This window comes from Actinomadura sp. NBRC 104425 (assembly GCF_030269545.1).
GTDB classification, from domain to species: Bacteria; Actinomycetota; Actinomycetes; order Streptosporangiales; family Streptosporangiaceae; genus Spirillospora; species Spirillospora keratinilytica.
In genome coordinates this window covers 225679-336546 of sequence record NZ_BSTN01000005.1, presented here as the reverse complement: position 1 = coordinate 336546, position 110868 = coordinate 225679, and the positions used below count along the sequence as shown (strand labels likewise).

General features: G+C 72.8%; 108 protein-coding genes, 4 tRNA genes and 3 pseudogenes (2 of these 115 cut by a window edge). 64 read left to right on the top strand and 51 right to left on the bottom strand.

Annotated features, from left to right (window positions below; genetic code table 11):
* Nucleotides 1-187, top strand: the 3' end of a protein-coding gene (locus tag QSK22_RS11335; RefSeq protein WP_285494032.1) for an HXXEE domain-containing protein. The gene continues 365 nt to the left of window position 1, outside the view; 187 of the gene's 552 nt are visible here — the last part of the coding sequence; its start codon lies off the left edge, out of view; it ends in the stop codon at nt 185-187.
* Between the two features lie 131 nt (nt 188-318).
* Here the strand turns inward: QSK22_RS11335 and QSK22_RS11330 are convergent, their stop codons facing one another.
* The 4 genes from QSK22_RS11330 to QSK22_RS11315 form a co-directional block, all read right to left on the bottom strand.
* A complete protein-coding gene (locus QSK22_RS11330) occupies nt 319-1806 on the bottom strand; it encodes a tripartite tricarboxylate transporter permease (RefSeq protein WP_285494031.1) in 1488 nt (495 codons plus the stop codon).
* Nucleotide 1807: 1 nt separating this feature from the next.
* Nucleotides 1808-2335: a tripartite tricarboxylate transporter TctB family protein gene (locus QSK22_RS11325; RefSeq protein WP_285494030.1), complete on the bottom strand. Its 528-nt coding sequence runs from the start codon at nt 2333-2335 to the stop codon at nt 1808-1810.
* Nucleotides 2332-3342, bottom strand: coding sequence for a Bug family tripartite tricarboxylate transporter substrate binding protein (locus QSK22_RS11320; protein ID WP_285494029.1), 1011 nt, complete (start codon nt 3340-3342; stop codon nt 2332-2334). Before QSK22_RS11320 ends, QSK22_RS11325 begins: the two co-directional genes overlap by 4 nt.
* 141 nt (nt 3343-3483) lie before the next feature.
* Nucleotides 3484-4485, bottom strand: a complete 1002-nt coding sequence (locus tag QSK22_RS11315; RefSeq protein WP_285494028.1) for a tripartite tricarboxylate transporter substrate binding protein — start codon at nt 4483-4485, stop codon at nt 3484-3486.
* 151 nt (nt 4486-4636) lie between these two features.
* Between QSK22_RS11315 and QSK22_RS11310 the strand changes: the two genes are divergently transcribed.
* From QSK22_RS11310 to QSK22_RS11280, 7 genes are all read left to right on the top strand, one after another.
* A complete protein-coding gene (locus tag QSK22_RS11310) occupies nt 4637-6301 on the top strand; it encodes a sensor histidine kinase (protein WP_285494027.1) in 1665 nt (554 codons plus the stop codon).
* The gene (locus QSK22_RS11305) at nt 6298-6990 is read left to right on the top strand and encodes a response regulator (protein ID WP_285494026.1); all 693 of its coding nucleotides are present in this window, start codon (nt 6298-6300) and stop codon (nt 6988-6990) included. The genes QSK22_RS11310 and QSK22_RS11305 overlap by 4 nt, the downstream gene beginning before the upstream one ends.
* 184 nt (nt 6991-7174) lie before the next feature.
* Nucleotides 7175-9082, top strand: coding sequence for a ferredoxin reductase family protein (locus tag QSK22_RS11300; RefSeq protein WP_285494025.1), 1908 nt, complete (start codon nt 7175-7177; stop codon nt 9080-9082).
* Between the two features lie 67 nt (nt 9083-9149).
* Complete coding sequence (locus tag QSK22_RS11295; protein ID WP_285494024.1) at nt 9150-9689, top strand: FMN-binding protein; 540 nt, start codon at nt 9150-9152, stop codon at nt 9687-9689.
* A 52-nt stretch (nt 9690-9741) separates the two neighbouring features.
* On the top strand, nt 9742-10527 hold the full coding sequence (locus QSK22_RS11290) for an FAD:protein FMN transferase (protein WP_285494023.1): 786 nt from the start codon (nt 9742-9744) through the stop codon (nt 10525-10527).
* Nucleotides 10528-10567: 40 nt separating this feature from the next.
* A complete protein-coding gene (locus QSK22_RS11285) occupies nt 10568-10693 on the top strand; it encodes a hypothetical protein (protein ID WP_285494022.1) in 126 nt (41 codons plus the stop codon).
* A gap of 89 nt (nt 10694-10782) precedes the next feature.
* Nucleotides 10783-10950 carry a hypothetical protein gene (locus QSK22_RS11280; protein ID WP_285494020.1) on the top strand — a complete coding sequence of 56 codons (168 nt, stop codon included), beginning with the start codon at nt 10783-10785 and terminating at the stop codon, nt 10948-10950.
* 22 nt (nt 10951-10972) lie between these two features.
* Here QSK22_RS11280 and QSK22_RS11275 read toward each other — a convergent pair whose 3' ends face one another.
* Nucleotides 10973-11362 carry an MmcQ/YjbR family DNA-binding protein gene (locus QSK22_RS11275; RefSeq protein WP_285494018.1) on the bottom strand — a complete coding sequence of 130 codons (390 nt, stop codon included), beginning with the start codon at nt 11360-11362 and terminating at the stop codon, nt 10973-10975.
* 226 nt (nt 11363-11588) lie between these two features.
* Here QSK22_RS11275 and QSK22_RS11270 point away from each other — a divergent pair, with 226 nt between their 5' ends.
* Nucleotides 11589-13169, top strand: coding sequence for a M28 family metallopeptidase (locus QSK22_RS11270; protein ID WP_285494016.1), 1581 nt, complete (start codon nt 11589-11591; stop codon nt 13167-13169).
* Between the two features lie 62 nt (nt 13170-13231).
* Here QSK22_RS11270 and QSK22_RS11265 read toward each other — a convergent pair whose 3' ends face one another.
* Nucleotides 13232-15283, bottom strand: a complete 2052-nt coding sequence (locus tag QSK22_RS11265; RefSeq protein WP_285494015.1) for a cellulose binding domain-containing protein — start codon at nt 15281-15283, stop codon at nt 13232-13234.
* Nucleotides 15284-15707: 424 nt separating this feature from the next.
* Here QSK22_RS11265 and QSK22_RS11260 point away from each other — a divergent pair, with 424 nt between their 5' ends.
* Entirely contained in the window at nt 15708-16511 is an 804-nt protein-coding gene (locus QSK22_RS11260) for an SAM-dependent methyltransferase (RefSeq protein WP_285494014.1), read from the top strand.
* A 65-nt stretch (nt 16512-16576) separates the two neighbouring features.
* Nucleotides 16577-18139, top strand: coding sequence for a class I adenylate-forming enzyme family protein (locus QSK22_RS11255; protein ID WP_285494013.1), 1563 nt, complete (start codon nt 16577-16579; stop codon nt 18137-18139).
* Nucleotides 18140-18192: 53 nt separating this feature from the next.
* Here QSK22_RS11255 and QSK22_RS11250 read toward each other — a convergent pair whose 3' ends face one another.
* From QSK22_RS11250 to QSK22_RS11240, 3 genes are all read right to left on the bottom strand, one after another.
* Nucleotides 18193-19728: a HEAT repeat domain-containing protein gene (locus tag QSK22_RS11250; protein WP_285494012.1), complete on the bottom strand. Its 1536-nt coding sequence runs from the start codon at nt 19726-19728 to the stop codon at nt 18193-18195.
* Between the two features lie 97 nt (nt 19729-19825).
* Nucleotides 19826-20659 carry an SAM-dependent methyltransferase gene (locus tag QSK22_RS11245; RefSeq protein ID WP_285494011.1) on the bottom strand — a complete coding sequence of 278 codons (834 nt, stop codon included), beginning with the start codon at nt 20657-20659 and terminating at the stop codon, nt 19826-19828.
* A gap of 89 nt (nt 20660-20748) precedes the next feature.
* On the bottom strand, nt 20749-21933 hold the full coding sequence (locus QSK22_RS11240; protein WP_285494010.1) for an MFS transporter: 1185 nt from the start codon (nt 21931-21933) through the stop codon (nt 20749-20751).
* Between the two features lie 344 nt (nt 21934-22277).
* Between QSK22_RS11240 and QSK22_RS11235 the strand changes: the two genes are divergently transcribed.
* Together QSK22_RS11235 and QSK22_RS11230 are read left to right on the top strand one after the other, a co-directional pair.
* Nucleotides 22278-23483 carry a cytochrome P450 gene (locus QSK22_RS11235; protein ID WP_285494009.1) on the top strand — a complete coding sequence of 402 codons (1206 nt, stop codon included), beginning with the start codon at nt 22278-22280 and terminating at the stop codon, nt 23481-23483.
* Between the two features lie 354 nt (nt 23484-23837).
* A complete protein-coding gene (locus QSK22_RS11230) occupies nt 23838-24770 on the top strand; it encodes a universal stress protein (RefSeq protein WP_285494008.1) in 933 nt (310 codons plus the stop codon).
* A 13-nt stretch (nt 24771-24783) separates the two neighbouring features.
* Here QSK22_RS11230 and QSK22_RS11225 read toward each other — a convergent pair whose 3' ends face one another.
* Entirely contained in the window at nt 24784-25479 is a 696-nt protein-coding gene (locus QSK22_RS11225; protein WP_285494007.1) for a response regulator, read from the bottom strand.
* Nucleotides 25476-26477, bottom strand: coding sequence for a HAMP domain-containing sensor histidine kinase (locus QSK22_RS11220; RefSeq protein ID WP_285494006.1), 1002 nt, complete (start codon nt 26475-26477; stop codon nt 25476-25478). Before QSK22_RS11220 ends, QSK22_RS11225 begins: the two co-directional genes overlap by 4 nt.
* Nucleotides 26478-26885: 408 nt before the next feature.
* Between QSK22_RS11220 and QSK22_RS11215 the strand changes: the two genes are divergently transcribed.
* Complete coding sequence (locus tag QSK22_RS11215) at nt 26886-27332, top strand: hypothetical protein (RefSeq protein WP_285494005.1); 447 nt, start codon at nt 26886-26888, stop codon at nt 27330-27332.
* A 134-nt stretch (nt 27333-27466) separates the two neighbouring features.
* Here the strand turns inward: QSK22_RS11215 and QSK22_RS11210 are convergent, their stop codons facing one another.
* Entirely contained in the window at nt 27467-28312 is an 846-nt protein-coding gene (locus tag QSK22_RS11210; RefSeq protein WP_285494004.1) for a uroporphyrinogen-III synthase, read from the bottom strand.
* 16 nt (nt 28313-28328) lie between these two features.
* A complete protein-coding gene (locus tag QSK22_RS11205) occupies nt 28329-28688 on the bottom strand; it encodes a TraR/DksA family transcriptional regulator (RefSeq protein ID WP_285494003.1) in 360 nt (119 codons plus the stop codon).
* A 266-nt stretch (nt 28689-28954) separates the two neighbouring features.
* Between QSK22_RS11205 and QSK22_RS11200 the strand changes: the two genes are divergently transcribed.
* Nucleotides 28955-29134: a DUF5999 family protein gene (locus tag QSK22_RS11200; RefSeq protein ID WP_285494002.1), complete on the top strand. Its 180-nt coding sequence runs from the start codon at nt 28955-28957 to the stop codon at nt 29132-29134.
* Between the two features lie 102 nt (nt 29135-29236).
* Nucleotides 29237-30151: an FAD:protein FMN transferase gene (locus tag QSK22_RS11195; protein WP_352231434.1), complete on the top strand. Its 915-nt coding sequence runs from the start codon at nt 29237-29239 to the stop codon at nt 30149-30151.
* 30 nt (nt 30152-30181) lie between these two features.
* Here the strand turns inward: QSK22_RS11195 and QSK22_RS11190 are convergent, their stop codons facing one another.
* The gene (locus QSK22_RS11190; RefSeq protein ID WP_285494001.1) at nt 30182-32530 is read right to left on the bottom strand and encodes an ATP-binding protein; all 2349 of its coding nucleotides are present in this window, start codon (nt 32528-32530) and stop codon (nt 30182-30184) included.
* Between the two features lie 218 nt (nt 32531-32748).
* On the opposite strand from QSK22_RS11190, the gene QSK22_RS11185 reads away from it, so the two are divergent.
* Entirely contained in the window at nt 32749-33768 is a 1020-nt protein-coding gene (locus QSK22_RS11185) for a GDSL-type esterase/lipase family protein (protein ID WP_285494000.1), read from the top strand.
* Nucleotides 33769-34064: 296 nt separating this feature from the next.
* Nucleotides 34065-34334 (top strand): hypothetical protein, encoded by a 270-nt coding sequence (locus tag QSK22_RS11180; protein WP_285493999.1) that lies wholly within the window; start codon nt 34065-34067, stop codon nt 34332-34334.
* Nucleotides 34335-34391: 57 nt separating this feature from the next.
* Here the strand turns inward: QSK22_RS11180 and QSK22_RS11175 are convergent, their stop codons facing one another.
* Nucleotides 34392-34955 (bottom strand): DUF488 domain-containing protein, encoded by a 564-nt coding sequence (locus QSK22_RS11175; protein ID WP_285493998.1) that lies wholly within the window; start codon nt 34953-34955, stop codon nt 34392-34394.
* Between the two features lie 327 nt (nt 34956-35282).
* Between QSK22_RS11175 and QSK22_RS11170 the strand changes: the two genes are divergently transcribed.
* Nucleotides 35283-35714: a DUF6098 family protein gene (locus QSK22_RS11170; protein WP_285494050.1), complete on the top strand. Its 432-nt coding sequence runs from the start codon at nt 35283-35285 to the stop codon at nt 35712-35714.
* A gap of 149 nt (nt 35715-35863) precedes the next feature.
* Here the strand turns inward: QSK22_RS11170 and QSK22_RS11165 are convergent.
* The 3 genes from QSK22_RS11165 to QSK22_RS11155 all read right to left on the bottom strand — a co-directional run bounded on the left by QSK22_RS11165 (nt 35864) and on the right by QSK22_RS11155 (nt 36140).
* Nucleotides 35864-35938 (bottom strand) — tRNA-Val (locus QSK22_RS11165).
* Nucleotides 35939-35971: 33 nt separating this feature from the next.
* A tRNA-Cys gene (locus QSK22_RS11160) sits at nt 35972-36042 on the bottom strand.
* 25 nt (nt 36043-36067) lie between these two features.
* A tRNA-Gly gene (locus tag QSK22_RS11155) sits at nt 36068-36140 on the bottom strand.
* Between the two features lie 142 nt (nt 36141-36282).
* Between QSK22_RS11155 and QSK22_RS11150 the strand changes: the two genes are divergently transcribed.
* Genes QSK22_RS11150 through QSK22_RS11140 form a run of 3 tightly spaced genes read left to right on the top strand, consistent with a single transcriptional unit; the run spans nt 36283 to nt 38805 of the window.
* Nucleotides 36283-36969: an ArsR/SmtB family transcription factor gene (locus tag QSK22_RS11150; protein ID WP_285493997.1), complete on the top strand. Its 687-nt coding sequence runs from the start codon at nt 36283-36285 to the stop codon at nt 36967-36969.
* Nucleotides 36966-38018, top strand: a complete 1053-nt coding sequence (locus QSK22_RS11145) for a chorismate-binding protein (protein WP_285493996.1) — start codon at nt 36966-36968, stop codon at nt 38016-38018. The genes QSK22_RS11150 and QSK22_RS11145 overlap by 4 nt, the downstream gene beginning before the upstream one ends.
* Nucleotides 37993-38805: an aminotransferase class IV gene (locus QSK22_RS11140; RefSeq protein ID WP_285493995.1), complete on the top strand. Its 813-nt coding sequence runs from the start codon at nt 37993-37995 to the stop codon at nt 38803-38805. Before QSK22_RS11145 ends, QSK22_RS11140 begins: the two co-directional genes overlap by 26 nt.
* 274 nt (nt 38806-39079) lie before the next feature.
* Here the strand turns inward: QSK22_RS11140 and ppgK are convergent, their stop codons facing one another.
* A complete protein-coding gene (gene ppgK, locus QSK22_RS11135) occupies nt 39080-39916 on the bottom strand; it encodes a polyphosphate--glucose phosphotransferase (protein WP_285493994.1) in 837 nt (278 codons plus the stop codon).
* 94 nt (nt 39917-40010) lie between these two features.
* On the bottom strand, nt 40011-40328 hold the full coding sequence (locus QSK22_RS11130; RefSeq protein WP_285493993.1) for a DMT family transporter: 318 nt from the start codon (nt 40326-40328) through the stop codon (nt 40011-40013).
* Between the two features lie 358 nt (nt 40329-40686).
* On the opposite strand from QSK22_RS11130, the gene sthA reads away from it, so the two are divergent.
* Entirely contained in the window at nt 40687-42090 is a 1404-nt protein-coding gene (gene sthA / locus QSK22_RS11125; protein WP_285493992.1) for a Si-specific NAD(P)(+) transhydrogenase, read from the top strand.
* A 3-nt stretch (nt 42091-42093) separates the two neighbouring features.
* Here the strand turns inward: sthA and QSK22_RS11120 are convergent, their stop codons facing one another.
* Entirely contained in the window at nt 42094-42516 is a 423-nt protein-coding gene (locus QSK22_RS11120) for an SsgA family sporulation/cell division regulator (RefSeq protein ID WP_285493991.1), read from the bottom strand.
* A 315-nt stretch (nt 42517-42831) separates the two neighbouring features.
* Between QSK22_RS11120 and QSK22_RS11115 the strand changes: the two genes are divergently transcribed.
* Both QSK22_RS11115 and QSK22_RS11110 read left to right on the top strand, forming a co-directional pair.
* The gene (locus tag QSK22_RS11115; RefSeq protein WP_285493990.1) at nt 42832-43278 is read left to right on the top strand and encodes a PGPGW domain-containing protein; all 447 of its coding nucleotides are present in this window, start codon (nt 42832-42834) and stop codon (nt 43276-43278) included.
* A gap of 677 nt (nt 43279-43955) precedes the next feature.
* Entirely contained in the window at nt 43956-44252 is a 297-nt protein-coding gene (locus QSK22_RS11110) for a tyrosine-type recombinase/integrase (protein ID WP_285494049.1), read from the top strand.
* A gap of 57 nt (nt 44253-44309) precedes the next feature.
* Here QSK22_RS11110 and QSK22_RS11105 read toward each other — a convergent pair.
* Nucleotides 44310-44381 (bottom strand) — tRNA-Val (locus QSK22_RS11105).
* Between the two features lie 922 nt (nt 44382-45303).
* On the opposite strand from QSK22_RS11105, the gene QSK22_RS11100 reads away from it, so the two are divergent.
* Complete coding sequence (locus QSK22_RS11100; RefSeq protein ID WP_285493989.1) at nt 45304-45708, top strand: hypothetical protein; 405 nt, start codon at nt 45304-45306, stop codon at nt 45706-45708.
* A gap of 42 nt (nt 45709-45750) precedes the next feature.
* On the opposite strand, the gene QSK22_RS11095 is transcribed toward QSK22_RS11100, so the two are convergent.
* Both QSK22_RS11095 and QSK22_RS11090 read right to left on the bottom strand, forming a co-directional pair.
* Nucleotides 45751-46059: an antibiotic biosynthesis monooxygenase family protein gene (locus QSK22_RS11095; protein ID WP_285493988.1), complete on the bottom strand. Its 309-nt coding sequence runs from the start codon at nt 46057-46059 to the stop codon at nt 45751-45753.
* 16 nt (nt 46060-46075) lie between these two features.
* Nucleotides 46076-46594, bottom strand: a complete 519-nt coding sequence (locus QSK22_RS11090; RefSeq protein ID WP_285493987.1) for an enoyl-CoA hydratase/isomerase family protein — start codon at nt 46592-46594, stop codon at nt 46076-46078.
* Between the two features lie 63 nt (nt 46595-46657).
* Between QSK22_RS11090 and QSK22_RS11085 the strand changes: the two genes are divergently transcribed.
* The 3 genes and pseudogenes from QSK22_RS11085 to QSK22_RS11080 all read left to right on the top strand — a co-directional run.
* The gene (locus QSK22_RS11085; RefSeq protein WP_285493986.1) at nt 46658-46786 is read left to right on the top strand and encodes a hypothetical protein; all 129 of its coding nucleotides are present in this window, start codon (nt 46658-46660) and stop codon (nt 46784-46786) included.
* Nucleotides 46783-47019 (top strand): annotated as a pseudogene (locus QSK22_RS33735) (ABC transporter substrate-binding protein); the annotation flags it as partial. The gene QSK22_RS11085 and the pseudogene QSK22_RS33735, both read left to right, overlap by 4 nt.
* A gap of 82 nt (nt 47020-47101) precedes the next feature.
* Nucleotides 47102-47839 (top strand): annotated as a pseudogene (locus QSK22_RS11080) (ABC transporter substrate-binding protein); the annotation flags it as partial.
* Nucleotides 47840-47887: 48 nt separating this feature from the next.
* Here the strand turns inward: QSK22_RS11080 and QSK22_RS11075 are convergent.
* Genes QSK22_RS11075 through QSK22_RS11045 form a run of 7 tightly spaced genes read right to left on the bottom strand, consistent with a single transcriptional unit; the run spans nt 47888 to nt 54889 of the window.
* A complete protein-coding gene (locus tag QSK22_RS11075; RefSeq protein ID WP_285493985.1) occupies nt 47888-48835 on the bottom strand; it encodes a LysR family transcriptional regulator in 948 nt (315 codons plus the stop codon).
* 54 nt (nt 48836-48889) lie between these two features.
* Nucleotides 48890-50080: an FAD-dependent monooxygenase gene (locus QSK22_RS11070; protein ID WP_285493984.1), complete on the bottom strand. Its 1191-nt coding sequence runs from the start codon at nt 50078-50080 to the stop codon at nt 48890-48892.
* A complete protein-coding gene (locus tag QSK22_RS11065) occupies nt 50077-51018 on the bottom strand; it encodes a fumarylacetoacetate hydrolase family protein (RefSeq protein ID WP_285493983.1) in 942 nt (313 codons plus the stop codon). The genes QSK22_RS11070 and QSK22_RS11065 overlap by 4 nt, the downstream gene beginning before the upstream one ends.
* A 10-nt stretch (nt 51019-51028) precedes the next feature.
* Nucleotides 51029-52015: a cyclase family protein gene (locus tag QSK22_RS11060; protein ID WP_285493982.1), complete on the bottom strand. Its 987-nt coding sequence runs from the start codon at nt 52013-52015 to the stop codon at nt 51029-51031.
* Entirely contained in the window at nt 52015-52953 is a 939-nt protein-coding gene (locus tag QSK22_RS11055; protein ID WP_285493981.1) for a VOC family protein, read from the bottom strand. Before QSK22_RS11055 ends, QSK22_RS11060 begins: the two co-directional genes overlap by 1 nt.
* Complete coding sequence (locus tag QSK22_RS11050) at nt 52950-53978, bottom strand: amidohydrolase family protein (protein ID WP_285493980.1); 1029 nt, start codon at nt 53976-53978, stop codon at nt 52950-52952. The genes QSK22_RS11055 and QSK22_RS11050 overlap by 4 nt, the downstream gene beginning before the upstream one ends.
* Nucleotides 53975-54889, bottom strand: coding sequence for a fumarylacetoacetate hydrolase family protein (locus QSK22_RS11045; protein WP_285493979.1), 915 nt, complete (start codon nt 54887-54889; stop codon nt 53975-53977). The genes QSK22_RS11050 and QSK22_RS11045 overlap by 4 nt, the downstream gene beginning before the upstream one ends.
* A gap of 384 nt (nt 54890-55273) precedes the next feature.
* Between QSK22_RS11045 and QSK22_RS11040 the strand changes: the two are divergent.
* Nucleotides 55274-55408 (top strand): annotated as a pseudogene (locus QSK22_RS11040) (transposase); the annotation flags it as partial.
* Nucleotides 55409-55527: 119 nt separating this feature from the next.
* On the opposite strand, the gene QSK22_RS11035 reads toward QSK22_RS11040, so the two are convergent.
* The 3 genes from QSK22_RS11035 to QSK22_RS11025 are packed head-to-tail and all read right to left on the bottom strand — an operon-like array spanning nt 55528 to nt 58273.
* A complete protein-coding gene (locus tag QSK22_RS11035) occupies nt 55528-56334 on the bottom strand; it encodes a 2-keto-4-pentenoate hydratase (protein ID WP_285493978.1) in 807 nt (268 codons plus the stop codon).
* Nucleotides 56334-57284 (bottom strand): 3-carboxyethylcatechol 2,3-dioxygenase, encoded by a 951-nt coding sequence (locus QSK22_RS11030; RefSeq protein ID WP_285493977.1) that lies wholly within the window; start codon nt 57282-57284, stop codon nt 56334-56336. The genes QSK22_RS11035 and QSK22_RS11030 overlap by 1 nt, the downstream gene beginning before the upstream one ends.
* The gene (locus QSK22_RS11025) at nt 57281-58273 is read right to left on the bottom strand and encodes a zinc-binding dehydrogenase (protein ID WP_285493976.1); all 993 of its coding nucleotides are present in this window, start codon (nt 58271-58273) and stop codon (nt 57281-57283) included. Before QSK22_RS11025 ends, QSK22_RS11030 begins: the two co-directional genes overlap by 4 nt.
* A 101-nt stretch (nt 58274-58374) precedes the next feature.
* On the opposite strand from QSK22_RS11025, the gene QSK22_RS11020 reads away from it, so the two are divergent.
* The 8 genes from QSK22_RS11020 (at nt 58375) to QSK22_RS10985 (ending at nt 65680) form a co-directional block, all read left to right on the top strand.
* Nucleotides 58375-59718: an aromatic ring-hydroxylating dioxygenase subunit alpha gene (locus QSK22_RS11020; protein ID WP_285493975.1), complete on the top strand. Its 1344-nt coding sequence runs from the start codon at nt 58375-58377 to the stop codon at nt 59716-59718.
* Nucleotides 59715-60050: a non-heme iron oxygenase ferredoxin subunit gene (locus QSK22_RS11015; RefSeq protein ID WP_285493974.1), complete on the top strand. Its 336-nt coding sequence runs from the start codon at nt 59715-59717 to the stop codon at nt 60048-60050. Before QSK22_RS11020 ends, QSK22_RS11015 begins: the two co-directional genes overlap by 4 nt.
* A 2-nt stretch (nt 60051-60052) precedes the next feature.
* A complete protein-coding gene (locus QSK22_RS11010) occupies nt 60053-61273 on the top strand; it encodes an NAD(P)/FAD-dependent oxidoreductase (RefSeq protein WP_285494048.1) in 1221 nt (406 codons plus the stop codon).
* A 63-nt stretch (nt 61274-61336) separates the two neighbouring features.
* Nucleotides 61337-61924, top strand: a complete 588-nt coding sequence (locus QSK22_RS11005) for a 3-phenylpropionate/cinnamic acid dioxygenase subunit beta (RefSeq protein ID WP_285493973.1) — start codon at nt 61337-61339, stop codon at nt 61922-61924.
* Complete coding sequence (locus QSK22_RS11000) at nt 61924-62793, top strand: alpha/beta fold hydrolase (RefSeq protein ID WP_285493972.1); 870 nt, start codon at nt 61924-61926, stop codon at nt 62791-62793. Before QSK22_RS11005 ends, QSK22_RS11000 begins: the two co-directional genes overlap by 1 nt.
* The gene (gene hcaB / locus QSK22_RS10995; protein ID WP_285493971.1) at nt 62790-63623 is read left to right on the top strand and encodes a 3-(cis-5,6-dihydroxycyclohexa-1,3-dien-1-yl)propanoate dehydrogenase; all 834 of its coding nucleotides are present in this window, start codon (nt 62790-62792) and stop codon (nt 63621-63623) included. The genes QSK22_RS11000 and hcaB overlap by 4 nt, the downstream gene beginning before the upstream one ends.
* 10 nt (nt 63624-63633) lie before the next feature.
* Nucleotides 63634-65220, top strand: coding sequence for an acyl-CoA synthetase (locus QSK22_RS10990; protein ID WP_285493970.1), 1587 nt, complete (start codon nt 63634-63636; stop codon nt 65218-65220).
* A gap of 1 nt (nt 65221) precedes the next feature.
* On the top strand, nt 65222-65680 hold the full coding sequence (locus tag QSK22_RS10985; protein WP_285493969.1) for a hypothetical protein: 459 nt from the start codon (nt 65222-65224) through the stop codon (nt 65678-65680).
* Nucleotides 65681-65839: 159 nt separating this feature from the next.
* Here the strand turns inward: QSK22_RS10985 and QSK22_RS10980 are convergent, their stop codons facing one another.
* The 7 genes from QSK22_RS10980 to QSK22_RS10955 all read right to left on the bottom strand — a co-directional run bounded on the left by QSK22_RS10980 (nt 65840) and on the right by QSK22_RS10955 (nt 74975).
* Complete coding sequence (locus tag QSK22_RS10980) at nt 65840-66721, bottom strand: IclR family transcriptional regulator (protein ID WP_285493968.1); 882 nt, start codon at nt 66719-66721, stop codon at nt 65840-65842.
* Nucleotides 66722-66951: 230 nt separating this feature from the next.
* Nucleotides 66952-67521 (bottom strand): helix-turn-helix domain-containing protein, encoded by a 570-nt coding sequence (locus QSK22_RS10975; protein WP_285493967.1) that lies wholly within the window; start codon nt 67519-67521, stop codon nt 66952-66954.
* Between the two features lie 922 nt (nt 67522-68443).
* Complete coding sequence (locus QSK22_RS10970) at nt 68444-70735, bottom strand: CaiB/BaiF CoA transferase family protein (protein ID WP_285493966.1); 2292 nt, start codon at nt 70733-70735, stop codon at nt 68444-68446.
* A 130-nt stretch (nt 70736-70865) separates the two neighbouring features.
* Complete coding sequence (locus QSK22_RS33725; RefSeq protein ID WP_352231433.1) at nt 70866-71543, bottom strand: dienelactone hydrolase family protein; 678 nt, start codon at nt 71541-71543, stop codon at nt 70866-70868.
* A gap of 15 nt (nt 71544-71558) precedes the next feature.
* Nucleotides 71559-72758 (bottom strand): LLM class flavin-dependent oxidoreductase, encoded by a 1200-nt coding sequence (locus QSK22_RS10965; RefSeq protein ID WP_285493965.1) that lies wholly within the window; start codon nt 72756-72758, stop codon nt 71559-71561.
* 380 nt (nt 72759-73138) lie between these two features.
* Nucleotides 73139-74272: a serine hydrolase domain-containing protein gene (locus tag QSK22_RS10960; RefSeq protein ID WP_285493964.1), complete on the bottom strand. Its 1134-nt coding sequence runs from the start codon at nt 74270-74272 to the stop codon at nt 73139-73141.
* 565 nt (nt 74273-74837) lie between these two features.
* Nucleotides 74838-74975 (bottom strand): hypothetical protein, encoded by a 138-nt coding sequence (locus tag QSK22_RS10955; RefSeq protein WP_285493963.1) that lies wholly within the window; start codon nt 74973-74975, stop codon nt 74838-74840.
* Between the two features lie 216 nt (nt 74976-75191).
* Between QSK22_RS10955 and QSK22_RS10950 the strand changes: the two genes are divergently transcribed.
* The 6 genes from QSK22_RS10950 to QSK22_RS10925 all read left to right on the top strand — a co-directional run bounded on the left by QSK22_RS10950 (nt 75192) and on the right by QSK22_RS10925 (nt 80161).
* Complete coding sequence (locus QSK22_RS10950) at nt 75192-75695, top strand: flavin reductase family protein (RefSeq protein WP_285493962.1); 504 nt, start codon at nt 75192-75194, stop codon at nt 75693-75695.
* 11 nt (nt 75696-75706) lie between these two features.
* A complete protein-coding gene (locus QSK22_RS10945) occupies nt 75707-76492 on the top strand; it encodes an alpha/beta fold hydrolase (protein ID WP_285493961.1) in 786 nt (261 codons plus the stop codon).
* Nucleotides 76493-76506: 14 nt separating this feature from the next.
* Nucleotides 76507-77583, top strand: a complete 1077-nt coding sequence (locus tag QSK22_RS10940) for an LLM class flavin-dependent oxidoreductase (RefSeq protein WP_285493960.1) — start codon at nt 76507-76509, stop codon at nt 77581-77583.
* A 53-nt stretch (nt 77584-77636) separates the two neighbouring features.
* Complete coding sequence (locus QSK22_RS10935; protein ID WP_285493959.1) at nt 77637-77909, top strand: hypothetical protein; 273 nt, start codon at nt 77637-77639, stop codon at nt 77907-77909.
* A gap of 813 nt (nt 77910-78722) precedes the next feature.
* The gene (locus QSK22_RS10930; protein WP_285493958.1) at nt 78723-79133 is read left to right on the top strand and encodes a hypothetical protein; all 411 of its coding nucleotides are present in this window, start codon (nt 78723-78725) and stop codon (nt 79131-79133) included.
* A 326-nt stretch (nt 79134-79459) separates the two neighbouring features.
* Entirely contained in the window at nt 79460-80161 is a 702-nt protein-coding gene (locus QSK22_RS10925; RefSeq protein WP_285493957.1) for a GntR family transcriptional regulator, read from the top strand.
* A 175-nt stretch (nt 80162-80336) separates the two neighbouring features.
* Here QSK22_RS10925 and QSK22_RS10920 read toward each other — a convergent pair whose 3' ends face one another.
* Entirely contained in the window at nt 80337-80522 is a 186-nt protein-coding gene (locus tag QSK22_RS10920; RefSeq protein WP_285493956.1) for a hypothetical protein, read from the bottom strand.
* Nucleotides 80523-80801: 279 nt separating this feature from the next.
* On the opposite strand from QSK22_RS10920, the gene QSK22_RS10915 reads away from it, so the two are divergent.
* Entirely contained in the window at nt 80802-81593 is a 792-nt protein-coding gene (locus QSK22_RS10915) for an SAM-dependent methyltransferase (protein ID WP_285493955.1), read from the top strand.
* Nucleotides 81594-82364: 771 nt separating this feature from the next.
* Here QSK22_RS10915 and QSK22_RS10910 read toward each other — a convergent pair.
* Nucleotides 82365-82952 (bottom strand): TetR/AcrR family transcriptional regulator, encoded by a 588-nt coding sequence (locus QSK22_RS10910; protein WP_285493954.1) that lies wholly within the window; start codon nt 82950-82952, stop codon nt 82365-82367.
* A 73-nt stretch (nt 82953-83025) separates the two neighbouring features.
* Between QSK22_RS10910 and QSK22_RS10905 the strand changes: the two genes are divergently transcribed.
* Nucleotides 83026-83847 (top strand): class I SAM-dependent methyltransferase, encoded by an 822-nt coding sequence (locus tag QSK22_RS10905; RefSeq protein WP_285493953.1) that lies wholly within the window; start codon nt 83026-83028, stop codon nt 83845-83847.
* A 222-nt stretch (nt 83848-84069) separates the two neighbouring features.
* On the opposite strand, the gene QSK22_RS10900 is transcribed toward QSK22_RS10905, so the two are convergent.
* Nucleotides 84070-84495: a PPOX class F420-dependent oxidoreductase gene (locus tag QSK22_RS10900; protein WP_285493952.1), complete on the bottom strand. Its 426-nt coding sequence runs from the start codon at nt 84493-84495 to the stop codon at nt 84070-84072.
* Nucleotides 84496-84538: 43 nt separating this feature from the next.
* On the opposite strand from QSK22_RS10900, the gene QSK22_RS10895 reads away from it, so the two are divergent.
* Nucleotides 84539-85162, top strand: coding sequence for an alpha/beta hydrolase family protein (locus QSK22_RS10895; RefSeq protein ID WP_285493951.1), 624 nt, complete (start codon nt 84539-84541; stop codon nt 85160-85162).
* A gap of 134 nt (nt 85163-85296) precedes the next feature.
* Here the strand turns inward: QSK22_RS10895 and QSK22_RS10890 are convergent, their stop codons facing one another.
* Nucleotides 85297-85515 carry a DUF5999 family protein gene (locus QSK22_RS10890; protein WP_285493950.1) on the bottom strand — a complete coding sequence of 73 codons (219 nt, stop codon included), beginning with the start codon at nt 85513-85515 and terminating at the stop codon, nt 85297-85299.
* Between the two features lie 280 nt (nt 85516-85795).
* On the opposite strand from QSK22_RS10890, the gene QSK22_RS10885 reads away from it, so the two are divergent.
* From QSK22_RS10885 to QSK22_RS10875, 3 genes are read left to right on the top strand one after another with little or no spacing between them, the layout of a single operon-like run.
* On the top strand, nt 85796-86542 hold the full coding sequence (locus QSK22_RS10885; protein ID WP_285493949.1) for a (Fe-S)-binding protein: 747 nt from the start codon (nt 85796-85798) through the stop codon (nt 86540-86542).
* 56 nt (nt 86543-86598) lie between these two features.
* Nucleotides 86599-88026, top strand: coding sequence for an LUD domain-containing protein (locus QSK22_RS10880; RefSeq protein WP_285493948.1), 1428 nt, complete (start codon nt 86599-86601; stop codon nt 88024-88026).
* Complete coding sequence (locus QSK22_RS10875) at nt 88023-88664, top strand: LutC/YkgG family protein (protein ID WP_285493947.1); 642 nt, start codon at nt 88023-88025, stop codon at nt 88662-88664. Before QSK22_RS10880 ends, QSK22_RS10875 begins: the two co-directional genes overlap by 4 nt.
* Before the next feature lie 62 nt (nt 88665-88726).
* Here QSK22_RS10875 and QSK22_RS10870 read toward each other — a convergent pair whose 3' ends face one another.
* The gene (locus QSK22_RS10870) at nt 88727-89320 is read right to left on the bottom strand and encodes a TetR/AcrR family transcriptional regulator (RefSeq protein WP_285493946.1); all 594 of its coding nucleotides are present in this window, start codon (nt 89318-89320) and stop codon (nt 88727-88729) included.
* Nucleotides 89321-89500: 180 nt separating this feature from the next.
* Between QSK22_RS10870 and QSK22_RS10865 the strand changes: the two genes are divergently transcribed.
* The 3 genes from QSK22_RS10865 to QSK22_RS10855 all read left to right on the top strand — a co-directional run bounded on the left by QSK22_RS10865 (nt 89501) and on the right by QSK22_RS10855 (nt 92472).
* Nucleotides 89501-89917, top strand: coding sequence for a plectin (locus tag QSK22_RS10865; RefSeq protein ID WP_285493945.1), 417 nt, complete (start codon nt 89501-89503; stop codon nt 89915-89917).
* Between the two features lie 287 nt (nt 89918-90204).
* Complete coding sequence (locus QSK22_RS10860) at nt 90205-90894, top strand: maleylpyruvate isomerase N-terminal domain-containing protein (RefSeq protein WP_285493944.1); 690 nt, start codon at nt 90205-90207, stop codon at nt 90892-90894.
* Nucleotides 90895-91080: 186 nt separating this feature from the next.
* The gene (locus tag QSK22_RS10855; protein WP_285493943.1) at nt 91081-92472 is read left to right on the top strand and encodes an MFS transporter; all 1392 of its coding nucleotides are present in this window, start codon (nt 91081-91083) and stop codon (nt 92470-92472) included.
* Between the two features lie 203 nt (nt 92473-92675).
* Here the strand turns inward: QSK22_RS10855 and QSK22_RS10850 are convergent, their stop codons facing one another.
* Nucleotides 92676-92918 (bottom strand): metallothionein, encoded by a 243-nt coding sequence (locus tag QSK22_RS10850; RefSeq protein WP_285493941.1) that lies wholly within the window; start codon nt 92916-92918, stop codon nt 92676-92678.
* A 56-nt stretch (nt 92919-92974) separates the two neighbouring features.
* Complete coding sequence (locus QSK22_RS10845; protein ID WP_285493940.1) at nt 92975-93496, bottom strand: NUDIX domain-containing protein; 522 nt, start codon at nt 93494-93496, stop codon at nt 92975-92977.
* Between the two features lie 320 nt (nt 93497-93816).
* Here QSK22_RS10845 and QSK22_RS10840 point away from each other — a divergent pair, with 320 nt between their 5' ends.
* The 6 genes from QSK22_RS10840 (at nt 93817) to QSK22_RS10815 (ending at nt 102822) form a co-directional block, all read left to right on the top strand.
* Nucleotides 93817-96087: a molybdopterin oxidoreductase family protein gene (locus QSK22_RS10840; RefSeq protein WP_285493939.1), complete on the top strand. Its 2271-nt coding sequence runs from the start codon at nt 93817-93819 to the stop codon at nt 96085-96087.
* Entirely contained in the window at nt 96084-97586 is a 1503-nt protein-coding gene (locus QSK22_RS10835) for an FAD-dependent oxidoreductase (RefSeq protein WP_285493938.1), read from the top strand. Before QSK22_RS10840 ends, QSK22_RS10835 begins: the two co-directional genes overlap by 4 nt.
* Nucleotides 97587-97918: 332 nt before the next feature.
* Nucleotides 97919-100447 carry a nitrite reductase large subunit NirB gene (gene nirB / locus QSK22_RS10830; RefSeq protein ID WP_285493937.1) on the top strand — a complete coding sequence of 843 codons (2529 nt, stop codon included), beginning with the start codon at nt 97919-97921 and terminating at the stop codon, nt 100445-100447.
* Nucleotides 100444-100842, top strand: a complete 399-nt coding sequence (gene nirD, locus QSK22_RS10825) for a nitrite reductase small subunit NirD (protein ID WP_285493936.1) — start codon at nt 100444-100446, stop codon at nt 100840-100842. The genes nirB and nirD overlap by 4 nt, the downstream gene beginning before the upstream one ends.
* Nucleotides 100826-102001, top strand: coding sequence for a uroporphyrinogen-III synthase (locus QSK22_RS10820; RefSeq protein WP_285493935.1), 1176 nt, complete (start codon nt 100826-100828; stop codon nt 101999-102001). The genes nirD and QSK22_RS10820 overlap by 17 nt, the downstream gene beginning before the upstream one ends.
* Nucleotides 102001-102822: a sirohydrochlorin chelatase gene (locus QSK22_RS10815; protein WP_285494047.1), complete on the top strand. Its 822-nt coding sequence runs from the start codon at nt 102001-102003 to the stop codon at nt 102820-102822. The genes QSK22_RS10820 and QSK22_RS10815 overlap by 1 nt, the downstream gene beginning before the upstream one ends.
* A 39-nt stretch (nt 102823-102861) precedes the next feature.
* Here QSK22_RS10815 and QSK22_RS10810 read toward each other — a convergent pair whose 3' ends face one another.
* On the bottom strand, nt 102862-103398 hold the full coding sequence (locus QSK22_RS10810; RefSeq protein WP_285493934.1) for a MarR family winged helix-turn-helix transcriptional regulator: 537 nt from the start codon (nt 103396-103398) through the stop codon (nt 102862-102864).
* 100 nt (nt 103399-103498) lie between these two features.
* Between QSK22_RS10810 and QSK22_RS10805 the strand changes: the two genes are divergently transcribed.
* Complete coding sequence (locus QSK22_RS10805) at nt 103499-104479, top strand: ABC transporter ATP-binding protein (protein ID WP_285493933.1); 981 nt, start codon at nt 103499-103501, stop codon at nt 104477-104479.
* A gap of 2 nt (nt 104480-104481) precedes the next feature.
* A complete protein-coding gene (locus tag QSK22_RS10800; RefSeq protein ID WP_285493932.1) occupies nt 104482-105372 on the top strand; it encodes an ABC transporter permease in 891 nt (296 codons plus the stop codon).
* 144 nt (nt 105373-105516) lie between these two features.
* Here the strand turns inward: QSK22_RS10800 and QSK22_RS10795 are convergent, their stop codons facing one another.
* Together QSK22_RS10795 and QSK22_RS10790 are read right to left on the bottom strand one after the other, a co-directional pair.
* Nucleotides 105517-107076, bottom strand: coding sequence for an RNA polymerase sigma factor (locus tag QSK22_RS10795; RefSeq protein ID WP_285493931.1), 1560 nt, complete (start codon nt 107074-107076; stop codon nt 105517-105519).
* A gap of 321 nt (nt 107077-107397) precedes the next feature.
* Nucleotides 107398-108615 (bottom strand): AMP-binding protein, encoded by a 1218-nt coding sequence (locus tag QSK22_RS10790; RefSeq protein WP_285493930.1) that lies wholly within the window; start codon nt 108613-108615, stop codon nt 107398-107400.
* A gap of 111 nt (nt 108616-108726) precedes the next feature.
* On the opposite strand from QSK22_RS10790, the gene QSK22_RS10785 reads away from it, so the two are divergent.
* The 3 genes in view from QSK22_RS10785 to menD are tightly spaced (at most 40 nt apart) and all read left to right on the top strand, a layout consistent with a single transcriptional unit that may run on beyond the window.
* Nucleotides 108727-109641: a 1,4-dihydroxy-2-naphthoyl-CoA synthase gene (locus QSK22_RS10785; protein WP_285493929.1), complete on the top strand. Its 915-nt coding sequence runs from the start codon at nt 108727-108729 to the stop codon at nt 109639-109641.
* 40 nt (nt 109642-109681) lie between these two features.
* Nucleotides 109682-110641 carry an o-succinylbenzoate synthase gene (locus QSK22_RS10780; protein ID WP_502872293.1) on the top strand — a complete coding sequence of 320 codons (960 nt, stop codon included), beginning with the start codon at nt 109682-109684 and terminating at the stop codon, nt 110639-110641.
* On the top strand, nt 110641-110868 hold the beginning of the coding sequence (gene menD, locus QSK22_RS10775) for a 2-succinyl-5-enolpyruvyl-6-hydroxy-3-cyclohexene-1-carboxylic-acid synthase (RefSeq protein ID WP_285493928.1). Its footprint extends 1440 nt past the window's final position; 228 of the gene's 1668 nt are visible here — the first part of the coding sequence; it begins with the start codon at nt 110641-110643; its stop codon lies off the right edge, out of view. Before QSK22_RS10780 ends, menD begins: the two co-directional genes overlap by 1 nt.

Sequence of the window (110868 nt, the reverse complement as noted above, 5' to 3'; positions counted from 1 at the left end):
CACGCCCGGGTCGGTCACGTCGGCGGCGGTGGTGATCCCCTTCACGCTGTGGGCGCGCGGGCGGCTGCGGCGCGCGGGAGTCCTGCGCCCCACCCGGCCCGGCGACGCCGTCCAGGCCCTCGCGTTCGCGGCGGCGGCCGTCGCGGGCTCGCACATGGTGGCGCGCAGGGTGCTCCGCCGCAGGTGAAGCCGGACGCGGCGGCATCCGTCCCCATGGCGGCCCCGCCGGACGCAAAAAGGCGATCTGGGGACGGTGGGCGAGGGAGCACGTCCACCGGCCCCAGATCGCCGTGCGGGGGCGGTCGAAAAAGCCGGTCGTCAGCCGGCGCGGCGGCGCAGGACGGGCACCCTGCGCAGCAGCGGCCACAGCACGATCAACGCGACGATCACGTACACGGCCACCGCAAACGGGGTGTTGACCAGGCCCGACACGCTGCCGTCGCTGATCTGCAGGGCGCGCCGCAGCTGCTGCTCGGCGTTCGGGCCGAGGATCACGCCGATGACGGCGGGCAGCACCGGCAGCCCGTAGCGGCGCATGCCGAACCCGACCAGCCCGATGATCAGCAGGATGACCAGGTCGACGACCTCGCCGCCGACCGCGTACGCGCCCACCGCCGCGAAGAACAGGATCCCCGCGTACAGGTACTGGCGCGGGATGCGCAGCAGCTTGGCCCACAGCGGCGCCAGCGGCAGGTTCAGCGCCAGCAGCAGCACCATGCCGACGAACAGCGAGGCGATCAGGCCCCACACCAGCTCCGGCTCGCGTTCGAACAGCAGCGGGCCCGGCTGCAGCCCGTACTGCTGGAACGCCGCCAGCATCACCGCGGCCACCGCCGTCGTCGGCAGTCCCAGCGTCAGCATGGAGCCCAGCGTCCCGGCGGCCGACGCCGCCGACTCCGGACCCGCCACGCCCTCGATCGCGCCCCTGCCCCAGTCGTCGCGGTGCTTGGACAGCCGCTTCTCGGTGACATAGGACAGGAACGTCGGGATCTCCGCGCCGCCCGCCGGGATCGCGCCGAACGGGAAGCCGATCAGCGGGCCGCGCAGCCACGCCTTCCAGGTGCGCCTGACGTCGTCGCGGCCGAGCCAGGGACGGCCCACCGGGATCGCCTCGGCGGCGGTGCGGCGCAGGTGCGCCGCCACCCACAGCGCCTCGCCGATCGCGAACAGCCCGACCGCGACGATCACCACGTCGATGCCGTCGGCCAGCTGCAGCGACCCGAACGTCAGCCGCTGCTGGCCGGTCATCTGGTCCAGCCCGACCAGGCCGATGACCAGGCCGATCAGCAGGGACGCCAGCCCGCGGACGCGGGAGGCGCCCAGCACCGACGTCACCGCGATGAACGCCAGCACCATGATGGCGAAGTAGTCCGGCGCGCCGAAGCCGACGGCCAGGTCGGCGACGGCCGGGGCCAGCGCGACCAGCAGCAGCGTGCCGATCATGCCGCCGGTGAAGTGGCCGATGGCGGCGGCCGCCAGCGCCTGCGCGCCGCGCCCGGACTTGGCCATCGGATGGCCCTCCATCGCCGCGACCACGGCGGCGCTCTCCCCGGGCGTGTTCAGCAGGATCGACGTGGTGGACCCGCCGAACATGGCGCCGTAGTAGATGCCCGCGAACATGATGAACGCGCCGGTCGGGTCCAACCCGTAGGTGACCGGGAGCAGCAGCGCGACGGCCATCGCCGGGCCGATGCCGGGCAGCACCCCGATCGCGGTGCCCAGCAGCACCCCGATCGCCGCCCACAGCAGGCTCAGCGGGGTGAGCGCCGTGCCGAACCCGTCCAGCAGGTCGCCGAAGGCGTCCATGTCACAGCACTCCCATCAGCGGGCCGCCGGGCAGCGGCACCCCGAGCAGGTCGTTGAAGACGACATAGGTGACCAGTGACAGCACCGCGGCGATCAGCGGGTCGCGGTCGAACCGCCGGCTGCCGAGGGCGTACGCGGCGCCCCAGAACAGCAGCGCCCCGGCGGCGGGGAAGCCGAGCGGCTCGATCAGCGCCGCCGCGGCCAGGAACACCCCGGCCAGCAGCAGCACCGTGCGCCAGTCGGCCGGCTCGGACAGGTCGACGTCCTCGCCGCCCTCGGCCTCGCCGCGGCCGCCGCGCAGCACGTCCACGGCCAGCAGCGCCGCCACGGCCAGCAGTCCCGCGCCGACCGCGATCGGCATGGTGCGCGGACCGACCGGGCCGCGCTGGGTGATCTCCACGTGCATGGTCAGCGCGTCGAACAGGGTCAGCGCGCCGACCGCCAGCAGCAGGACGCACACGCCGAGTTCGGAGTGCTCGCGCAGCCACGAGCGGCGTCCGGCCGCCGCGGGGGTGCCGGTGCCGCTCACAGTCCCAGCTCCTTCAGCACCGACACCACGCGCCGGTCCTGTTCGGCCAGGAAGCGGCCGAACTCCTCGCCGGTCAGGAAGGCGTCGCTCCAGCCGTTCTTGCGCATCGACTCCCGCCACTGCGGCGAGTCGTGCAGCTCCTCGAACAGCCGGACGAGCTTGCCGCGTTCGGTGTCCGACAGCCCCGGCGGGGCGACGATGCCGCGCCAGTTGGTGAAGTCCACGTTGTAACCGGCCTCCTGCAGGGTGGGCGCGTCCAGCCCGGGCACCCGTTCGGTGCCGGTGACGGCCAGCAGCCGCAGCTCGCCGGACCGGATCTGGTCGAGGTACTCGCCGACGCCGGACACGCCGAAGGCGACCTTGCTGCCGAGGATCGAGGCGAGCAGCTCGCCGCCGCCGTCGAAGGGGATGTAGTTGACCTGCTTGGGCGCGATCCCGGCGGCCTGCGCCATCAGCATGGGCGCCAGGTGGTCGGGCCCGCCGGGGGACGAGCCGCCGCCGACCGGCAGCTTGCCGGGGTCCTCGCGCCACGCCTTGATCAGCTCGCCGATCGTCCGGTACGGGGAGTCCTTGGCGACCACGACGACGTCCTGCTCCTCGGTGAGCCGGGCGATCGGCGTGGTGTCGGCGAGGGTCTTGGGGCTGTGGTTGGACCGGGCCGCGCCGACCACGCCCAGCCCCATGGACATCGCGAGCTTGCCGTTGCCGTGCTCGCTCACCAACCGGGACAGCCCGACGGTGCCGCCGGCGCCGGGCAGGTTGAACACCTCGATGCCGTGGGTCAGCCCGGCGTCCTCGGCGTCCCGGGCGGCGGTGCGGGCGGTGATGTCGTAACCGCCGCCGGGGGTGTTGGGGACCATGAAGCGCAGGCCGGGGATCCGCGTGCCGGTGTCGGCGCCGCTGCCGGTGGTCAGCAGCGGCGGTCCCGCGAGCACGAGCACGACGGCCCCCAGCAGCGCGAGCAGGGTGCGCAGGCGCACGTATGCCACCACCTGTCGGTACGTCATGGGTCATCACGGGGTGTGAAGTGGCCCACATGTTGCCCGTGTGTTAACAGCCTGTCTCGCTTCCGGAACCAACGGAGGTTGTGGTCGTTGTGTTCACGGGGTGCGTCGGCGGAAGCGCCGTCCGGCGAGCGGAACGGAAGGTCAGGCCGCGCCGAGGCCGGCCAGGAACCGCGCGACGGCCCGGCTCTGCGCGTCCAGGAACGCGGCGTACTCCTCGCCGGTGGCGAACGCGTCGATCCAGCCGTGCTTGGCGAGCTCGGCCTTCCACGCGCGGGTGCGGCGCAGCGCGGACAGCGCCTCCACCCAGGTGCGCCGGTCGTCGGCGCTGATGCCGGGCGGGGCGACGATGCCGCGCCAGTTGGTGAACACCAGGTCGATGCCCTGGGATCTGAGGGTGGGCACGTCGGCGAGCGCGGGCGCGGGACGGTCGGACGTCACGGCGAGCACGCGCAGCTGACCGGCGCGGATCTGCCCCAGCAGCTCGCCGAACCCGCTGGCCCCGAAGGTGAGCCTGCCGTCCAGCAGCACCGGCAGCAGCTCCCCGCCGCCCCCGTCGTAGGACTTGTAGCGGACCCGCCGGGGATCGATGCCGACGGCCTGGGCGAGCTGCATGGACATCAGGTGGTCGGGGCCGCCGGGGGACGAGCCGCCGCCGACCGTCACCCGCGCCGGGTCCTTCTGCCACGCGGCGACCAGCTCGCCGATCGTCCGGTACGGCGAGTTCCGCGGCACCACCACGGCGCCCGGCTCCTCGACCAGCCGCGCGATCGGGGTGGTGTGCGCGACGGTCGCCCGCGCGCCCGACACCGACGAGGCGCCCAGCACCCCCAGGCCCATCTGCATGGCCAGCCGGCCGTTGCCGCGCTCATCGACGATGCGCTGCAGGCCGACCACCCCGCCCGCGCCCGGCAGGTTGAACACCTGCACGTCCGGGGCGATCCCGGTGTCCTTCATAACCTTGGCGGCGGTGCGGGCGGTGGTGTCGTAGCCGCCGCCGGGGATGTTCGGCACCATGATCCGCAGATCGGCGCCGGGCCGCGCCGCCGTCCCCGGCCACGGCCCGCAGGCGGCCGCCGCCGTCAGGACCAGCGCCGCCCAGACGGCGAGCAGGGCGCGCGGAAGCCGCGCCGCAGTGCCCCCCATCACACCCCTCTCTTCCGCTCGCGGCCCGCGGGCGCCATGATTGTGCGACTCGTCACCCGCCGTCCGGATCAGGCAGGTCCGGACCCGTTGCGTACTGAAGATTGAGTCCATCGTGGTCGCCCCGTTCCGCCGTCATAGTCTCGCGGGCGAGATGCTGGTGCTCCAGCTCGCCATCGTCGTGATGGTGCTGCTGGCGGTCGCCGCGATCTCGCTGGCCCAGTCCGAGGCCACCTTCAACCGGGTCGAGGGACGCCGCGTCGTCGCGCTGGCCGAGCAGCTGGCCGCCAACCCGCTGGTGCGCAGTCGGCTCGCGCGGCCCGCACCGCACGAGACCCTCGCCCCGCTCGTCCAGTCCACCCTCACCGAGTCGGGGGTCAGCTCCGTCACGGTCGCCGACGCGGGCGGCCGGATCGTCAGCGCCACCGACCCCACGGTGATCGGCGCGCGCATGCCGCTCGGCGCGGGCGCCGCCGCGGGCCGCGGCTGGTCCGGCGAGCTGACCCTGGGCGGCAGCCGCGAACTGGTGGCGCAGGTCCCGGTGCTCGGCGAGGCGGAGGGCACCCTGGGCCGGCAGCTGGGCATCGTCATGATCGGCGAGGAGTCCCCGACCGTATGGCAGCGGCTCGCCGGCGCGTCCTCCGACCTGCTGGTCTACCTCGGCCTGGCCAGCGGGCTCGGGGTGGCCGGGTCCTGGCTGCTGGCGCGGCGCGTCAAACGGCAGACCCTCGGCCTGGAGCCGCGCGAGATCGCCGGGCTTGCCGAGTACCGCGAGGCCATGCTGTACGGCATCGCCGAGGGCGTGGTCGCCCTGGACCCGCAGCATCGGATCACCCTGGTCAACGAGATGGGGCGGCGGCTGCTCGACCTGCCCGCCGGCTGCGTCGGGCAGAGCCTGGCCGAACTCGGCATCGGCGGCCGGCTCCGCGACGTCCTCACCGGCGCCCACGACGGCGCCGACGACGGCGCCGACGACGGGGTGCAGCGGCGCGACGAGGTGGTCATCCGCCGCGGCCGGGTGCTGGTGATGAACCGGATGACCGTGGAGAAGGACGGCCGCGTGCTCGGCTCGGTCACCACCCTGCGCGACCGCACCGAGCTGGCCCGCCTGGAGCGCGAACTGGGCTCGTTCCGCAGCACCTCCGAGCTGCTGCGCGCCCAGGCCCACGAGTTCGCCAACCAGCTGCACACCATCTCCGGGCTGATCCAGATCGGGGAGCAGGACGAGGTGGTCCGCTACATCCGGGCGCTCAAGCAGCACCGCCAGGCCCTGGACGTCACGCTCAGCCGCCGGGTCCGCGACGGCGCCGTCGCCGCGCTGCTGATGGCCAAGTCGTCGCTGGCCGCCGAACGCCGGGTCGCGCTGCGCATCTCCGAGCGCACCGCCCTGGACCGCCTGGCCCCTGAGGACGCCGCCGATGTGGCGACCGTGGTCGGCAACCTGGTCGACAACGCCGTGGACGCCGCCGCCTCGGCCGGCGCCGCGTCCGGGAACATGTCCGGCGGCACGACCGGGACCGGGGGCGATGCCTGGGTGGAGGTGGAATTGCGGCAGGATGCCTCCAGCGTGGAGATCGTGGTGCGCGACTCCGGTCCCGGCGTGGCGCCCGAACTGGCCCAGGAGGTGTTCTCCCACGGCTTCACCACCAAGGCCGCCCAGGAGGGCGGGCGCGGCATCGGCCTGGCCCTCACCCGCCTGGTCTGCGAGCGGCACGGCGGTGAGATCTCGGTGACCAACACGCCCGAGGGGGCCATGTTCGTCGCCCGCATGACCGTCCGCGCCCTGGCCGACGAGACGACGGAAGGAGCCCGCCCATGAGCGAGCCGGCCGGCCCGATCGACGTGCTGGTGGTCGAGGACGACTTCATGGTGGCCCGGGTGCACCGCGCGTTCGTCGAACGGGTCCGCCCGTTCCGGGTGGCGGGCGCGGCCGCCACCGGCGGGGAGGCGATCGAGGCCGTCGACCGGCTGCGGCCCGACCTGGTGCTGCTCGACCTGTACCTGCCGGACATGTTCGGCCTGGACGTCATCCCGCGGCTGCGCACGGCCGGGCACGACTGCGACGTGATGGTGATCAGCGCGGCGCGGGAGGCCGAGACGCTGCGCGGCGCCGTCCGCCAGGGCGTCGTGGACTACCTGCTCAAGCCGTTCGAATTCGAGGACCTGCGGCCCCGCCTGGAGCGCTACGCGGCCCGCCGCCGGCGCCTGCTGACCACGGTGGTGCGCGGGCAGGCGGACGTCGACCGCGTCCTGGCCGGCGCCGCCGTGCCCGCGCCGGCCGCCACCCTGCCCAAGGGCATGAGCGTGGAGACGGCCGAGCTGATCGAGCGGGCCCTGCGCAACGCCGACGGCAGCATGTCGGCCTCCGAGTGCGCGGCCCTGACCGGCGTCTCCCGGGTCAGCGCCCGCCGCTACCTGGAGCATTTCGCCGCCGTCGGCAGCGCCGAGGTGTCCCTGCGCTACGGCGTCGCGGGCCGCCCCGAACGCCGCTACAGCTGGTGCGGCTGACCCCGCCTGCGCCCCGTCCGGCGCACCGGCGGTGAACCGCACCCCGCGGCCGGGCCGTACGGCTTGTCGTCAGGCCCCGGGCCGGACGCGTCCGCAGCGAGGCGCGTGCCTGGGCGGTTCCGGTCGAGGAGGACGAGGTGCACGCAGACAAGAGGGTTCCCGCGGCCGATCCCCGCGCCCGGTGATGGAGGAGCGTTTGGGCCGCAACGGGGCGCCCTACCTGGCCGACGGCGACTCCGACGGGTTCGCGGGATGGGGGGACGGCCGCCGGCGCGCCGACGGCGAACCGTACGGCAGCTCCTGGGACCGGCGCCGCACGGCCGTGCGCCCGCCCGCGCCCGGCGTCGGCCCGGAGGGCGCGTGGTCGCCGCCGGCCGCCGAGCCGCAGGAGGCCCTGTCCCCGCGCAACCTGGGTGCGTCCGCGCGCAACGAGACCCTCGCCCCGCGCAACGCCCCGCTCTCCCTGCGCAACGAGCCGCTGTCCGTGCGCAACGAGCCCCTCTCGGTGCGCAACGACCCGGCGCTCGCGCAGAACCTGACGATGCCGCTGACGGCCGACCCCATGGCGCCCCTGGCCGACCCCCTGACCCGTCCGGGCGAGTCCGGGGGCCGTCCGGCCGACCCGAGGCCGCGCCGGGCCCGTCCCGCCACGGCGCCCCGCTACTCGCGGGACGCGCGGGAGCGGGAGCGGGCGGCCCGCGCGGCGGCCCCTCCGCGCTCGGCCCGGCCCGGGGCGCGCTCGGGACGCGCCGCACGCGAAGACGCGCCGGGGAAGAAGATCGCGGGCAACCGCCTGCTGGTGATCCTGCTGTTCTGGGCGCTGCTGGCCACCAGCGCGGGCCTGTGGGTGTTCGCCACCCCCGCCGTCACGCTCACCACCCCGGCCGAGATCATCACCGGGGTCGGGCGGGTCACCGGACTGGTCGGCGGATACCTGCTGATGGTGCAGGTGCTGATGATGAGCCGGGTGTCATGGCTGGAGACATGGGTCGGCGGCCACGACCTGACGCGCTGGCACCGCCGCCTGGGCGCCTGGACGCTGGTGCTGGTGCTCGCGCACGTCGGCTACACCGTCGTGGGCTACGCGCTGACCGACCAGGTGACGATCGCCGAGCAGACGGTCATCCTGATCACCACCTACGAGGACATGCTCGGCGCGACCGCCGCCGTCGGGATCATGGTCGCGATCAGTGTGCTGGCCGTCCGCGCGCTGCGCCGCCGCCTGCCCTACGAGCTGTGGCACTGGCTGCACCTGTCCGCCTACGCCGCGCTGATCCTCGGCTACGGGCACCAGTTCGCCACCGGGTCCGAGCTGTCCCAGGACGGCTTCGCCCGCTGGTTCTGGACGGGCCTGTACGCCCTGGTGATCGCCTGCCTGTTCTGGGGGCGCCTGGTGGAGCCGCTGTGGCTGAACCTGCGGCACCGCCTGCACGTCGTCGACGTGGTCCCCGAGTCGGACACGATGGTGTCCATCTACGTCGGCGGACACGCCCTGGACAGGCTGGGGGCGCGGGCCGGGCAGTACTTCCGCTGGCGGTTCCTGACCGCCGGCGGCTGGTGGCAGTCGCACCCGTTCTCGCTGTCGGCCGCGCCCAACCAGCAGTGGCTGCGGCTGACCGTGAACGCGGTCGGCGGCTACACCGCCGGGCTGCGCCGGATGCGCCCCGGCACCAGGGTGATCGTCCACGGCCCGTCGGGGACGTTCACCGCCGGCCACCGCACCCGCCGCCGCGCCCTGCTCATCGCCGGCGGCAGCGGCATCGCCCCGGTGAGGGCCCTGCTGGAGGAGCTGCCCGGTGACACCGTCGTGATCTACCGGGCGAGCGGACCCGACGACATCGTCTTCGCCGACGAGCTGCGCGGCCTGGCGCAGCGGCGCGGCTTCCAGCTGCGCTACGTGCTCGGCTCGCGCCACGAGCCGGGCCCGCGGCGCCTGTTCACCCCCGAGGGCCTGCGGGAGCTGGTCCCCGACGTGCGGCACCGCGACGTGTACCTGTGCGGCCCGCCCGGGATGGTCCGGTCCGCCACCGCCGTGCTGCGCCGCCTGCGGGTGCGCCGCAGGCAGATCCACCTCGACCCGTTCGAGTTCTGACCCGCCCTCCGTCCCCGCCCCCTGTCCCGTCTGCAACCGGCTCGATCTGTTCACCTGGAGAAGTGCGATGCGCCGAACCACCGCCGCCGTCTTCGGCACGCTGAGCGGAACCGCCCTGCTGCTCGCCGCGAAATTCGGGGCCGACGCGGCCGCCGCCGGGAAGGGTGCGGCCGGCGCGGACCCGGCCGCCGCCGCGGGCGGGCAGCTCGCCCCCGGCGCCGCGGCCTCCGCCGCGCCCGGGACCGGCCGGTCGTCGCCCGCGCCCGGCCGGACGGGCGCCGGCCGCTCGCGTACCGGCACGGGCGCCGGCGGTGCCGCCGCGAACGGGCTGAAGAACGGCGTGTTCCGGGGCAGCGCCTCGGTCAACCCCTACGGCCCCATCCAGGTCACCATCAAGGTCGCCAACGGGCGGATCACCGCGGTCACCGCCACCCACGCCACGTCCCCCGCCCGGACGCTGCAGGTCAACCGGCGCGCCATCCCGCTGCTGCGGCAGGAGGCCCTGCAGGCGCAGAGCGCCCGGATCGACGCGGTCTCCGGCGCCACCTACACCAGCCGCTCGTTCGCCGCCTCGCTGCAGTCCGCGCTGGCGGCGGCGCGCGCCTGACCGCGCCCCGGACAGGCACCCCGGCAGGACGCACGGAGGACGGCACCCGACCATGCACCACATCGAGCACGTGATGGGCACGGCGGTCGTCATCGACATCGCCGACCCGCTCCCGCGCGGCACGCTGACCGACCTGGTCGAGCAGACCTGCGCCTGGCTGCACGAGGTGGACCAGCGGTTCAGCACCTACCGCGACGACAGCGAGATCACCCGGCTCGACACCGGCGAGCTGACGGAGGAGGAGTGCTCCCCGGACACGCGCGCCGTGCTGGAGGCCTGCGCGGCCCTGCGCCGCCGCACCGACGGCTACTTCGACGAGCGGGCCACCGGCCGACTTGACCCCTCCGGGTACGTCAAGGGCTGGTCGGTCGAGGTCGCCTCCCGCCGCCTCGCCCGCGCCGGCGCCCTCAACCACTGCATCAACGCGGGCGGGGACGTGCGCAGCCGCGGACGCCCCGCCCCCGGCCGCGTCTGGCGCATCGGCATCCGCCACCCGTGGGAGGCGGACCGGCTGGCCTGGGTGCTGGCCGGCACCGATCTGGCCGTGGCCACGTCCGGCACCTACGAACGCGGCCACCACGTCATCGACCCGTACTCCGGCGAACCGGCCCGCGACCTGTGCTCGGTCACCGTCACCGGCCCGGACCTGGCCATCGCCGACGCCTACGCCACCGCCGCGCTGGCCATGGGCCGCGACGGGCTGCTGTGGCTGGCGCGGCTCGCCTCCTCCGGCTACGAGTCGGCCGCCGTCACCCGCGACGGGCACGCCTACCGCTCCGAAGGGCTCCCCGTGGCCACCGGCGAGGAGCCCGCCGAGCCTGCGGCCGCGCGTCCCTGACAGACCGGCACAGCGACAGATCCGCACAGATGGGCGACCCATGCACAAGTTCTTCATCTTCCTCGTCACCACGGCGCTGCTCGCGGGGCTCGGTGTCGGCGTCTCGATCAGCGTCACCGGCCGGCCCGTCCCGGCGTCCGGCGGCGCGTCCGCCGGACAGCCCTGAGCGATCAGCGGCGCGTCCCCGCGGCCCCGTCGGCGCCGCGCCGGGAAGCGGTCGTGTGGAATGATCGCGACATATTCTTCGATGACCTGGTGACGGCCCTGGCAGCCGCGGCCCGCGCGGCCTTCACCCAGGCGCGCGGACGCCACCCCGACGAATCCATGCTCTTCTCCCGCGACCACCGCGCCGAGGAGGAAGAGGAGCTGTACGCCCTGCTCGTCCGGTTGAGCCGCTGCGCCCTCGGCCACCCCGCCTGCTGAACCGGCTCGGGCCGCGCCGCGCTCAGGTGGCGGCCGGGTGGTCGGCGGCCTCGCCCTGCCGCCGGGCAAGGAGGGCGGCCAGGCGCTTGGGAGCGATCATGCGGTAGCTGTCCTCGACGAGCTCGGCGATCTCGTCCCAGTCCTGCTCGACGTCGAGGCGGGCGCCCACCCACCCCTTGCGGCCGACGTACGCCGGGACGAAGAAGCGCTCCGGGGCCTGCGCGACCAGGGCCTCCTGCACTCCCGGGGCGCCCTTGAACACCATCGACAGCCCGTCCTCGGTGGTCATCACGAACATCTTGTCCCGCACCCGGTACGCGGGCGCGGTGTGACCGCCGAACGGCTTCTCCACCGCCTCCGGCAGCGACAGGCAGATCTCCCGCAGCCGCGCCGCCGCATCCAGCTCGTCCATGCCGTGCATCCCTTCCACCCGATGCGGGTCCGCCCAGCCTAGGAGCACCCACCGACAATCTCCGGCCGCTGGAGCGCGGTGCCGCCCCGCCGGCGTCCGGAGAAAAGGGATGGCCGAAACGGGTCGGCGGCCACCTTCGGCCACGCACGCCGCCCGTAAATGGCGCTACGTTCCGAGATCGAGTTTCGGGATGCATCATCCCCTTCGTCCCATGTGGAGCAGCCGAATGCGCCTACACCCTCGGAACGCCCACCTGAGCCGGAGCGGGCTCCGCGCCGCCACCGTGGTCGCCGCGCTCGCCCTGCCCCTGTCGCTGGCCGCCCCCGCCGGAGCCGATCCCGGCGCGGCCGACCAGCGGCGCGTCAAGGCATCGATCACCGCGCCCGGCGCCAAACGGCACCTGCGGAAGCTGCAGGAGATCGCCCGGGCCAACGGCGGCACCCGAGCCTCCGGCACGCCCGGCTACGCCGCCTCCCGCGACTACGTGGCGGGGCAGCTGCGCAAGGCCGGGTACAAGGTGACCGTCCAGCCGTTCGAGTTCCCCTTCTTCCAGGAGAACTCCACGGCGCTGCTGAACCAGGTCTCCCCGGACCCCACCACCTACCAGCCCACCCCGCCGGACGGCGGCACCGTCGGCGACTTCGCCACCATGACCTACTCCGGCTCCGGCGACGTCACCGCGACCGTGCAGGCCGTCGACCTGACGCTGCCCCCGTCGTCTGAGCCCGGCTCCACCAGCGGGTGCGAGGCGTCCGACTTCGCCTCGTTCACCGCCGGGAACATCGCGCTGCTGCAGCGCGGTACCTGCACGTTCGAGGAGAAGGCCCGCAACGCCCAGGCCGCCGGCGCGGCCGCCGTGATCATCTTCAACGAGGGGCAGCCGGGCCGCACCGAGACCCTGCAGGGCACCCTCGGCCAGCCCGGCTTCACCATCCCGGTGGTCGGCACCAGCTTCGCCGTCGGCGAGGACCTGGCCTCCCCCGAGGGCACCGTCGTGCGGGTCAAGACCGACACCGAGAGCGAGAACCGCACCACCTGGAACGTGCTGGCCGAGTCCAAGAAGGGGCGCGCGGACCGGGTCGTCATGAGCGGCGCCCACCTCGACAGCGTGCCGGCCGGACCGGGCATCAACGACAACGGCTCCGGCAGCGCCGCGCTGCTGGAGGTCGCCCTGCGCACCGCCAAGCTGCGGCCCAAGAACAAGGTGCGGTTCGCCTGGTGGGGCGCCGAGGAGCTCGGCCTGCTCGGCGCCGAGCACTACGTGGCCGACCTGTCGGACGCCGAACGCGCCAAGATCCGGCTCTACCTGAACTACGACATGGTCGCCTCGCCCAACTACGCCTTCAAGATCTACGACGGGGACGACTCCGACGCCACCGGCGCCCCGGCCGGCCCGCCCGGATCGGACGAGATCGAGAAGACCTTCGAGAAGTACTTCGACGCCCTGCGCATCGGCCACGTCGGCACCGACTTCGACGGCCGCTCCGACTACGGCCCGTTCATCGAGGCCGGCATCCCGTCCGGCGGCCTGTTCACCGGCGCCGAGGGCATCAAGACCGCCGAGGAGGCCGAGCTGTTCGGCGGCACCGCCGGCGAGGCGTACGACAAGTGCTACCACCAGGCGTGCGACGACCTGTCGAACATCAGCGACAGGGCGCTCGCGGTGAACCTGGGCGCGATCGCCCACTCCACCCTCACCTACGCCTACAGCAACGACCTGCCCGGCCCCGAGAACCGCACCGCGGCCGCGGGCGGCGCCCGCACGGCCGCCGCCGACCACGGCCACGACCACGGCCTGACCAGGTAACACCCTTCCTTCGGCGCCTGTGTGCGCCGCGCCCCGGGGCGCGGCGCACACAGGCGCCTTCGTCATTCGGTGCGGCAGACGGTGCCGTTGAGGGTGAACACCGACGGCAGGACGTTCGGACCGCTGTACCCGGCGACGAAGCCCACGTTCACCGTGCCCCCGCCCGCGGCGAGCTCGGCGTTGTGCTCCAGGTTGGCGACCGTGACGTCCCGCCCGTTCTGCTGCCAGACGCCGTTCCAGCCGCCGTTCATCTGCTGCCATCCGGTCGGCCAGGTGAAGGCGAGCGTCCAGCCGTGCAGCGGCTCGGCACCGTTGTTGGTGATGTCGACGCTGGCGATGTAGCCGCTGGACCAGTCGCCGTTGGCGCTGTAGCGGACGGAGCAGGTGCTGTCCTTCGGCGTTCCGGTGGTGAAGGTGAGCGGCGCCGACGCCCAGGACACCTTTCCCGCGGTGTCGCGCGCCAGCACGTTGACGGTGTACCGGGTGCCGGGCCGCAGGTTGCGGGCGGTGAACGAGGTGCCCGCGGTCTCGCCGAGCTGCTCGCTGGTCGCGCCGTCCTGCCGGTACACCTCGTACTTGGCGATCGGGTGGTCCCCGGCGGCGGCCGCGGTCCAGGAGATGGCGGCGGTGCTGTCGGTGACCTGCTCGGCGGTGGGCGCTCCGGGCTCGGTAGGCGCGCCGGACGGCTTGTCCGCCGGGTGCAGGACGAGCGTCGTCAACGAGTACGGCGGCAGCGTCCGGGTCGTGGCGTCGCCGTCCTGCCCGGTGGCGATCGAGGTGTCGCCGTTGCGGTGGGAGTACACGGTGGGCGGGGTGTCGGCGGGGGTGTAGCCGACGTAGTCGAGCTTCACCGTGCGCTCGTTGCCCGGGTCCTTGTTGAGCAGCAGCACCGCCAGGTCGCCGTCGGGACGGCGCGCGGCGTGCGCGGTGACCAGCGGATCGTCCGTCCCGGCCTGCACGAACCGGTCGCCGGGGCGGACGAACAGGTTCATCATCGACAGGCCGTGGTAGGGGGCGAACGGCGTGTTGAGCGGCGGCTCGCACACCGACCCGTCGGCCGTGCACGTCCCGCTGGACAGCATCCCGAAGTCGCCGTAGTCGGTGTGCCCGGCGACCGTGGACACCTTGTCGATGCCGTTGTGCACGTTCCACCAGTTGACGGTGAAGACGCCGTTCTCCAGCAGCCCGCTGTAGACGTCGGCCAGGAACAGCGCGCCCGGCTGGGTGTTGGGGCCGACCCCCACGTTGGTCTCGGTGAGGCTGATGCCGAGGTTCCGGCCGCCGGCGTAGCGGCGGATCTGTTCGCGCAGCAGGTACACGGCGTCGTCGATGTGCGCGGACTTGTCCAGCGCCTCGGCCGCGGTGCCGCCGCCCGGGTACCAGTGCACGTCCACGAAGTCGATCTTCGATCCGGCGATCGACAGCACCGTCTGGTTCCAGGTGCCCTCGTCGCCCTCGCCGACCAGGGCGTCCGGCCAGTTCGCGGGCATGGTGAGCACCGCGCCGACCTTGACCGACGGGTCCACCGCCTTCATCGCGTCGGCGAACGCGACGACGCCGCGGGCGTACGCCGCCGGGCTCTTGTCGGGGTGGTCGTCGGCCTCCCACTGCGCGCCGTAGTGGCCGTTGCCGTAGTTCTCGTTGCCGACCACCCAGTACCGGGCGCCGTACTTCTTGGTCGCGTTGGCGTACCGCACCCAGTCGGCGGCCTCCTCGGGCGTCCCGGTGCCGTAGTTGGCGATGATCATCGGCTCGGCGCCGATCCGCTTCACCGACGCCATGAACGTGTCGAAGTCGGTGTCCGGAGCCACGTAACCGCCTGGGGCGGTGTGGTCCTTCCAGTGGTAGATGTCGCCGTAGGAGCCGCCCGGGTACCGCTTGACCCGCACCCCGGCCGCCATCATCAGGTCGGACACCGCCGTGGTGCCGAGCTGGGAGTCCCAGATCGCGTCGTTGACCCCGAGCCCGGTCTCCGGCATGGCCGCCAGCCCGCCCCGGACGTTGACGGTGACCGCGACCTCCGCGGCCGCCGCGCTGGACGGCCCGGGGACCGCGAGCAGGGCGGCGGCGAGGAGCGACGTCGCGAGCGCGGCGAGAGAACGGCGAATTCGCATGGGAGATCCCGTCGGCACATCGTTGATCAAGTGGCCTCATGCTGAGATCGCCCCATCACCGTGTCAACGCCGCCCCGGGCCGCCGCCCCGGCACGCGGCGGCCGGGCCCTCGCCGCCGGAGCCGCGTCACGCCTGATCAGCGCCCCGCCCCGGGAGCCTCCGGGGCGCCCGCCCCCGGGCCGTCCTCCGCCTCGCGCGGTGTGAAACCTTTCACGCCGGGCAGGGCGCGCGGACGCCGCGCCGGAGGGTGCGCTGCCGCAGTTCGAGGAGTTATGTGCTGATTGTCGGTTAGCGCTGTTGTCTTGGCGACATGTGCGACAAGAGCGGCCGAAAAAGCGAAAACTGACACTAGGATGATCTTCAACATCGCACGGCATGGCCCGTGCGTCCTTGCGTCATCACGCATGGCCGGTGAGGAGCGACGGTGGCTGACGAGCGGCCTCGGCCCAAGGGCTTCGACCCGACGGTACCGAACATTGCTCGCATGTACGACTACTACCTCGGTGGCAAGGACCACTACGAGGCCGACCGGGTGCGGGCCGAGGAGGCGATGGCCGCCGACCCCACCCTGCTGTCCACGATCAAGGCCAACCGGGCCTTCCTGGGACGCGCGGTGCGCTACCTCGCCCAGCAGGGCATCGACCAGTTCCTCGACATCGGAACCGGCCTGCCCACCCAGCAGAACGTGCACCAGATCGCGCACTCGGTGAACCCCGACGCCCGCGTGGTGTACGTCGACTACGACGAGCAGGTCGTCGCGCACGCGCGGGCGCTGCTCGCCAATTCGGAGAACGTGCGGATCGTCCAGGCCGACCTGCGCCGCCCGCAGGAGATCCTCGACCACCCCGGCACCCGCGCCCTGCTGGACTTCAGTAGGCCGGTGGCGCTGCTGCTGGTCGCGACGCTGCACTTCATCCCGGACGAGGACGACCCGAACGGCATCATGGCCCAGCTGCGCGACGCCCTGGCGCCGGGCAGCCACCTGGCGCTCACGCACGCATCCGCCGACGGCATCCCCGACGTGGTCGCCAAGGTCGTCGAGGTCTACAAGAAGACCTCCGCCCCCGGGACGCCGCGCACCGCCGAGCAGGTGCGTGCGCTGTTCGGCGACTTCGAACTGCTCGAACCCGGTCTGGTGTGGGCGCCGCTGTGGCGCCCCGAGCAGCCGGTGACCCCAGAGGAGGCTGTGCGCATCTGGTTCTACGCGGGCGTCGGCCGCAAGCCCTGACGTCCGCCGGACAAGGCTCCCAATCGTTGGTCCTTGAAAAGGACGTGGCCGAGAGAGAGGGCGACATGCGAGCCAAGACGGTCGGGGCCGCGCTGGCGGACGCGGCGAAACGGGACGGGGCGTTCCTGCACGACGGCGACGACACCCTCACCTTCGGCCGGTTCGACGAGCTGGCCGACCGGGTCGCGGCCGGGCTGCTGGCGCGCGGCGTCCGGCGCGGCGACCGGATCGGGCTGCTCGGCCCCAACACGGCGCAGTGGCTGGCCGTCTTCTTCGGCGCCGCGCGGATCGGCGCGGTCGTCGTCCCGCTGAACGTGCGGTACCGGGAGCGGGAGCTGTCCCACATGCTCGGCCAGAGCGGCGCCCGCATGGTGGTCAGCGTGGACGCCGTGGCCGGCTTCGACTTCGCGGAGTTCTTCGGCGGCTTCCGCGCGCAGCTGCCCGGGGTGCGCGACTACGTGTTCTTCGGCAGGGGATTCCAAGGCAGCATCTCGTTCGACGAGCTGACCGCGACCCCCGTCGACGCGGCGGCGCTGGCGGCGGCCCGCGAGGAGGTGGCCCCGGATGACCCGCTGCTGATCCTCTACACCTCCGGGACCACCGGCCGCCCCAAGGGCGCGGTCATCACCCATGGCAGCATCCTGGCCTCGGCGGCCGCGCAGGCCGAGCACTTCGCGCTTGGCCCCGGCGACGTCCAGCTCGGGCACCTGCCGCTCAACCACGTCGGCGGCATCACCTGCACCTTGATGACCGCGCTGGTCAGCGGGGGAGCGGTGGCGCTGGTGCCCGCGTTCAGCCCGGACGCCTCGCTGCGCGCGATCGAACGGCACCGCGTGACCGTCCTGGCCGCGGTGCCGACCATGTACGTGCTCATGCTCGGCCACGACGGCTTCGCCGACCGCGACGTGTCGTCGGTGCGGATCTGCATCGCGGGCGGCTCCAATGTGGAGCCCGCGCTGGCCGACTCGATCCGGCGGGGCTTTCCGACGGCGCCGCTGTACGGCCTGTACGGGCTGTCGGAGTCCTCGGGCGCGTGCGTCCTGTCGCGCCGGGACGACGACCCGGAGACGGTGTCCCGCACCCTCGGCGCGGTGATCGGCGACTTCGAGGCCCGGGTGGTCGGCCGGGACGGGGCCGTCCTGCCGCCGGGGGAGGCCGGCGAGCTGCAGATCCGCGGCGCCTGCGTGGCCGCCGGGTACTGGGACATGCCCGAGGAGACCGCCGAGGTCTTCCTGCCGGACGGCTGGCTGGCCACCGGCGACATGGTGGAGATGGAGCCCTCCGGGCACCTGGTGCTGCGCGGCCGCAAGAAGGAGATGTACATCCAGGGCGGCTTCAACGTCTACCCGGTGGAGATCGAGAACGTGCTGACCGCGCACCCGAAGGTCGCGATGGCCGCGGGGATCGGCGTGCCCGACGACGTCCTCGGCGAGGTCGGCCGGTTCTACGTGGTGCCCCGCCCGGGGGGTGAACCGCCCACCGCCGAGGAGCTCACCGCCTACTGCCGGGACCGGCTGGCCGACTACAAGGTCCCGCGCCAGTTCGTCATCACCAGCGACGTGCCGCTGACCCCCGTCGGCAAGATCCACAAGGCCCTGCTCAAAGAGCAGTACCTGGCGGATTCCTGAGCGCCTCCCCGGGCCGCCGCATGGCGGTGGACGCGCGCAGGAACGCGTGACGTTCAGTCCGGATCGAGAAAGCGCAGGGCGTCGGCCGCGGCCTGGCGGACCTGACGGGCATTGTCACGGGACAGTTCGGTGAGGCGGTCGGTGACCTCGGGGCCGACCCAAGGCGGCAGGGTCTTGTGCAACCGCCCGTAATGGGCCAGCATGCGCGCCGCCTCGTAGCGGGCGTCTTCGTCGGGGGCCCGCAGCAGGGCGGCGAACAGGTCGGCGTCCTGCCCCGTACCGGTGTCGGCCAGCAGCGCCAGCGCCGCCGCCCGGCCGTCGCCGTGCGACTCCTCGGCGAGCCGCCGCAGCCGCGCCCGCACCTCCGGGTGCCGTATGTCGGCGTGACGCCTCAGCGCCTGGTGGTAGTACCAGCTCAGCACGGGATGCGCTACCCAGCTGCTCAGCAGCGCCTCCACGATGCGGTCCCGCTGCCGGCGCGCCCGCGGCCCGTCCAGGTCCATCGCGGCCAGGCCGTGGACGGCGCCATGCCGGACGTCATAGTTCGGGTCGTCGAGCAGGGCGATCAGGCGGTCGGCGTCGTTCGGGTCGCTCATCGTCCCCAGTTCGCAGGCGGCTTCGCCGCGCACCACCGGGGGCACTGCCGTCCGGCCTGTCACCACCGCACGCAGCCGCCGGACGGCTTCCGGTGTGCCGATCCTGCCCAGCGCCAAGGCGGCGACCGGACCCGCCTGGTGATCGTGCAGCCAGCGGACGGCCGCCGCCAGGCCGCGCTCTCCGCATCGTCCGGCGAAGACGAGCAGGGGAATCGCCGCCTCGGGATCGCGTTCGACGTCGAGCGCGGCGAGCAGGCGGTCGGCCGTCTCCGGCCGCGGATCCCGCAACAGGATCGACGCCGCGACCCGCCGCACCTTCGGTTCGGCGGCGGTGAGCCCGGCCTCGGCGAGGTCCGCGCGGCCGTGGTGGGCGACCATGCTCAGGGCTGCTGCGCGTGCCCTGCCCGGTCCCGAGGCCGCCACCTGCGACAGCCGGGGCAGCAGGACGTCGTTGTGTGCGCCGAGATGCAGGACTTTCCGCAGCACCACGCGCGCGAAGTTCCGGACCGCCAGCACGGGATCGTCGAGCAGGTCGACCAGCGCCGCGACGTCTCCGGGCTCGGCCAGCCGCTCCAAAGCGACCAGCGCGTTCAGCCTGACGTGGTACTCCTCGTCGCGCAGCAGCCGCCCGAACGCGGCGGTGACGGCCGGCCCGGTCAGCTCCAGGCGGTCCGCCGCCAGCGCGGCCCGGCGGCGGACCTGCGCGTCCGGGTCGGCCAGCAGCTCGATCAGAAGGTCGTGGACCGGCCTTGCGACAGCGCGCCGCCCGTCGCGCGGCGCCCGCTCCCCGGGCGCCGGCACCAGGAGCCTGCCGAGTCCGATCGCCGCGGCCGCGCGCACCCCGGGATCGCCGTCCCGCGCCGCCGCGATGAGGACCGCGGTGTGCTCCGGGCGGCCGATCCGCCCCAGCCCCTTGGCGGCGGCCGCACGCCGCGGCGGGTCGGCCTCTGAGATCTCACGCACGAAGAACTCGATCTGGTGCTCGGTCCCCATGACATCGCCCCCTTGCCACGGGGACGTCCCTGCCTCCCATGCGGTTGGCTGCGTTCGGGTCCTCCGCGACGGGCAGGACGGTCCGAAATGCGGCGGGTCAGGGTTTGCGGGCGACGCCGCCGAGGACGCCCTCGTCGGAGGGCGTCTCGAAGGGGCTCGGGTCGGGACGCCATTCGTTGATGGGCACGACGCCGGGTTCGACGAGCTCCAGTCCCTCGAACAGGCGCGCGATCTGCTCGGGGCGCCGCAGGTGGTACGGGGCGGAGCCGCCCTCGTTGTAGCGGCGGGTGGCCTCGACGTTGGCCGGGTTGGTGTCGGTGCTGTCGTTGATCGCCAGATAGCTGCCGGGCGGCAGGGCGTCCATCAGCCGCCGGACGATCGACCGCGCCTCCTCGTCGCCGCCGGCGTTGTCGATGTGGCCGAGGATCTGCATGAGCAGCAGCGCGACCGGCCGGCCGAGGTCCAGCGTCTGCGCGGCCTCGCGGATGATGGTGCCGGGGTCGCGCAGGTCGGCCTCGATGTAGCTGGTGACGCCCTCGGGGCTGCTGGTCAGCAGCGCGTTGGCGTGCATCAGCACCAGCGGGTCGTTGTCGACGTAGACGATCCGCGACTCGGGCGCCGCCCGCTGGGCGATCTCGTGGGTGTTGTCGACGGTCGGCAGGCCGGTGCCGACGTCCAGGAACTGCCGTATGCCGGCCTCGCCCGCCAGGAAGCGCACCACCCGTCCGAGGAAGTAGCGCGAGCCCCGGGCCAGGTCGGTGATCCCCGGGTAGACCTGCCGGAACGCCTCGCCCGCCGCCCGGTCCACGGGGTAGTTGTCCTTGCCGCCGAGCCAGTAGTTCCAGATGCGCGCCGAGTGCGGCACGGTCGTGTCGATCTTGGGGTGCTCCGGGCCCGGGTCGTCGGGCGGAGTAATGTCGCTGCCGGTCACGGAACACCCTCCTCGGCGGAGATGTCGGACTACCAGCGATTATCGCGCACCGGCCTCGTCGGCTCACGGCCGCTCCGTGCCCGCGGGGCTCACTGCTCCGGTGGCTGCGGGGCGTCCATGGGCAGGCGGCGCGCGGCCAGACCGGCCCAGCCCAGGCCCAGCGCGGTCGCGTACAGGACGCCGCCCGCCCCCAGGCCCGCCGCGAGCAGGCCGGCGGCGCTGGGCAGCACGATCTGCCCGGTGCGGTTGCCGAGCAGACGCAGCGACATGGCGCGGCCGCGCGCACCGGGGGGAGCGGATTCGGCCAGCCACGACATGGTGAGCGGCTGCCCGACGCCCAGCCCGAACCCGGCGACCACCAGCAGCACGGCCAGCAGCCACGTCGGCGAGGACAGCGGGGCCAGGCCCAGCGCGAGGGCCGCCGCCACGGTGCTGACCACCAGCAGGCGGCGGCGGCCGAGCACGCCGCTGAGCCGCCCCAGGAAGAACCGCGACCCCATGGACGCCAGTCCGCGCAGGGTGAGCAGCATGCCCACGGTGCCGGACGACAGTCCGCGCTCGGCCCCCAGCGCGGGCAGGTAGGCCAGCGTGATGTCCACGGCCGACAGCACCACGCAGCTGGTCAGCAGCGCGTGCGGCAGTCCGGGCAGGCGCAGCAGCGTCCGGGTCCGCGGCCCCTCCTCCCGGGCCCGCGCCGGGGCCCGCTCGGTGCTGGTCAACGCCAGGGACAGCGCGACCAGCACGGCCGACACGGCGCACGTCCAGGCGAAGATGCGCCCGGTGTCGGGGATGTCGCGGTGGCCGCCGAACATGGCGATCAGCACCGGGCCGGCCGACTGCCCCAGCGACGCGGCGAAGGTGTAGTGGCCGAAGGCGGTGTCGTGGGCGCCCCGGGAGGCGGTGTTGGCGACCAGCGCCTGCTGGCCGACCACGCAGCCCAGGTGCCCGGTGCCCAGCAGCATGGCCGCCGCGACCAGCCCGCCGACGGTGTCCCCGGCCACCAGGAAGGCCAGGCAGGAGCAGGTCAGCAGGGCCGCACCGCCGGTCATCACCCGGCGTTCCCCGACGCGGTCGGTCAGCTGACCGGCGGGCAGCGCCAGGAACAGCGGGGCCAGGGCGAAGGCGGCGGCCAGGGCGCCGAGCCCGGCCGCGGGCACGTGCAGTTCGATCGCGCGGTACGACATGGTGGGCCGCAGCACGAACGTGACCGCCTGGGTGATCACCGCGTGCGCCGGCAGCGCCGCGGTCCGGCCGCGTCCGAGCGCCCCGCTCATGGCCGGGCCGCCCCCTGTCGACCGCCTCATCCGCCTCCCGTCTTATAACCTAGGCGCGCATTTCCGCCGGGCAGGCAGAGATCATACCGGGTGGTTGGTTTCGGGAGTTATAACGGGTGGGCGGTGAGTGGCGGAGTGCGGAGGCAATGACTGGGCCTTTGACGCCTTGTCAGACCCTGTCGCGAAACGTATGGTGAATACATGTGTTTCCGTCGTGAGGTGGGGGAGACCGGCCGGGGGCGATCGGAGCCCCGTCCGAGCCGGCGGAAGGGGGCGGCGGAACCCGGTCCGCAACCGTGCGCCGGACGCGGCGCCGGCTCATTCCGGCGAGTGAGGAGGTCGTCATGACCACGACGGAGACCAGGGCCTTCCCGTTCAGTGAATCCGAGCGGCTCGACATGGACCCGCTGTTCGCCGAACTGCGCCGCGACCGGCCGGTGTCCAGGGTGCGGCTGCCCTACGGCGAGCCCGCCTGGCTGGCCACCCGCTACGAGGACGTCAAGTTCGTGCTCAGCGACCCCCGGTTCAGCCGCGCCGCCGCCGTGTCCCGCGACGAGCCGCGCTCCCGCGGCTACCGCGGCCCGTCCGGCAGCATCATGAGCCTCGACCCGCCCGAGCACAGCAGGCTCCGCAGGCTGGTCACCAAGGCGTTCACCGTCCGGCGCGTGGAGCGGCTGCGGCCGCGCGCCGAGCAGATCGCCGGCGAACTGGTCGACCGGATGATCGCCAAGGGCGCCCCGGCCGAGCTGGTCGAAGACTTCGCCCTGCCGCTGCCGATCACCGTGATCTGCGAGCTGCTCGGCGTCCCCGTCGAGGACCGGGTGCGCTTCCGCGTCTGGTCGGACGCCTTCCTGTCCACCACCCGGTTCACGCCCGAGCAGGTGGCCGAGCACGTGGCGCGGCTGCGCGAGTACATGGCCGGGTTGATCGCCGAGCGCCGCCGGGAACCGAGGGACGACCTGCTCGGCGCGCTTGTCGTGGCCCGCGACCAGGAGGACCGGCTGTCGGAGGACGAGATGCTGGCGCTGGCCGAGGGCATCCTCGTCGCCGGTCACGAGACGACCGCCTCGCAGATCCCCAACTTCGTCTACGTGCTGCTCACCCACCCCGAGCAGCTGGCGCTGCTGCGCGCGGACCTCGGCCTGGTGCCGCGCGCGGTCGAGGAGCTGATGCGCTACGTGCCCCTCGGGCTGGCCGGGGGCGGCGCCCGGTACGCGCTCGAAGACGTCGAGCTGGGCGGCGTGACCGTCCGGGCGGGCGAACCCGTGGTGGTCGCCCTGCCCTCGGCCAACCGGGACGAGGCCGTCTACAGCGACCCGGACCGGCTCGACCTGCGGCGCCAGGAGGCGCCCCACGTCGGCTTCGGGCACGGCCCGCACCACTGCCTGGGCGCGCCGCTGGCCCGCATGGAGCTGCAGGTCGCCCTGCGCACGCTGCTGGAGCGCCTGCCGGGCCTGCGCTTCGCCGGGTCCGAGCAGGACATCGTCTGGAAGGCCGGCATGGCGACCCGGGCTCCCGAACGGTTCCCCATCACCTGGGACGCTCCGTAACCCCCAACCCGCCACAACGGTCTCCCGCCGATGTGACGGGTCGGTGTCACGGGCACCGAGAGCCTGCGGTCTTCCCGGTCGCGACGTCAACCCCGTGCGCCGGGCACCGCGGGTCACGGCCGCGCCGGTGCCCGCCCTCGACCGGGCCTTCCACCGCAGGCCCGATCGCCAGACCGCCCTGCACTGGCCGGAGAGCGACGCCGGCGTGTCCTGAACCCGGCCGTTACGGCGGGGCGGGTGGGCCCCGTCCCCGGGGCGGGGCCGAAGGTCCCCGGTCTCGAGGTCTCCGGCCCCTACCTGGGCGGATCCAGCCCGGCCAGGCTGGACACGAGCCCGCCGCGGGGGAGGTGGCCCATGAGCGAGGACGGCGGCGGACGCCCCGTGCTGGTCGGATACGACGGATCGCCGGCCGCCGAGGTCGCGTTGCGTTGGGCGGTGGAGGAGGCCCGCCTTCGTGGCCTCCCCGTCACTGTCTGCCACGCCTGGCACTGGCCCTACCCGATGCGCCGACCGGACGAGGAGACCCTGGAGATCCTGCGCGGCGCGGGCGCGATCGTGGCCGACGAGGGCGTCCGCAAGGCCCATGCCCTGCTGACCGGTGAGGGTGTGCGCAGGGCGCGTGCCCTCGCCGGCCGGCAGGGCGGGGACGTCGAGGTCCGCTGGTGCCTGGAGCGGGGCTGGGCCGCGGCGGTGCTGCTGCAGGCGTCCCGCGACGCCGAGCTGGTCGTGCTCGGCCTGCGCGGCCACGGCGGGTTCGAGGGGCTCACGGTCGGGTCCACCGCGGTGCAGGTCGCCTCCCGCGCCGGCCGTCCGGTCGTCGTCGTGGGCGCGGACACGGCGCACGACCGCCGGGACGGCGCCCCCGTCGTCGTCGGGGTGGACGGCTCACCGGCCAGCGAGGCGGCGCTCGGGTTCGCCTTCGCGGAGGCCGCGCTGCGCGACGCGTCCCTGCTGGCGGTGTGCAGCTGGTGGGATCCCTCCGCGCTGCCCGGCCCGGACCGGGTCCCCTTCGTCCGGCCCGACAGGCTGCGGCACGAGGCGATCGTGCGGTTCGACCAGGCCGTCGCCCCATGGCGCGCCGAGTACCCCAAGGTGCCGGTCGAGACCAGGTTCGTCGTCGAGAAACCGCGGCACGCCCTGCTCGAGGCCGCCGACGGCGCGGTACTGCTGGCCGTCGGCGACCGCGGGATCGGATCGACGCCGCAGACCCTGCTGGGCCCGGTCACCCAGGCCGTGCTGCAGCAGGCGCCGTGCCCCGTGGCGGTCGTGCCCGCCCCGGCCAGGTGACCCGCCCGGCGGGTCAGGGTTCGATGAGGCCGGTGCGGATGGCGTAGCGCACCAGTTCAAGGCGGTCCTTCATACCGAGCTTGGCCAGGATGTTCGCGCGGTGCCGCTCGACGGTCTTGACGCTGATGACCAGGGTGTCGGCGATCTCCTTGGACGAGTGCCCCTCGGCGACCAGCTTGAGAATCTCCTCCTCGCGCGGGGACAGCACGGTGTCCGGCGCCTGCCCGCTGCGCGCCTGCTCGAGGTAGGTGCGGATCAGGGTGCTGACCGCCCCCGGGTACAGGAACGGCTCGCCGCGCATCGCCGCCCGGCATGCGGCGATCAGGTCCCGGTCGGCCAGCGACTTGAGCACGTACCCGGCGGCGCCCGCCTTCAGCGCCTCGAACAGATACTGCTCGTTGTCGTGCATGGTGAGGATGAGGATGCGCAGGCCGGGCCGGCGGCGCGACAGCTCCCGGGCGGCCTGCAGGCCGGTCATCCGCGGCATCGCCACGTCCAGGATGGCCAGGTCCGCCTCGACCCGCTGCCCGCCGGTGCCCTTCAGCAGCGCGACCGCCTCGGCGCCGTCCCCGGCCTCGGCGACCACCTCCAGGTCCGGTTCGCCGTCGAGGATGAGCCGGACGCCGCGGCGCACCAGGGCGTGGTCGTCGGCCAGCAGGATGCGGGTCTTCGGGGCGTCGGGCACGGGCGGGTTCGGGCTGGCGGTCATGGCATGTCCTCGCCGGATTCTCGAATGCCGGGGCGGCCCTGGCCGGTGACGCCGGTGGGCACGTACAGGGCGACGCGGGTGCCGCCCTCGGGTCGGTTCTGCAGGTTGAGGGTGCCGCCGACCAGCAGGGCGCGTTCGCGCATGCCTCGGATCCCGGCGCCTTCGACGGCGCCGTCGATCCCCTTGCCGTCGTCGTCGACGCACAGCAGCACGCCCCCGTCGGCGGGGGCCAGGCTGAGTTCGACCTGCGCGGCGCCCGAGTGGCGGGCGGCGTTCGTCAGGGCCTCCTGGGCGATCCGGTACAGCACCAGCTCGACCTGCGGGCCGAGGGGCGGCAGGTCCGGGTGCAGGGTCCGCCGCACGCGCAGGGTGGTGTGGGTGTCGAACTGGGCGGCCAGCGCGGTCAGCGCGCTGGCCAGCCCCAAATCCTCCAGCACGTCGGGCCGCAGCCTGCGGGCGATGCGGCGCACCTCGTCCAGGCTCTGCCGAGTGGTCTCCTGGGCCTGGCGCAGTTCCTCGCGCAGCGGCTCGGGGGCCCGGTCGGTGAGCCGCTTGAGGTCCAGCAGCAGGGCGGTCAGGCTCTGGCCGATCTCGTCGTGCAGCTCCCGGGCGATGCGGCGGCGCTCGTCCTCCTGCGCCGACAGGGCGCGGGCGCTGCTGGTGCCGCGTTCGGTCTCCAGGCGCTGCAGCATCTGGTTGAAGGTGTCGATCAGCGTGGCGATCTCGCGGCTGCCGGTGACCGGCAGCCGCTGGCCGGGACGCAGCAGGTCGACGGTGGTCATCAGGCGGGCCAGCCGGTCCAGGGGCGCCAGCCCCCAGCGCAGCAGCAGCGCGTTGGCCAGCAGCATCGACGCCAGCCCGGCCAGCAGCACCAGCGCCTCGGTCAGCCGGATGGGCACCGACACCGTCCACGGCCCGATCATCAACAGGACGGTGGCGAACGCCCCCACCAGCGCGTTGAGCCAGAACACCCGCCAGAACAGCCGCACTGACCGCACGTCCCCCCTGTCGTCTGCCCGGTCGGCCCCACTGACGAACCGTTCGTGTCCCATCCTCTCGCGTTCCCTGCCTCGTCCCGCGGCGGACGCGTCTGCGAGAAGCCTCGCGTACACGACGTGAACGCTGGTACCACGGTAGGGCGCCCCGGCCGGGGGCCGGATCCGTCCGTCCAGCGCTCCCGCCGCTCCATCCTGCCGCCCGCGGCCCCGGCGGGGCGATACGGGCCGCCACCCATGCCCCAGGTCGTCACCCATGCCCGGTGACCTGCGAATACAGGACCCGCACGCAGCGAATGGGTGGTGGCCCCGATGGCGGCCGGCGCACTGGTCGCCCATGGTGGAGCAGAACCCCGGGACAGCGAGCCGGCGCCGCGCGAGCCGCCGAGTCGATCACAACGAGGTGAACCGATGACCCGCGGCCTGACGAACTGCGATCTGATGAACCGTGATCTCCTCGGCCGGGTGACGTTGCCGCTCACCGGCTGGACCGCGCGCGTCCACCAGCACGACGGGCGGCCGTCCCGCCTGGTGGTGGACCCGGGCGGCGGCTCGCCCCTGACCTACCCGCTGCTCCCGTCGGCCGGGAGCGGGCAGCTGCTGCTCGGCGCCCACCTGGTCCGGCTCGCCCGCCCGTTCGGCCCGTCGGCGATCGGCACGGTCACCCTGGCCTACGGGGTGCTGCACGGCGAACCGGTGGAGCCGGCCTTCCTGCGGCACCGGCCGTGGCGTCCCGCCCGGGTGCACAAGGTCCGCCCGACGACCCTGGCCGACTGCGTCTGGCTGGCCGAGCAGGCCGGACGCTTCGACGAGATCCGGGTCACCGCCGCCGGAAGCACCGCCATCCGGATCCTGTAAGGCACACGCGCCGTGAGGCCGCCGGGCCCGGGTGGCTCCAGCGAACCCGGATTCGCGCGGTGTTCTCACGGGTTCGCCCGGGCCCGGCGGCGTTCGGGGATCCCCTTGCGGGAGGCGATTCGGGGGATCCGGCTCTACACGGCGAAGGGGGCATCGCGCACAGGCGGGACGTGCCCGGTCGAGGCCGCGTATCCGGCCAGCGCGGCGGCCAGATCGCCGGCCGAGGGCCGCCGGGCGATCACGTGGACGTGCAGCCCGTGCTCGCGCGCCGTCGCGGCGGTCTGCCGCCCGATCGCCGCGACCACCGTCGACGGCGGCGGCGCCGCGGCGAGCGCGAGCAGGTTGCGCACCGTCGACGACGACGTGAACGCGACCGCGTCGAACCGGCCGTCCGCGACCGCGGTCACCACGTCGGCGGGCGGCGGGGCCGCCGCCACCGTGCGGTAGGCGACGACCGCGTCGCACCGCCATCCCCGCTCGGACAGGCCCGCCGCCAGGGTGTCGCGGGCGATGTCGGAACGCGGCAGCAGCACCCGCCCCGGCGCGCCCGGCGCCGGCCGCAGCGCCGCGCAGGCCAGCAGCCCTTCGGCGGACTGCTCGCCGCCGGGGACGAGATCGACACGCGCGCCCAGCCGCACCAGTTCCGCCGCCGTGCGGTCGCCCACCGCGGCCACCTGCGCGGTGTTCAGCGCCCGTCCGTCCAGGCCGCGGACGGCCAGCCGTTCCCCGACCGCCCGCACGGCGTTGGCGGACGTGAACACCACCCAGGCGTAGCCGCCCTCCCGCAACCGCGCGAGCGCGCGGTCCAGCGGCGCCAGGCACCGCGGCGGCTTCACGGCGATCATCGCGACCTCCCAGGGGACCGCCCCGTACCGGCGCAGCCACCGCGACAGCTCACCGGCCTGATGGGCGGCGCGGGGCACCAGCACGTGCCAGCCGTCCAACCGGCCGTACGGCGGCGCCCCCGGCACCGGCTGCATTCCGCTCGCCTCCGTCTCAGCGGTCGCCGCGGGCGCCGCGCCCCTGGCACCGCACGCAGAACCGCGCGTACGGCAGGATCTCCAGCCGCCCGGCCGGGATCGCCTGCCCGCAGCCCTCGCACCTGCCGTAGGTGCCCTCCCGCAGCCGCCGCAGCGCGTCGTCGATCTCCACCAGGCTCTGCCGCAGGTTCTCCAGGCGGGTGTAGTCGGACGCCTCCACCTGCTCCAGCGGAGACCGCTCGACCGCCTGCTCCACCGCGGCCAGCTGCGCGGCGCGCGTGCGCCGCTCCTCCTCCAGGCGCTGCCGGACCTCCCGCGCCGCCGCGTCGTTCAGCGCGTGCGTCCCGGAAGCAGTGTCCCCCACGTTCGTGGTCATCCGACATCGTCCCTTTCCTGCAGAAAAAGCAAGGGGCCATCCCGTGATGGCCTGGCATCCACCATGCGTCCTCGGCGTCCGCCGGGCCATCGGGCCTGACCCCCATTTCCACCGGGAACACCCTGTAGAGGCAGGGGACGGCCGACATCCCGGGGGATGGGTAGTGACATGGGGGTTTTCCCCCATCCCCCGCGTCGGTGCCCGGGGGCATGCTCGTGTTCAGCCGAGACGCACCGCATCCTCTCCGTGCACCGAGGGGCTCTGAAATGTGCCAGCACAAGCCGCCCTGCCCTGCCGCGACCGCCCCGGACCGCCACACGGCCCGCCTCGTCGCCTACCACCCGGAACAGGGGTGGGGTCTGCTCTGCAACGGAGTTCTGATCTTCGACGACGGCGGTGAGCTGACGCCCACCGGCCAGGCGGCCGACGCCGTACCCGTGGGCTGAGACCGGGCCCCGCGGCAACCGGCCGCGCGTCCGAACGCGCTGCGCCGCGCGGGCGCTCCGGCGCTCCGCGGGACGCGCGTCCCGAGACCCGAGGAGACCATCGTGAACCCGCTGAACCAGCAGGAACGCCCGAGGCTCCGCGATGCCGGCGCGCCCGCGCCGGTATCGCGGAGCTTTCCGCTCTGGGGGGCGACGGCGACGGTGACGGTGACCGAGCCGGACCGCCTCGGCCTCGCCCGCGAGGCCGTCGACCATGTGATCGCCGACATCGACGCCGCCTGCGACGCCTACCGCGGCGGCTGCGACCTGGCCCGGGTGCACGCGGCGGCCGGCCGGCCGGTCCAGGTCGGCGCCACGTTCCACGCGCTGCTGTGGACCGCCCTGCACGCGGCCGAGGTGACCGGGGGCCGGGCCGATCCGCTCGTCCGCGCCCCCAGGGGCGCCTGGCGCTCGATCGTGATCGACGAGCCGCCCGGGTCGGTGCGGCTGCCCGCGGGCGCGACCCTCGACCTGTGGCCCACGGCCAAGCCCTTCGCCGTCGACCGGGCCGCCGAGCTCGCCGCCGGCGAGGCGCGATGCGGAGTGCTCTTCTCGCTCGGCCGCAAGGCCGCGGCCGCGGGGCCGCCTCCCGCCGCCGGCTGGCGGATCCGGGTCACCGAAGACCCCCGCGAAGTGCGGTGCGGCGGCGACCCGCTCGGCCGGGACGTCCTGCTGCGGGCGCCGTGCGGGCTGGCCACCTGCGGCCTGCCGGCCCCGGACCGTCCCGCGTCCGGCGGCCTGAAAGTCGCGCGCCTCGTCGACCGCCTGGCGGGCAGGCGGCCGCGCGGGCCGTGGCGCACGGCCTCGGTCGTGGCCGACAGCTGCGTCGACGCCGGCACGGCGTGCACCGCCGCCCTCGCCCACGGGGATGAGGCCGTCGAATGGCTGCAGTCCATGGGGCTGGGGGCGCGGCTGGTGCACGAGGACGGCTGGGTCCTGACGGTCGGGAACTGGCCCGCCGCCCCCTTCCCGGCGTAGGCCCGCGCGGAGCACTGCGGCCCCGGGCCCTCACCCGGGCGGCGTCTCCTCGCCGGACGTGTGGGCACGGTCCTTGACCCACGCGGCGATCCGGGCGCGGGAACGGAATCCGAGCTTGTCCATGATGTGCTCGATGTGCCCCTCGACGGTGCGCTGGGCGATCACCAGGGCCGCCGCGATGTCCTTGTTGCTCATCCCCTGGGCGACGAGCCCGGCGATCTCCGTCTCGCGGGGCGTCAGCGGTGAGGGCTCCGCCGCGGTGTGCGCCGCGCCGTCCGGGGCCCGCTCCTCCAGCGCGTAGGCGAGCGCCGCCTCGGACGGAAGGTCGGCGCCCCGCCGGACGGCCGTCCGGAAGGCCTGCGCGCCGAGGGCCCGGCGGACGGCGGCCTCGCACTCGTCGTGGAAGTGCACCAGATGCCCGTAACCGGACAGCGGGGCGCCGACCGCCTTCCACACCTTCGCCACGATGCCCAGCAGCCGGGCCGCCCGCCGGTACCGCCCCTCGTCGGCCGCGATCCAGGCCAGCACCTCCAGGTTCACCCCGATGCCGAGCGGATCGTCCAGCGAACGGTTGAACCGCAGGCTCTCCTGCTCCATCGCGGCGGCCCGGCGGGTGTCGCCCTGGCGCCAGACGTCGATACCCAGCGCCATCAACGTGTACGCCCGGTGCCACCCCTCGCCGTGCGCCTCGCACACCGCCAGGCCCTGCTCGCCGATGGCGACGGCGCGCGCCGAGTCGCCCAGGAACGAGTAGGCGAGGGAGAGCCGGACGAGGGCCAGGGCCAGGCCCACCGGGTCGCCGGTGGCGCCGTGCCGGGCCAGCGCCTCCTCGTACCGGGCGATCGCCGTTTTGGGGTCCCAGCGGCACATGGCGATCATCCCGGAGAAGATCGCGACATAGCCGAGCACCGACTGCGACCCCAGCCGCTCGCCGATCGCCCTGCTCTCCCGCAGCATCGCCTCGGCCGGCTCCGGGTCGGCCTGGATGACGGCCAGCCAGCCGTCGGCCCACAGCGCCCGCGCCCGCACCTCGGTCGGCGCGGTGTCGGCGGCCAGCGCCCGGTCCAGCCAGCGGCGCCCTTCGGCCAGGGAGTAGCCGGTGACCCAGTGGTAGAGCAGGTCGGCGGCCATGCCCAGGCCGGTGCCGGCCTCGCCCGGGTGGGTGAGGCAGTACTCCAGGGCGGTGCGCAGGTTGGCGTGCTCGAGCTGCAGCCGGGTGAGCAGCCGGACCTGGCCGGGCCCGAACAGGCGGACGCGCGCCTCGGCCGCCAGATTCCGGTAGTGGTCGCGGTGCCGCCGCGCGACCTGCTCGGCCTCCCCGGACCGGGTCAGGCGCTCGCGGCCGTACTGCCGGAGCGTCTCCAGCATCCGGTACCGGACCGCGCCCGGGTGCTCCTCGGGGATCAGGATCGACTTCTCCACCAGGCCGACGACCAGGTCGACGATGTCCTCGGCGGCGATCCCGCCGCCGGCGCACACCGCCTCGGCCGCCTCCAGGTCCAGGCCGCCGCTGAAGACCGAGATCCGCGCCCACAGCGTGCGCTCCTGCTCGCCGCACAGCGCGTAGCTCCAGTCGATCAGCGCGCGCAGCGTCTGATGGCGGGGCACCGCCGCCGGCGACCCCGTGGTGAGCAGCCGGAACCGGTCGTCCAGCCGTTCCAGCACCTGGTGGACCGACAGTGCCCGCAGCCGCACCGCCGCCAGCTCGATGCCCAGCGGCAGGCCGTCCAGGCGCCGGCAGATGTGCTCCACCGCCTCCCGGTTGCCGTCGGTGACGGCGAATCCCGGCAGCACGGCCTGGGCCCGTTCGGCGAACAGCTGCACCGCGTCCGACGGCCCGCTCCCGTCCGGCCCCGCGTCCGGCAGTGACAGCGGCCGCACGGGGAAGATGTGCTCGCTGACCATCCCCAGCACGTGGCGGCTGGTGGCCAGGATGCGCAGCTCAGGCGCCGCCCGCAGCAGCGCCTTGGCCACGACCGCGCAGTCCCGCAGCAGGTGCTCGCAGTTGTCGAGGACCAGCAGCATCCGCCGGTCCGCCAGGTGCCCGCCGAGCACCTCCAGCGGCGGGCGCGTCGACTGGTCGCGGATGCCCAGGGCCTGGATGACGGTCGGCACCAGCAGTTCGGGCTTCTCCACGCCGGCCAGCTCCACCAGCCACACCCCGTCGGCGAAGGCGCGCTCCAGCGTCGCCGCGACCCGGACGGCCAGCCGCGTCTTGCCCACGCCCCCGGGCCCCGTCAGGGTGACCAGCCGCGACGCCGCCAGCAGGCGCCTGATCTCGGCGACCTCCTGCCGGCGCCCGACAAAGCTCGTCACCTCGGCCGGAAGCCCGGACCTGCGCCGCCGCCGCGTCGAGGTGCCCGACGTCGCTGCAACCATCCCCCGTCCCGGCTGATCAGAATGCGTCGGACCGCTTCGGTACCGACACCCTATGTCCGTGCATTGCCACTTGCATGTGCACGACCAGGGCGAACGCATTGATGGTTCAATCTTGAACGTTGATCGAGCCATGAAAGACGGGCGGCCGCGGGGGCGGTTCGTTGACAGCACCGCGACCGCTCCCCACGATGGGAGCGCTCCCAGCCCTGGAGGTCGCCATGACCAGGTTCCTTGCGCTGCTCGCGACCGGCGTGACGCTGCTGGCGCTGCTGGCGGCACTGCCCGCCGCCCCGTCCCGGGCGGCCGCCGCCGTACGGATCATGCCGCTCGGCGACTCGATCACCGGGTCCCCGGGCTGCTGGCGCGCGCTGCTGTGGAACCGCCTCCAGGAATCCGGCCACACCGACATCGACTTCGTCGGCACCCTCCCCGCCCAGGGCTGCTCGGTGCCCTACGACGGCGACAACGAAGGGCACGGCGGCGCGCTGGTCACCGACGTGGCCGCCCAGAACCTGCTGCCGGGCTGGCTGGCGGCCACCCGCCCGGACATCGTGCTCATGCACTTCGGCACCAACGACGTCTGGAGCAACCGCCCCACCGCGACGATCCTCGACGCTTACACCACGCTGGTCGGGCAGATGCGGGCGAGCAATCCCGCGATGAAGATCCTCGTCGCCCAGATCATCCCGATGAACCCGGCCACCTGCGCCGAGTGCGCCGACCGCGTCGTCGCCCTCAACCAGGCCATCCCGGACTGGGCCGCCGCCAACTCCACCGACGAGTCGCCGATCACGGTCGTCGACCAGTGGACCGGGTTCAGCACCGCCACCGACACCTACGACGGGGTGCACCCCAACGACTCCGGCAACCAGAAGATCTCCGACCGCTGGTACCCCGCCCTGGTGTCCGCCCTCGGAACCGTCACCCCGCCGACCACCCCTCCGCCCGGCGACGTCACCTGCGCCCTGACGATCGCGAACCAGTGGCCGGGCGGCTTCCAGGGCACCGTCACGATCAGCAACGACGGCCCCGCCCTGACCTCCTGGCGCGCCGGCTTCGAACTCGCCTCCACCTGGACGCTCGAGTCCACCTGGAACGGCACGTTCACACGCTCCGGCACCACCGTCACCGTCTCGAACGCCTCGTGGAACGCCGCCGTCCCCACGGGCGGCACCGCGTCCGCCGGCTTCACCGCGACCGGCTCCGGCGCCCTCCCCACCACCTGCGATCCCGCCTGAGGACCTGTCGCGGGGGAGGGCCACTCCGCTCCCAGGCCGCAAGCCGCGCCGCAGGGCACCTTGGCCGGGCGTTTGCCGACGACCGGTTCACACCCGACCCGGTGATCTGTCTCTTGGCCCGTTCCTGACGATCAGCCGGGTCTCCTTTCGGCCGCCGTCGGGGGCCGCGTTTCCGGGCCGCAGGGACGCGCCGAGTGGGCGATTAGTGATGATTTGTCGTGGTATCTAGGGTGATGCCAGATTCATCCGGGTCGATTTCGTCGGCCGTTCCGGCCGGGGAACGGGGGGACGCTGTGATGGTCTCGGTTCTGATCGCCCTGTCGGTGCTCGCGCTGCTGGCCCTGGGCTCGTGGCTGTCCCAGATGGGCAGCGGCGTCGACGTCGAGCTGTGGGAGCGCGGCCGCGAGGCGCTGCGCACGGCCCCACCGGGCGGCGATGCCGGCAGCCGGGACGACCCGCGGACGACGTCCACCGGAAACGTGCGCGTTCTGCCGTCGAAGTTCGAAGACGACCGATTCAGCGAAGACGACGCGGCGATCGCGGACGCACCCGTCCATGCCACCTGAAATCCGCGGACGCCATGGCCCGCGTTCCGCCCCTCTCCACGGTGTCTGTGAAGCGGGTCACAGAAGGGAGGCCTGACCGGCGTCGTACACCAGCAGCCCGTCCTGCCGCACACGGGCAGCGGGGAAGGGAGTGTGGCCGGTCAGGCGCCCGTCGTGCATGAGGTGGGCGACGGGGACGCCGCGGACGAGCACCAGGAAGTCGGCGAGCAGCCGCCGATGGCACCGCCACCAGACGCTCTCGCTGCACATCACCGCCACCGCGCCGGCGTCCTCGTCCGCCCTCCGCATGTCGGCCAGCAGGTCGTCCACGGCGGCCGAGAACTCCCCGGTGCGCATGTGCGCGGCGTATCCGCGGAACATCCCCTCCCGCCACGCCAGGTCGGGGGAGTCCTGCGGCGGCCGCCGGAACCCGCCGAGACGCTTGTCCCAGCGGTAACCGATGCGGTGTTCCGGCATCCGGCGTTCCAGTTCACGGCGCGCCACGTGGGGGTTGCGGCGGCTGCCGGGTGCGGTGCGGATGTCCACGAGCAGCCGTACGCCCGCACCGCCGAGCAGGCTCGTGATCTCGTCCGGCCCCGCGGTGCCGTGCCCGAAGGTGATCAGTGCGTGCCGCGCGTCCACCCTCTCGTCCTACCCGTTCGGTGTCCCCGCGCGCGTCCAAACGCCGCGCCCCCGACGCTGCTGCACCGGCCGAGGGGACGAGCAGGGGTCGGGAGGGCCTGACCGAGGACGGGGTCGTCCTGGAGCACCTGCACGTCCGCGCCGTCGAGCAGTTTCGTGGTCTCGTCCAACCTCGCGGTGGCCGAAGGTGATCAGTGCGTGTCGGCTCGGCGGCGGGGCGGTCGGTTGAGACTTCACAGCGGATGCGGATGAGCCGCCCGCTGGGCGATTCCGCGGTGAGGCGGCAGATGCCGGCGGGGACTGGGTAGGCCAGGGGCGGTGGAGGAGATGCCCGCCGTGACCAGCCTGGACGAGCTGGCGGAGCTGGTCGCGAAGGACGATCGGTTGTTCGTCCGGTGGTCGCGCGGCCCCGAGACGGACGCCGGGGGAAGCAGCCGCGACGAGCTGACCGGCGTGAAGATGCCGGGCCTGTCGGCCAACCCCCTCGCGGTCGAACAGTGGTGGGCGCCGCGCCCGCTCGTGGTGTGGGTGGCCCGGAGGCTGTACGACTACTCGCACCTCAGGCACGAGAAGGGGCACGGGGTGAGGCCGTGGGTCCTGGTGGGGGAGGAGCTGGGACGCGGCCCCGACAACGAACCGCTGGTGCGCTGCGTCCGCCCCGTGGCCTGGATCGACGAGTCCGTGCTGCGCGACGCCGAACGCGTCGTCGCCGAACAGAAGGGCAGGTGGGGCCCGATGCGGCGCCCCAGCGCAACCTAGGCGGCGGCAGCGGACGGGCCGAGGTGGTGCGGCCGCGAGGGGAGCGCCGCCGCCCGCATGCGGATTGCGCGGGATGCCGGGCGCTGGGGGAGCAGCGCGGCCGGAAAACAGAAAGCCCGGGCCGGATCGGAGATCTGGCCCGGGTGGGATGGTGGGCGATACTGGGATTGAACCAGTGACCTCTACCGTGTCAAGGTAGCGCTCTCCCACTGAGCTAATCGCCCGGGACCGTGCTTCCTGGGGAAGTACGGCGCCTGAGGTGGAGACGGGATTTGAACCCGTGTACACGGCTTTGCAGGCCGTTGCCTCGCCTCTCGGCCACTCCACCAGAACGAGACCTGGTGGCCTCCCAGAGCGGAAGACGGGATTCGAACCCGCGACCCTCACCTTGGCAAGGTGATGCTCTACCAACTGAGCCACTTCCGCCTGTCTCGCTTCGGGGCTTCGGCCCCTCGCGGCGACGAGGAAAACATTAGCGTGTCCGGGCCGCTTCCCCAAACTGGAATACGCCGGAGCGCACGGCGACGCTTCGACCTGCATGGACGCGTGGTGGGCATAGCGTGGGGACATGTCCGTTCACGACAGCGACATCGCCCCCGTCGCGGCACTGCCGGCCGACCGGGGCCGCGCGGCGATGCCGACCGCCCTGCTGGACGGGCGGCCGCCGGCGGCGGGGGAGCCGGCGCGGGTGGCGAGAATCAGCGCGCAGACCGCCGGCGCGCATCTGGCCAGGCCGCTGAGCGGCGGGCCGGTGACGGTGGTCAAGCAGGGCAGGCACCGGTACTACCGCCTCCGCGGAAGCGGCGTCGCGCAGGCGGTGGAGGCCCTGACCAGGATCAACCCGCCCCTCGAGGCCGGAAGCCTCGGGCAGGCCGGGGACGCGCGGCGCCTGCACAGGGCGCGGTCATGCTACGACCATCTCGCCGGGGTGGCCGGGGTGACGCTCTTCACCACCCTCATGGACGGCGGCCTGATCGAGGGCGACGGCGTCTACGAGGTCACCGCCAACGGGGAGGAGCGCCTGGAAATCATGGGGCTGGACGCCGCCGGGTTCAGAAGGCGGCGCAGGAGGTTCGCCGGGCACTGCCGTGACCGGACCGAGCGGCGCCCGCACCTGAACGGGGCCCTGCGTGCGGCGCTGCTCGCACCGATGGTCGGGCTTGGCCGGCTCGAACGGGGCCGGACGCGGCACGCGCTGGAGATCACCCGGCAGGGGCGCAGCGGGCCGGCGGACGTGTTCGGGTGCGTGCTGTGAACGAGCCGTTCGCATACGCCGGCGGGATGCTGGCCACCGGGCTCCGGGACGTGACCGGTGACCCCTGCGCGCTGGAGTCGCGCGGGTGGTGGGCGGTCGTCGTCACCTACGAGGGGAAGGTGACCTGCGCGCGGTTCGACACCGTGCGGCCCGCGCCCCACCCGCGCGGGGCCTGGGAGGGTGTGCGGGGGTGGGTGTCGTCGATGGACGAGGACGCCTACGTGCGCGGGGTGCAGACGATCCGCGAGGCCATCGCCGACGGCGTCGTCTACCAGGCGAACCTGTGCCGGGTCCTGTCGGCGCCGATGCGGGCGGACGCCGACATCGCGGGCCTGGGCGCGCGGCTGGCCAGGGGCAATCCGGCCCCGTACGCGATGACGCTCAGGGTGCCGGGGCTTCAGGTGGCGAGCGCGTCGCCGGAGCTCTACCTGTCCAGGGACGGGCGGGTCGCCGAGTCGCGGCCGATCAAGGGCACCGGGCGCACGGAGGCCGATCTGCTGCCCAAGGACCGGGCCGAGAACGTCATGATCGTCGATCTGGTCCGCAACGACCTGGGGCGGGTGGCGGAGACCGGCGGCGTGACCGTCCCGGAGCTGTGCGCCGTCGAGGAGCATCCGGGGCTGGTGCATCTGGTGTCGACGGTGCGGGCCAGGCTGGCGCCGGGACAGGGGTGGCCGGAGTTGCTGGAGGCTACCTTTCCTCCCGGTTCGGTGACGGGCGCGCCCAAGTCGAGTGCGCTGAGCTTGCTGGATGCGCTCGAACCCGTGCCCCGCGGCCCGTACTGTGGGGCCGTCGGCTGGGTGGACGCGGACTCCCGGCGCGGGGCTCTGGCAGTGGGCATCCGGACCTTCTGGGCGGAGGACGGGCGGCTGTGCTTCGGCACCGGGGCGGGAATCACCTGGGAGTCCGATCCACGACGTGAATGGCAGGAGACCGAGCTGAAGGCGGCTCGGCTGTTGGAGGTGGCTTCCGGTGTCCGCGGAGCGAGCGACAGGCCAGGCGAACGAGCAGGCGAAGGTATGGGTGAACGGGGAACTGCTCGAACCTGACCAGGCGCGCCTGTCGGTCTTCGACCACGGCGTGCTGGTCGGGGACGGGGTGTTCGAGACGGTCAAGGCGACTCGGGGCGAGCCGTTCGCGCTGACCCGGCACCTGCGGCGGCTGGCCCGCTCGGCGGCCGGGCTGGGCCTGCCCGAGCCCGACCAGGACATGCTCGCGCAGGCGACGCTGGAGGTGCTCAACGCCGCGCCGAAGTGGCCGCTGGCGCGGATCCGCATCACCTACACCAGCGGGCCGGGACCGCTGGGGTCCGACCGCGGCTCCCAGGGGGCCACCGCGGTGGTCGCCGTGGCCCCGCAGAAGCCGTTCCCGGCGACGGCGGACGTCACGGTGGTGCCGTGGCCGCGCAACGAGCGGGGCGCCCTGTCCGGCCTCAAGACCACCTCGTACGCGGAGAACGCGATGGCCCTGGCGTACGCCAAGGAACGCGGCGGCGGCGAGGCGATCTTCGGCAACACCGCCGGGAACCTGTGCGAGGGCACCGGCACCAACATCTTCCTGGTGCGCGGTGGGCGGCTGCTCACCCCGCCGCTGTCGGCGGGCTGCCTGGCGGGGGTGACGCGGGCGCTGGTGCTGGAGTGGTACGGCGCCGAGGAGGAGGACGTCCCGCTGGAGGACCTGTACCGGGCCGAGGAGGCGTTCCTGGTCTCCACCACCCGCGACGTGCAGCCGATCCGCGCCGTGGACGGCACCGAGCTGCCCGCCGCACCGGGCCCGATCACCGCGAAGGTCATGGAGGTGTTCGCGGCGCGCAGCGCCGAGCTCATGGATCCGTGACGCGGTCCTGGAGGCGGGCCGGATCCGGCAGGTCGGCCCGCCGCCCCAAGCGTTTCCGGCGCTCGGCGGACCTGTTCGTCGCCTCGTTACCCGGCTCGCCTATGCCGGACGCCCGGGCGCGCGGGGCGGGGCGTCGCGACCCGGCGCCCACGACGGCCGTCTACCGCGGGGCGACGCGTGCCGGCCTGCGGGGACGCCCCGGGGAGGCGCACACCGCCGACGGCGGCGCGGTGCCCCTGCCGGCACGCCCCGGGGAGATCGCCGCCGTGCGGGTTCACGGCGCCGCGTGATCGCCCCGGGCGGCCTGCCGGGCGGTGTGGAAGGCGGCGGGCTGGTCGATCAGGCGGCCGCGGCGGCGCACCGCGGCCGCACCGTCCGCGGCCGCCATCGCGGCGCCGACGATCCCGGCGTCGTTCACCAGCGCGGCGGGCACGACCGGCGCCCGCACCCCCTTGAGCAACGGCACGAACTTGTCGGACTTCTTCGACACCCCGCCGCCCAGCACGATCAGCGACGGGGAGAGCAGCGCCTCCAGGCGGCGCAGGTACCGCGAGAGCCGGTGGGCCCACTTGTCCCAGCTCAGCCCCTCCTCGTCGCGGACCCGGGCGGACGCCCGCGACTCGGCGTCCCTGCCGTTGATCTCCAGATGGCCGAACTCGGTGTTCGGCACGAGCACGCCATGGGTGAACAGCGCACTGCCGATGCCGGTGCCGAGCGTCAGCACCACCACCGTGCCGTCCGCGCCGCGCCCGGCGCCGTGCCGCATCTCGGCGATGCCCGCGGCGTCGGCGTCGTTGACCACCGTCACGTCCCGTCCGGTCGCCGCGGCGAACAGGTCCTGCGCGTGCAGGCCCAGCCACTTGCGGGACACGTTGGCCGCCGACAGCGTCACCCCGTCGGCCACGACGCCAGGGAAGGTGACCCCGACCGGGCCCGTCCACCCGAAATGGCCGACGATCTCGGCCAGCACCCGCGCGACCGGCTCCGGTTCGGCCGGGTGCGGGGTCTCGATGCGCAGCCGTTCGGCGGCGAGCACGCCCCGCTCCAGATCGACGGGCGCGCCCTTGATGCCGGAGCCCCCGATGTCGATGCCCAGCAGCCGCGTGCCCATGGCCTCAGCCCCGCTCCCGTAGGTCGGCCGACCGTCTGCTGACAGCATGCCCAGGTCGGGACCGGGTTAAAGGATCGTCCAGGACGCGTTCCGCTCACCCGTCGACGGCCCGCAGGCCGATGACGCCGACGAGGATCAACGCCAGGAACACCAGGCGCTGCGGGCTGACGCTCTCGCCCAGGGCGACGATGCCGGCGACCGCGACGCCGAACGCGCCGAGGCCCACCCACACCGCGTAGGCGGTGCCGACCGGCAGGTCGCGCAGCGCCACCGACAGCACGACGACGCTGAGCAGGCTGACCGGCAGCGCCACCAGGCTCGGCCACAGCCGGGTCAGGCCGTCCGACTGCTTGAGCGCGGTCGCCCAGACCAGTTCCATGGCCGCCGCGACGACCAGCAGCAACCAGGCCACGCAAGCTCCTCCTTCAGGACGTCCGCCGGGTCGGGGCACGGCCTGCGGGGCGGCGGCGACGGGTCGGCCCTCGCGCGCCGCCCGACGCGCGGTTCGACGACGGCTTCTGCGAGTCGTACCGCACGCACCTGGAGACCCTGACCGCACCGTCCGCCGACGGCGCTGGCCGCCGGCCTGTTCCGGCGCCGCCGCACCCGCGGCATGAGCCTAAAGCGTGTCAAGGCGGGCCTGGACGACCTGGTCGCGGGCCTGACCGCGCCCTGAACCGCCCCGGCAGCATCCCGACATCCCGTGACACGATCGGAAACGTCCCGGCAAAGGGCTTATGAGACGCCCGGCGGCCCGCCACACTGGGGCCGTGAGCGATTTCGATCTGCTGGTGCTCGGCTCGGGCCCCGGAGGACAGCGCGCCGCGATCGCCGCGGCCAAGCTGGGCCGGCGGGTGGCGATCGTCGACCGGCGCACCATGCTCGGCGGCGTGTGCATCAACACCGGGACGATCCCGTCCAAGACCCTCCGCGAAGCGGTCCTCTACCTCACCGGGCTCAACCAGCGCGAACTGTACGGGCAGAGCTACCGGGTCAAGGAGGACATCACGGTCGCCGACCTGGGCATGCGGACCCAGCACGTCATCGGCCGCGAGGTGGACGTGATCCGCAGCCAGCTGGCGCGCAACCACGTCACGGTCCTGACCGGCACCGGCCGCTTCCTCGATCCCCACACCGTCGGGGTGAGCGACGGCGACGGCCGCGAGCACAAGGTGACCGCCGACCGGATCGTCATCGCCACGGGCACCCGTCCCGCCCGCCCCGACAGCGTCGAGTTCGACGACCGCACCGTGATCGACTCCGACGGCATCCTCCGCCTGGAGCGCATCCCCGAGACCATGGTCGTGGTCGGCGCCGGGGTGATCGGCATCGAGTACGCCTCGATGTTCGCCGCGCTCGGCACCAAGGTCACCGTGGTGGAGCGGCGCGAGCGGATGCTGGAGTTCTGCGACTTGGAGATCGTCGAGGCGCTCAAGTACCACCTGCGCGACCTGGCCGTGACGTTCCGGTTCCGCGAGACCGTCGCCTCGGTGGAACGCCGCCGGGACGGCGCGATCACCGTCCTGGAGAGCGGCAAGCGCATCCCCGCCGACACCGTGATGTACTCGGCGGGCCGGCACGGCATGACCGACGACCTCGACCTGGAGGCCGCCGGGCTGGCCGCCGACGCGCGCGGCCGCATCGCGGTGGACGGCGACTACCGCACCGAGGTCCCGCACATCTACGCCGTCGGCGACGTGATCGGATTCCCCTCGCTGGCCGCCACCTCCATGGAACAGGGCCGGCTGGCCGCGCACCACGCCTGCGGGGAGCCGGTGTCCGGGCTGGACGAGCTGCAGCCCATCGGGATCTACACCGTCCCGGAGATCAGCTTCGTCGGCCGCACCGAGGACCAGCTGACCGAGGCCAAGGTGCCGTTCGAGGTGGGCGTCGCCCGCTACCGGGAACTGGCCCGCGGCCAGATCATCGGCGACTCCCACGGGATGCTCAAGCTCCTGGTCTCGCCCGAGGACCGGTCGCTGCTGGGGGTGCACGTCTTCGGGACGGGGGCCACCGAGCTGGTGCACATCGGGCAGACCGTCATGGGCTGCGGGGGAACCGTGGACTACCTGGTCAACGCGGTGTTCAACTATCCGACGCTGGCCGAGTCCTACAAGGTGGCGGCGCTGGACGCCATGAACAAGATGCGGCACATCGCCCGGCTCAGCCAGTGACCGTCACGACGACCACAGCAGGTTCTCCAGCTCGGCGTCGATGTCGATGAACTCCGGCTCCCGCCCCGCCGGGACCACCTTGTAGGTGCGGTGCAGGAAATCGGCCAAGGGGGACAGGGGAACCAAGAACCGGGCGTTCCCGAACGGCGAGGACAGCGCCAGGTTCAGTGTGCCGTCGTCCTCGTCCGGCCCGGCCGGCCACACCTCCACGTCGCCGTCGCCCGCCCGCCGTACGATGCCCACCGTCAGCAGCTCCCGTGCGAAAATCCATTCCACCGGTTCGCCGTCGCCGACGTGGAAGGCCATGCGGATGGCGTACGGGTCGTCGGCCGCGTACTCCAGCCCGGCCAGCAGGGGCACGGTCGTGCGGTCGGGGACGACGAGTCGGAGGCCCAGCTCGGCCGAGACGGTGGTACTGCTGTTCATGGCCATTCCTTCGGACGTCGGTCCCGCTCGCACGCGGGCGTTCCCGGTCGGAGTTCACTCCACCAACGGACATCCCCGCGATCTATGACGCGTAACTGGGCGAGCGTAGGGGAACATTCCGTTCCCGTGGCCGGTTGTGACCCACCTCACGCTCCGTGACCAAGCCTCTGACCTGGGCAAAGTGGATCACGACGCCCTGGGGGCGGTGCTCGGACGGTGCCGTCGGCGGATCTGCGACCATGGAGGGGGCCTTAATGAACGCCGAAATCGGATCTGCGGGCCGAGACGACCGCCACCGTGTCCTAGGGTAATAAGATGGCAATTAATCAAGAAAAGGACGTCCCGCCCTCGCCGGTAGAGGGAGTGGCGGAGAAGCCGGGGCGCTTCGCGCGGTTCCGGGCGTTCATCCGCCGCAACCCGCTGCTCCACACCACCTGGCGCATCGGGGTCTTCACCGTCGGGGCGACGGTCCTCCTCGGGGGCCTGGTGATGATGATCACCCCCGGACCGGGCATCCTGGGCATCGTCGTCGGCCTGGCCATTCTGGCCACGGAGTTCGCCTGGGCCCAGCGCGCCCTGCACCACGCCCGCCAGGCCGCCGAACGCGCCAAAGAGAAAGCCCTTGACCCGCGCACCAAACGCCGCAACACCATCCTCGCAGTCATCTGCGGCGTTCTCGCCGGCGCGGCCGTCATCGCCTACCTGACGGTCTACGGCTTCAACCTTCCTTGGAACGTCAATGACCTGACCCCCTGGAAGTAACTCCGCAGCGTCCCCCGACCCCGCTAACCCCCTATCCCTTGGCGGCACCGCCTAACCCGCCACCACTCCCTGCGCCGCTGCGCCTTCCTCAACGCGCAGCGCCCCTCCCTCCCCCTCGAACCCCGCGCCGTTTCAGTCGCGCCCATGCTGCCCACCCCCACGCATGCACCCTCCACCCCTGCCCGACCGCCGGCCGCCGCCAGACCCGCCGCCGTCCGGGCCCCGCGTGCGGCCTCTCCCTCCGCCTGACCATCGACCGCAGACCGCCGTCAGGCCCGGTCGTCCGCCGCCACATCCGCGCGTCCGGCCCCCGTCGTGCCTTGTCTGCCTCCGTCTGGCCATCGACCGCTGATCGCTGACAGGCCCGCGTCGTCCCCAAGTCGTCCGGCCTTCCCGCGTACGGGTTCCAGCTCCGCCTGACGAGCGAACCCCTGACCCCGACGGACCCATGTGGTCTGGCGCCGCTTCGGCGTCGTCCGGCCCGCGTCGTGCGGTGTTTGTCTCCGCCCGGCCATCGGGCGTTGGCCGTCGACGGGCTCGTGTTGTCCGGCACCGGATCCGCGTCGTCCGGGCCGGACGCGGTTTCTGGCTCCGTCTAACCGCCCGCGGCCCTACGCAGCCAGCGCGAACGCCAGGAAGCAGCCCGCGCCGCGGCGAGCACATGGCACGACCCGGGCCTGGTGTTCGCCTCCCAGACCGGCACAGAGCTTGACGCGGCCAATGTCCGCCGTGCGTTCCGGCGGATCGTCAAGGCGGCCGGACTCGACCCCAAGGACTGGACACCGTGCGAGCTGCGGCACAGCTTCGTATCGCCGCTGTCCGACTACGGCGTCCCGCCGGAGAGGATCGCGCGCCTCTGCGGGCGCAGCGGCACCGGGGTGACCGAGCTCGTCAACCGTCATCAGATCCGACCCGTCATCGATGACGGCGCCACCGTGATGGATCAGGTCTTCCTCGCCGAGCGGGAGCCGTAGTCACCCGGTTACACTCAAGGCCCCAGCTCGAAGATCGAACTGAGGCCCTGACCTATGTGGGCGATACTGGGTTCGAACCAGTGACCTCTTCGGTGTGAACGAAGCGCTCTCCCGCTGAGCTAATCGCCCCGGCGGTTCGGCCTTGCGGCGTTCCCGACGACGGAAAGACTAGCGCATCTTGGGGGTTGTTCGCGCATCGGAACGGAGATCGGCCGGGCGGACGAGGGTGGAGGGCTGCGCTCGGCAGGGGTGCGCGGGCAGCGAAGTCCCTGGTCAGCGTGGGTGACGGCGGGGCGCGGGGGTACCCGCCGAGGCCGGAAAGAAAGATCGTCGAGCGCCGCCGAAGGCGGGCGCAGCAACGGGTCTGGCGGGGCAGGTGCTGCACGCCGCGGTGACCTCTCCGTGGTGCTACGTGGGCCTGTTCGGGTTCGCGGACCACGCTCCCGAGGGCCACGCCGAGGCAGATATGCGGGCGTCGACCGGTGGCATGCGTGGAAGGTGTGCCGTGAGGCGCTGATTGATCGAGTGGGGGTGGGAGACCTTCGCCGCCGTCCTGTCGCAGCAGGGCGGTGAAGCCGGGGGCAGTCTGGTCCGGGAGGTGCCGGGTCGGGGGGCAAGCGGCCCCGACAAGGCCGGGACGTGTCAGTACCGCCCGATGCTGCGGGTTCGGCAAGCGAGACGGAGAGGTATACGTAAGGAATCGGTGGGGATCGGAGCTTTGCCGGCGCGGCTGTCAAGAGGAATCGTGTTGCGACGTCCGCCAGTTGATCGATGAAGGTGGCGTCGTCGGTCGCGGGGGCAGCGAATCCGGGGCCGTAGGCGACGCGGATCACCAGGGTCGAGAAAATGGTGTTGTAGCAGGTGCGGACGGCCTCTTCAGGCGTCGTGAGATATGTGGTCGCGGTGCATGAGCACGAGTGAGGCATAGTCATGGCAGCTCAAAACACCGTTTCACGGTGAATCCACCCCAGGTGCGACGAGGTTTCGACGCGCGCCCTTCGCGGCGTTTCCCACCCCCGTGCCTTCCCTTGCTGCGACGTGGAGTGTCCCCATGCCCGAATCCGTGTCCGCGCCGCCTGCCGCGAACTCCGAAGACGGACCGACCGACGGTTCGCCGCCCTCGGGGGCGGCGAACCGCCTGCGTGTGGTGTTGCTGATGGCGGGTAGTTGCCTGCCGATTCTGGGCGCAGTGCTCATCGCGCCTGTCCTGCCGAAGATGCAGGACGCCTTCGGTGACACCGGTGCCGCCGCCGACCGGGGCCGTGGGACGGGCCTGTGGATGGCGGCGTTCTTCACGGGCGAGTTCGCCTGCCCGCTGCTCCTACTCGCCGGCGAAGCCGCAGTCGGCACGCTGGCGGCGTCGGTCGGCCTGCTCGCTGCGGCGACAGGTGTGGTCGCCACCGTACTGCTGCTCCTGTCCCGCCGCGCGGTCCTGGCGTCCGCCTCTTTGGAATGAGCCGGTGACGCCGCCGGCGAGTCCGGAGACTCGCCGGCGGCTTCAGTTGAAGTGATCGAGGTCGGGTTCCGCCTCGTAGTGGGTGACGACGGGAGCGGACGCGAAGAACTCGCCCACGGCGCCGCGCCATTCCCGGAACAGCGGTGATTGCCTGAAGTCGACGGTGTGGGACTCGAGCGTCTCCCAGCCGACGAGAAGAAGGTAGGTGCCGGGGTTTTCGATCTGGCGGACGAGCCGGGCCCACCGGTAGCCGGCGGCCTGGGCGATGGCGCGGTGGCCGCGCGTGAAGGCCTCCTCGAACTCCTTTTCGCGTCCGGGGACGATGCTGAGCTCGGCGTGCTCGACGACCATGGGTTCCTCCAGGTGATCAGTGAGCCTCAGTAAATCGCGGTCGGCGCTTGTCGGTGAAGGCGGCCACCCCTTCGGCGTGTTCGGGGCTGCGGGCCGCGGTGCCTTGGGCGTCGGCTTCGGCTGCGATGACGTCGGCGACGGGGGAGTGGGCGGCCAGGCGGAAGACGCGCTTGGTCAGCGCGAACGCTGTCGCGGGTCCGTCGGCCAGGGCATCGGCGCGGGCCTGGGCCTCGGCGGCGAGATCACCGGCGGGGACGACCGCGTTGATCAGACCGAGGTCGAGAGCCTCCCGTGCGTCCAGAGGACGTCCGGAGGTGGCGAGCTCGTAGGCGCGGGCGTGGCCGAGCGTGCGGACCAGCACGCTGGACAGGCCGGTGTCGGGGACGAGGCCCACGTTGCCGAAGGCGCAGGTGAAGCGGGCTTCTTCGGCCGCGAGGACCAGGTCGCAGACCAGGGCGAGCCCCATCCCGGCGCCGACGGCGAGGCCGTTGACCGCCGCTACCACCGGCTTCCTGTACTTCGCGCCCCGCGGCATCGTCCATCTCGTACGCACGGGCCTGGCCCGCCTGGGCGCGCGCCGAACCGAAGGGAGGCCCGCATGAGGCACCCGCGACGGCTTCGGACATCCCTGCTGCGTCCGGTCGCCCTGCTCTGCGCCGCCGCGACCGCGCTCAGCGGCTGCACCTTCCGCTGGAACGCGCAGGCCGGGGGCGCGGCGACATCGTGATCGGCGCCAGCCTCGCCCTGTCCGGGCCCTTGGCCGCCACCGGCGTCGTCGGCTCCGGGGCGCAGGCCTACTTCGCACGCGTCAACGCCGAGGGCGGCGTCAACGGACGCAAGATCGAGTTCAAGGTCCTCGACGACGCCTACGACACCTCGCGGCTGACCGCCAACATGCGCCGGCTCGTCGAACAGGAACACGCGACGCTCGTGCTGTCGTTCGGCGGCGCGGCGATCTCCACTCGCCCCTACCTCGGCCAACGCAAGGTCCCGCTGATCGCCTTGGCCGGGCAGACCCCGTTCAGCGACGTCCGGAGCTTCCCCTTACGCCCGTGCCTGGTGGCCGGACATCGCCGTCGAGGGAAGGGTCGCCGGCTCGTTCCTGAAGAACCGGTTCCCCGGAGCGAAGGCCGGGCTGCTCGGTCTCAACAACGACCTCACTGCCAGCCAGGCGAGCGGGCTGCGCGCGGCGGGTCTGACGCTCACCAAGACGATCAAGGTCGCGCCGAGCGTCGTCGACCTCGGCCCGCAGGTGAACGAGCTGCGCGGCGCGGGCGTCGACGTGCTGTTCCTGTCGGTCGGCGGCGCGGCGCAAAGCGCGGTGCTGCGGCTGATGGACCAGGTCGGCTACCACCCGAAGATCATGCTTTACAGCGCGCAGAGCGACTACACCAGCACCCTTACGCCCGCCGGGCCGGCGGCCAAGGGCGTCTTCACGACGCAGTGGGCCAAGGACCCGTCCGACCCGCGCTGGGCGGCCGACCCGGCCGTCCGCCAGTTCAAGAAGGACATGGCCGAGTACGGGCACGCCGCCGACAGCGGCAAGCTCCTCGCGCTCAACGGCTACGGCGCGGCCGCCGCCGTCGTCGCCGCGCTGCGCGGGGCTCCCTCTCTCGACGGGAAGGGCTTCCTCGAAGGCTGGGACGGACTGCACGGTGCCGTCGATCCCGCGCTGCTGCCCGGGATGTCGCTGAACGGCGGCTCGGACGGCAGGCTCGTCCGCAGCTACCGCGTCCAGCGGTTCGACGGCCGCACCTGGCGGTTCGAGGACCCGTCCTGACGACGACGTGATCGAGGCCGGGGCCGCGACGAGGCGGCCCCGGCCCTTTCACGGCTCTGCCCGGCCGCTGGAGCCGTCCGGCTCGCCTTGCAGTGCGCGGCCTTGCTCGATGAGCAGGTCGATGAACCAGCGGTGGCCGGGGTCCAATTGGCGGACGGGATGCCACCACGCGGTCTCGGTGAACGGCGGGAGCGCGGAAGGGAGGTCCAGGTCGCGCAGCTGGTGGTCGGGGTGCCGGCGGATCAACCGCTCGTGGCACAGGACGAGCAGGTCGGTGCCCACCACCAGCCGCCCCAAGACGGCGAAGTTCTCGACCCGGACGGCGCAGTGCCGGTCGATGCCGAGGGCCGCCAGGCCGGCGTCGGCGGGCGACGCCATGAGCGGTTGCCGGAACGGCATCACCCATCGTGCGCGTGCGGCGTCCTCGCGGGTGAGGCGGTCGGCGACCGAGTGGTTGCCGCGCCAGGTCACGCAGATCCAGCGGTCGCTGTAGAGTTCGGCGCTCAACGCCTCCGGCACGGAGAACAGGCCACGCGGAGCGATGAGGACGTCGATGTCGCGCAGCGTGGTGAGCGGGTCGTTCACCACGGCCTGGTCAATGCCCCGGAAGTCCAGGCTGACCCCCGGGGCCGCCCGGGCGACGGCGGCGACCAGCCGTGGCCCGAGCACGCTGAGCACGGCGTCGGAGCACTGGACCACGAACCGGCGCTCGGCCGCGGCGGCGTCGAACCGCGGCTGGGCGTCCAGCAGCCGCTGCAGATCGTCCAGCATCCGCCCGAGCTGGTCGTAGAGCCCCTGCGCCAGCGGTGTCAGGACGTACTGGCCGCCTTCCCGTTGCAGCAGCGGGTCGTTGAAGTGCCGCCGCAGCCGGCCGAGCGCCGCGCTCGTCCCCGGCTGGCTCATGCCGAGCCGCTCGCCGGCCCGGGTCACGTTGCGCTCTTCGAGCAGGGCGTGCAGGACCACGATGAGGTTCAGATCGAGGCTGGGCAGGTGCACCGTGGGTCCTTACGAGTCATGCGTGGGCGGCCGGCGGGCCGCCGGCCGCCCACGTCAATCATCCTCGTCGATCATCCTCGGGTGGACGCCGGGTCCGGCGCGATTCAGTACGGCCGGGCAAGGCGAGCGTGCGCGGCCGGGATCGGAAGTTCCAGCAGCTTCAGGTCTCCCGGAAGACGCCTTGCCCTGCTCTTGCCGCATGAGCTCGGCGGAGTAGTCCTGGACGAGCCCGGCCCGCGGGATGCGGCGCTTCCACCAGGCGTCGAGGGCCTCGGCCACGGACGTGGCGCGTTCCAGCTCCTGGGCCAGGACGACGGCGTCCTCCGCGGCCATCGCCGCCCCCTGCGCCATATGCGGGCTGGTCGCGTGCGCGGCGTCGCCGCCGATGAGGACGCGGCCGCGATACCACGGCTCGTCCAAGGTGACCTGCTCGATGGGCCCGTGCGCGGCCGAGTTCTCCTGCGAGATGTGCTTGGCGAGCCCGCCGATCCAGCCGCCGAACTCCTGCAGCATGGCGCGCATCTGCGCGGCGATGCGCGAGGGAGTCGTTTTTTGCTGGACGGATTCCTCGGGCGCGACCAGCGCGATGTAGCTGTCATCCGCACTGAGCGGTATCAGCGTGGCCTTGACGTTCCCGGCGAAGGCGTAGACGACCCCGTCAAGTTCCGGAGGGCGGGGCAGGCTGATGCGCCAGACCGAAAAACCGGTGAGCCGAGGTTCGTACCGGTCCCCGAACAGGTACCGGCGGGCGGCGGAGCGGATGCCGTCGAAACCGGCGACGAGGTCGTAGCGGCCCGGCGCGGGCGTATCGCGGCCGGTGAAGGTGACCTCGACTCCGTCGTCGTCATCCCGGAGGGCCGCGGTGGTCGCGTCGTGATACAGCCGAGCGCCCGCCTTCGCGGCCGCGTCCAGCAGGACCCGGCACAGTTCGCGCCGCTGGATCCCGTTGTTGCGCGCGGGCAGGCCAGGGGCCGGGGGAGGTGGGATCTCGGCCAGCACCGTCCCGTCCGCGCTGATCATGCGCAGGTCGTCCCACTGGTAGCCGGCGGCGAGGCAGTCGTCCAGGACGCCGATCTCCTCCATCGCCCGCAGGGCGTTGGACGGCTGGTTGAGCCCGACGCCGAGCACCGATCCGGCAAGGCGGCGTTCGACGACGTCGACCTCGACGCCGCGCCGGGCGAGGGCGGTGGCGGCGACGAGCCCGCCGATGCCGCCGCCCTGCACGAGGACACGATCAACGATCACGACGATGCTCCCTGGGTGATGCGGCGCCGGGCCGGCGGGATGGGGACGGGCGCACGGCCGGCGACGATCCGGTTCTCGACGTGCCCGAGTTCTTCGACATCGATGCGGACGACGTCGCCCGGCGACAGCCAGGCCGGCGCGGCGTCGCCCCGGGTGCGCTTGAGTTCGGCGATGCAACCGGTACCGCAGGTCCCCGAGCCGAGGACGTCACCGGGCCGGACGACGGTGCCCCGCGAGGCATAGGCCACCAGATCGGCGAACGACCACGACATGTTGGCCGTGGTGTCGCCGCCGGTACGGACCCCGTTGAGGCGCACCTGCGTCCGCAGCGCGAGCCGTCCGTCCTCGATCCGATCGGCCAGCTCGTCGGCGGTGACGAGCCAGGGGCCGAGGGTGGTCGCCGAGTCCTTCGACTTCGACGGCCCCATCGGCTGCTTGAACTCCCGTTCCTGCAGGTCGCGCGCGGACCAGTCGTTCATGATCGTGTAGCCGAGGATGTGGCCGGCGGCGTTGTCCGGGGACAGGTCACAGCCGGCGCGGCCGATGACCGCGGCCACCTCCAGCTCGTAATCGAGCTGACGGGCCCCGGGCGGAATGGCGACGGTTGCGTAGGGCGCGACGATGGCGGCGGGATTGGAGAAATAGAACAGCGGCTCTTCGTACCACTCCTCGGGCACCCCGCCCGCCAGGGCGTCGATGTGCCTTTCGTATGTGAGGAAGTCCCGCACGCTCGGCGGCTGCAGCAGCGGCCCGAAGGACGCCTCTTCGATCGGGACGGCGTCGCCGGTGCGGGCGCGGCGCGCCACGTCTTCCAGCGCCTCATTCCCGCCCTGGATGACGTCCAGCAGTGTCGTGCCGGGGGCGAGCAGCCGGACGACGTCGCCGTCCAGCACGCCGACCTGGGCTCCTTCGCCGGTCAGCAGGGTGGTCAGTCGCATAGCGGTCTCCTCACTTCACCGCGACAGGGTTGACCGGCGAGCCGACCGCGCGGGTGAACGGCAGCGGCTGCGCGGCGAGGAAGAACTCGTAGACGCCGTCGGCGGCGCAGTCGGCGGCCAGCATGTCCAGGTCCCACATCTCACCGACCAGCAGGCCGATATGGGGCAGGGCCACCTGGTGGAGCGGCTGGAACGAGTCCGGGAACTCGATGGGCCGCACCTCGAAGCCCCAGGTGTCGGTGGCGATCGCCGCGATCTGGGTGTCGTGCAGCCAGCCCGCCGTTTCGAACGACAGGCCCGGCGCCGGGCCGCCCGCGTACCCGGCCCATCCGTCGCCGCGCCGGACCCGCGACAGCTGACCCGTCCGCACCAGCACGATGTCACCGCGCCCCACCTGCGACGTCTCCCCCTGCCGCCGGATCACCTCCGCCAGGTCGGCACTGGTGATCGGGAACCCGTCGGGCAGCTCACCGTCCTCGCCCAGAACGCGTCCGACGTCGAGCAGGACGCCCCGCCCGATCACCGGTGCGGCGATCCTCTCGATGCCTGTGGCGAAGTCGCCCTCGCTGGTCACGACCTCGGCGCCGTTGCGCCCGTTCCAGGCGATGCCGTGGTCGAAGACGTGCCCGAGACCGTCCCACTGGGTGCTGCATTGCAGCGGCATGAAGACGGCGTCGTCGGCCGCCGTCAGACCATGGGGCAGACCCAGTTGCTCCGCGGTGTCCTGTCCGGTGGACATCATCGTGTGCACCGGGTTGACCCGGCGCCGCCAGCCGTTCTGCGGGCCGTTCTCATCGAACGGCAGCGACAGGCTGAACGACTCGCCGCGACGGACCAGCCGGGCCGCCTCGGCGCGCTTGCCCGCGTCGATGAAGTTGACGGTGCCGATGCCGTCGTCAGGGCCCCAGCGGTTCCAGTTGCTGTACCGCTTCGCCGCCGCTGCGATCGCCGCTTCGGCGTCGGTGCCGAACTCGGCGGTGGCGTCGTAGCCGCGCATCAGACCGGAGGGGCGACGAAGATGCCGCGGTCGACGTCGTTGAAGCTCTCCTTGGCCACCAGTTCGCCGAACGGGTTGGCGGTGCCCCACTGGTCCTGGTTCTCCGGCTGGGACACGTCGTAGACGCTCGGGTGCCAGGCGTCCTCGTCCAGCATCTCCAGCTCGGTCGTGTACTCGACGGTGTTGCCGTGCGGGTCGAGGAAGTAGCTGAAAGTGTTGTTCCCGGCCATGTGACGGCCCGGCCCCCAGATCTTGCGGACGCCCGCGCGCAGCAGCCGTCCGGTGCCGCGCATGTACTCGTCCAGCCCGCGCATCTCGAACGACACGTGATGCAGAGAGGTGTGCGGGCCCTGAGCGATCGCCAGGCTGTGGTGCTGCGGATTGCACCGCATGAACTTCATCAGGTCGCCCATGTGCGGATGCGTCAGCGAGTCCGTCAGCGCGAAGCCGAGATGCCGCTCGTAGAAGGCCTGGGTCCGGGCGATGTCCGGGGAGTTGACGACGACGTGCGACAACCGGACCGGGATCGACTCGCGCTCCTCGATCTTGCGGTGCGCGCGGTCCCGGACCTCGGCGGACACCTCGATGGTGCGCCCGTCGACGTCGAAGAACCGGAAGCCGTAGCCGCCGCCGGGGGTCCGCAGCTCGTCGGGCTCGCTGATCAGCCGGACGCCGGCGTCGCCGAGGCGCCGGGCGAGCGCGTCGACGTCCTCGCGCGTCGCGGCGCCGTAGGCGATCAGGTCCAGCCGCTTGTCGGCGTCTTTGCGCAGCCGGACGATGTACTGCTCCGGCGACCCCTCGGCCGCGAGGAACACGATGTCCGTGTCCTCGGCGACCGGGGTGAGACCCCAGAGCGTGGTGTAGAACTCGCGCTGGACGGTGTAGTCGGGCACGGCGAGATCGACGTGCCGCAGATGGGTGATCAAACGATCGCTCATGAACGGGTTCCAATCGGTTCCGGCATGTCGCCGAGCAGGCGGACGGCGTTGCCGCCGCGGATGGCGTCGGTGGTGGCCTGGTCGAAGCCGGCCGCCAGAAGCCGGTCGACCGGGTCCTCGACGCCCATGTCGAAGGGGTGGTCGCTGCCGAGCGTCACCTGCCCGGCCCCCATCGAGGCGACGAGGTGGCGCAACTGCTCGGGCGTGTAGACCAGAGAGTCGACGAACGTGCGGCGCAACAGGGCGCTGGGTCGCTGCCGTGTGGTGCGGGCGTCGCCTCGCATCTCCCACGCGTGGTCGGCCCGCACCATGTAACCGGCCAGGTAGCCACCGCCGTGAGCGGACCAGATGCGCAACCCCGGATGCCTCTCCAGCAGCCCGGAGAAAACGATCCTGGACAGGGCCAGCGCCGTCTCGGTGGGGTTCCCGACGCTGTTGAACAGGTAGTAGGCGTTCAGCCGCTCGCCGAGGGTGCAGCCCCAGGGATGGATGAGCACGGCGGCGTCGAGTTCCTCGGCGGCGGCCCAGAAGTCGGCCAGGGCGGGATCGTCCAACTCCATGCCCGGGCCGGCGGCGGTGGAGATCTGCACACCGCGCATGCCCATTTCCCTGACCGCCGTCTCCAGCTGCTCGACCGCCAGGCCCGGGTGCTGCAACGCGACGGTGCCCACGGGCACCAGGCGAGAGGGTTCCCGGGCGCAGAACCCCGCCACGCCCTCGTTGCTCGCCGCCACGATCCGGCCGGCCAGCTCCACGTCGGCCCAGGCGTGCGGCAGGGGCGTCGCGGTGACGACCTGCACGTCCACCCGCGCCCGGTCCATCGCGGCCAGCCGAAGATCCAAGTCGGTCAGCTTCGGCGCGAGCTCGGCGATGTGCCGCATGTTGTAGGCCGTCGACTCCGGCCCGAGCGACGCCGCGTCGACCTGCCGCTGCCGCGCCAGCCCCGGCTCCTTCTCGATCAGCGCATCGACCGCCGGGACTGCGACATGCGCATGGACGTCGACGGTGCGGACGGCGGCGCTCATCGCTCGGCCACGCAAGCGTTGCGCTGGGCGCCGAGGGCCGTGATCGTCGAATCCATGACGTCACCGGGCCGCAGCAGCCGGCCGTGCGCCATGCCGTTGCCGGCCGGGCTTCCGGTGAGCACCAGATCGCCGGGCATCAGCGCGGCGACCGTCGAGCAGTGCGCGACGATCCGCGCCACATCGAAGATCATGTCCTTGGTCGACTCGTCCTGCATGACCTCGCCGTTGAGCCGCAGCGTGATCCGCAGGTCCGAGGGGTCGGGAATCTCCCGGCGCGGCACCAGCACCGGCCCGGCCGGCAGGAATGTCGGCGAGTTCTTCGCGGCCAGCCAGTCGGCGCCCAGCTCCGGAACGTCCCGGCGGAAGATCCGCTCGCGCAGGGTGAGGTCGTTGACGATCACCCAGCCGGCCACGGCGTCCAGGGCCTGATCAGGGGAGACCCGGCGTGCCGGCCGCCCGATCACCGCCGCCAGCTCCAGTTCCCAGTCCGGCTTCTCCCCGTCGTAGGGCAGGACGACCTCGTCGTACGGTCCGCAGATCGCGCTGGGCATTCCGGTGAAGACGTACGGCGGGCATTCCAGCCGGTCGTCCATCTGCGCGGCGGCGTCCGCCCGCACCTGATCGACGGTACGGCCATCGGAACCGTCATGATGCGCGGCGGCGATGTCGATGACGTGCGTCCGGTAGTTCGCCCCCGCCTGGAAGATCTGCCGCGGCTCCACCGGGCTATGCACGCGGAGACCGGCGAGCGCCCGCCAGTCCGAACGGCTCGCGCTCGTGGCGAGCGCGTCCAAGGCGGGCAGGACCTCATTCCAACGGTCGAGCAGTTCGAGCGTCCCGCGGGGGCGTCCGACCTCCTCACGGGCCGACAGGTCCAGCACGCGGTCGTGAGCGACGAGAGCGGGGAACACACGCCCCGCCTCCTGCAGACGGCCCAGCGCCCAAGCACCCGCGTGATCGATCGAAGACACATCCGTGAACGGCAAGTGCGATTCACCCCTCCGCAACACCGACGACATTCAGCCGTCATACGCCCAGCATCGAGCAGAGGTGCCGTCGAAGGGAAATAGTTGTTGCGTATGTCCAGCCATTCACCCGGATTATGGTGTAGGCCGAGCCGCGGAAATCAGCGAGTGGAACCCGTGCAAAGCTTTTGAGTTCCCTGGCCTCGAATGACGTTGAGAAGAAGGCGGCCTTGAGGGAGGATTCCGCCGGACGGCGCCGGAGGTCCGGGAGGAGGCGAAGGGAAGAGCGCTCGCCGCACGCGGGTCAGGATCGTGCGCCGCGGGACGCCGGTGCTCGTGGCCAGCGGTGTCAACGCCGACGGGCACCGCGAGGTCCCGGGGGGCGAGGTGGCCTCGGCCGAGGACGGCGCCGGAAGGCTTGCCTTCCTGCACGGGCTGGCCGCCCGCGGCCTGGCCGGCGTCCGATCAGGCACAGGACGGTGTCGCGCATGATGAGCGGCGGCTCGGCGGGGGTGAGGATGATGATCGCCTTGCCGTGTCCCGCGCCGCCGACCCTGCTCGATCGCCTGCGCCGGTCTTGTCCATCACTCGTCCTTGTCGGGGGCGAAGGCGGTGCTCACCGAGCCGAGCACGGAGATCTCGGCGTGCACGGCGGTGCCGGGAGCGACGGTGACCATGGGGCCGAGCGCGCCGGACAGGACGACCTGCCCGGCGCGCAGCGGCTGGCCGAAGTCGCGGGCGGTGCGCGCCAGCCACAGCAGGGCGTTGAGCGGATCTCCCAGGCAGGCGGCTCCGTCTCCGGCGGAGGCCAGCTTGCCGTCGGTGTACATCCGCATGGTCACCTCGGCCGGCTCGAAGTCGCTGAGCGGCACCCGGTTCTCGCCCAGGACGAACAGGCCGCTGGAGGCGTTGTCGGCCACCGTGTCGGTGATGGTGATGTCCCATCCGGCGATCCGGCTGTCCACGATCTCCAACGCGGGCACCGCGTAGTCGACCGCGGCGCGGACGGCCGCCGGGTTCAGGGCGCCGGTGTCCAGGTCGTCCCGCAGCACGAAGGCGATCTCGGCCTCGGCCTTGGGCTGCAGCAGCCGGTCGGCGGGCACCTCGGGCAGCGCGGAGGCGTCCATGTCGTCGAACAGCACGCCGAAGTCGGGCTGGCCGACCCCGAGCTGCCGCTGGACGGCGGGCGAGGTCAGCCCGATCTTTCGGCCCACCACGGCGGCCCCGGCCGACAGCCGGTCCTCGGCGAGCCGCCGCTGCACCGCGTAGGCCAGCCCGATGTCGGTCTCACCCAGCAGATCGCGTACCGGTGCGCAGGGCCGCCGTGTCAGGGCCGCGGTCCACAGCCGTTCCGCGGCCTCGACGACGAGGCGTTCGCGGGCGCCGACCATCACCGGCCTCCTTCGCGCACCGCCTCGGCGGTGGTCACGGCGAAGCCCGCGATCCACTCGGGGATCGCCCGGTAGAAGCGGGAGGTCATCCGGTATTCGCCGGTCGCGGCGAGGGAGGCGAACGCGGCGATCCAGGTGCGCACCTCGTGCGCCGAGCCGCCGCCCTCGGCGCCCATCCACTCCACGGTCCAGCCGTCCACCTCCGCCAGCCGGCCGCTTTCCAGCGTGTCCAGGACCAGGTTGTCCCAGGAGGGGTTGATGGGGATCATCGTGGTGGCGCCCGCCGCGTAGTCCCGGCCGGCCTGGATCACCCGCTGTTCGCCCCTGGCCCGCTGCTCGGGGGTGGGCGGGTGCCCCTCGATGAGCGCGTCGGCGACGCGGGGAGGGGCGCCGTCGAGTACCGGGACGGGCGGGTCGTGGGAGAGCCCGCCGGAGCCGATGAACAGCACCCGCCGGTCCAGTTCGGCGGCGGCCTCGCCGACCGCGGTGCCGAGGGCCCGGATGCGGCTGACCGGCCCCAGGGGGGTGGCGACCCCGTTGACGAAGACGGGCACCACGGGGATCTTGTCGATCCCGCCGAACAGCACCTCCAGCGGTTGCGCGAACCCGTGGTCGACGGTCATGCGCGCCGAGACCGTCAGATCGACGCCGCGGTCCAGCACACCGCGGGCGATCGCGCGGGCGGCCTCGGCGTCGACCGACAGCGGCCCGGCGGCCGAGCCGAAGTCGCCGACCGCGGCGGCCTCGGTGGCCAGGCAGAACGGCGGCATCTCCTTGTAGAAGAAGCCGTTGTAGTGATCGGGGGCGTACAGCACGACCAGTTCGGGGTCGACGGCGCGGACGAAGGCGCGCGCCTCGTCGATGGCGGCGTCGACGGCCGCGATGACGTCGGGTGCGGGGTCGTTCTTGCCGATGAGAGGGGAGTGGGACAGGCCGACGGCTGCGGTCATGACGATGCTCCTGCCGGGGTGGGCGGGTGGATGACGAGCTTGCCGGTGAGCTGCCCGTCGAGCATGAGTCGGAAGCCTTTGTGGATGTCGCTGAGCGGCAGCGTGCGGTCGATCACCGGGCGCAGGCCGGTGGCGTCCATCATGGTGAGCAGCGCGATCAGTTCGCTGCGGGTGCATCCGGTGGAGCCGATGATGCGCTGTTGCAGATAGAAGACGCGGCCGAGATCGGCGGGCGGGTTCATCCCGCTGGTCGCGCCGGCGACGACGACGGTGCCGCCGGGGCGCAGTGATTTGAGTGAGTGCGACCAGGTGGCCTCGCCGACCGTTTCGATCACGACGTCGACGCGTTCGGGCAGTCGCTCACCGGTCGGTAGGGCGGCGCGGGCTCCCCAGGCGACGGCTTGGGCGCGCTTGTCCTCACTGCGGCTGGTGGCGTAGACGATGGCGCCCGCGGCGACGGCCAGTTTGATCGCGGCCGAGGCGACGCCGCCGCCTGCGCCCTGAACGAGCACCCGGTCACCGGGGCTGATCCTCGCCTGGGTGAACAGCATCCGGTACGCGGTCGTCCAGGCGACCGGCAGGCAGGCCGCCTCGTCGAAGGACAGCCACGACGGCTTGGGAATCAGGTTGCGGGTCGGGACGGTCACGTACTCGGCGAACGTGCCGTTGTGGCGTTCGGACAGCAGGGCGCGGTTCGGATCGAGCGTCTCGTCTCCCCGGCCGGCGTCCGGGTCGGCGATGACGGGGTGGACGATGACCTCGTTGCCGGCCTCGTCGTATCCGGCGGCGTCGCAGCCGAGGATGATCGGCAGCCGTTCGGCCGGATGGCCGACACCGCGCAGAGTCCACAGGTCGTGCATGTTGAGCGAGGATGAAACGACCCGGACGACCGACCAGCCGGGTTCGGCTTCGGGTTCGGGCGCCTCGTCCAGAACGAGTCCGGTGAGCGGGGCGGTCGCGCTCTGGGAGACGGCGATAGCGGCTTGCATGCCGCTACGTTCGCCGATGATCACCGTGTTCTGACAGCGGATGTGCCGCTGTGTGGCACAAGCGTTGGTATCCGGCGTTCCCGCTGCTGTTGCCTGGGGGCATGACCTCGACGATCGAACCCCAGAACGCGGCCACGAGGGCGCCGCGCGGGGCGTTGCGGCGCCCGGCCGAGCTGAGGCGGAACATCGACGTGTCCGGGCTCGTCGATGCCGAGGGCGGGCTGCTGGATCGTGTGATCTTCACCGACCAGCAGATCTACCAACAGGAACTGCGCCGGGTCTTCGCGCCGAGCTGGCTGTTCCTCGCGCACGCCGACCAGTTCCACAAGCCGGGCGACTTCTTCACCACCTACATGGGGGAGGACCCGGTCATCGTCACCCTGGACCGGAACCGGCGGATCCGCGCGTTCCTGAACTCCTGCAGGCACCGGGGCGCCCGGGTCTGCCGCGCCGACCACGGCACGACGCGCAACTTCACCTGCACCTACCACGGCTGGGCCTTCGACCTGGAGGGCAAGCTGGTCAGCGTCCCCAACAGGGACTCCTACCCCTCCTCCTTCGACACGCGGGAGTGGGGCCTGGTCGAGGTGCCCCACGTCGACAGCTACCGCGGCCTGATCTTCGGCACCTGGAACCCCGACCCCGTGCCGCTGCGCGAGGCGCTCGGGGACATGACCTGGTACATGGACGCGATGCTCGACCACGACGAGGAAGGCACCGTCGTGGTGGGCGGCGTCCACAAGTGGGTGCTCGAAGGCAACTGGAAGCTGGCCGCCGAGCAGTTCGCGACCGACTGGTACCACGTCAACATGAGCCACGCGTCCGCGCTCATGACCCTGTCCGGCAGGCCGCCCAAGGACGAGATCGTCCACCGCACCGGACGCCAGTACGTCGACCCTAAGGGCCACGGCGCGGGCTTCCCGGTCCACCCCAAGAACCGCTTCGACGCCAACACCGTCCACAAGTGGATGGACTACGACGCCCTGCGCGAACGGCTCGGTGACGCCCGCGTGGAGGGGCCTTTGACCAACGGGCACGCCACCGTCTTCCCCAACTTCTCCTACCTGCCCGTCAACGGCTCGATCCGCGTCTGGCACCCCAAGGGCCCCGACCGGATGGAGGTCTGGGCCTGGACGATCGTGGACAAGTCCATGCCGCCCGAAGTCCGCGAGGCGCAGCGGCTCTACAACCTGCGGACGTTCGGCCCCAGCGGAATCTTCGAGCAGGACGACGGCGAGAACTGGAGCGAGGTGCAGGCCATCTCGCACGGCTTCATCACCAACGGCGTGGCGCTCAACTACCAGATGGGGCTCGGCACCGAACGTGAGGACGGCCGCTATCCGGGGCGGACCAGCGAACTCTACAGTGACGCCGCCGGCCGGTCGTTCTACTCGCGCTGGCGCGAACTGATGAACACCCCGGCCTGGCATGAGGAGGATGAGTGAGCAACGGCATCCGCGTCGCGGCGCTGGAGGACATTCCCGAGGGTGAGGGCATCGTCATCGACAAGTCGGTCACCGGCACCGCGGACGACATCGCCCTGCTGCGCGACACCGACGGCAGCGTCTGGGCGCTCGACGACACCTGCACCCACGAGGACGCCTCCCTCGCCGAGGGCTGGGTCGAGGACGGGTACGTCGAATGCCCGCTGCACGCCAGCAGGTTCTGCCTGAAGAGCGGCGAGGTCCAGAACCTGCCCGCGACCAGGAGCACCTGCCCGCACCGGGTCGAGGTCCGCGACGGCGAAGTCTACCTCTTCCCGAACGAGACACCGTGACCATGGATGCCGACATCTCCCGCGTGGTGGTCGTGGGCGGCGGCATCGCCGGCGTCAGCACGGTCGCTGCCCTGCGAGCGGGCGGTTTCGACGGCGATCTCACGCTGGTCGACACCGGCGAGTTCCCCTACGACCGCCCGCCCCTGTCGAAGGAGTACCTGGCCGGCCGCAGGGACTTGAAGCAGATCGCCCTGCGGACCCCGCAGTGGTACGACCAGCAGGACGTACGGCTGGTCAATCTGACCGCCGTCACCGCCCTGCGCCCGGCGGAAGGCGCGGTCGAACTCGCAGGGGGCAGGCTGCTGCCCGCCGACCGGGTGGTGCTCGCCACCGGCGGCGGTGCGGCACGCCCGCCCATTCCGGGAAGTGACGGCGAACGGGTGCATGTGCTCCGCGAGGCCGAGGACGCCGACCGGCTCCGCACGGTCCTGGTGCCCGGAGCCCGCCTCCTGGTCGTCGGCGCCGGCCTGATCGGCGCCGAGGTCGCCTCGACCGCCGTCGACCTCGGTTGCGAGGTCGTCCTGGCCGACCCGGTGAATCCTCCGCTGGCCGCCGCGGTCGGCATCGACCTGGCCGCATGGCTGCACGGCCAGCACGCCGCGCGGGGCATCGCGGTCGTGCCGGCCGGAGTGGAGTCGTTCGAGCCGACCGCGGCCGGCATCGCGGCCCGCTTCTCCAGCGGACACGAGCCGCGCGTGTTCGACGCCGCCGTCCTCGGCGTCGGCATGGTGCCGCAGACCGCGCTCGCCGTCGCGGCAGGACTGGAGACCGAGCGCGGCATCGTCGTGGACACCTGCCAGGTGACCTCGAATCCGGCGGTGCTGGCCGTGGGAGACTCCGCGCGGACCCGGCGGGACGGCCTCCTGCTGCCGCGCACCGAACACTGGGAGGCCGCCCAGCAGGACGCCGCACGAGCGGCGGCGACCCTTCTCGGCAGGCCCGCGCCGCCGGCCACCGCCCCGTGGTTCTGGACGGACCGGCACGGACGCCATGTGGAGGCCGTCGGTCGGATGGCGGAGGCCGACCAGGTCGTAATCCGCGGCTCGTTCGACGACCCCGCGTTCTCGGTGTTCGGCCTGCGTGCCGGGCTGGTCGTGGCCGCCGCCGCGGTCGACGACCCGACCGCCGTCCGGGCCGCCCGCAGGATGATCGACCGCCGCGTCCGAATCGATCCGGCGCGGCTGGAGGACCCCTCCGTGAACCTGCGCGCACTGCTGCGCTGATCATGTGCCGCTCTACGGCACATCTCGTACCGCCCCGCCCTGGTGAAGGGATCGAATGACACCGTGAGCACCGCCACTGAGCAGAGCCCGGCCGCGGGCACCCGGTCGCGTGCGGGGATGCGCGCCGACCGTGACACCCACTTCGCGGTCGAGCAGTTCTACTACGAGGAGGCCGACCTCCTCGACGCCGGACGCTACGCCGACTGGCTCGACCTGCTCGCCGACGACCTCGACTACTGGATGCCGACCCGCACCAACCGGCTGCGGCGCCAGCAGGCGCAGTCCGTGGCCGCGCGGGGCGAGGCCGCCTTCTTCGACGAGAGCAAGGAGAGCCTCGCCTGGCGCATCCGCAGGTTCGACTCGGGCATGGCATGGTCGGAGGACCCGCCCTCGCGGACCCGCCACCTGGTGACGAACGTGCGGGTCCGGCACGTGGACCCCGCCGAGCACCCCGGATTCACCGAGGACGACCTGCTCGCCAGGTCGGCGTTCCTCGTCTACCGCAACCGCCTGGAGCGAGAGGAGAACGTGTTCGCCGGCACCCGCACCGACATCCTGCGCCGCACCGGCGAGAACTTCCGGATCGCCCGCCGGACCATCCTGCTCGACCAGAACATCCTGCTGGCCAAGAACATCTCGACCTTCTTCTGATGGGAACCCCCGTGACCGACCTCGACCTCAAGCAGCACCAGGTGTCCACGTCCCTCGGCGAGATCGCCGTGGCCGAGGTGGGCGAGGGGCCGGTGCTGGTGATGCTGCACGGCGGCGGCCCGGGCGCCTCCGGCATCGGCAACTACCACCAGAACCTGCCGGCCTTGTCCCGCCGCTTCCGCGTCGTGCTGCCCGACCAGCCCGGCTTCGGGGGCAGCTACCGGCCCACCGAGCAGGACCTGGACGAACGGTCGATCACCGAGATCACGGTGGACGCCCTCTTCCAGGCGCTCGACGCGCTCGGCATCGGCACCTTCCACCTGCTGGGCAACAGCCTGGGCGGCGCCGCCGCGATCGCCATGGCCCAGCAGCGCCCGGACCGGGTCGACCGGCTGGTGCTGATGGCCCCCGGCGGCGGCTGGCTCCCGTTCGGGCCCACCCCGACCGAGGGGCAGAAGGCGATGTACCGCTACTTCAACGGCGACGGGCCGAGCGAGAAGAAGATGGCCGCCTTCATCCGCACCATGGTCTTCGACCACAAGAAGTTCGGCGCCGACGTCGTCCGCGCGCGCTACGAGGCGTCGCTCGACGAGAGCCACATCGCCTTCTACCACCGCTACAACGCCGCATTCGCCAAGCGCGGCGGCATGGACCCGCTCTGGCGGGACCTGCACAAGATCAAGGCGCCGACGCTGCTGCTGTGGGGGCGCGACGACCGCACGATCACCCTCGACGGCGCCCAGCTCATGCTCAGGCAGATCCGCGACGTGCAACTGCACGTCTTCGGCCGCTGCGGTCACTGGGTCCAGCTCGAGAGGCAGCGCGAGTTCGAGGAATTGGTCACCGGCTTCCTGACGGGGCGGTCATGAGCGGTTGGCTGGAGGGGTACGCCGCCCTCATCACCGGGGGCGGCTCGGGCATCGGCCGTGCCGTCGCCGAACGCTTCCTGGCCGAGGGCGCCGCGGTCACGGTCTTCGGCCGGGACGGCGACCAGCTCGCGGAGGTCGTGCGGTCCGCGGCCGACCCGTCCAGGATGCACGCGGTCACCGGCGACGTCCGCGATTCCGGCCGGCTGCACACCGCCGTGGCCGAGACCGTGGAGCGCTTCGGCAAGCTGGACACCCTTGTGGCCAACGCCGGAGTGTGGGACTACCACCGTCAGCTCACCCGCCTGTCCGCCGAGGAGCTGGACACCGCCTTCGACGAGGTGTTCTCCATCAACGTCAAGGGCTACCTGCTCGCGGCCGAGGCCGCCTGGCCCGAGCTGGTGAAGACGCGCGGCAGCATCGTGATGACGTTGTCCAACGCGTCCTTCTACACCAACGGCGGCGGTCCGCTCTACACCGCCAGCAAGCACGCCTGCCTCGGCCTCATGCGCGAGCTCGCCTACGAACTCGCCCCCAAGGTGCGGGTGAACGGCGTCGCCTGCGGAGGAATGAACACCGACCTGCGCGGCCCCGAGGCGCTGGGCATGCGGGACCGCTCGATCGGAGCGTCCTTCGCCAAGAAGCGGCCCGACGCCCCGCCGCCGCCCATTCCGCTGCACGACTCCAGCACCGACCCGCGCGACTTCACCGCACCCTACGTGCTGCTGGCCGCCCGCGAGCAGAGCGGGCCCATCACCGGACACGCGATCCAGGTCGACGGCGGCATCGGCGTTCGGGGGTTCGCCCGCGCCGCCGGCGGCGACCACCTCTGAGGAGACGACCGTGCCCCACCCCCACCCGGCCAACTCCGGCCTCAACGTCGACGTCAACCCCGCGTCCGCGGTCGCGCGCAACGCCCGCCACCACGGCGACGTCACCGTCATCCGCTACGAAGGCGGAGACCTCACCTACGCCCAGCTTGACGACAAGGCGGCGCGGCTGGCGACCGTGCTGTCGCGCGGCGGTGTCGCAGCCGGTGACCGGGTCGCCTACCTCGGGCTGAACAGCGCCTCGTTCGTGGTCGCGATGCTGGCCTCGTTCCGGCTCGGCGCCATCTTCGTGCCGGTCAACTTCCGCCTCGCCGAACCGGAGCTGGAACAGGTCCTGCGCAAGAGCGGCGCCGGCACGATCGTGTGCGAGGAGGCGCACCGCGCCGGCGTCGACAAGGTCCGCGGCGGGACCGCGCTCAGGCGGTTCCTCCTGGTGGACGACGACCCGCAGGTGCCCGCCGCCGAGGCCGCCGACGGTTGGGAGCCCTGGTCCGGCCTCATCGCCGCGGCCCCGCCGGTTTCGTCGGTGGCGGCCAAGGGCTTCGACGATCCGGCGATCCTGATGTTCACCTCCGGCACCACCGGCCTGCCCAAGGGCGTCATCCTGACCTACGGCAACGCTTGGTGGAACTCCGTCAACGTGGACACCATGCTCGACACCCGTCGCGGCGACGTGACGTACGCGGCGGCGCCGCTCTTCCACATCGGGGCGCTCAACAGCTTCGCGCTGCGCACGCTGGTCCGCGGCGGCACCGTGGTCGTCCGGCGTTCCTTCGACCCGAAGACGTGTCTGGACGACCTGGTGGCCCACCGGGTGAACTCCATGTTCGCGGTGCCCGCCATGCTGGCCGCACTCGCCCGCGTGCCCGGGGTCTTCGACGCCGATCTCAGCAGCCTGCGCACGATCGTCGTCGCCGGTGCACCCGTGCCGCCGTCCCTGATCGAGCTGTACGCCGAGCACGGCATCCACCTGCAACAGGCATGGGGGCTCACCGAGACCGCACCGTTCGCGACCCATCTGCCGGTCGAGCACACCCTCGCCAAACTCGGCTCCGCCGGCATCCCGATGCCGTACACACAGGTGCGGGTCGTCGACCCGGCGACCAACCGGCCCGTGGAAGCGGGCGTGCCCGGGGAGATCGTCGTACGCGGACCGAACGTCACCCCGGGCTACTGGGAGAACCCCGAGGCCACCGCCGCCGCGTTCGACGACGCCGGCTGGTTCCACTCCGGCGACGTCGGCCATCTCGACGAGGACGGCTACCTCTACATCGTCGACCGGCTCAAAGACATGATCATCAGCGGCGGTGAGAACGTCTACCCGGCCGAGGTCGAGCGGGTGCTGGCCGCCATGCCGGGCGTCGCCGACGCCGCCGTCGTCGCAGCGCCCGACGAGCAGTGGGGCGAGACCGTCGTCGCGGTGGTCAAGCCGGCCGAAGGGGCGACGATCACCCTGGAGGACGTGCGCGAGCACGCCGCCCGTCATCTGGCCAGGTACAAGCTGCCCAGAAGGCTGAAGATCGTCCAGGACGTGCCGAGGAACGCGTCCGGCAAGCTGGACAAGGTCGCCATCCGCCGGCTGGTCGGCGAGGGGAGCTGACATGACCGAGGTGCCGCCGATTCCCGTCCTCCATCTCGAGGGCGGATGGCAGGTCGCGGTGGAGGACTGGAAACGCTGCTCCGGGCGGCTCCGCCTGAGGGACGGCGGTGTCGATGCCGGCGTGCACGTGGAGCGCTGTGCCGCCGGGCGCCTCCGCGACGCCTACCCGGTGGGCGCCCGGGACGTGGAGGTGCAGGTCACCGACGCTGTGGCGGACGAAGCGCTGACCGCGCTGCTCCGGGAGCTGGCCGAGGCCGTGCAACGGGCCGACCCCGAGTGCCGGAGGGTGGTGTACGCCGCACCGGAAGGCGATGCGGATCAGGTGGCCGCCGCCGAGTGCGCCGGCTTCCGCCGCGTCGTCGACGTCGACCTGGCCGACCGGCAGTTGAGCCTGCTGGTGGTCGAGCCCGACTGGGTGACCAGGACCGACATCGATCTCGATCACGTCCCGGAGACCTGACCGCCCGCGCGCTGCACGGTCCCCGCCCGTCCGTGGTCGGGCGGGCGCCGCATCCAGGTACGACTCCTCCCGCCGCTCGCCGTGATCCCCTGACCGCCTCGGCATGCGGGGCCGCCCGACGCGTCGGGCGGCCCCGCATGCTCTCGGGGCGGGATCCGCTCATCGCGCACCGGTGACCGGGACGGCCCGGTACTCCGGCGATTCAGGCTGCCGAGCATCCCTGTGGGCGCACCCGGTGAGCGTGGTTCCGGCGATGGCGCGCACAGGGGCGGGCCGCCGTCGGACGCGCATGAGGTGCTGGGCCGCAGCCGCGCTCACCCGGCGCAGGGTGGGAGCCTGCGCCCTGGTGTTGAGGCGGCCGGTGGCCGTGGATACGGACATGGCGGCCACGGCCCTGCCGCCGTGTCCGAGAACGGGGACGGCGATGCAGCTGAGACCGGGTGTCGCCTCCTCGTCGTCGAACGCCACGCCCTCGGCGCGCACCTTGGCGATCTCTGCGGCGAGCCGGTCGGGATCGGTGATGGTGTTCGGTGTCAGTGGCTGCAGCTCGGCCCGCAGCACCCGCTCCAGGGCCTCATGGTCGTAGGCCAGCAGCACCTTGCCCACCGCCGTGCAGTAGGCGGGCACCCGGCCGCCGATGCGTGACGGGGACCGCACCTGCCGGTGGCCGTAGAGCTTCGCCAGATAGACCACGTCGGTTCCGTGCAGGGCCGCCAGATGGACGGTCTCGTGGGTCAGCTCGTACAGGTCCGCGAGAAACGGGGTGAGCGCGTCGCGGATCCGGTCGTGGTCGGGGTCGTACACCTTGCTGCCCAGCTCGTACAGCCGCTCGCCCAGGCGGTACTTGCGTCCGACCTTCTCGACGACCCCGTTGCGTTCCAGGATTCCCAGCAGCCGGAACGCGGTCGACTTGCTCAGCGCGGCGCGTCTGGCCAGTTCGCTCACGCCCAGCCCGGCGTTCGTCTGGTCGCCGAAGGAGGCCAGCAGACTGACGGCCTTCTCGACCGCCGCACGGTCATCACGAGGTGCGGGCGTGCTCATGATGGTCTCCGGAGGGGGGCGTCACTTTAAAGTGACAACATACTTATTTCAATGGACAGCATTGTCCATCGCGACCCTGTCTGTCAAGTTGGGATGGCCGTCCATTTTAATTGACGATGCAGGTCATGGCCTGGTTGGAGATGGCCGACGGGGGAGCTGCGGCAAGCGGGGCGGTGTCAGCGCGGCGGAGACGTCACCGGGCCGCGCGATCCCCGGGCACGCCGGAACGATCAACGCACACCGTTGCCGTGGGTCCTGGTGACCCCGGTCGCTCCTGTGCCCGGCTGCACCCGCGGCACGCTCACCACCAGGTGGACCAGGCACTCTCCATCCAAAGACTCGTATACATGCGGCCGGTCGCCCGGATACCGGACGAAGTCGCCGGCGGACAGCTCCATCGCAAGGTCGACCGGACCGACCCGCACCCGTCCGCTGATCACGTACAGGTGCTCCAAGGTGCCGACCGGGTGTGGGAGCGAGGTCTCACTGGAGCCCGGCGCGATGCGGAGCAGATAGTTCTCGATCACGCCGGAGCCGTAGATGTGGTCGAGCGAGCGGGACTCGTAGCCGCCGTGGTCGTGCCACACCACCTCGTCGCCGCGTTGCACGACCATCACCTGCTCGCGTTCGGCCACCAGCCGCGTCACCGGTACGCCGAGCGCGTTCGCGATCGCGAACAGGGTGTCCACGGTGGGGTTTCCCGACCCCTGCTCGATCGTGGACAGCGTCTGCTTGGCCAGCCCCGCCTGCCTGGCCAGTTCGGCCAGCGACATGCCCCGCTGCTCTCTCAGAAGTCGCATGTTGCGCGCGACCACGCTGTTTCCCGACGACACGGAACCACTGTAGGTGTAAGGGGGCAGCGGCGGCACACGGCCCCGCGCGCATCCGGGCAGCTGAACACCGGGCCGGGCGTGCCGGCCCCGCATGAAGGACGGGAGCATCCCACCCTGCCGCCGGCCGGCCATCGCCCGTGGGATACGGCCGGGACCTTTCGTCCCGCCTGATCTTCACCTGAGCGCTCGTCAAGGGGCGCCGGGGAGGTTCGCCGACCGGCCGCCGTCAAGGACGCGGTCGGCGCGGATGTCGTGAGCGGCACCTTCGGCGGCGGGCCTTCGGTCGTGGCCGCGATTCCTTCGCCGGCGGTGCGGCACGCCGGGCCGGCAAAGACGCCGACCCGGTGCCGCGATCGCGAGCCGGCCGCACTGAGGCGGCGCCGGACGCAGCCGTCCCGGTCTGGGCGGTGCGGGCGCCGCAGGTCCGGTCCATTCCGCCGGTGTTCGGCAGGGCTGGTACGGGCGGCCATGTCGCCGTCCAGGACGGCGACATGGCCCCCATCGACGACGAACCGGTCGGACCCGGCAGGCGTCGGCCCGAAACGCCCGGCCACCGCGGCAGGCCGTGGTCGGTGCCCTCGCGGGCGAACGCCGGCGTCGGCGGGAATCGATCCGCGCCGAGGACGTCCCCCGGAAGCAACCGGAGCGCGGATGAGCGGGAGCAGGCCGGAACCACGGTGTGAAGGAACGAGTACCCGATGGGCCGGCTCGTCGAGAGGGGGCGAACGCGCTCACCTCGTCCTGTGCGGCCGCCCGTCGGGCATGCCCGCCACCATGGTCACCGGGGCCGCGGCGCCGACCGCGACCTTCCGGAAGCCGCCTGCGGCTCGCCGCCGGCGGTCTCGGTCGGGCGCTCTGCCCGTGTCGGAACCGGTGTCTGGTACAGCGGTCATCGGAACATCCCTACGAACGTCGTGCCCTCGGGCAGACCCTGGCGGGCGACGTCTCGGCCGATGAGCTCGTCCGCGTCGAAACCCAGTTCGGTCAGCACGGCGCGGGTGTCGGATCCGGGCGGACCGACGGGCCTTCCGGGCACCGGCGGGGTCATGGACAACCGGCGTGAGGGGCCGGCCATCCGTGCACGTCCGAAGCCGGGATGGTCGCGCTCGATGGCCAGCCCGCGGGAGAGGACCACCTCGTCGTCCATGAGGTCGGGTTGGTCGACCAGGACGTGGGCGCTGATGCCCGCTGCGGTCAGCCGGTCGATCCACGACTGCGCCGGTGCGGTGCGGAACGTCGTCTCCAGCTCTTGTTCATCGAGGCCGGCCAGCTCCGGCACCGCGCCGAGGCCGTCGGGGGCGCAGAGGTAGAACCAGCGGTCGGCGGCGGGGTAGAGCCGGTCGTAGGGGCCCCATCCCTTGGCGGACTGCCCTCGCGGCTCGTCCCAGACCCGGCCGGGGAAGGCCACCATGTACGGCACCTGGAGGAAGGTGGCGCTGTGGGCGAGGGACGACTGGACGTGCTGGCCCCGGCCTCCTCGAAGGCGGTGGTAGAGAGCCAGGAGCACGGCGAAGGCGGCGAGGTTGCCCGACCCGTAGTCGTTGTAGGGGTAGGGCGCCATGAGGGGTTCGCCGTCGCCTCCGAGGCGGGTCTGCATGCCGGTGGGGCCTTGGCCGAGCTGCTCGCGCCCCCGCCAGCCGCCGCGGTAGCCCTCGTGTCCGAAGGCGCTGATCGAGGCGTAGATCAGCCCCGGGTTCCGCTTCCGCAGGGCCTGCTCACCGATGCCCATCCGGTCGGCGACACCGCGCGTGAAGTTCTGCACGAAGACGTCGATGCCGTCGGCGAGGCGCTCGAAGACGGCCATCCCCTCCGGCTTCTTGAGATCGAGCATGATCGAGCGCTTGCCGCTGTTGGTGTAGAAGTGCATGCCGAGCTGCCGGTCGACGAAGCTGTGGATCTTCACGACGTCGGCGCCGTACTCGGCGAGGATCCGGCCGACCGTGGGCCCGGCGAGCACTTGGGAGACGTCGAGGACGCGGACCCCGGCCAGTGCCTTGCCGGCCTCCCCGGTCGGCTTTGCCGGGGCCGGCGCCGGGCGGTCCAGCTCGGCGAGGATATCCTCGCGGTCGGCGTCGAGAGGACGCCGGGGGAAGGACACCCCGGGGGGCGTGGCGGACATGCGGATCGGGAAACCGGCCTGCGCGGTGCGGCCGAGCTCGGGGTCGTCGAGTTCGATGACCGCTCCGGAGTCGCGGGCGTGCGAGTCGCGGGTGAGCCAGTCCTCCGTGCTCTGGCAGAGGGCGGCGGATGCGCCGCTCTCCTCGTTGATGGCGATCTCCCACTCCCGTGCGGGACGGGTCGCGAACAGCTCGGCGTAGCGCCTGCGGGCCCGCTCCTGCAGCTCCCTGTCGGTGAGCATGCGCTCGGGGTCCGCCATGCCGTCGTCGATGTACTCCTGCGGCAGGAAGGTCTCGGCGAACCACCGCAGGTGCTTGTCCTGGAACAGGCACAGCTCCAGCCACTTGCCGTCGGCGCACCGGTAGTGGCCGAGCTGAGGCATGTCGTTGGTGAGGCGGGGGCCCTTCGCCGCCGGCCGCGGGGCATCGGTCTTCATCACGCTGGCGCCGATCAGTTCGAAGCAGGCGTCGAACAACGGGACTTCGATGCGCTGGCCCAGACCGGTCCGCTCGCGCGCGATGAGGCCGGCGGTGACCGAGTGCGCGGCCACCATGGCCGCGTAGGACGAGGCCGCCGGTACCGCGCTGTAGATCGGTTCGCCGCTGCGGTCGCCGATGTAGTCCATCGGGGTGCAGCCGGGGTACAGGTACAGGCCGGCGGCGGCGGAGACGACGCCCTCCCACCCCGGGAGGCCGGCGCGGGGGTCGTCGGAGCCGAAGCCGGGCAGGGAGCAGTAGAGCAGCCGGGGGTTGGCCGCGAGCATCGGCTCGGGGCCGAGGCCGAGGCGGTCCATCACCCCGGGGCGGAAGTTCTCCACCACGATGTCGGCCCGCTCGACGAGGCGCCGTGCCACCGCACGGTCGCCGGCGTCGTGCAGGTTCAGGACGATGCTCCGCTTGCCGCGTTGCAGCATCGCGTTGGCCGGGTGCTTCCACCGCGGTCCGCCGGGCGGGTCGACGCGGACGACGTCGGCGCCGGCGTCGGCCAGCCAGGCCGCCAGCAGCGGTCCGGCCAGCCATTGGCCGAAGTCCACCACCCGCAGTCCGTCAAGTGCGCGTGTCACAGCTGTACTCCTTGTAAGCAGCAGGCCCCGGGCGAGTGTCCGGCCGCGGCGCCCCACCCGGGGACCGGTCAGTGCAGGCAGGCCCTGAGGAAGTCGAGGGCCAGGTTCGTCGCGTCCTCGGTCGCGTCCGTCACGTAGAAGGTGGTGGGCGGTCCGGGGCCCAGCGGCATGTCCAACGTCGAAGGCGTGCCCGGCGTCGGGGTAGCGGGCCAGGCGGGCGGGCACGGGGGCCTACCGAAGGTCCGGTTCCCACTCGTCGAGCTCGCCGGGCGCCGGCATGAAGCCCTTTTCGCCGAAGAGGCCGAGCCACGGCGTGCGCAGGCCCGCGGTGCGTCGTCCAACGCGGGCAGCCCGTCGTTGCCTCGAAGGACTGGCGCTGGACACCGCAGCCGTAGAAGCTCGCCGCGGCGCCCATGGCCCGCTCGGCGGCGACCAGGTACGACGCCCGGCCGCCGTAGGAGAAGCCGACGATGCCGGTCGCCGACGGCGTGATCCCGGCGGACTCGAAGTGGTCGAGCACGGCCGCCATGTCGGTGCGGAGGTCGTCGTCCTCTGGGAGGAGCTCGGCGAAGGCGGCGAGGTCACCGCCGAACCGCTCAACCGGGTTCGCGGCCGTCACGCCCTGCCGGTGGAGCAGGAGCGGGGCCACCGCCAGGTGACCCTCCGCGGCCAGGCGCTCGAGCCACGCGGCGGTCTGCGCAGAGTAGCCGGGGGCCTGGTGCAGCGCCACGACGCCGCCGCGCGGCGGGGACGCCCGACCGGCGACTCGCGCCGGGGTGCGTCCGAGTCGGATGTCCTTGATGGTCACGGGTATCGCCGCGGCTCAGACGGACGTCACGACGGGCAGGGCGATGCCGTCGAGTTGTTCCTTGCGCCAGGCCTGGTGCTCGGCCTCCCGCTCGCGGAACTCCGGGATCACCTGGGTCGCCCAGATCTCCAGCGACTCCATCAGGTGCTCGTGCTCGGTCCACCCGAACTGCTGGTTGAGCAGCAGGCCGTCGGCGTGCGTGGCCTCGATCTGCCGGGTGAACTCCCGCGCCTTCTCCGGGCCGCACATCATCACACCCGGAAGGTCGGCGAACCGGGCGCCCATTTCGAGCATCATCGGCGGTGTACCGGCCTCGAGGCGGATGTCGCCGCGGCCGGCCTTGAAGTCCTGGAACGCGTCCCAGAGGTGGTGCTCGGGGTCGCCGATGCGGGCCATCGCGCCGCCGGTCAGCCCGAACCCGTAGAACTCCACGCCCTCGCGGGCCCGCTCCTGGGCCAGCTCGTCGGTGGGGGCGAGCAGACCGACGGTGAACGTGAAGACGGCGGGGTTGATGCCGCGGCCCATCGGCTTCACGGCCCCGCTGCGCAGCGTCTCCCAGTAGAGCTCGACCTCGCTGGCGACGGACTCGGGGCCGGCGAGGGTGAGCATGAGCTGACCCAGCCCACGCGCGGCGACACTGCGCGCCTGACCGGGCCTGGACGTCGACGTCCACAGCGGAGGGTGCGGCGTCTGGAACGACTTCGGAACGACGTTGCCGGCGGGGAACTGGAAGAACTCGTTGTCGGCCCCCGGCCAGACCTTTCGGCTGGCCAGCACGTCGATAGAGATCTGCGCGGAGGCGTCGGCGCGCTCCGCCCTGCGCGGCAGATCCTCCTTCAGCCACGGTTCGATCTCCTGCGGTGTGCCCGGGCCGAAACCGAACTCCGCTCGGCCGGCGGTCAGCTGGTCGAGGGTGGCGATGCGTTCGGCGGTGCGGATCGGGTCGTTGTGCGAGGCGTGCACGATTCCGGTGCCGATCCGGATGTTGGTGGTCGTCTGGCTCAGGGCGCCCAGCAGGACCTCGGTGGCCGAGTTGTGCGCGTACTCGGGCATGAAGTGGTGCTCGCCCAGGAAGACGTAGTCGAACCCCAGGCTGTCGGCGAAACGGATCTGCTCGAGCATGTCGTTGAGCGCCTTGCGTTCCCGCCCGGGCGCCCAGTCGTCCTCGCCGGACGCCTTCGGCACCATCGGGTTGTAGAAGACTCCGAATTTCATTGAAACCTCCGGTCAGCCGCTTCTTGCAGGGGCGGGCACGCAGCGGCTTCCTGGCGTGTTCCGCCTGATCGATGAACTGATTCTCAAAGCAAAAAGCCGGACTTTCCTGTCACATGTTGTGGAACCATGGCCCCGTTGGGGGCGGCCCCGGCCGGCGACGGTCGCATCCGGCAGCGGGTGGCGCCGAGAACTCAGAAGACAGGGGGCCGGGGCACGGACCCGGATGGGTAATGGCGGCGATTGTCGGTGCCATGCCGGGTGTCCCGCAGATGCGCGCTTTGCACCATGCCCATGCCGCATTCGGCCCGGCGACCGTATCCCGGTCGCGCCGTGGACCGGACGGCGTTCCGGGCTGAGGCTGCGAGACCGCGACGGGCACATCAGCTTCGGAGACCTGCGGCGATCGTGGACAGCTCCGAAGCGCGACCGTTCGATTCCCAGGGCATGAAGGTCACGGTGTTGGTGAGGAAGGCGAACGACAGGCCGGAATCGGGGTCGGCCCATACGAAATTGCCGCCCTGGCCGTCGTGCCCGAACGTCCTGGGGGAGACGGCCGGACCGAAAAAGGCGAGTTCGCCGCCGGGTCGGTCGGCAGGATCCCCGGCGATGTACATGCTCAATGTCCGGGTGACGCGGCCACCGCGGGGACCGGGCATGTCCACTCTGATGCGTCCGGTGGCGTCGGCGAGGACGGCCGGGTCCCAGAGCCCTCCGGGGTTGTGCAGGTACGCCTGGTACAGGCGGGCGAGACCGCTGGGTGTGCCGACGCATCCGGCGCCGGGGAACCCGGCGGCCCGGCCTTCGGGCTCACCCAGTCCGCCCGGAGTCCGCACGGTTCCGTCGCGGTTGTTGAAGAGCGGAGGGAGCGCGGCCAGCGTGTCGGCCGGCAGCACGTACACATGCTCCAGCACCTTGACCTGATCGGCCACCGGCTCCCCGAGGGAGACGCCGCGGATGCCGTCGACGCCCAAGGGCTTCAGGACGCGCTCCCGGAGGAACTCACGATGGTCCATGCCCGAGACCTGGGTGATGATTTCGGCCAGGACCCAACTTCCGGAAGCGGGATGGTAGGTGTACCGGCTACCGGGTGCGGAGGAGAGCGTCCAGGCGGAGAAGGCCCGCAGCCTCTTGTCGCGGTCCGCCCAGTCCGGCCAGTCCAGTGGCGCGTCGGGGAATCCGCCCGTGTGCGTCATGACGTGTTCGATCGTCACCGCTTCCTTGCCGTTCTCGGCGAAGCCGGGGACGTACCGGGCGACCGGGTCCTCGGGCCTGACCGCGCCTTCGCTCATGAGGAGCCACAGAGCGGCGTCCTGCACCGTCTTCGAGGGGGACATCACCACGATCGGCGTGTCCGGTGCCGCCTTGCCGTAGGCACGGGCGAACACGACCTCCCCGTCGAGGCCGACCGCGAACGACGCGGCCTCCAGCGGTCCCTCCTCCACTTCCTTCCGCACACGCTCGCAGAGCGCGTCGAGGGCCTCTCCGTTCAACGAATCCGGGGTCGGGGGCTCCATCACGTGTTCTCTTTCAGCGGTAGGAAACTGCTGACGAAGTCGGCGTCCGATGACGACGCGGGCGGTATGACGCTCCTGCGGCCCAGGTCGGGCACCGCCTCCGCAGAGCACAGGGGCTCTGACGCGGTCGCGGCGTCCGCGTCCGACGGCCCGGGCGGTGGCGCAGGCGCGCGGGACGCGCACAGGCGCCCGGCGGGGCCGGTCGCCGCGGACGCCGTCCACGCCGAGGCCGGCGAGCCGCAGAGCCGCCAAGGGTCCGGCGGTGGACCGGCTGCGATCTCTGGCACGCCGACCCGCCAGTGCGTGGTCCATGATGCCTTCATCCGTTCCCGCGCCCATGCGAGGTGTGACACCGCGAAGGGTCGGTGTCGGAGGCGATCTGAAATTTCAGACTGCGTGGACCGACACTCTGTATCAGCAACGTGAAATGTGTCAAGTGGGGGACTGGCACGTCTCTTCCCGTGGTCGTTGCGGCGCATGCCCGGCGGCACAAGAGCTCCTGTCCGACCCGTCGCCGGGGCCTGGCGAGCGGAGCACCGAGAGTGGGTCGTCGCCGGTCGCGTCATCAGGCCGCTGCCGCCCGCTGGGCGCCGCCCGCCTCGGAGATGAGGAGGCTCCTGAGGTCGCCGGACCGCGACCAGTAGATGACTCCGCCCGGCATCTCGCGTCCGCCGTCATCGAGCCGGCCGTACGTGCGTGACATGACTGCGAGCGGCCATGGCCTCCCGTTGGAGGGACGGTTCGCCTGACTCCGGGCGGCGGCGCGCGAAGCGGTGCCTGCCGTCCTGCGGAGAAGAGGCGGGAGGTGCGGCAGGGCGCCCTGTTCTGAAATTTCAGCTTGACAAACTGAAGGTTTCAGATTCACCGTTGATGCGGTGCACCTTACTTAGATGAAACCTCAGTGGAAGGAGCCCGTAACGTGCTCACCACCGACCCTTCGGCCGAATCCCCGCCCCTGACCGCCGACCGCTTCCGGTCGGCCATGGCCTCGGTGTGCACGCCGGTCTCGGTCGTGACCGCTTTCGACGGCGAGCGGCCCCACGGCACCACGGTCAGCGCGTTCGCCTCGCTGTCGCTCACACCGCCGATGGTGCTGGTGGCCCTCGATCTGGCGTCCGACCTTCTGCGCATCGTCCAGCGCACCCAGCGGTTCGGGCTCAACGTGCTCAGCGCCGAGCAGAGCGACCTCGCCATGACCTTCGCCCGCAAGGGGCCGGACAAGTTCTCCGGGGCGCGCTGGTCGACCGATCACGGGCTGCCCCGGTTGGACGGGGCGGCCGTCTGGCTCGCCTGCACGGTCGACCAGTTGGTCCAGGGCGGCGATCACATCGTGGCGATGGGCACCGTCGTCTCCGCCGATCACCGCGAGATCTCGCCACTGACCTACCACAAGCGCCTGTTCGGCACCCATGCCGCACTGTGAAGGAGTCGTCCATGCAGGAAATGCGGTTCGCGGAGCACCGGGTCGAGGTCGACGGCTTCTCCGTCCGCTATCTGGAGGCCGGAGCGGGCCTTCCGCTGGTCATGGTGCACGGTGCCGGAGGGCTGATCATAAGCCAGGCGCATCTGCTGCTCGCCCGGAGGTTCCGGGTCATCGCGTTGGAGTGCCCCGGCTTCCACGGTGGGGTGAACGACCGGACCAAGGACGGCCGGGAGATGGCCGCCACCCTGGCAGCGGCCGTCGAGGCCATCGGTGTCGAGCGCTACGCCCTCCAGGGCACCTCGATGGGAGGGGTGGTCGCCTGCTGGCTCGCCGTCCAGTACCCCGAGCGCCTCACCAGCCTCATCCTCGAGGCGCCCGCGGCGTTCCGCGGCGCGGCCACCCCCGCGGAGATGACGCCCGAGCAGATGATGGCCGCCTTCCACGCCCATCCCGAACGCAAGCAGATCACTCCGCCCGACCCGGAGGCGCAGGCCCGGGTGTGGCCCCTGGTCGAACGCCTGGTGGGATCCGCCCATGACGACGCCCTCGCCGAAGCGCTGCGCGGACTGACGGTGCCCACCCTGGTCATGTACGGCACCCGCGACGGGCTCTTCGGGGTCGCACCGGGCCGCACGTTCAAGGAGCTCATCGCCCCGTGCACCTTCGTCAAGGTGTACGACGCCGCGCACGACATCGCCGGCGACCGTCCCGAGGCGTTCGCCGACCTCGTGGGCGAGTTCGCCGAGCGCCAGGAGCGGTTCTACGTGCCGCGCGCCTCCACCGTGATCAACCGCTGACCAGGAGCCCGACGATGCAGTTCTCCCTCTTCCAGCCGCTGCCGTACTTCGCGCCCGAGATGCCCACCGGCTGGCCGCAGGCGCCCAAGCTCTTCGACCCGGAACACGGCCTGTCGAGTGTCCGGCACAACATGGACATCATCGACGCGGCCGACGACGGCGGCTTCGACTACATCTCGGTGGCCGAGCACCACTACGCCGCCCGCCAGCTGTGTCCCAGCCCCACCCTGGCCGCCGCGCTGATCAGCCAGCGGCTCAAGAACGCCAAGATCGCCATCCTCGGCGTCGACCTGCCGCTGCACAACCCCGTGCGGATCGCCGAGGAACTGGCGATGCTCGACACCTTCTGCGGCGGGAACCTCCTGGTCGGGCTGTTCCGCGGCACGCCCAACGAATACGTCACCTACGGCCACAACCCCGGCGAGTCGAAGGCGTCCTTCGAAGAGGGCGTCGAGCTCATCCTGTCCGCCTGGACCGAGCCCGAGCCGTTCGCCTGGGAAGGCATCCACTACCGGCACCGCCTCGTGTCGATCTGGCCGCAGCCCGTCCAGCGTCCCCGCCCGCCCGTGCTGGTCTCGGGCAACAGCACCGCATCCGCGGAATTCGCCGCCAAGCACCGGTTGAAGATCGGTATCTCGTTCGCCCCGGTCGAGGCCGTCCCGCGGATGGTCGCCGCCTACCGCGAGGCCGCCGAGCGCCACGGCTGGGAGCCGGGCCCCGAGGACGTGCTCTGGCGAGGTTTCGCCCATGTGGCCGAGACCGACGACAAGGCCCGAGCCAACTGCGAGAAGTACGGGTTCGGCGCCCCCAACGGCATCCTCGCCCCGCCCCCGCGCCAGCAGCCCACCTACGGCACCATCATGGCCGAGGTCATCGACGCGGGCTTCGGCGCCGCCCCGCTTCCCGGCACCGGCCCGACCCTGCCCGCCATCCTGGGCGCTCCCGACACCGTCATCGAGCAGCTGAACGCGCTGCGCGAAGCGGGGGTCGGCATCGCCGACCTGGTCTTCTCCTGCGACCATCTGCCGGTCGAGCTCGGGTTGCACACCGTGCGCCTGTTCGGCGAGGAAGTCATTGCCGCCTTCCGCTGAAGCCCGAAGGGAGAGCCGTGTACCTCAGCGTCAGCCCCGCGGGAGAGGTTTCCTTGCGGGAACCCGGCGATTTCGCCCGCCTGCATCTGGACCTGCGCGGCATCACCGCCCGCGAGGCCGACCGGGCACTGCGGCGCGCGCGCCTCGGCAGCCTGGTCGGGGACGACCACGCCCTGATCGACCTGGCCGGGCTGCGCGCCATGGTCGCCGAGGCGGCCGCGGATCCCGGCTGGGCGGCGGGGTGGGACGCCATGGTCGAGTACGCCCGCGGCAAGCGGTGGCTCAGCGACGACGGGACGTCGGTGCGCGTCCACGTCGAACGGTGACCGATGACATCTGACATCCGGACGCCGCCGAGACGTCGGCGCGTGGAACTGGTGGCCACGCTCGGCGCCTTGTCGGCGTCCGGGCCGCTGTCCATGGACCTGCACCTGCCCGCTGTGCATGGCCGGGCCGGCGGTCGGCCAGTTGTTCGCGGGGCCCGCTGAGCGACCAGGTCGGCCGGCGCCGTCCGCCAGCTCGTCGGCATCGCGGCCTGCGTGGTCGTCTCGCTGCTGTGCGCGTGGGCTCCGGACATCTGGCTGCTGATCGTCCTGCGTCTGGTGCAGGGGGCGGCCAGGGGCCGTCGGCGTCGTCGTCGCGCGGGCCATGGTCCGCGACCTGTTCCAGGGCGACACGGCCGTCCGCGTGTTCTCGCCGCTGGTGGTGATCAGCGGGGTGGTGCCCGTCCTGGCACCTCTCGCCGGGGGGCGACTCGCCCGCCTCACCGACTGGCGGGGGATGTTCATCGTTTTCTCGCCGTCATCGGCGCGCTGCTCCTGCTCGCTGCCCTCAGGCTGCCGGAAACGCTGCCGCCGGGGGAGCGGCGCTCCGGAGGAATGCGCGAGGCAGCGGCGCCGGTCGCGGTGCTCGCCCGCGACCGGCGTTTCGCTACGCCCTGGTGCTGGGGTTGGGCGGCTGTGCCCTGTTCGTCTACATCGCGCTCGGCCCGTTCATCCTCCAGGACGAGTTCGGGCTGAGCGCGCAGTGGTTCTCGACGGTCTTCGCGGTCAATTCGCTCAGCACCATCCTCGCGAGCACTGAACAACGTCGGCCTCCGGTGGACCCGCCCGCACCGCATGCTCCACTGCGGTATCGCTGTGGCCCTTGCGGGCGGCGCCGGGGTCGCGGCACTGGCCGTTCTGGCGGGATGGGGGCCGCCGGGTATTTTGCCCGGGTTGCTTTTCGTCGCGTCCAGCATGGGCGTCATCATGCCCAACGCGACCGCGCTGGCCATGGACGGCCATGCCGGCCGTGCGGGCAGTGCCTCGGCGCTGGTCGGCATGCTGCAGTTCCTGGTCGGCGCGGTCGTGCCCCCGGTGATCTCCAGCGGTGGGACGAGCGGGTCCGTCATGGTCGCGGGGATCGCCGACTCCGTCGTCCCCGCTTCGCCGGCTCTGCTCGTCGAGCTCATCTCGCTCGCCCGCCACATCAATCAGATGCTCTCCTGGGTGTCCGGGACGGCAGGCGCTCCATCCAGATTCCGGAGAAGATCGACCTTCAGCGAATGACCGCCGAGGTCAGAACACGCGCCCGGGCCGCGGATGCCATGGACGCGATGCCCACCGAGGAGTTGACGGCGGGCAGTCGCATGTAAGCACTGGAATTTCATAGGCGGAAAAGAGGTGCTTCTTCTTGACCGGCTGCATCGGGGCAAGCAGCGTGATGTGCGAAATAATCAGACGTCGGTCGCTCTTGCCGTGACACGTGCCGTCGCGCATACCGAGGGTGGTCGTGAGCAGTGTCACGCCACAGTCAGGCCACCCTGAAATATCAGAACGGCCTGCGTGGACTATCATCATTGGCGGTAGGGCACATGCACTTGGAGTCTGGACACGTGGCACCCGACGGCGACCAACCGCGCTCCCGGGCCGATGAAGCCTACCTGACGCTGCGGGAACGCATCGTCAACTGCCGGCTGGCCCCCGGGCAGCGCGTCACCGAGAGGCAGCTCGCGGCCGAACTCGACCTGGGGCTCACTCCGATCAGGCAGGCGCTGGTCCGCCTCGACTCCGAGGGCCTCGTCCGGACCCTCCCGCGCCGCGGGTACCAGGTCACACCGCTCACCATCCAGTCGGTCAATGAGCTCTTCCAGATCTGGCGGATTCTCGGCCCGGCCATCGCCGAGCTCACGGTCAAGACCGCGTCGGTCGACGAGCGGGAGCAGGTACAGAGGATGTACGCCGAGAAGATCGGCCGGGCGCGTGCGGAGAACGACCACTCCGCTCTGGTCGAACTCGCGGACAGCATGTGGGTGAGACTGGCGGAGGCCACCGGCAACCGCAGGCTGGCCGAGATGTACACGCGCCTGTCAGGGGAACTCTGCCGGGTGTTCAGGCTGCTCTTCCAGGATTCGGCGGCACTGGACGCGCTCTTCGGCGCTCATGGCGACCTGTTCTTCTCTTTCTTGAACGCGGATCCGGAGGAGAGCCGCGCGAACGCCGAGCGGTTCATCACCGTCGCGCATCGGCACGCCCTCGGAATTCTCATGGAATGGCCCTCCGTGGCACAGGCCGAGGTCGTCTTCCCGGTCGCCTGAGCCCGGCCCTTCCTCCATAGCCGTCGTGTGAACGCGTCGAAGAGCACGGCCGCCGGCGGCGCGCGGCCGAGCGCCTGCACCATGCTGAACCCGGCCGGCACGAACCCGCCGACTACGCTGATCATGGTGGTCCCGGCCGTCGTGACGACCCGGGCGCTGTGCCGGAAGCCGGAGCTCACGGCGTCCCGCGGCAGGGCACCGCGCACGCACTTCTCGCCATCCGGCTCACCAGGAACACCTGGTAGTGCATAGTCGGCCCGAACACCGCGCCGATCATGAAGATGGGCGCGCGGACGATGCCGAGCTTCTTCACCCCGGTCACGCCGGTGAGTCGGCCCCACTGGAACACCGCCACCACCATGCCGAGGGCCGCGCCGACGCTGAGCGGGAATCCGAGTGCTCGGCGGGATGAGCATGAACGCCATACCCGCCACGGTGATCAGTAGGGCGTCGGCGAGTTCGGCCGACATGTCGATGTCGAGGGCGGTCCAGCAGCCCGGCAGGTGGCGAGATAGTGGCGGTGTCCGCTTGCCGCCCCTGGTAGAAGGCGCAGGCGCGCACGCTGACAGGCGAGATGACTGATTGTCCGCTTCCGGTCAGCTTCGGGAGGCCCTCCTTCGGGGCATGCCAAGATCACGCCATGTCTCGTGATCAACGGCTTCCCGCGCAGATCGACACCGAGCATCCCTCACCGGCCCGGGTGTACGACTACGTGCTCGGCGGCAAGGACAACTACGCGGCCGACCGGGAGGCCGCCGGGCGAGTCCTTGAGTTGGAGCCGCACGCCCGCGACTCCGCCGTGGAGAACCGCCGGTTCCTGGCACGGGTCGTCAAGCACCTCGCCGAGCAGGGGATCGAACAGTTCCTCGATCTCGGTTCCGGGCTGCCGACCATGGACAACGTCCACCGGGTCGCCCAGCGTCACGTCCCGGACGCTCGTGTGGTGTACGTCGACTTCGATCCGATGGTGCTCGCCCACGCCCGCGCCCTGGTCAACCCGGACGAGGGCGTTACTTACGTTCACTCCGACATACGCGACGTCGCCAAGGTCCTCGAAGGGGCACGCGGTCTGCTGGACTTGAGCAAGCCCGTGGCGTTGCTGGCGATCGCGGTCCTGCATTTCGTGCCCGATGAGGACGATCCGGCCGGTCTGGTGGCGGCCTACGCCAGACAGCTGGCCTGCGGCAGCCGGGTTGCGATCAGCTGCGCCTCCACCGAGGACGTCAGCCCAGAGCTCATAGCCCGGATCCGCTCGGTCTACGACAACGCCCCCAGTCCCCTTTATCTGCGCCCCCGGGACCGAATCCGCAGCTTGTTCGGGAACCTGGAGCTGCTGGAGCCCGGCCTGGTCCATGTCACCGACTGGCCCGTGCCCAGCGGCACGCCCCGACTGCCGCTCACCATGCTCGGCGGAGTGGCGATGATCCCCTGACGGCTCGCGCCTTACCAGAGGTCGTGGTCGCTCTTCACCCGCTCGAGGAGGGCGCGCCATGCCTGAGATCGCGAGGATCGGCCCTCCGCGCGAACACGGGTCATGAGCACGTCGCTGACGCCCCGAGCGTGCTCGACGCACCTCCCATGAACATCGCCAAGGCCGGCCTTCCGCCAGGTCGGGTGGCGCATCCGGCGTTCGACGTCGTCCCTCGCAAGCCGCGCCGCCGCATCGTGATCATGAAGAGGGGGCCTCCATGGACAGTCCGCGGTCACGGCGGCAGCCCCGGCGGCCTGACCTCTGTATGGCTGGGCGGGCGGCGCCGCGCGGCGTTACGCCGCGATCATCGATGACGCTTCGTGGACACCCGGCCTTCAGGGGAGGAAACGGCTGTTGCGGAGCAGAGGCAAGGAAAGCCGAATCGCCGATGCGGCCTGGCCGCTCACGCGGAAGCCCGTAGAGCGTGATGCGCGGCGCGGCAGGTCGAGCGGGCTTTCAGGTACCTCTTCCATCCCACCGGCGAACAGGCGGCAGAGCCGAAAGCACAGCCGGATGCGACAAGGGCAGACCGCGCGTGCAGAGGACCTGCCGGTACCCGGGCTTGCTCGTCCGGCTTGCGCCGACATACGGCTGGGTGGATCGGGCACGTCACGCCGGACGCCACCAAGGTCGCGGCAGTCGGTCGGTGAGGTGCTGCGCGGGGCCCTGAACCCGTCCAGCGCCATGCTCTGACCGGTTTCCGGGCTGCCGGCCGGGGCGGGCTGGTCGCCGTTACACGACGTCGGCGAGCACCGTGGTGACCAGCTTTTTGACGGCCGCCGTGGTCGGCGGGTCGGCGTCGCGGTCGGCGAACAGCAGATGTCCGCCTCCGACCAGGGAGAGGGTGAGCGAGTCGATGTCGGCGTCGGCCGAGATGCGGCCTGCCGCGCGCTCGTCGGCCAGGTAGGTGGAGACCGCGGCCGTGATCTGGGCGAGGATCGCGATGCCGCCTCCGGGCCTGGCCTGCCGCAGCCGGGCGCGCAGCTCGTCCCGGGACGTGATGAGCGGGATGATCGCCACGGGCACCGGCCCGAACAGGGTGGTCAGCGCGTCGGTGAGGTTGTCGGCCACGGTGCCGGTGCCGACGGCCTCGCGCAGCGCCTGCGCCTGCCGTTCGAGTTGCGCGGCCCGGTCGAGCACGAGCTCGGTGAGGAAGGTGTCGAAGTCGGTGAAGTGCCGGTGCAGGACCCCTTTGGCGCAGCCCGCCTCGTCGGTGACGGCCCGACTGGTCAGCCCGTTCGGGCCATCCCGCAGCAGCACGCGTTCGGCGGCTTCGAACAGCTGCCGCCGCGCGTCGCGAAGGTGTACTCCGGTCGGCACCCATCGGATCGTACCGTGCGCGGGGCTCTCGGCGTCCGATTGCAAATGGGCAGTTGCCCACTAGAGTGGGCACATGCCCACTCCATCGCGAGAGCACCCGGAGCCGGTGCGACTGCACCAGGCCCGGCAGATGGCCGAGTCCTTCGGTATCGACGCGCAGCGCTACGACCACGCCCGGCCGGCCTACCCCGAAGCCCTTGTGGCGCGGATCGTCGCCGGGAGCCCGGGGCCGGACGTGCTCGACGTCGGCTGCGGCACCGGCATCGCGGCCCGTCAGTTCCAGGCCGCCGGCTGCACCGTGCTCGGTGTCGAGCCGGACGCGCGGATGGCCGACTTCGCGCGGTCCCGCGGGCTGCAGGTCGAGGTGGCCGCCTTCGAAGCCTGGGAGCCGGCCGGCCGGACGTTCGACGCGGTGATCGCCGCCCAGTCGTGGCACTGGGTGGATCCGGTCGAGGGCGCCGCGAAGGCGGCCCGGGTGCTGCGTCCGGACGGACGCCTGGCGGTCTTCGGGCACGTGTTCGAGCCGCCGATCGAGGTGGCCGAGCCGTTCGCGGACGCCCTCCGCCGGGTGGCGCCCGACTCGCCGTTCAGCACGCAGCCGGCGCGACGTCCGCTGGAGATGTACCAAGCGGGGTACGCGAAAATCGCCGACACGCTACGGGAGACCGGGCGGTTCGGTGAGCCGGAGCAGTGGCGGTTCGACTGGGAGCAGTCCTACACGCGCGACCAGTGGCTGGACCTGCTCCCCACCACCGGCGGCCTCACCCGGCTTCGTCCTGACCAGCTGGCCGAGATCCTGGACGCGGTCGGCCGCGCCATCGACGCTCTGGGCGGCGGCTTCACGATGCAGTACGCCACTCTGGCGGCCACCGCCGTACGCGTCGGCACCGCCTGATCCTCTGCTGCACGGGGCCGCACACCCCCTGGCCCCCGCCCTCACCGCCACGGATACCGGCGGCCGCTCACCCGAGGGCGGGGAAGGGAGCGGCAGCCGCCGAATGAGATGACGGGCCGCCGGTCGAAGAGGGGCGCACGTCAGCGGACGATCCGCCCTGGCGCGCAGCCCGATCGGCGGCCGGGCATACCTCGTGCCGTGGTCTCTCCTGGGCCGGTCGGCTCAGGCGGCTATGTCACGTTGCGCGATGACCGTGGTGAGACGGACGCGGACGAGGGACTCGCCCGGGACGCCGTTGCGGGCGCCGAACTCCTCGGCCCGGTCCTCGCCCATGTAGCGGCCGCCGATCACGGTGGCCCAGCGGCGCACCTCGGCCAGGTCCTCCGACAGCGTCGCCTCGCCCTGCATGAGCACGAAGGAGTACGGAGGCCTGTCGTCGTCCACGCAGACCGACACGCGCGGGTCGCGGCGCAGCGCGCGGGCCTTCAGGGACTCGGAGCCGGTGGTGAACACCAGGTCGTCGCCGTCCAGGACGAACCAGACAGGTGTCACGTGGGGCGTGCCGTCGCCGCGGGTCACCGCCACCTTGCCGGTGCGGGTGCCCTGGGTGACGAACGCCCGCCACTCGCTGTCACTCATCTTCGCCATGCCCGTGAGCCTTCCCCGGCGGACGGGCCGCTACCGTGGGCGCATGCGGATCGACACGGCGCAGGGGCCGGCGGAGGTCGCCCTCGACGAGCCCGGCGACCCGGCGTTCCTGCTGGTGCTGACGCACGGCTCGAACGGCGGGGTGGACGCCGCCGACCTGCTGGCCGTCCGGGAGGCCGCGCTGGGCCTGGGCGGGGCGGTCGCGCGGGTGCTGCAGCCGTTCCGGGCGGCGGGACGGCGCGCGCCCGGCTCGCCGGCCCGCCAGGACGCCGCCTGGCTGGAAGTGGTCGGGGCGCTGCGCGGCAGGTTCGGGGACGTGCCGCTGGTACAGGGCGGGCGCAGCAACGGCGCCCGGGTGGCCTGCCGAACCGCGCGAGCGGCGGGCGCGGCCGGCGTGGTCGCGCTGGCGTTCCCGCTCGCCCCGCCGGGCAGGCCGGACAGGTCGCGCGCCGACGAGCTGCGCGCCGCCGGTGTGGAGGTACTGGTCGTCAACGGCGACCGCGACCCGTTCGGCGTGCCGGACCCGGCGGACGCGACCGAGGTCGTCGTCCTGCCGGGCGAACGGCACGACCTGAACAGGAACCCGGCGGCCGTCGGCGCTGCCGTACAGCCGTGGCTGCGCCGCTGGACGGCGCGGGCCCCCGCGCCGGGCGGCCGTGCGAACTGAGCACGCCCCGGCCGCCCGGACCGGCGGGCCAGCAAGCGGCCGGATGGAGTCGGCGTCGGTGCGGCGGCGCCGCCCCGAGGATGATCACCCCGTGTTGGTCCCCCGTGGGGAAGCGGTTCCCCCGTGGCGACCGGTCAGACGGCGGACGGCGCCGGCGCGGTGCGCGCCGGGGCGTCCGTCGGCCTGTGCGGTGCGATGACACCCCCGTCGGGCAGCAGCTCGCCGGTGTCCTCGAACAGGACGACGCCGTTGCACAGCAGGCTCCACCCCTGCTCGGGGTGGTGGACGATCGTCCGGGCGGCCTCGCGGTCAGGGCCGTCGGCGGCGGGACAAGGCGGCTGGTGCGGGCACATCTGCGTGCCTCCGGTCTCGACAACTGATGTGGGTTTGCATGTGTTTGACGTCACCCAGTGTGGAACGGTTCGCCCTGACCGGACCATAGCCCGAAGGGACGATTGTGGAGTGGTACCGGAGGACGGGCCGGGCCGTGACGGGCCCCGCTCAACTGTGCCAGATGCCGCCGTCCGGCCCCTCACCGGCCACCCGGCGCGCCGCGACTTTGCCGAGACCGGGAGCGCCGCGGCCCCTACGATGGCCCCTGGGGGTGTGGGCCAGGGGGAGGTGAGGCCGCACATGCGCGTCGCGCTGTTCGTCGCGTGCTTCAACGACGCGCTGTTCCCCGGCACCGGCCGGGCCGTGACCGTCCTGCTGGAACGCCTGGGGCATGAGGTCGTCTTCCCGCCCGGCCAGACCTGCTGCGGCCAGATGCACTGGACCACCGGCTACCAGCGGGAGGCCGCCGACCTGGCCCGCCGCTTCGCCGACGTGTTCGGCGGCCACGATGCGGTGGTGACCCCGTCGGCGTCCTGCGCCGCCACCGTGCGCGCCGCCTACGCGCGCATCGCCCGCGCCGTCGGCGACGCCGAGTTGGAACGCGCCGCGGACGGGCTGGCCGTGCACGAGCTGTCGGAGTTCCTGGTGGACGTGCTGGGCGTCACCGACGTCGGCGCCTACTTCCCCCACCGCGTCGCCTACCACCCGACCTGCCACTCCCTGCGGACGCTGCGGCTGGGCGACCGCCCGCTGCGGCTGCTGCGCGCCGTGCGGGGCCTGGAGCTGGTCGAGCTGCCCGCGGCCGAGGAGTGCTGCGGATTCGGCGGGACCTTCGCGCTGAAGAACGCCGACGTGTCGGTGGCGATGGTGGCCGACAAGGTGCGGCACGTGCGCGGCACCTGCGCCGACGTGCTGTGCGCCGCCGACAACGGCTGCCTGGCCCACATCGGCGGCGCCCTGTCGCGGCTGCGCGGCGGGGTCCGCGTCATGCACCTGGCGGAGATCCTGGCCGCCACCGGCGCTCCGGCCGCGGCGGGGCGGCCGTGACCGGCGGCTCCTCCGCCGGGGGGAGGGACTCCTCCGCGGGGCCGGTGCCGCTGCCCATGCCCAAGTTCGCGGCGGCGGCGCGCACCGCCCTGGCCGACACCGGGCTGCGCCGCGATCTGCGGGCCGACGCCGCGGCGCTGCGGCGGCGGCGCGAGGCGGCCGCGGGCGAGCTGGGCGACTGGCAGGAGCTGCGCGAGGCCGGACGCGCCATCCGCGACGAGACGCTGCTCAACCTCGACGCCTACCTGGAGCGGCTGGAGAAGTCGGTCACCGAGGCGGGCGGCGCCGTGCACTGGGCCGCCGACGCCGCCGAGGCCGCCCGCCTGGTCACCGGCCTGGTGCGGGCGACCGGGCAGGGCGAGGTGGTGACGGCCGCCGTGCCCGCCGCCCGCGAGATCGGCCTGCACGACGCCCTGGCCGAGGCGGGCGTGACCGTCCACCCCACCGACCTGGCCGAACTGGTCGCCCGGCTCGGCGGCGGCCGGCGGCCCGCCGCTCGCCCCGCGCCCCCGGCGTTCCACCGCGACCGGGCGCGGCTGCGCGAGCTGCTGGCGCGGCTGCCGGACGCGCCGCCCGACCTGCCCGACGACCCGGCCGCGCTCGCCGCCGCGGCCCGCGACCACCTGCGGCGGCGGCTGCTGTCGGCGCGGGTGGCGGTGTGCGGCGCCGACTTCATGGTGGCCGACACCGGCACGCTGGTGCTGCTGGAGTCCGAGGGCAACGGCCGCGCGGCGGTGACCGTGCCGGACACGCTGATCTGCGTGGCGGGCATCGACGCCGTCGTGCCCACCTGGAGCGACCTGGAGGTGCTGCTGCAACTGCTGCCGCGGTCGGCCACCGGGGACAGGATGAGCCCCGCCGTGTCCACCTGGACCGGCGTCACACCCGGCGACGGGCCCCGCGAGCTGCACCTGGTGCTGCTGGACAACGGCCGCACCGCCGTGCTGGCCGACGAGGCCGGACGGGCCGCGCTGCGCTGCGTGCGCTGCTCGGCGTGCGCGCACGTGTGCCCCGTCTACGAGCGCACCGGCGACGAGCCCTACGGACCGCGCGGCGGCGGGCCGATCGGCGCCGTGGTGACGCCGCTGGTCGAGGGCGTGGAGAGCGCGGCGCACGCGTCCCTGCCGTACGCGTCCACGCTGTGCGGGGCCTGCGCCGACGTGTGCCCCGTCAAGATCGACATTCCGGGGCTGCTGGTGCACCTGCGGGGCGCGGTGGTGGAGTCGCGGCGGCGCCGACCGGTGCCCACGCCCGAGCTTGTGATGATGCGCAGCGCCGCCTGGACGATGGGGGAGCAGGGCCGCTACGAGGCGGCGCTGCGGTCGGGCGCGCGGTGGGCGCGGCTGCTGTCGCGCGGCGGCCGCATCCGGCGGCTGCCCGGCCTGCTGGGCAAGTGGACCGAGGCACGCGACCTGCCCGCCCCGCCGGCGGGCGGCTTCCGCGGCTGGTGGCGGGCCCGCCCGCGGAGCGGGGGAGCGCGGTGAGTTCGCGCGAGCGGATCCTGCGGCGCGTGCGCGACGCGCTCGGCGAGGCGCGCGGCACGGGCGTGGACGTGCCGCGCGGCTACCGGCGCCGCCTCACCGCGGCCGAGGCCGCCACCCGCGCCGACGTGGTCGCGATGTTCACCGAGCGGGTCGCCGCCCGCCGCGCGACCGTCCGGCACGCCGGCGCCGACGATCTGGCGACGTCGGTGGCGGCCGCGCTGTGGGCGCGGGCGGCGCGGCGCATCGCGGCCCCGGCGGACCTGCCGTTCGGGTGGCTGTCGGAGCTGGACGGCGTGCACGCCGTCGCCGACACCGGCCTGACCGATCTGGAGACCCTGCAGGGGTTGGACGGCGTGGTGACCGGCTGCGCCGTGGCGATCGCGCAGACCGGCACGATCGTGCTGGACGGGGGCCGCGCGCAGGGGCGCAGGCTGCTGTCGCTGGTGCCCGACTACCACCTGTGCGTGGTGCACGCCGACCAGATCGTCGGCACCGTGCCCGAGGCGGTGGCGCGGCTGCGGCCGGAGCGTCCGCTGACCTGGATCAGCGGTCCGCCCGTCGCGGGCGGCCCCGAGGCGCGGCGGGCCGAGGGCGGCCAGGGCCCCCGCAGCCTGGAGGTCCTCATCGTCGAGGACTAGATCGTCGAGGACTGGCCGACCGGGGCAAGAGCGGCCGGCCGGGGCCGGTGCGGCGCCGCGGGTCAGGGGGCGACGGCGGCCATGATCTGGTCGAGGGCGGTGGTGAAGCGGGCCTGCCAGTCGACCGGGCCGTCGGGTCCGGCGGCCGCCGCGGTGGTGGCGCCGTCGTCGCCGGTGCCGCGCACCTCCAGCGCGACGTGCCCGATGACGAACGCCAGCAGCGTGTGGGCGGCGACGGCCGCGGCGTCGTCGGGCACGCCGCCGCGGTGCATCAGCTCGCGCAGCGACGCGGCGGTGGAGGCCAGGGCGGCGGGGTTGCGCCGGGTGACCAGCAGCGGCAGCACCCCCGCGTGCTCCAGCAGCCGCTCGCGGTAGGCGACGGCCCAGCGGCGCAGCGCGTCGCGCCAGTCGGCGCCGTCCGCGGGGGCGGCCGGCGCGACCGCCACGTGCGCGACCAGGCCGTCCAGCAGCTGCTCCTTGCCGCGGGGCAGGTGGTGGTAGATGGCCATGGCCTCCACCTGCAGGGCGTCGCCGAGGCGGCGCATGGTGAGGCGGCCGAGTCCCTGTCCGTCGACGATCGCAAGCGCCGCCTCGATGATCCGCTCGATGGTCAGCGGCGGGCGGTTCTGGGCGTTGATGCTCGGCTGTCGGACCATAGTGAGCACTTACCTTACTGCGTAAAGGGCGTGGGCGGGGTGTCCGCCGTCGCGACACGCCGGGGACGGGCGTACGCTAACTGCCGATCACACCTCGATCACGTGCCACGAACGGCCGGTCGCGGCCGGGTAGAGTCGAGCACGGCCGGTTGCGGCCGCGGACGAAGGAGGGGGACCGCCATGGCCTTGCGTCGCCGGGTGAGCAAGGACGTCGCCGAGCGCTACGCCGCCGACGAGCGGCTGGCCGCGGCCTACCGCGACCGGCTGGCGGCCGCCACCGAGGCCGAGCGCGCGCTGCGCGCCGCCGAGGCCGAGGCGCGGCCCGCGGAGGAGCTGCGGGCGCTGTCGGTGGCGTTCGACAAGGCGCTCACCGAGGTGCTGCTGGCCGCCGAGGCCGCCGAGCGGGTCGCCATGGGCCCCCGCGTGTACGTCTCCGACGGCGCCGACGCCGCGGCACGCCGCGCCGCCGAGATCGCGCGCCGCGAGGCCAAGGCCAAGCCGGCCGTGCGGCCCTGGACCGATGAGGTCGACCGGCTGCACACCGCGCGGGAGGCGCACCGGCTCGGCTTTCGCACCCGGCCCGGCGTAGCGGCCTGACACGGGCCCGCGAGTCCGGTTTCCGGCATCCCGCCCGGCGCCGGGCGGGGGCGGCCGACCCGGGAGGGGCGACACAGCGCCTTCCGGTGGCACCGGCCGCCGACTTCTGAGAACGTAGCCCCTCGGGGAACGCCGGGACGCTCCGCGTCGCCTGCGCGGCACCCTGCCGCGGCCGACGCCGCCGACGCGTCCCGCCCAGGGGTCCGCACGCTGTGCACGCAGGTGCAGCCGCCGGTCCGGCGCGTCGGCCGGCCGTCGAAGGTGCTCTGACCGCGGGGGGAAGTCACGTGGAGCGCACGCCGCCTGACCGTCATCGCGTTCTGGAGTCCTACCGGGACGGGGTGCAGGCGATCCGCGCGCTGGCCGACCGGGTGGCGGACTGGACGGCCCCCACCCCGTGCACCGAGTGGCAGATCATCGACCTGGTCGGCCATCTGCGCTGCGTCGCCGAGAACTACCTGGAGTACCTGCAGGACGCCCCGGACAGCCGGCTGGCCAAGCTGTTCGCCCGGGATGCCGCGGCCGCGGTGCTGATCCGCCAGCAGGCCCGGCAGAACGCCGCCGAGCTGGCCGTGCTGCCGCCCGAGCCGGGCCCCGACCGGATCATGGCGTTCACGGTGTCGGCCGGCGCCTACGCCGACCTGATGCCCGACATGTGGGACCGCACCCACCTGGTCTACCGGGGCACCAAGTACACCGTCGGCGACCACGCGGGCGCGGCCTGCGTGGAGTGGCACCTGCACGCCTGGGACCTGGCGCGCGCGATCGGCGAGGACTACCGGCCGCGCGACCCCGAGCTGCTGGTGTCGGCGTGGCACTGGGGCGTGCCGCATCTGCCGCTGGCGTCGGGCGACGCCTGGGAGGCGGTGCTGCGCTCCTCGGGCCGGTCCCCGTCCTGGCCGGATGCCGACGCCGCGTCCGGGCCCGGGGCCAGGCGCCGCCCGGGGGCCGGAGCCGGATCGTCGCAGGGGTCCTGACCTGGGGCTCGGGCCGCCCCGGAAGCAGCCCGGTTTCACAGGAAGGTGTTACCTATGTGCGCGGGATGTAGCACCACGGGCACATGACGTGCCGCCCCGCGTAACCCGCCGTCCCTACCTTCGCGGATGTCCGCAGGATCCGTCCGGCAACGCCGCCGGCCGCCGACGACACCCGAAGGAGACGCCATGACGGCGCTGACCGACGAAGCCGCCCCGCGGACGGGGGCCGCACCGCGGGGTGGTCGCTGGATCGACCACTGGGAGCCCGACGACGACCGGTTCTGGGCGGAGACGGGCCGGCGGGTCGCCGCCCGCAACCTGGCCTTCTCGATCTTCACCGAGCACCTGGGCTTCTGCGTGTGGCTGCTGTGGAGCATCGCGGTGCTGAACCTGGCCGACAACGGCATTCGGCTGTCGGTGGGCCAGACGCTGTGGCTGACGACGCTGCCCAACCTGGTGGGGGCGGCGATCCGCATCCCCTACACCTTCGCCCCGGCCCGGTTCGGCGGCCGCAACTGGACGGTCGTCAGCGCGCTGCTGCTGCTCGTGCCGTGCGCGCTGTTCGTGTACGCGATCGAGAACCCGGACATCCCGTACTGGGTGCTGCTGCTGATCGCGGCGACCACCGGCCTGGGCGGCGGCAACTTCGCCTCCTCGATGGCCAACATCACCCACTTCTACCCGGCCGGGCGGCAGGGTCTGCCACTCGGGCTGAACGCCGCCGGCGGCAATCTGGGCACAAGTGTCACGCAGCTGGCCATGCCCCCGCTGATCACCGCGTTCGGCCTGGCCGCCGTGGGCTGGGTGTGGATGCCGTTCATCCTGCTGGCCGCGGTGACCGCCTATCTGTTCATGAACAACCTGACCAAGGCGACGTCGGCGTACACGCTGCGGGAGATGGCCGCCGGCACCAAGGACGGGCAGACGGTCGTGATGTCGGTGCTGTACATCGGCACCTTCGGGTCGTTCATCGGCTACTCGTTCTCCTTCGGGGTGCTGATCAAGAACACGTTCCCCGACATCACCGGGGCGCACTTCATCTGGCTGGGGGCCTTCGCCGGGTCGCTGGCGCGTCCGCTCGGCGGCTGGCTGGCCGACCGGTTCGGCGGCGCCCGGGTCACGATGGTGAACTTCTTGCTGATGGGGCTGGGCGTCGCGGCGGTGGCCGGGTCGGTGCGGGCCGCAAGCTGGCCCTTCTTCCTGACGGCGTTCCTGTTCGTGTTCGTCACCACCGGGATCGGCAACGGCTCCACCTACCGGATGATCCCGGCGATCTTCCGGGCGCGGGAGCTGGCCGAGGTGGACCGCAGCGACGCCGCCGCCACCGAGCGGGCGCTGACGCGGGCCCGGCGGACCGCGGCGGCCGCGATCGGCATCATCTCGGCGGTCGGCGCCGCCGGGGGAGTGCTGATCCAGCAGACGTTCCGGATCTCCATCGAGGAGACGCAGGGCATCGCGCCCGCGCTGCTGGCGCTGGCCGCGTTCTACGGGGTGTGCGTGCTGCTCACCTGGATGTTCTACCTGCGGAAGGTGCAGGTGGGGCAGACGCGGATGAGCCTGGCCGAGGCGGGCGTGTGAGCCGCCGGGCCGGTCGCCGTCGCGCGGGACGGCGGCCGGCCCGCACCCCTTGGCCCGCCGGGCGTGCCGAACGCGCCCGGCGGTTCGGGCGGCTGCGGCGCCGCCGGGCGGCGGGGCCGGTCGGACGTGTCGGACAGGCCCCGCCGGGCAGAGGCGGCAGGGCGGGCGCAGCGAGCCGGGCGCGGCCGGTCGGGTGCGGCCGGTCAGGCGCGGTCGGCGATCAGTTCGGCGCTGCGCGGGTCGGCGGCGCGGGCGCAGTGCGCGCAGCAGTACCAGTGCCCTCCCACGTCGACGCCGTGGCCGAGGATGCGGCACTGGCAGTGCTCGCAGATCGGCGCCATCCTGGTGATCGCGCATTCGAACGAGTCGAAGACGTGCACGGCGCCCTGGGCGTGCACCTCGAAGCTCAGCGCGTAATCGTTGCCGCACACTTCGCAAGCTGCCATCGACGGTCCCCCCGTTCTTCGTCCGTCGCCTGCGGCCTACCCGGCCGGGCGCGTGTCTACCCCGGGCGGCCGGGGCAGGTGCCGGGGGCGAGGGGAGCGGCGCCGTATCCGGGTTCGCGGCCGTCCTCCAGGTAGACGGCGCGGTGCTCGACGAGGCCGCGCAGGCTGGGCTCCATGCGGCGGGAGATGTGCGGCGGGGCGAGTTCGGGCACCTTCTCGGGCGCCACCAGCACGTGGTCGGACAGTTCCTCGGGGGGCAGCCGGATCGCGGCGATCTCGCTGTCGGTCAGCGATCCGGCGAACACGAACACGTTGACCGCGTCCACGCCGTCGCGGGGCGGCCCCCAGTCCACGCAGACCAGGCCGTCCAGCCGCGGGACCAGGCCGAGCTCCTCCTCGCACTCGCGCACGCACGCGGCCAGGGGCGACTCGCCCGCCTCGATCACTCCGCCGGGCAGGAACCAGCCCTCCTTGTAGGTGGGCTTGACCAGCAGCACCCGCCCGAGGTCGTCGAGCAGGAGTGCGGCGGCGGCTCCGCGGGTGCGCGGCAGGGAGGCGTAATAAGCAAGGTCGGGCATGTACCGAGGTTAGGCGTGTCGGACGCGTGATGATCGGGCCGGGCGGGCCGGTGGGGACGGTTCCTGCCGCGGGCCCGCCGCGGCGCCGTCGATCCGTGCGACAGGCGGAGCATTTGCGACGAAACGGACTCGACTGGTGTCTGACAACGCTTGACACGCACGCGTCGAAGATCGTCGGGTGCGCCCCGCGGACGGCGCGCCGCAGGGGGGCGGGGCCGCGGCGTCCTGACCCTGGTGAACGGCGGTGCGTGAGCCGCTTTTAACAGCGGGGTCACACGCGGGACCCCGACGCGAAACGGGCCCCGAACAACCTCGGGGACATGACCGACACCCCGACCCACTGTCCCTACTGCGCCCTGCAGTGCGGCATGACCCTGGGCGGAGGGCCGCCGCCCGCCGCCGCGGCACGCCCCGGCGCGGGGCCGCCGCTGCGGGTGACGCCGCGCACGGACGTCCCGGCCAACCAGGGCGGACTGTGCCAGAAGGGCTGGACGTCGGCCGAGGTGCTGACCGTGCCGGACCGGCTGACCACGCCGCTGATGCGCCCTCGCCGCGGCGCGCCGCTGGAGCCCTGCACGTGGGACCGGGCCCTGGACCGGATCGCCGCCGAGGCGCGGCGGCTGCGGGACGCGCACGGGCCCGACGCGGTCGCGGTGTTCGGGGGCGGCGGCCTGACCAACGAGAAGGCCTACCAGCTCGGCAAGTTCGCCCGCATCGCGCTGGGCACCTCGCAGATCGACTACAACGGGCGGTTCTGCATGTCGTCGGCGGCCGCCGCGGTCGGCCGGGCGTTCGGCATGGACCGGGGGCTGCCCGGCCCGGTCACCGACCTGGCGGCCGCCGACGCGATCCTGCTGGCGGGCGGCAACGTGGCCGAGACGATGCCGCCGTTCATGCGGCACGTCACCGCCATGCAGCAGGCGGGCGGCGCGTTCATCGTGGTGGACCCGCGGCGCACCGCCACCGCCAAGCAGGCCGACCTGCACCTGCAGCCCACGCCCGGCACCGACCTGGCGCTGGCCAACGGCATGCTGCACCTGGCGCTCACCGAGGGCCTGGTGGACGAGGCGTACATCGCGGCGCGCACCAGCGGGTTCGAGGCGGTCCGCACGGTGGTCAACTCCTACTGGCCCGACCGTGTCGAACGCATCACCGGCGTGCCCGTGCCGCACATGCGCGAGGCGGTGCGGCTGCTGGCGCGCGGGCAGCGGTCCTACATCCTCACGGCGCGCGGCGCCGAGCAGCACGCGCGCGGCGTGGACATGGTGACCGCGTTCATCAACCTGGCGCTGGCGCTGGGCCTGCCCGGCCGCGAGGGCGCGGGCTACGGCTGCGTGACCGGCCAGGGCAACGGGCAGGGCGGCCGCGAACACGGCCAGAAGGCCGACCAGCTGCCCGGATACCGCAGGATCGACGACCCGGCGGCCCGCGCCCACGTGGCCGCGGTGTGGGGCGTGGACCCGCAGACCCTGCCGGGGCCGGGACGGTCGGCCTACGAGCTGCTGTCGGCGCTGGGCACCCCCGGCGGGCCGCGGCTGCTGCTGCTGTTCGGGTCCAACCCGGTGGTGTCGGCGCCGCGCGCGGCGGCGGTGGAGGAGCGGCTGGACGCGCTGGAGTTCCTGGTCGCGGCCGACTTCGTGCTGTCGGAGACCGCGGCCCGCGCCGACGTGGTGCTGCCCACGGCGCAGTGGGCCGAGGAGTCGGGCACGATGACCAACCTGGAGGGCCGGGTGCTGCGCCGCCGCCGGGCCGTGGCGCCGCCGGACGGGGTGCGCACCGACCTGGAGATCATCGCGGAGCTGGCCCGGCGGCTGGACGCGCCGGGCGTGTGGAGCGCCGACCCGGCCGAGGTGTTCGACGAGCTGCGCGCCGCCAGCGCGGGCGGCCTGGCCGACTACTCGGGCATCACCTACGAGCGCATCGAACGCGAGGGCGGGGTGTTCTGGCCGTGCCCGTCGCCCGGGCACCCGGGGACGCCGCGTCCCTTCCTCGACCGGTTCGCCACGCCGGACGGGCGGGCCCGCTTCACCCCCGTCGAGCACAGCGGGGCCGTGGAGGACATCGACGCCGACTACCCCGTCTACCTGACCACGGGCCGGGTGCTGGCGCAGTACCAGAGCGGCGCGCAGACCCGGCGGGTGCGGCCGCTGACCGAGGCGGCGCCCGAGGCGTTCGTGGAGATGCATCCGGACCTGGCCGAGCGGCTGGGCATCGACGACGGCGCGGACGTGCGGGTGGCCAGCCGGCGCGGCACCGCGACGGTGCGGGCCCGGCTGACCGACGCCATCCGGCACGACACGGTGTTCATCCCGTTCCACTGGGCGGGGCGGGAGCGGGCCAACCTGCTGACCAACCCGGCGCTGGACCCCGTGTCGCGGATGCCGGAGTTCAAGGTGTGCGCGGTGCGGCTGGAACCGGTGGCCGCCCCGCCGGCGGACGGCGTCGGCGGACGGGACATCGGCGGAGTCCACGCAGGCGGCATCGGCGGAGTCCACGCAGGCGGCATCGGCGGAGTCCACGCAGGCGGCATCGACGACGGCGAGATCGACGAATCGGGCGCGGCCCGGGAACCGAGCGGAGCGAGCAGATGAGCCGATCCTCCAGCAGCAGCGGCGCGCGCCCGGCCGACCGGCGCGCAAAGCCGGCGGGCATCGTGGTCGTCGGCAACGGCATGGCCGGATCCCGGCTGGTCACCGAGATCCGGGCGCGCGACCGGCAGGTCGCGCTGACGGTGTTCGGCGCCGAGCCGCAGCAGCCCTACAACCGGGTGCTGCTGTCCAACGTGCTGGCCGGGGTGACCGGTCCCGAGCAGATCGGCCTGGTGGACCCGGCCTGGTACGACGCCAACGACGTCGACGCCCGGCTGGGCGTGGAGGTCGAGCGCATCGACCGGGACGCCAAGTGCGTGCACGCCTCCGACGGCACCGTCACCCCCTACGACACGCTGGTGATCGCGACGGGGAGCACCTCGTTCGTGCCGCCGATCCCCGGCACCGAGGACGGCCTGCCCGAAGGGGTGGTGGCGTTCCGCACGCTGGCGGACTGCCGGCGCATCCTGGAGGCGGCCGACGGCGCGCGGCATGCGGTGGTCGTCGGCGGCGGGCTGCTGGGCATCGAGGCGGCGCGCGGGCTGGCCGGGCGGGGCCTTGCGGTCACCGTCGTGCACCTGGCCGGGCATCTGATGGAGCGGCAGCTGGACCAGGGCGCGGGCGGGGTGCTGGCGCGGACGCTGGGCCGCCTGGGCGTCCGCACCGTCCTGGGCACCAGCGCCGGGGCGCTGTCCACCGGCGCCGACGGCCGGGTGAACGCGGTGCAGCTGCAGTCGGGCGAGCGGCTGCCCGCCGACCTGGTGGTGATGGCCTGCGGGGTGCGGCCCGAGGTGCGGCTGGCGCGGGAGGCCGGGCTGAAGGTGGACCGCGGCATCCTGGTGGACGAGACGCTGCAGTCGCTGAGCGACCCCAGCGTGCGGGCCATCGGCGAGTGCTCGCAGTACGGCGACACCGTCTACGGGCTGGTGGCGCCGGCGTGGGAGCAGGCCGCGGTGCTGGCCGACCTGCTGACCGGCGCCGACACCGGCGCCCGGTTCACCGGGGCGCGGCAGATCACCCGGTTGAAGGCCAAGGGCGTGGACCTGGTGGCGATGGGGGAGACGCACTACGGCGACGACGACCCCGAGGTGGAGGTGATGCGGTTCGCCGACGCCAGCCGCGGCACCTATAAGAAGGTCGCGATCCGGCGGGACCGGCTGATCGGCGCGATCCTGCTGGGCGAGACCGGCACGGCCGGGACGCTGACGCAGCTGTACGACCGTGCGGCGCCGCTGCCGTCGGACCGGCTGAGCCTGTTCTTCACCGGGCTGGGCGGGGCGCAGGCCGCCGATTCGCCGGTGCGGATGCCGGACGCGGCGACGGTGTGCCACTGCAACAACGTCTCCAAAGGGCAGATCAGGGCGTGCTGGGAGAAAGGCGCACGAACTGCCGACGAGGTCGCCCGGGAGACGCGTGCGAGCACCGGATGCGGCGGGTGCCGGGACGCCCTGGAGGGCATCGTGGCATGGCTGGACGAACAGGACTCGGTGCCCGCCGGGTAATCCGCCCATGCCCTGGCCGTAAGCCGGATGTGAGCCGTGCGTGAGCCCGTCCCGACGCCCTGCGGGCCCGCCGCAGACGCCCGCCGCACGGGCCGCACCGCCCGCGCGATGGGCGCGAGGAGACACGGCCGCAATACGACCCCGCCGTCACGACGGCGGGGTTTCGCGCTTTTCGGAACCCCGGCGGGAATTCTTCCGCCGTCCAATGCGGGATGACCACGATTCGATTTCGGCGTGAGCGTCTTTTAACACGCCGGTGACAAACGGGACGCAACCGCGAAACGACCCCTGCACAGGATCGCAGCATGACCGACGCAGGAGGACACGGGCACATGAGGTTGGTCGTCGTCGGGCACGGGCCCACCGGGCACCGGCTGGTCGAGGCGCTGCGCGAGCGCGACGAGGCGGGCGCCTGGCAGGTCACGGTGATCGGGGAGGAGCCCCGGCCCGCCTACGATCGGGTCGCGTTGACCTCCTACCTGACCGAGGACGCCGATCTGGCCTACCCCGCCCACGACGAGGGCGTGACGCTGCTGACCGGCGACCCGGTCGCCGCCATCGACCGCAAGCGCCGCACCGTGCGCACCGCCTCGGGGCGCGAGGTCGGCTACGACGCGCTGGTGCTGGCCACCGGGTCGGCGCCGTTCGTGCCGCCGGTGCAGGGCCGCGACCTGCCGGGCGTGTTCGTCTACCGCACCATCGACGACCTGGACGCCATCCGCACCCACTGCCGCGACCTTACAGCGTCAAGGCCGGGGGCCGGAGGCGTCGTCATCGGCGGCGGACTGCTCGGCCTGGAGGCCGCTCGCGCCCTGCAGGGGCTGGGCGTCGACACGCACGTGGTCGAGGTGGCGCCGTGGCTGATGCCGCGCCAGCTCGACGAGGGCGGCGGGGTGATGCTGCGCCGCCACATCGAGGCGCTCGGCATGACCGTGCACGCCGGCACCCCGGTGGCGGGCCTGGAGGCCGGCGACGACGGCCGCGTGGCGCGCGTCGGGCTGGGCGACGGCGCGTCCGTCGACGCGGGCGTGGTGGTGTTCTCCGCCGGCATCCGCCCGCGCGACGAACTGGCCCGCGGCTGCGGCCTGCCGGTCGGCGAACGCGGCGGCGTCGCGGTCGACGACACCTGCCGCACCGAGGACCCGGCGATCTTCGCGGTCGGCGAGTGCGCGCTGGTGAACGGGCAGGTGTACGGGCTGGTCGCGCCGTGCTTCAGCATGGCCGAGGTGGTCGCCGACCAGCTGCTGGCCGCCGCGACCGGCCAGGACAGCCCCGCCCGGTTCGAGGGCGCCGACATGTCCACCAAGCTCAAGCTGATGGGCGTGGACGTGGCCAGCTTCGGCGACCCGTTCGCCGGACCCGACCAGGGCGCCCTGGACGTCACCTACACCGACCCGGTCGGCGGGGTCTACAAGAAGCTGGTCGTCAGCGACGACGCCCGCACGCTCATCGGCGGGGTGCTGGTCGGCGACGCGTCGGCCTATCCGACGCTGCGCGCCTACGTCGGCGCCGAACTGCCCGGCTCGCCCGAGCAGGCGCTGTTCGGCGGCACCGAGGCCGTCGGCGGCGACCTGCCCGGCGCCACGCAGATCTGCAACTGCAACAACGTCACCGCCGACACGATCCGCTGCGCGATCCGCGAGCAGGGCCTCACCGAGCTCGGCGAGGTCAAGTCCTGCACCAGGGCCGGGGCGACCTGCGGCAGTTGCGTCCCGCTGGTCAAAAAGATCCTGGACGCCGAGCTGACCGCCGCGGGCATCGAGGTCAGCAAGGCTTTGTGCGAGCACTTCGACTACAGCCGCGCCGAGCTGTTCGACATCGTGCGGGTGCGCCGCATCACCACGTTCACCGAGCTGATCAGCGAGCACGGCCGGGGCCGCGGCTGCGACATCTGCAAGCCGGTGGTGGCCTCCATCCTGGCCAGCCTCGGCAGCGGGCACATCCTGGACGGCGAGCAGGCCGCGCTGCAGGACACCAACGACCACTTTTTGGCCAACCTGCAGAAGAACGGCACCTACTCGGTGGTCCCGCGGATCCCCGGCGGCGAGATCACCCCCGACAAGCTCATCGTCATCGGCGAGGTCGCCCGCGACTTCGGCCTCTACACCAAGATCACCGGCGGGCAGCGCATCGACCTGTTCGGCGCCCGGGTGGAGCAGCTGCCGCGGATCTGGAAGCGGCTGGTCGACGCGGGGTTCGAGTCCGGGCACGCCTACGGCAAGGCGCTCCGCACCGTCAAATCGTGCGTCGGGTCCACCTGGTGCCGCTACGGCGTGCAGGACTCGGTCGGCATGGCGATCAAGCTGGAGCTGCGCTACCGGGGGCTGCGCGCCCCGCACAAGCTCAAGGCCGCGGTGTCGGGCTGCTCGCGTGAGTGCGCCGAGGCGCAGGGCAAGGACTTCGGGGTGATCGCCACCGACAAAGGCTGGAACCTGTACGTGTGCGGCAACGGCGGGATGCGGCCACGGCACGCCGACCTGCTGGCCACCGACCTGGACGACGAGGGCCTGGTCCGGCTGATCGACCGGTTCCTGATGTTCTACATCCGCACGGCCGACCGGCTGCAGCGCACCGCGAGCTGGCTGGAGTCGCTGGACGGAGGCCTGGACTACCTGCGCGAGGTGATCATCGAGGACCGGCTGGGCATCTGCGCCGAGCTGGAGGAGGCGATGGAGCGGCACGTGGGCTCCTACTCCGACGAGTGGCGCGACACGCTGGAGGACCCCGACAAGCTCAGCCGGTTCGTGTCCTTCGTCAACGCGCCCGACGTGCCCGACCCGAGCATCGTGTTCGAGCCCGAACGCGAGCAGATCAAGCCGGTCCTGGTGACCGGTCCGCGACTGGAGGTGGCGAGCCGATGACCACGACGACCGATCTGCGCCCCACCGGGCCCGCGCCCCGCGGCGACGGCGGGCGCTGGCACCCGGTGTGCTCCTACGACGACCTGATCCCCGAACGCGGCGTGTGCGCGCTCATCGAGGGCGTCCAGGTGGCGGTGTTCCGCACGTTCGACGGGGAACTGTACGCGCTGTCCAACCTCGATCCCTTCTCCGGCGCGCATGTGATCTCCCGCGGCATCCTCGGCACCCGCGGCGGCGTGCCGACGGTGGCCTCGCCGATGTACAAGGAGGTCTTCGACCTGCGCACCGGCGTGTGCCTGGACGACCCGCAGGTGGCGCTGCCCACCTTTCCGATCCGCCGGGATCCGGCGACCGGCCGCGTGGAGGTGGCCCTGACTCATGCGAACCGACAGTGAGCCGCTGGCGGGATTCGCGGTCGGGGTGACGGCCGCGCGGCGCCACGAGGAGCTGGCGACGCTGCTGGAGCGGCGCGGCGCGCGCGTGGTGCACGCCCCGGCGATCCGCCTGATCCCGCTGTCGGACGACACGCGGCTGCTGGAGGCGACCGACGAGTGCCTCCGGGAGCCGGTCCACTACGCCGTGGTCACCACCGGGATCGGGTTCCGCGCGTGGCTGGAGGCCGCCGACGGGTGGGGGATGCGCGACGCGCTGATCGAGCGGCTGGCGGGCGTGCAGATCCTGGCGCGGGGGCCCAAGGCGCGCGGCGCGATCCGTTCGGCGGGGCTGCAGGAGAGCTGGTCGCCGGAGTCGGAGAGCTGCGCCGAGGTGCTCAAGCACCTGCTGCGCAAGGATCTGGCGGGCCGGCGGGTGGCGGTGCAGCTGTACGGGGAGGAGCTGCCGGAGTTCGCCGCGGCGCTGCGCGCCGCCGGCGCCGAGGTGGTGGAGATCCCGGTGTACCGGTGGTCGCGCACCGACGACCCGACGCCGCTGCGGCGGCTGGTGGGGCAGGCGGTGGCGGGCACGGTGGATGCGATCACGTTCACCAGCGCGCCGGCGGTGGCGGCGACGCTGGCGGTGGCGGCCGAGGACGGGCTGGAGGAGCCGCTGCTGGAGGCGCTGCGCGCCAACGTGGTGGCGGCGTGCGTGGGGCCGGTGACCGCGCAGCAGCTCACCGAGCGGGGCGTGCCGACCGTGCAGCCGGAGCGCGCCCGCATCGGGGCGCTGGTGCGGGCGCTGGTGTCGGATCTGCCGGAGCGGCGGGCGCGGCGCGTGCAGGTGCGGGGGTTCTCGCTGGAGCTGCGGGGGCACGCGGTGGTGCTGGACGGCCAGCTGCGTCCGATCGCCCCGGCGCCGATGGCGATCCTGCGGGCGCTGGCGCGGCGTCCGGGGCATGTGGTGTCCCGGGCGGAGCTGTGCGGGGTGCTGCCGGGCCGGCTGGTGGTGGGTGCGGCGGCGGGCGGTCGGGACGCGCGCCCGCAGGCCGACGAGCACGCGGTGGAGATGGCCGTGGCGCGGCTGAGGCGCGGTCTGGGCCGGTCGGGCATCGTGGAGACGGTGGTCAAGCGCGGCTACCGGCTGGCGTGCGACCCGCTGCAGGCGGAGCTGAGCGGGTGATGCGCACGGGCGGCGGCCGCGCCGGCGCGGGCATGGCGGGGGAGGGCCCGGCGGGGCGCGGCCCGGTGGGGCGTGACACGGCGGGTTTCGACGGCGTGCCGACGCTGCTGGCGGTGGCGCACGGCACCCGCGATGCGGCGGGCCCGCGGACGGTACGGGCGCTGCTGGAGCGGGTGCGGGCGCTGCGGCCGTGGCTGCCGGTCGCCGAGGGCTACGCCGAGATCGCCGCGCCGGTGTTGGAGGACGCGGTGGGTCCGCTGCGCGGCCCGGTCGTGGTGGTGCCGCTGATGCTGGCGCGCGGCTACCACGCGCTGATCGACATTCCCGGGCGGGTGGAGCGGGTGTGCCCGCAGGCGGTGATGGCGCGTCCGCTGGGCCCGCACGGCATGCTCGCCGCGGCGCTGGCGGATCGGCTGGGCGAAGCGGCGGTGCCGGGGCGCGGGGACGCTGTGGTGCTGGGGCGCGGGGACGCTGTGGTGCTGGGCGCCGCGGGGTCGTCCGACCCGGCGGGCGTCAGCGATGTGCGGGTGGCGGCCCGGCTGCTGGCGCGCCGGCTGCGGCGGCCGGTGCCCTACGGGTTCGTCGCCGCGGGCGGTCCGGCGTTGGGCGAGGTGGTGGCCGAGCGGCGCGTCCGGGGTGCCGCTCGGGTGGCGGTGGCGTCGTATCTGCTGGCGCCGGGGTTCTTCCACGACCGGATGGCGGCCTCGAGCGCCGACCGGGTGTCGGCGCCGATCGGCGCGCATGACGCGGTGGCGCGGCTGGTGCTGCGCCGCTATGACGAGGCGCGCCTGCGCCTGTGCGGCGCCGTGCCCGTCGCCTGATGCCCGTCGCCTGATGCCCGTCCCGGGGGCGGGCGGGCGTCAGGCGGGGGCGTCGTCGGCGGCGGCGCAGGGCGGGCCGAACTCGGCGAAGCGGGGGTCGTGGCGGGCGAGCACCCGCAGGATCATGTCGGTGAACTGCTCCATCTCCTGCGGGGACAGCGGCGCGAACAGCCGCTGGTTGAGCTTGTGGATGGCTTCGCGGCGGCGGGCCAGGAACAGCCGTCCGTCCTCGGTGATGTCCAGCCGGTAGCGGCGCCGGTCGGCGGGGTCGCGGCGGCGTTCGATGTAGCCGTTGTCCTCCAGCACGTCGACGAGGCTGACCACGTCGGCGGGGTCCATGCGCAGGCGTTCGCTGACCTGCCGCTGGGACATCCCCCCCTCAACCGCCACGCAGGCCAGCACCAGCACGGCCGGTCCGCGGAGTCGCCCGGCGCCGGGCAGGGTGCCGGTCGCCTCGCGGCGGATCAGTTTCATCAGCTCGGCGACCAGGTGGACGGGGCCGCGCAGCAGCGGGTCGTACGGCGTGGGGCTGGAGTGCGCGCGGTCCGGTCGCTCCGCTGGTCTGGGGTCCGCCACGGCGCCTCCTCCGGCATGCCCGTCGATTTCTCTATTGACGGAAATATTAGGGTACTCCTATGGTTGGGCGGGCCAAGTGAACGTGACAAGGGAGGCCCGCATGCCGAGCGGGGAACCGGCCGTCGAGGTCGACGGCCTGGTCAAGAGGTTCGGTGACGTCGAGGCCGTGCGGGGGATCGAGTTCACCGTCCGGCCTGGAGAGATCTTCGGGTTTCTCGGCCCGAACGGTGCCGGCAAGTCCACCACGATCAACATGCTCTGCACGCTGCTGCGGCCCAGCGGCGGCATCGCGCGGGTGGCCGGGCACGACGTGGTGACCGAGCGCGACAAGGTGCGCCGCAACATCGGCCTGGTGTTCCAGGACCCGACCCTGGACGGCTATCTGACCGGAGAGCAGAACCTGCGCTTTCACGCCGAGCTGTACGGGGTGCCGCGGACGGCGGCGCGCGAGCGGATGCGGCAGGTGCTGGAGATGGTGGGGCTGTGGGACCGGCGCGGCGACCTGGCGCGCACCTTCTCGGGCGGGATGAAGCGCCGCCTGGAGATCGCTCGGGGGCTGCTGCACTCGCCGCGGGTGCTGTTCCTGGACGAGCCGACGGTCGGTCTGGACCCGCAGACCCGCGCGTCGATCTGGGACTACATCCGCCGGCTGCGCGACACCGAGCAGATCACGATCTTCCTGACCACCCACTACATGGAAGAGGCCGAATACTGCGACCGCATCGCGATCATGGACGCGGGGCGGATCGTGGCGCTGGACACCCCCGCGCGGCTCAAGGCGGGGGTGGGCAAGGACCGGGTGCGCATCAGCACCGACGACGATGCGGCGGCGATCGCGGCGCTGCGGGAGCGGTTCGGCGTCGAGGCGACGACGTCCGAGGGCGCGGTGACGTTCGCGGTCGCGGCGGGGGAGGCGTTCGTGCCGAAGCTGTTCGAGGACCTGGGCGTGCCGATCCGCTCGGTGAGCGTGTCGCGGCCGTCGCTGGACGATGTGTTCATGTCGTTCACCGGCAAGACGATCCGCGACGCCGAGGCGTCCGGCAACGGCTTCATGCGCATGGTCGCACGGGGGAGGCTGTGACGATGGACACGACGGACGCGACGGGCATCGCGGCGGCGCAGGTGGTGCGGGTGAGCGTGCCCGAACGCAGCATGCGGCACGACCTGCGGGCGGTGAAGATCGTCCTGCACCGGGAGCTGATCCGGTTCTGGCGGGACCGGATGCGGATGGTGGCGAACCTGGTGCAGCCGGTGCTGTGGCTGCTGGTGATGGGCACCGGCCTGTCCAACCTGATGGCCGCCGGGCAGGGCCCGGCCGGGGACGTGGATCTGCGCACGTTCATCTTCCCCGGCGTGTGCGCGATGTCGGTGATGTTCACCGCGCTGTTCTCGGCCGGGTCGATCGTGTGGGACCGCGAGTTCGGGTTCCTGCGGGAGATGCTGGTGGCGCCGGTCGGCCGCGCCGCGATCGTGGTCGGCAAGTGCCTGGGCGGCGCCGCGGTCGCCACCGGGCAGGGCGTGGTGATCCTGGCGCTGGCCGGGCTGGCGGGGGTGCCCTACGACCCCGTCCTGCTCGTCGAGCTGCTGGCGCTGATGTTCCTGACGGCGTTCACGCTGACGGCGTTCGGGGTGGTGCTGGCGGCGCGGATCACCAACATGCAGTCGTTCTTCGGGATCATGCAGTTGGGCATAATGCCGATGATGTTCCTGTCGGGCGCGCTGTACCCGCTCAACGGGCTGCCGGCGTGGCTGAGCGTGCTGACCCGGTTCAACCCGGTGACCTACGTGGTGGACCCGCTGCGGCAGGCGGTGTTCTCCCACCTGGACGTGTCGCCCGAGCTGCAGCGGGCGTTCAACCCGGGCGTCACCTGGAACGGGTGGCAGGTGCCGGTGTGGCTGGAGGTCGTACTGGTCGCGGTGATCGGCGTGGTGATGCTGGCCGGGGCGATCGTGCAGTTCCGCCGCAGCGACTGACCGGCGACTGACCGGCGGCCCGCCGGTTTTCCGGCCGCAGATGGCGAAGGGCCCGCCGCATCGCGGGTGGATCCGGCGGGCCCTTCGCACGGTCGGCTCTGTCGAGCCGCGTGGACGCTGCGGTCGGGGGAGAGGGGTGGCGGCTCAGACGGCGAAGTCGAGCAGCGGGTAGGCGTTGCTGGGGTGCCGCAGCTTGGACAGCGACTCCTTCTCCAGCTGGCGGATCCGCTCGCGGGTCAGCCCGAGCGCCTTGCCGATCTCGTCCAGGGTGCGGGGCGTCCCGTCGTACAGCCCGAACCGCATCGCCATGATCTTGGCTTCGCGGGGGGACAGCACGTCCAGGGTGCGGCGCAGCTGGTCGGCCATGAGCTGCCGGTCGACCAGCTCGGACGCCTCGGGGGTGTCGACGTCCTCGATCAGGTCGCCGATGCGGGTCTCGCCGTCCTCGCCGATGGTGGAGTCCAGGCTGATCGGCTGGCGGCTGGTGCGCAGCAGCTCCAGCACCTGCTCGGGGCTCTTGTCCAGCTCGACGGCCAGTTCCTCGGGGGTGGGCTCGCGGCCGAGGCGCTGGTGCATGTCGCGTTCGACGCGGCTGAGCTTGCTGAGCATCTCCAGTACGTGCACCGGCAGCCGGATGGTGCGGGCCGAGTCGGCGAAGCCGCGCTGGATGGCCTGCCGGATCCACCACATCGCGTAGGTGGAGAACTTGTAGCCCTTGGTGTAGTCGAACTTCTCCACGGCGCGGATCAGGCCGAGGTTGCCCTCCTGCACCACGTCCAGCAGCGACAGCCCGCGGTCGGAGTACTTCTTGGCGACCGAGACCACCAGCCGCAGGTTGGCCTCCAGCATGTGCGCCTTGGCGCGCTGCCCGTCGGCGGCGATCCATTCCAGGTCGGCGCGCAGCTGCGGGTCGTCGATGGTCTCGTGGGCCAGCTTGTGCTCGGCGTACAGCCCGGCCTCGATGCGCTTGGCCAGCTCCACCTCCTGCTCGGCGGTCAGCAGCTGGCGCCGTCCGATCGCCTTGAGGTAGGTGTGCACCGAGTCGCCCATGGTGGTGGACTGGTCGTCCAGGTCGGCGGAGGTGTCCTCCACCTCGACCTCGGTGACTTCGAACGCCTCGTCGTCGGCCGTGTCGGCGCCGACGGTGGTGCTGGTGCCGGCGGTGGTGCTGGTGTCGGCGGCCGGTGCGTCGTCGGAGGCGGCGGGGGCCGTGGCGGCGGTGCGCTTGCGGGCCGCCTTGGCGGTCCCCGTCCTGGTCTTGGTGCCCGCCTTGGTACCCGCCTGGGTGCGTGTCCTGGTGCCCTTGCCGTTCTTGGCGCCCTTGCCGCCGTTCGCACCGGAGGCCGTGTCACCGGCCGTGTCACCCGTCTCGTCGCCGGTGTCGCCGCCGGTCTCGTCGGTGGTGCCGTCGTCGGGCACGGCACGTGCGGTGCCCGCGGTGCGGGCCGGCGGCGCGTCGCCCCGGCGGGCGCGCGGGGCGCGGACCCTGCCGGAGCCCTCGTCCTCGGTGGCCAGGCCGATGCCCGCCTCGGACAGCTCGCGCAGGATCGAGCGGCCCTGCGCGGGGCTGATGCCGGCCGCCTCGAAGGCGCTGCGCACCTCGTCGAGTGAGAGGCGCCCGTGGGCACGGCCACGCTCGATCAGTTCGTCGAGTGCCGGGTTCGCCGACTCCGCGAGCGGGGTCTGTGCTGCGGTTCGTGGCATGGGGACACCCCCCTCCCTTCGGTGGTGTGGTGCGACGCGGAGGCACCCTTGCGCCTTCGACGCGCGCACTAATCCCAAACGCCGGGGGGACGCCGTCTGTTCCCGGAGGTGCGGAACGGGCGTCCCGCGGCGGCAGCAGGCCCCGATGCGGCCCAGGGCCGCACGCGCCCAGGCGGCGACGTGCCGCGTCCGGTGGCCTCCCCCACCACCAACCTTACCTTACTACGTAAAGATTCCTGGTTGTGACACTTCCCTCACCACCGAGCAAAACACGTCTCAATCCGCGGCCACAACACCAACGCCGACCCGGCGGCGCGGAGATCAGGGGACGGGGCGGCGGAGGGCCTGGCGGTCGGGCTTGCCGGACGACAGCAGCGGGATCGCCTCCACCAGCTGCAGCTCGCGGGGCGCGGCGTAGGCGGGCATGGCGGCGCGGACGAACGCGCGCAGGTCGTCCAGGGTGGGCGGGGCGCCGGCGGGCACCACGACGGCGGTGACGCGTTCCCCCCACTCGGCGTCGGGGCGGCCCACCACGACCACGTCCCGCACCGACGGGTGGCGGGACAGCAGCGCGGCGACCTCGCCCGCCACGACCTTCTCCCCGCCGGTGTTGATGACGTCGTCGGCGCGGCCGCGCACCCGCAGCCGCCCGTCGGGCTCCAGGGCGCCCAGGTCGGGGGTGAGGTACCAGTCGCCGTCGCGGGCGGCGGCGGTCAGGTCGCCGCGCAGCCGGTAGCCGGTGAACAGCACCGGCCCGGTCAGGCGGATGCGACCGTCGGCGCCGACCTTCGCGCGGACGCCGTCCAGGGGGACGCCGTCGTAGACGCATCCGCCGCAGGTCTCGCTCATGCCGTAGGTGGTGTGGATGCGCGCGCCGCGCTCGCGGGCCTGGGCGAGCAGGGCGGGGGAGGCGGGCGCGCCGCCCAGCACGATGGCGCCGACCTTGGCAAGGTCGGTTCCGGCGTCGACCAGGCGCCGCAGCTGGGTGGGGACCAGCGCGGTGTGCGGCGGCCGCCCCGACGCCAGGGCGGCGTCGAACGCGGTCGTATCGAAGCGCGGCAGGATGACCGGTTCGGTGCCGGCGACCAGGGACCGCACCAGCACCTGGACGCCGGCGATGTGGCTGGTGGGCAGGCAGCACAGCCAGCGGTCGCCGGGCCGGGCGCCGATGCGGGCCAAGGTGGCGGCGGCCGAGTGCCGCAGCGCCGCCGCGGACAGCTCGACGATCTTGGGGGTGCCGGTGGACCCGGAGGTGGCGATCAGCACGGCCGTGTCGGCGGCCGCCGGCACACCGCCGGGGCGTGCGCGCACCCCGTCGGCGGTGTGCACGGCGTGCGGGGCCAGGGCGTCCAGCAGCGTGCGCAGCGCGGGGGCGGGCAGGTCGGGCGACAGGGGGCAGATGGCCGGGCCGGTGCCGTCCAGCGCGGCGGCCAGCGCCTCGAACAGCCGCCGCCCGGGAGGCAGCACGACGGCGTGCACCCGCCGTTCACCGGTGCGTGCACCCGCGCAAGCGGCGGGGGCGATGCGTGTGCTGTCCATGACTCCGCCAGACTAGACGATCGAGTTGAACGTGTTCGAATCCGCGGGGCCTGCGGAAGCGGTTGAATTGGGGACGCAGGGCACCCGCACGCCGACCGAGGAAGAGGGCACATGCCACACGCGGGCAAGGTCTCCGAACTGTTCGACCCCGACGCCTGGAAGCAGGTCGAGGGGTTCGACTTCACCGACATCACCTACCACCGCGCCGTCGACCACGGGACGGTGCGGATCGCCTTCAACCGCCCCGAGGTGCGCAACGCCTTCCGCCCGCACACCGTCGACGAGCTGTACCGGGCGCTGGACCACGCCCGCATGTCCAGCGACGTGGGATGCGTCCTTTTGACCGGCAACGGGCCCTCGCCCCGCGACGGCGGGTGGGCGTTCTGCTCCGGCGGCGACCAGCGCATCCGCGGCCGCGACGGCTACCGGTACGCCACGGGCGAGACCGCCGACACGATCGATCCGGCGCGGGCGGGGCGGCTGCACATCCTGGAATGCCAGCGGCTGATCCGGTTCATGCCCAAGGTGGTGATCTGCGTGGTGCCCGGCTGGGCCGCCGGCGGCGGGCACAGCCTGCACGTGGTGTGCGACATGACGCTGGCCAGCCGCGAGCACGCCCGGTTCAAGCAGACCGACGCCGACGTGGCCAGCTTCGACGGCGGGTTCGGGTCGGCGTACCTGGCGCGGCAGGTGGGCCAGAAGTTCGCGAGGGAGATCTTCTTCCTGGGGGACACCTACGACGCCGAGGCCGCCCACCGCATGGGCATGGTGAACGCGGTGGTGCCGCACGCCGAGCTGGAGGCGACGGCGCTGGAGTGGGCGCGCAAGGTCAACGGCAAGAGCCCGACGGCGCAGCGGATGCTCAAGTACGCCTTCAACCTGGTCGACGACGGGCTGGTGGGGCAGCAGCTGTTCGCCGGCGAGGCGACGCGGCTGGCCTACGGCACCGACGAGGCGGTCGAGGGCCGCGACGCGTTCCTGGACAAGCGCGCCCCCGATTGGTCGCGTTTCCCGTGGTACTACTAACTTTTCTTCGGGCTTTGTCACGGCAGGGGGTCGGATTCCGGTGCGGGTGTACGCCATCCCGATGCGGACGCGGTTCCGCGGCATCACGCGGCGGGAGGGCGTGCTCGTACGGGGCCCGGCCGGGTGGGGGGAGTTCTCCCCGTTCGCCGAGTACGGCCCCGCCGAGTGCGCCCGCTGGCTGGCCGCCGCGCGGGAGGCGGCGTTCGAAGGGTGGCCGGCGCCGGTGCGCGACCGGATCCCGGTGAACGTGACGGTCCCGGCGGTGGAGCCGGAACGGGCGCGGCAGATCGTCGCCGCGTCCGGATGCCGCACCGCGAAGGTGAAGGTGGCCGAGCCCGGGCAGGACGAACTCGACGACCTGGCCCGGGTGGAGGCGGTGCGCGACGCGCTGGGCCCGTCGGGGCGGCTGCGGGTGGACGTCAACGGCGCGTGGGACGTCGACACCGCGGCGCGGATGATCCGCCGGCTGGACCGGTTCGACCTGGAGTACGTCGAGCAGCCGTGCGCGACGCTGGAGGAGATGGCGCGGGTGCGCCGCCTGGTGGACGTGCCGGTGGCGGCCGACGAGTCGATCCGCCGGGCCGAGGACCCGCTGAAGGTGCGCGCGGCCGAGGCGGCGGACGTGGCGGTGCTGAAGGTGCAGCCGCTGGGCGGGGTCCGCGCGGCGCTGCGCGTGGCCGAGGCGTGCGGGCTGCCGGTGGTGGTGTCCAGCGCGGTGGAGACGTCGGTGGGGCTGGCGGCGGGCGTGGCGCTGGCGGCGGCGCTGCCGGAACTGCGGTACGCGTGCGGGCTGGCGACGCTGTCGCTGCTGCACGGCGATGTGGTGGACGACCCGTTGACGCCGGTCGGCGGCGCGTTGCCCGTGCGCCGCCCGCGGGTGGACCCGGCGGCGCTGGCCCGGCACGAGGCCGACGCCGCGACGGCCGAGCGGTGGCGGACGCGGACCGCCGAGGCGCAGTCGCTGCTGGGCGGTGCGCCGGTGATCGGGGTGGTGCGTTGATGAACCCGGCGACCGCGCTGGCCACGGTGCTGGTGGACGAGTTGCTGCGGTGCGGCATGACCGACGCGGTGCTGGCGCCCGGATCGCGGTCGGCGCCGCTGGCGCTGGCGCTGCACGAGGCGGCGGTGGCGGGCCGGACGCGGCTGCACGTGCGGATCGACGAGCGGTCGGCGTCGTTCCTGGCGCTGGGGCTGGCCAAGCGGTCGGGCCGCCCGGTCGCGGTGGTG

Excerpts from the sequence above, each read along its gene's own strand:
- QSK22_RS11055 (WP_285493981.1), bottom strand. The coding sequence starts at position 52,953 with ATGAGCGATCGTTTGATCACCCATCTGCGGCACGTCGATCTCGCCGTG.
- QSK22_RS10870 (WP_285493946.1), bottom strand. The coding sequence starts at position 89,320 with ATGGTCCGACAGCCGAGCATCAACGCCCAGAACCGCCCGCCGCTGACC.
- QSK22_RS10845 (WP_285493940.1), bottom strand. The coding sequence starts at position 93,496 with ATGCCCGACCTTGCTTATTACGCCTCCCTGCCGCGCACCCGCGGAGCC.
- QSK22_RS10865 (WP_285493945.1), top strand. The coding sequence starts at position 89,501 with ATGGCCTTGCGTCGCCGGGTGAGCAAGGACGTCGCCGAGCGCTACGCC.
- QSK22_RS10820 (WP_285493935.1), top strand. The coding sequence starts at position 100,826 with ATGCGAACCGACAGTGAGCCGCTGGCGGGATTCGCGGTCGGGGTGACG.
- QSK22_RS11230 (WP_285494008.1), top strand. The coding sequence starts at position 23,838 with ATGAGCGAGGACGGCGGCGGACGCCCCGTGCTGGTCGGATACGACGGA.
- QSK22_RS10805 (WP_285493933.1), top strand. The coding sequence starts at position 103,499 with ATGCCGAGCGGGGAACCGGCCGTCGAGGTCGACGGCCTGGTCAAGAGG.
- QSK22_RS11025 (WP_285493976.1), bottom strand. The coding sequence starts at position 58,273 with ATGCAAGCCGCTATCGCCGTCTCCCAGAGCGCGACCGCCCCGCTCACC.
- QSK22_RS11010 (WP_285494048.1), top strand. The coding sequence starts at position 60,053 with ATGGATGCCGACATCTCCCGCGTGGTGGTCGTGGGCGGCGGCATCGCC.
- QSK22_RS11320 (WP_285494029.1), bottom strand. The coding sequence starts at position 3,342 with ATGACGTACCGACAGGTGGTGGCATACGTGCGCCTGCGCACCCTGCTC.
- QSK22_RS11065 (WP_285493983.1), bottom strand. The coding sequence starts at position 51,018 with ATGCGACTGACCACCCTGCTGACCGGCGAAGGAGCCCAGGTCGGCGTG.
- QSK22_RS10855 (WP_285493943.1), top strand. The coding sequence starts at position 91,081 with ATGACGGCGCTGACCGACGAAGCCGCCCCGCGGACGGGGGCCGCACCG.
- hcaB (WP_285493971.1), top strand. The coding sequence starts at position 62,790 with ATGAGCGGTTGGCTGGAGGGGTACGCCGCCCTCATCACCGGGGGCGGC.
- QSK22_RS11235 (WP_285494009.1), top strand. The coding sequence starts at position 22,278 with ATGACCACGACGGAGACCAGGGCCTTCCCGTTCAGTGAATCCGAGCGG.
- QSK22_RS11020 (WP_285493975.1), top strand. The coding sequence starts at position 58,375 with ATGACCTCGACGATCGAACCCCAGAACGCGGCCACGAGGGCGCCGCGC.
- QSK22_RS11240 (WP_285494010.1), bottom strand. The coding sequence starts at position 21,933 with ATGAGCGGGGCGCTCGGACGCGGCCGGACCGCGGCGCTGCCGGCGCAC.
- QSK22_RS11285 (WP_285494022.1), top strand. The coding sequence starts at position 10,568 with ATGCACAAGTTCTTCATCTTCCTCGTCACCACGGCGCTGCTCGCGGGG.
- QSK22_RS11085 (WP_285493986.1), top strand. The coding sequence starts at position 46,658 with ATGAGGCACCCGCGACGGCTTCGGACATCCCTGCTGCGTCCGGTCGCC.
- QSK22_RS10960 (WP_285493964.1), bottom strand. The coding sequence starts at position 74,272 with ATGGAGCCCCCGACCCCGGATTCGTTGAACGGAGAGGCCCTCGACGCG.
- QSK22_RS11330 (WP_285494031.1), bottom strand. The coding sequence starts at position 1,806 with ATGGACGCCTTCGGCGACCTGCTGGACGGGTTCGGCACGGCGCTCACC.
- QSK22_RS10850 (WP_285493941.1), bottom strand. The coding sequence starts at position 92,918 with ATGGCAGCTTGCGAAGTGTGCGGCAACGATTACGCGCTGAGCTTCGAG.
- QSK22_RS10835 (WP_285493938.1), top strand. The coding sequence starts at position 96,084 with ATGAGCCGATCCTCCAGCAGCAGCGGCGCGCGCCCGGCCGACCGGCGC.
- QSK22_RS11100 (WP_285493989.1), top strand. The coding sequence starts at position 45,304 with ATGCCCGAATCCGTGTCCGCGCCGCCTGCCGCGAACTCCGAAGACGGA.
- QSK22_RS11270 (WP_285494016.1), top strand. The coding sequence starts at position 11,589 with ATGCGCCTACACCCTCGGAACGCCCACCTGAGCCGGAGCGGGCTCCGC.
- ppgK (WP_285493994.1), bottom strand. The coding sequence starts at position 39,916 with ATGGGCACGCGGCTGCTGGGCATCGACATCGGGGGCTCCGGCATCAAG.
- QSK22_RS10885 (WP_285493949.1), top strand. The coding sequence starts at position 85,796 with ATGCGCGTCGCGCTGTTCGTCGCGTGCTTCAACGACGCGCTGTTCCCC.
- QSK22_RS11035 (WP_285493978.1), bottom strand. The coding sequence starts at position 56,334 with ATGGTCGGCGCCCGCGAACGCCTCGTCGTCGAGGCCGCGGAACGGCTG.
- QSK22_RS11315 (WP_285494028.1), bottom strand. The coding sequence starts at position 4,485 with ATGGGGGGCACTGCGGCGCGGCTTCCGCGCGCCCTGCTCGCCGTCTGG.
- QSK22_RS10785 (WP_285493929.1), top strand. The coding sequence starts at position 108,727 with ATGCCACACGCGGGCAAGGTCTCCGAACTGTTCGACCCCGACGCCTGG.
- QSK22_RS11090 (WP_285493987.1), bottom strand. The coding sequence starts at position 46,594 with ATGCCGCGGGGCGCGAAGTACAGGAAGCCGGTGGTAGCGGCGGTCAAC.
- QSK22_RS11205 (WP_285494003.1), bottom strand. The coding sequence starts at position 28,688 with ATGACCACGAACGTGGGGGACACTGCTTCCGGGACGCACGCGCTGAAC.
- QSK22_RS10840 (WP_285493939.1), top strand. The coding sequence starts at position 93,817 with ATGACCGACACCCCGACCCACTGTCCCTACTGCGCCCTGCAGTGCGGC.
- nirD (WP_285493936.1), top strand. The coding sequence starts at position 100,444 with ATGACCACGACGACCGATCTGCGCCCCACCGGGCCCGCGCCCCGCGGC.
- QSK22_RS10980 (WP_285493968.1), bottom strand. The coding sequence starts at position 66,721 with ATGAGCACGCCCGCACCTCGTGATGACCGTGCGGCGGTCGAGAAGGCC.
- QSK22_RS11150 (WP_285493997.1), top strand. The coding sequence starts at position 36,283 with ATGTCCGTTCACGACAGCGACATCGCCCCCGTCGCGGCACTGCCGGCC.
- QSK22_RS10900 (WP_285493952.1), bottom strand. The coding sequence starts at position 84,495 with ATGGCGAAGATGAGTGACAGCGAGTGGCGGGCGTTCGTCACCCAGGGC.
- QSK22_RS11115 (WP_285493990.1), top strand. The coding sequence starts at position 42,832 with ATGGCAATTAATCAAGAAAAGGACGTCCCGCCCTCGCCGGTAGAGGGA.
- QSK22_RS10920 (WP_285493956.1), bottom strand. The coding sequence starts at position 80,522 with ATGGTGGTGGCGGTGTTCCAGTGGGGCCGACTCACCGGCGTGACCGGG.
- QSK22_RS11255 (WP_285494013.1), top strand. The coding sequence starts at position 16,577 with ATGCGAGCCAAGACGGTCGGGGCCGCGCTGGCGGACGCGGCGAAACGG.
- QSK22_RS10975 (WP_285493967.1), bottom strand. The coding sequence starts at position 67,521 with ATGCGACTTCTGAGAGAGCAGCGGGGCATGTCGCTGGCCGAACTGGCC.
- QSK22_RS10940 (WP_285493960.1), top strand. The coding sequence starts at position 76,507 with ATGCAGTTCTCCCTCTTCCAGCCGCTGCCGTACTTCGCGCCCGAGATG.
- QSK22_RS11120 (WP_285493991.1), bottom strand. The coding sequence starts at position 42,516 with ATGAACAGCAGTACCACCGTCTCGGCCGAGCTGGGCCTCCGACTCGTC.
- QSK22_RS10815 (WP_285494047.1), top strand. The coding sequence starts at position 102,001 with ATGCGCACGGGCGGCGGCCGCGCCGGCGCGGGCATGGCGGGGGAGGGC.
- QSK22_RS10945 (WP_285493961.1), top strand. The coding sequence starts at position 75,707 with ATGCAGGAAATGCGGTTCGCGGAGCACCGGGTCGAGGTCGACGGCTTC.
- QSK22_RS11250 (WP_285494012.1), bottom strand. The coding sequence starts at position 19,728 with ATGGGGACCGAGCACCAGATCGAGTTCTTCGTGCGTGAGATCTCAGAG.
- QSK22_RS10905 (WP_285493953.1), top strand. The coding sequence starts at position 83,026 with ATGCCCACTCCATCGCGAGAGCACCCGGAGCCGGTGCGACTGCACCAG.
- QSK22_RS11050 (WP_285493980.1), bottom strand. The coding sequence starts at position 53,978 with ATGAGCGCCGCCGTCCGCACCGTCGACGTCCATGCGCATGTCGCAGTC.
- QSK22_RS11180 (WP_285493999.1), top strand. The coding sequence starts at position 34,065 with ATGGTCTCGGTTCTGATCGCCCTGTCGGTGCTCGCGCTGCTGGCCCTG.
- QSK22_RS10955 (WP_285493963.1), bottom strand. The coding sequence starts at position 74,975 with ATGTCACGCACGTACGGCCGGCTCGATGACGGCGGACGCGAGATGCCG.
- QSK22_RS11275 (WP_285494018.1), bottom strand. The coding sequence starts at position 11,362 with ATGGACGAGCTGGATGCGGCGGCGCGGCTGCGGGAGATCTGCCTGTCG.
- QSK22_RS11215 (WP_285494005.1), top strand. The coding sequence starts at position 26,886 with ATGACCCGCGGCCTGACGAACTGCGATCTGATGAACCGTGATCTCCTC.
- QSK22_RS11305 (WP_285494026.1), top strand. The coding sequence starts at position 6,298 with ATGAGCGAGCCGGCCGGCCCGATCGACGTGCTGGTGGTCGAGGACGAC.
- QSK22_RS11060 (WP_285493982.1), bottom strand. The coding sequence starts at position 52,015 with ATGCGCGGCTACGACGCCACCGCCGAGTTCGGCACCGACGCCGAAGCG.
- QSK22_RS11190 (WP_285494001.1), bottom strand. The coding sequence starts at position 32,530 with ATGGTTGCAGCGACGTCGGGCACCTCGACGCGGCGGCGGCGCAGGTCC.
- QSK22_RS11225 (WP_285494007.1), bottom strand. The coding sequence starts at position 25,479 with ATGACCGCCAGCCCGAACCCGCCCGTGCCCGACGCCCCGAAGACCCGC.
- QSK22_RS10915 (WP_285493955.1), top strand. The coding sequence starts at position 80,802 with ATGTCTCGTGATCAACGGCTTCCCGCGCAGATCGACACCGAGCATCCC.
- QSK22_RS10795 (WP_285493931.1), bottom strand. The coding sequence starts at position 107,076 with ATGCCACGAACCGCAGCACAGACCCCGCTCGCGGAGTCGGCGAACCCG.
- QSK22_RS10790 (WP_285493930.1), bottom strand. The coding sequence starts at position 108,615 with ATGGACAGCACACGCATCGCCCCCGCCGCTTGCGCGGGTGCACGCACC.
- QSK22_RS11200 (WP_285494002.1), top strand. The coding sequence starts at position 28,955 with ATGTGCCAGCACAAGCCGCCCTGCCCTGCCGCGACCGCCCCGGACCGC.
- QSK22_RS10965 (WP_285493965.1), bottom strand. The coding sequence starts at position 72,758 with ATGAAATTCGGAGTCTTCTACAACCCGATGGTGCCGAAGGCGTCCGGC.
- QSK22_RS11000 (WP_285493972.1), top strand. The coding sequence starts at position 61,924 with ATGGGAACCCCCGTGACCGACCTCGACCTCAAGCAGCACCAGGTGTCC.
- QSK22_RS11310 (WP_285494027.1), top strand. The coding sequence starts at position 4,637 with ATGCTGGTGCTCCAGCTCGCCATCGTCGTGATGGTGCTGCTGGCGGTC.
- QSK22_RS11290 (WP_285494023.1), top strand. The coding sequence starts at position 9,742 with ATGCACCACATCGAGCACGTGATGGGCACGGCGGTCGTCATCGACATC.
- QSK22_RS11295 (WP_285494024.1), top strand. The coding sequence starts at position 9,150 with ATGCGCCGAACCACCGCCGCCGTCTTCGGCACGCTGAGCGGAACCGCC.
- QSK22_RS11210 (WP_285494004.1), bottom strand. The coding sequence starts at position 28,312 with ATGCAGCCGGTGCCGGGGGCGCCGCCGTACGGCCGGTTGGACGGCTGG.
- QSK22_RS10895 (WP_285493951.1), top strand. The coding sequence starts at position 84,539 with ATGCGGATCGACACGGCGCAGGGGCCGGCGGAGGTCGCCCTCGACGAG.
- QSK22_RS10985 (WP_285493969.1), top strand. The coding sequence starts at position 65,222 with ATGACCGAGGTGCCGCCGATTCCCGTCCTCCATCTCGAGGGCGGATGG.
- nirB (WP_285493937.1), top strand. The coding sequence starts at position 97,919 with ATGAGGTTGGTCGTCGTCGGGCACGGGCCCACCGGGCACCGGCTGGTC.
- QSK22_RS10890 (WP_285493950.1), bottom strand. The coding sequence starts at position 85,515 with ATGTGCCCGCACCAGCCGCCTTGTCCCGCCGCCGACGGCCCTGACCGC.
- QSK22_RS11095 (WP_285493988.1), bottom strand. The coding sequence starts at position 46,059 with ATGGTCGTCGAGCACGCCGAGCTCAGCATCGTCCCCGGACGCGAAAAG.
- QSK22_RS11265 (WP_285494015.1), bottom strand. The coding sequence starts at position 15,283 with ATGCGAATTCGCCGTTCTCTCGCCGCGCTCGCGACGTCGCTCCTCGCC.
- QSK22_RS11030 (WP_285493977.1), bottom strand. The coding sequence starts at position 57,284 with ATGACCGCAGCCGTCGGCCTGTCCCACTCCCCTCTCATCGGCAAGAAC.
- QSK22_RS10880 (WP_285493948.1), top strand. The coding sequence starts at position 86,599 with ATGCCCAAGTTCGCGGCGGCGGCGCGCACCGCCCTGGCCGACACCGGG.
- QSK22_RS11300 (WP_285494025.1), top strand. The coding sequence starts at position 7,175 with ATGGAGGAGCGTTTGGGCCGCAACGGGGCGCCCTACCTGGCCGACGGC.
- QSK22_RS11185 (WP_285494000.1), top strand. The coding sequence starts at position 32,749 with ATGACCAGGTTCCTTGCGCTGCTCGCGACCGGCGTGACGCTGCTGGCG.
- QSK22_RS11170 (WP_285494050.1), top strand. The coding sequence starts at position 35,283 with ATGCCCGCCGTGACCAGCCTGGACGAGCTGGCGGAGCTGGTCGCGAAG.
- QSK22_RS10800 (WP_285493932.1), top strand. The coding sequence starts at position 104,482 with ATGGACACGACGGACGCGACGGGCATCGCGGCGGCGCAGGTGGTGCGG.